We start from the raw sequence: 86,900 nt of genomic DNA, 5'->3' as shown, positions 1-86,900 counted from the left end.
CCCACCCCGAACCTCAGTCGCTCAGAGCGTCCGCTCACCTCCCGCGCCTACCTCGATGCGTGTCATCCGCACCGAGGCGACGACAATATCGCCGTCAACGGCAACGAAGGACAAAGCGCGCTCATGCCCTCCGGCTTCGCGGATCTTGTAGGCAGCGAGAACGAAACGGCCCGGCCCGAAGGCCTCGTCGTTGATGGCTTCGATTTCGGGATCGTGCGCCGGGGTTTCCGGCAGGTATTTCACGTCGGCAAGGCTCATGGTCTTTGCGTTCCGGTAGAGGAGGAAAGGTTTGCTGCAAACGGCAGCGTTCGCCAGTCAGCGCTTCATCAAGCGCGGGCGTCCTTTCGTCGTCGGTCGAACCGGATTGTGGCAAAGTCGAACATGCGGATTGTCCGCTAGCATCAAATTCCGGCCGCTGCAATCGGCCGTTTTCGTCCGCCGTTTCGGCCGAGTGACGGTCTGTTCAGCACATGACGACTTCGGCAGGGCAACCTTGTGCCTACATGCACCATTAACACGCAAGGAGTTTTGCATGGGATTGCTGATCGAAGGCAAGTGGCAGGATCGCTGGTATGATACGGCGGACAGCGGCGGCAGGTTCGTGCGGGCGCCGGCGCAATGGCGCGACTGGATCACCGTTGACGGGGCGCCGGCGGAGGGGCGAAAGCGCGGCTTCAAGGCCGAGCCCGGACGCTACCACCTCTACGTCTCGCTTGCCTGCCCATGGGCGCACCGGACGCTGATCCTGCGCGTGCTGAAGAAGCTGGAAGGCATCATCTCCGTCTCGGTCGTGCATCATTTCATGGGTGCGGACGGCTGGACGTTCCTGGCCGAGGACGGCGCCACCGGCGATACGCTTTACGGCCTCGATTTCCTGCACCAGATCTATGCCAAGGCCGATCCTGCCTATTCCGGCCGGGTGACGGTGCCGGTGCTGTGGGACAAAAAGGAACAGACGATCGTCTCCAACGAGTCCTCCGAAATCATCCGGATGCTCAATTCGGCATTCGACGAATGGGGCGATGCGAGCCTCGACTTCTATCCCGAGGACCTGCGCGGCGAGATCGACCGCGTCAATGCGCTGGTCTATCCCGCCATCAACAACGGCGTCTATCGGGCCGGCTTTGCCACCACGCGACGCGCCTATGAAGAGGCATTCGGCGAATTGTTCGCCGCACTCGACACGCTCGAAGAGCGGCTGTCAAAGCAGCGCTATCTCGTCGGCGAGCGCATCACCGAGGCCGACTGGCGGCTGTTCACCACGCTGGTGCGCTTCGATCCGGTCTATGTCGGGCATTTCAAATGCAATCTGCGCCGCATCGCCGACTATCCGAACCTGTCGAACTATCTGCGCGACCTCTACCAGGTGCCCGGCGTCGCCGGCACGGTCAACCTGCACCACATCAAGGCGCACTACTATGCCAGCCACCGGACGATCAATCCGACCGGTATCGTGCCGGTCGGCCCGGAATTGGACTACGCTGCACCGCATGACCGGGGGCGGTTCGGAAAAGCCGCATGATCTACCAGTAGGGTGAGGGCTTTTCGCCGTGAAAAATCTCGGCGATCCGGCGCAGCGTCGCCGGGGTGGTTGCTTCCGGCAAGTTGTCGAGCGGGAAGAAGGCGGCTTCGGCGATCTCGTGGTCCGGCAGCTTCGGCGCCGTCTGGCTGAAGCCTTCGATCAGATAGAGGCCGACATGGTCGCGCTTGCTGGAACGGCTGTTGAAATGCATCGACCTCAGCACCGGCGGAGCGATCAGCGCGATGTTGCCCTCCTCGGCAAGCTCGCGCGCCAACGCCTCGACCAGTGTCTCGCCGGTTTCGACGCCGCCGCCCGGCAGTTGCCAGCCCGCAACATAGGTGTGGCGAATCAGAAAGACGCTGTTGGAACCGCGGTCGTGAATGAGGCCGCGCACGCCGAGCGTCATCGGCCGCCGCAGCAGGAAATAGAGATGGAACAGCCTTGATCTCAGGCCCGGCCAGCCGGTCTGGCGCAAGGCCAATTCCGGGTCTGACGTTGTCGTCATCCGTGAAACCATGAGTGGTAAGCGGGGGCCGCGTCGCTTATGAATGAGGGATGTTCAGGCTCGCGCATATTTCCGATATCCATCTGGGACCGCTCCCCGGTGTAACCTATCGCGAACTCGCCTCCAAGCGCGTGGTCGGCTACGTCAACTGGCAACGCAACCGCCGCCGCCACATGCACGACGCGGTCATCGACACGCTGCTTGCCGATATGAAGGCCAGCGCCCCCGATCACCTCGCGGTGACGGGGGATCTGGTCAATCTGGCGCTCGACGGCGAGATCGAAATGGCCAGGCACTGGCTGGAGACACTGGGTTCGCCGCATGACGTGTCGGTCGTTCCGGGCAATCACGACGCCTATGTGCCGGGCGCTTTCGACAAGTCCTGCCGTTCCTGGGCGGCGTGGATGACCGGCGACGACGTCAACACACCGGTCGACCGCCATTCTTTTCCCTATTTGCGGGTACGCGACAACATCGCGCTGATCGGCGTTTCGACGGCGCGCGCCACCGCCCCATTCATGGCCAATGGCTTCTTCAGGGAGGGCCAAGCGCAGAGGCTCGGCCGAATGCTCGACGCGACGGCCGAGCGCGGCCTGTTCCGGGTCATCATGATCCACCATCCGCCGGTGCGAGGCGCCGTTTCGCAGTACAAGCGGCTGTTCGGCATTGCGCTCTTCCAGAAGATCGTTCGCCGGCATGGGGCCGAACTTATCCTGCACGGCCATTCGCACGATCCGAGCCTGTTCTTCATCGGTGGCCGCGGCGCCAAGATCCCGGCCGTCGGTGTCGCAGCCGCCGGACAGGGGCTTGGCAGCAGGCACCCGGCCGCGCAGTACAATCTGATCGATATCGACGGCGACAAGGGCAACTGGCGGATCCGCTTGACGCGACGCGGCCTGACCGGGCCAGCTCTTCCGCCTTCGGAGCTGCAGGTGCTCGAACTTGGCGCCGATGCCGAAGCATCGCGCCAGCTGGTCAGAAGCTGATCTTCATCGCCACAAGGCGGTCCCAGAACAGCACGATCGACACAGCCAACCCAACCAAAGCGCCGGCAAAGATCAGGCCGAGGCCGGACAGGAAGGCCGACCCGGCCTTGCCGCGCTGAGCAGCCCGCAATGGCGGCTCGGCTTCGGCCACCGCGACACGCGTCATGCCGGAGGCGGCGTGCTCGACCCCGCCCTCCATCATCCTTTGACGTTCGACGACACGCTCGGCAACATAGCGCGTCACCTGGTCGGCGACGATTTTCATGTCGGTCGATTCGGCGAGAACCACGCGGCCGATGCGGGTATCCCTGAGAAACCGGTAGGTGCGGCGATCCCGCCCCATGGCGACATGGCTGACCGCATCGATCCACAGGCGCGGCTGCAGGCCAGACGATACGGCGAAGTCGAAATTGTCCATATCGGCGGGCACATCGGCAAAGACGGGAGCGAGCTCGGCGGCAAGCAATTCGAGCCGCATGCGGTGCGCTTCGCGCAAGTCGACGACCACGTCGTCGCGGTCGGCAAAGGCGTTCTTCACATCGCGAATGGCATCGGACAGGTTTCGCGACGGATCGATCGGGGTGATTTTCTCGCCTGTGTCCTTCATCGGCGTTGCCTCGCGGTTGGTTAACAGCGAGTTAACATAGTCGTCGGCAAAATGCACCCGCGAGATAATGGCTGCGGTTCAGCTCGCCGCCGCGTCAAGTCTCGGCTGAAGGCGCCTGCGGCGGCGGTTCATGTTGCGGCGCACCGCCGTGGCGACAAGGTCAGGCGCTTCCTCGGGCAGCATGTGGCCGGCCTCCAGAACATGGTGCAGATGAAAATGCACGGGCATATCGTCGGCCTGGCAAACCGGCAGCACAGCGTCGTCCGTTCCCCAGACAACCATCACCGGCATTTTCAACGTTTCGAGCTGTTCGCGCGGGATGGCGCCCTGCCGGTCATCCCTGGTCATGGACGCGGCAAACTCGACAAGCTTTTGCAACTGACCCGGGCGTCGACGCATCTCGTCAAGCACATCAACGACGTGCTCCGGGGGTTGGCTCAGCGGCCCGGACATGGCGGCGAGACAGGTACGGATCGCACTTTTGCCGGTGGCGGCCGCATAGCGGCGCAAGAGAGGGCCGTTGATTTCCGGGCCAAAGCCGCCCGGCGCCAAAAGTGTCAGCGAGGCAATTCTTTCGGGCTCGGCCAATGCCATCAGCACAGCCACCGCGCCGCCCATCGAATGGCCGACCAGGTGCACCCTTTTCATGCCACGCGCGGCAAGGTCCGTCAGAGCGGCCCGAGCGGCCGTCCTGGCCGAACCACTGCCAGGGAAATCGAGAGAAAGCCCATACCCGGGAAGGTCGTAGGCCAGCGTCCGCATGTCGGGCGCAAGCATCGACGTCACGTCGCGCCAGACCTCATGGCAGCCACCGAAGCCGTGCAGGAAGGCGACAGTCTTCGGACCGATACCGCGTTCGGCAGCGTGGAGGGATGAACTCATGAAAACTGATGATTGTTGCAGAACCGGACGGGTAGCGAACTCCAGATTGTGGCTGGATTGCTCCCAGACCAGATCGATGGCCAGTAAAATTTTCGCGATCCGGCGCGCGCTTGGCGCACGTCAGCTGGCGTTGCCGAGCCCTGCCGCGCGCAACGCCCCGACCAGCCGGTCGGTCAGGTCGGTGGGGTATTTCCTGTCGACGAAGGTTGAGCGCGGATTGGCGGCGAACTTCGGAAATTTGGCGACCAGCTCGTTGGTCAGCTGGCTCACCAGCTGATCGCGGCCGGCTATCTTGGCCCCGATAATGCGCGCCGCCAGATAGTGCGATTTGGTTGCCGTCGTGCGCAACGACTCGCTGGCGATTGCGGCCCTATTCGTGTCGCCCAGCATGAATGCGCCGACAAAAAGCCCGTAGTCCCACCAGGTCGGGTGGCCGCTGAAGGTTTCGACGGCGTGGGCCAGGATCGGGGTTCCTTCGCTGTATTTGCCGGCGAAAATCAGTCCATAGCCGTAAGCCGCCGCCATGCCGAGGTCGTAGGGGTTGAGCTCATGGGCCTTGCGCATCCAGCGGATCGATTCATCCATATTGCCGAGGCGCGAATTGAGATAGCCATAAGCGCGATGTGCATAGGGGCTGGTCGGCCCCATCTGAACAGCGCGATGGGCAAACGACATCGCCTGTTCGATCGTCGCGCCGGGCGGATAGGAATAGTGATCGGTGACAGCCTCGAGATGCAGGGAGGCGAGTTCCGAATAGACCAGCGATGATTTCGCGCCCTGGCTGGCGAGATTTTCCAGGCAGCGATAGGCAGCTTCGTGAGTCTTGGCGCTCTGGTCGAGATAGTAGCTGTCATTGAGCACAAGACACCCCATCAGGCCGGTCTCGATGCCGCTCTGTTCGATGTAGGTGTAGATCGGTCCGTAGGCAGGGATAGTCGAGGTCAATATGTTGGCGATACTGTCTTCGATCGCGCCCGGCGCGCTGTCGACGGCCGACAGGTTGCGTGACAACAGCACCCGGCCGGTCGCGACATTCTGCAGTTCGAGCGTCACGTCGCTCGCCGCGGGTCCCGGCAGGATATCGAATACGAAGCTGGTGGCGTCGCCAGCCGGATCGCGGGTGCCGTCGGCATCACGTCCGATGAAGTCTATCGTGTCGAACCCGGCGAGGCCGGCGCGCAGCGAAGCAGCCACACGGGCAGCCTCCGGGCCATTGGCCTTCACGGCGATGTAGACCAGCGGCAAGGTTTCCACCGGAGGTGACGCTACGCTGCTCGTCGCCACCGCGGTCTCTACGGCCGAGGCGGAACCGCCGCTGCCGAGCAGGACATCGCTGCCCTGGCGAAGGATCAGCACCCCGAGCATGGCGATGACCACGACAATCGCGCCCCAGAAGAACTTCAGGTGCCGGGTGAGCGACGGCCCAGGTTCGGGCGCGGCAGCGGGCGACATCAGCGGGGCGGCGTGGACGATGTCGAGGTCGGGCAGTTCCGTGGGGGCGATCGTCGGCGCAGTGCCTTCCGCCGGCTCCAACTCGGCCGGCAGGCGAATTGCATTCAGTTCATAGGAAGGAACGTAGCCGCCGCGCGGAATGGCGATGCGCACCGGCTCGCCAACGCCTTCATTGGCGAAGTAGTTCTGCAGAAGCTCGCGCAGCCTGCCAGCCTGAACCCGAACGACGGCATCGGTAGACGGATCGAAATCGCCGTCCTTGCCGAAGACGTCCATGGCGATGGAGAAGCCCTTGAGCCGGTCAGCCTCGCCGGCCTGTTCGCGTTCGACCAGATAGCGCAGCAGTTTTCGCGCACGCTCGGACCGTCCGAACGTTTCGCTGGCTAGCAGTCGCTCCAATGTCTCGCGCACTGCGGGGGCGGCAGGCGTGGCATGCTGCAAGTGTCGATCCTCTCGAAGTCGGCACAGGTTGAGGCGCGATCATATAGCGCTGGCACTGCCGCACAAGCATGGTTGTATTATGCTATCGCGTAAGCCACCGGATAATTGCCCATGGTTAACGCGAGAGCCGGCTCGCAGGCAGGGGCCCTGGAGCGCCGCCGATGCGGCGCGCCAGGGTTTAGAAAGATCAGCCGGCCTTGCGGCCGACGATGCGGTTGGCGGCCGAAACCACGGCTTCCAGCGAGGCGGCGACGATGTTGGTGTTGATGCCGGCGCCGAACAGCTTGCCGCCGGGATATTCCATCTCGACATAGGAAATCGCCGAGGCGTTCGAGCCACGCTGCATGGAATGCTCGGAATAGTCGAGCACCGACATCTCCACGCCGACGTGGCGCGACAGCGCGTCGACAAAACCGTCGATCGGACCGGTGCCCGATCCGGTAATGGTCATTTCCTTGCCGTTGTCGAGGATGACGGCCTCGACCACGCGGCGGCCCTTGGTCTCGGTGTCCGGATAGGTGTGGTGGTCGAGGAACTTCAGCCGCGCGCTGGGCTGGTCGACATAGGTTTCGAGGAATTCCTCGTGGATGCGCCTGGCGGCCACTTCCTTGCCTTCGGCGTCGGTTATCGCCTGGATGTGCTGGCTGAACTCGATCTGCAGATTGCGCGGCAAATTGAGTCCGTAGTCGGCCTGCAGCACATAGGCGATGCCACCCTTGCCGGACTGCGAGTTGATGCGGATGATCGCCTCGTAGCTGCGGCCGACATCGGCCGGGTCGATCGGCAGATAGGGCACTTCCCAGTGCGGCGTGTTGGCCTTGCGCAGCGCCTTCATGCCCTTGTTGATGGCGTCCTGGTGCGAGCCGGAAAAGGCCGTGTAGACGAGTTCGCCGACGTAAGGGTGGCGTTCCGGGATCTTCAGCTGGTTCGAATACTCGTAGACGTCCTTCATCCGGTTAATGTCGGAGCAGTCGAGTTCGGGATCGACGCCTTGCGTGTACATGTTGAGCGCCAGCGTGACGATGTCGACATTGCCGGTGCGCTCGCCATTGCCGAACAGCGTGCCCTCGACACGGTCGGCGCCGGCCATCAGGCCGAGTTCGGTGGTGGCGATACCGGTGCCGCGATCATTGTGCGGATGCAGCGAGATCAACAGGTTCTCGCGGTTGTCGAGGTTGCGGCACATCCATTCGATGCGGTCGGCATAGATGTTGGGCGTCGACATCTCGACCGTCGACGGCAGGTTGATGATCAGCTTGTTGTCGGCCGTGGGTTTCACGATCTCGGTGACCGCGTTGCAGATCTCCAGCGCCACTTCGAGTTCGGTGCCGGTGAAGCTTTCCGGCGAATATTCGAAGCGATAGCCGCCGCCCGCATTGGCCGCCATGTCGGTGATCATCTTGGCCGCGTCGGTGGCGATGCGCTTGATGCCGGCGACGTCCTTCTCGAAGACGACGCGGCGCTGCAGTTCGCTGGTCGAGTTGTAGAAGTGCACGATCGGATTGGTGGCGCCCTTCAGCGCCTCGAAGGTGCGGGTGATGAGTTCGGGACGGCACTGCACCAGCACCTGCAGCGAGACATCGGCGGGCACACTGCCGTCCTCGATGCACCAGCGAGCGAAATCGAAATCCGTCTGCGAGGCCGACGGGAAACCGATCTCGATCTCCTTGAAGCCCATGTCCAGCAGCAGGCCGAACATGCGCGCCTTGCGCTCATGGCCCATCGGGTCGATCAGCGCCTGGTTGCCGTCACGCAGGTCGACCGAACACCAGATCGGCGCCTTGTCGATGATTTTCGAGGGCCAGGTGCGGTCGGTGAGGCCGACGGTCGGATAGGGTTGATATTTGCGAGGGGCGTCCGGCATGCCCCGGGCTGACTCTGTCATGCCACGGGCTGACTCTGTCATGCCCCTTACTGCGTTGCCGTCATTTGGACGGATATCTTCTCGTGCGTTCATCGTCGTATCTCCCGGCGGCTCGCGGGTCCACCTGCAGGCGGATTTGGTGCCGAGCGGCGCCTTTACCAAAGTTTCGTTCGCTTGATGTGACTTGCCAATTTGGCCAAGGAGCATGCGCGTAAGCGGCGGTTCGACCGCCGGGCGCTCCTTCAGCGAACCCGGCGATCGCCGATAAGGCCGAGAAGAAGCAGGGTCGAAGCAAGCGCGCGCACGGTCTCGCCGGCGAAGCCGGTCGGACGGGAAGCGACGGAAGAGGCGCGCGTGTTCATGGCGGTCTCATACAGGAGCAGGCTGTGGGAGGCAAGTGGGACCGCCTCCTTGGCAAGATGCGCAAGCTCTTCCCCATAGGGAGCAAATACGCCAAACTCGCCTCGACTTGACAGCGACGCCGGGGGAGGCCGTCCATGAATTTCGTTTTCTTCTCGCCGCATTTTCCGGCCAACGGCGCGGATTTCTGCGACCGGCTGAAGAAGGCCGGCGCCACGGTGCTCGGCATCGGCGATGCGCCCTATGAGGCGCTGAACGGAAAACTGAAGACGGCGCTGTCGGAGTATTACCGCGTCGCCGACATGGAGGACTACGAGCCGGTGTTCCGGGCGATGGGCCATTTCATCCACAAATGGGGCCGCATCGACCGGTTCGAATCGCTCAACGAGCATTGGCTGGAACTCGAGGCCAACATCCGCACCGACTTCAACATCTTCGGCACCAAGCTCGATTTCGTGAAGAATTTGAAACGCAAGAGCCGCATGCGCGCCTTCTTCCGCAAGAGCGGCGTCGAGACCATCCCGCAGCGCAAGTGCTCCGATCGCGCCGGTGCCATGACCTTCATCCGCCGCGTCGGCTATCCGGTGGTGGTGAAGCCGGATTCCGGCTCCGGCGCTTCAAACACCTTCAAGATCTCCAACTCGAAGGAACTCGATCAGTTCTTCAAGGACAAGCCCGAGGGTGTGAGCTTCGTCATGGAGCAGTTTATCGAAGGGCTGGTGGTCACCTTCGACGGGCTGGTCAACCGCGACGGCGAGGTGGTGCTGGCGGCCAGCCACCGCTACGACCAGAGCGTCATGGAGGTGGTCAACAGGGACCGCCATATGAGCTACACCTGCTTTCCCGAGATCAGCCCGGCGGTAGAGGAGGCCGGTCGGAAGATTCTGAAGGCGTTCGACGTGCGCGAGCGCTTCTTCCACATCGAGCTGTTCGAGACCAAGGACAAGCGCGTCATCGCGCTCGAGGTCAACATGCGCCCGCCCGGCGCCTGGATGACCGATGCGATCAACTACACGTTCGACATCGACGTCTATGCGGCCTGGGCCGAGATGGTGGTCAAGGACGCCGCCGGCGGGCCTTATGAAGGCAAGTACTTCACCGCCTATGCCAGCCGCAAACGCCACCTAGCCTATTTGCACAGCCATGCGGACGTGCTAGCCGCCCACGGCGACAAGATCGTACACCATCAGGCCATCGAAGAGGTTTTCAGCCGCGCCATGGGACATTACGCCTATCAGATGCGCTCGAGGGATCCGAAGGCGCTGCGCCAGGCGGTCGACTACATCCACGCGGAAAAGGTGTGAGGCGATGGACGTTTCCTATCACAAGGGTTTCGCCCGCAACCTCGGCCGCGACATGGAATACAAGCGCTATGGCCATGCCGGCCGGCCGGTGGTGGTGTTCCCGACCTCGCAAGGACGGTTCTACCAGTTCGAGGATTCCGGCGGGGTCGGTGCGCTTTCGGAATTCATCGACACCGGCCGCATCCAGCTGTTCACGCTCGACGGCATCGATTCGGAATCCTTCTTCGACAAGCATGCCGACCCGGCCGACCGTATCGCCCGCCACGAAGCCTATTTCCGCTATGTGCGCGAAGAGGCGCTGCCGGAACTGCTGGCGACCGCGACAAAAGCCAATGGCGGGCGCGAGCTGAGGCCGCTGTTTTCAGGCTGTTCGATGGGCGGCTACCACGCGTCGAATTTCGTCTTCCGCTTTCCGGAACTGGCCAGCGGCGTCATCGCGCTGTCGGGCGTCTACTCGACCCGCGATTTCTTCGGCGGCGCGCTCGACGGCAATATCTTCTTCAACTCGCCGCTCGACTATCTGCCTGGGATTGTCGACCAGAAACTGCTTGGTCGGCTGAAGGCGCTCAGGCTGATCTTCTGCTGCGGTCAGGGCGCCTGGGAAGAGCGGATGCTCACCGAGACGCGGGCCTTGGAGCAGGTGCTGCGCGACAAGTCCATCCCCGCCTGGGTCGACTATTGGGGCGGCGACGTCAGTCATGACTGGCCGTGGTGGCACAAGCAGCTGGTCTACTTCTTCGGCCGCTGGCTGGATGACGATTTGATGCACCGGCTGGACTGATGGTTGCCAGTTTCCGGTTACAATGGTCGATTTTCCAGCCAGTGTGATCGCCTAGGAACCGCGTTGCATTCTTGAGGTTCAATCGCTCAAGAAAATATGACTTCTTTCGTCATGTTTCTATGGAAACGGCGCCGCCGCTGTGGCATGCCGGCGATGGCTGCGCCTTGGACGGCGTCGCTTCAACCGGTATTCGAAAGGCTGCACCCATGGAGCAACTCAGCGCGCAAACCCGGATCGTCGATGGTGCCATCCGGTCCGTCATGGACAGGCTGCGCGCCGAGCACGGCGAAACCGAGATCGACACCGGCATTGCCGACCAGTGGGAATTCCGCATGCATTACGGCTCGTTGAACGCGACGCTCGGCGACGGCAGCGTGCTGATCCGGGTCGCGGCCGAGGACGAGACCTGCCTGTCCTACATGAAGATGACGATCGCCGGCCATTTTTCGGAGCATCTTGGCACGACGAACGCTATTCGCTGGCAAGGCGATGGCAGCGATGCAGGCACGCCGGTCTTTTTTCGCGAGATCAGGGTTGTGTCGGCAACGCGGATTTATCCGCATATGCAGCGCGTTCGTTTCTCAGGCAGCGATCTCGGCCGGTTTGCGCATGGCGGCCTGCATGTGCGGCTCTTGCTGCCGCCGCGCGGCCGGCAGCCGGTCTGGCCGTCGATGGGCGCCGAGGGCCTGCTGGTGTGGCCTTCGGGCGAGGATGCGCTGGTCGTGCGGGTCTACACGATCCGGGCACTTGATGCCGCCGGCGGCTGGCTCGATGTCGACTTCGTGCTGCATCCCGGCCAGGACACGCCGGCCGCTGCCTTCGCCGAGAACGCGCAAGCCGGCGATATTATCGGCATGATCGGGCCCGGCGGAGGCGGAGCGCCCGATGCGGAGGCGCTGCTTCTGGTCGGCGACGATACGGCACTTCCCGCCATTGGCAGGATCCTCGAGGAGCTTGCGCCCTCGACCCGCGCCGAGGTGCTTATCGAAGTCGATGGCCCCGAGGACCGGATGTCGCTGGCTGACGGCGAGAACATCGCCGTCACCTGGCTTTACCGGCAAGGCGTTGAACCCGGCACCGCCGCTCTGTTGCCGGCGGCGCTGCGGGGGCGTGATCGCGCAGCGCTCCCGGAGAATCTCTATGTCTGGGCGGCGTGCGAATTCGCCGATTTCCGTGAGATCCGCAAGATCGTACGCAAGGAGTGGGGCCTGCCGCGGAGGCGGCATCTGGTCACCGCCTATTGGCGCCGGGGCGCCGAGGGCGATGACGAGGGCGAGGAATAGCACCGCGCCGCCGCTTGGTGGCAGCGCGGATGGCGTCGTCGGTCAGAAGCGGTAGCGCAGGCTGGCGAACAGCGAACGGCCTTCGTCGCGGTAGCAATAGCCGGCCGAGCAGATGGTCTTCTGGATGTCGAACAGGTTCTTGGCGTTGACCTGCAGCTTCACGCCTTCAAGCTTTGGATTGCGGTAGCCGAAATCGTAAGAGGCCGAGGCGTCGACGAAGGCGCGCGCCTCGTTCTTGAATGTGTTTGTGTCGTCGCCATAGCTCGAGCCGGCGACCCGCACGCCCGTTCCCAGCCCCAACCCCTCCAGCGTGCCGTTCTCGAACTGGTAGTGGCCCCAAAGCGACAGGATATGGTTCGGCGTCGCCGACAGTTCCTTGCCGGCGGTGAATTGGGCGCCGCGCTCGATCTTGACGCGCAGATAGGTATAGGAGGCAATGAAGCTGAAGCCGTTGTCCAAAGAGGCATTGGCTTCCAGCTCGATGCCGCGCGAATTGAGGTCGAGTTGGCGCTGCTTGTTGATGCCAGTCGATGCGTCGAACACGACGCCGTCCTTCTGGTCGATATCGAACAGCGCGGCGCTGACGATCGCGTTGTAATCCGGGATCTCGTATTTGACGCCGATCTCTTTCTGCGTCGCGATGGTCGGGCGAGCGACCCGGCCGACGGTGCTGGTGACGTCGTCAAAGACGAAGCCGATGTTGGGCGAGAACGAGGTGGAATAGTTGACATAGGGCGTGATGCCCCATTCGGTCTGGTAGGACAGGCCGAGCCGACCGGAGAAGGCGCTGTCCTTCTGCTTGGAGGTGCTGAAGTCGGCAGCGGTCGAGGTGGTGTCGACCCAGTCGTAGCGGCCGCTGGTAAACAGGATGAAATCGTTCCACTCCATCTGGTCGTGCAGGTAGACGCCGAGCTGGTTCATCTCCTGCCCGCCATAGTGCGGAACCGCGGCCGACTTGATGTCGTCGACCGAGACATAAGAGATCCCGCTGCCGGCATCATAATCCGACCAGGCGTAGTCGATGCCGCCGACCGCGGTATGCCTGACCGGGCCGGTGTCGAACTCGAACTGCGCCATGTTGTCGACGACGAAGTTCTTCATGGTCTCGGTGTAGTGGCCCCAGTAGCGCTGCAGCGGCTGGTCGGCGCCGATCGAATAGTGGCCGCTGTATTCGATGTCGCTGTCTACGGCGTTGTAGCGCAGGTTCTGGCGCACCGTCAGCACATCGTTGAAACGATGCTCGAACTCGTAGCCGATGCGGCCTTGCGTCTGGTCGAAATCGTTCCACACCGGATCGCCCTCATAGACGTTGGACAGCACGCCGTAGGCCGAGTTGTAGAAGGCGGCGGTGCCACCGGTGACGGATTTCGAGTACTCGCCGAGGATGGTGAGCTTGGTGTCCTCATCCGGCTTGAAGGTGACCGCCGGTGCCAGATAGAGCTTGTCGTCGGGATAGCCAGGCAGATCTGTTTCACTCAGGCGGCCGAGGCTGGTGAAGCGGTAGAGGATGCTGCCGTCGGCGTTGACCGGACCGGAAGCGTCGAGGCCGGCCTGGAAACGGTTATGCTCGCCGGCCAGCAATTCGATCTCGTGGAAAGGTTCGTCCTTGGGACGCTTCGTGACGACATTGACGATCCCGCCTGGGCCACTGATGCCGTAGAGCGAGGATGCCGGGCCTTTCAGGATGGTGACGCCCTCGATGCCGTAAGGTTCGGTTTTGAACCAGGCCGAAGGGCCGTTGTACTGGCGCAGCCCGTCGCGGAACATGCCGTTGTAAAAGGCCTGGAAGCCGCGCAGGAAGAAGGCGTCGTAGCGGGTATCGAACCCGAAGCTGTTGGGATTGGCGCTGGCCGTATAGCCAAGCGATTCGTTCAGCGTGCGCGGCTTCTGGTCCTCGATCTGCTTTTGCGTCACCACCGAAACCGCTTGCGGGATCTTGGCAATCGGCGTGTCGAGCTTGGTGCCGATGCGATCCTTCTTGGCGACGTAGCCGTCCTGAACCAGGATCTCATCGCTCTCGGCGGTGACTTCGATTTTGCCGAGGACGGTGGCGTCCCCACTCTCCTGTGCGCCGGCCGGCAAGGCGTGGCCGAGCAGGGCGGTACCGGCCAACAACGATAGTCTCCAGTACCATATTGCCGTCCGCGTCCGCATCGCTCGTCTCCGCTGTCTCATGTCTGATTGCGATCCCGCGCTCTCAAATATGAGTATGAGAGTCAAGTAATTTCTCGTGTTTGCGCGACGACTTGTCCGGACTGTTGCCCGGCAGCAAAAATCACCCGGTTTTGGTGAAGCCGGGCTCAGGTCAAGGAGCGGAAAATGCTTATGGTTTCACGCTTCTTGCCACCAGGCGCGCGACGCTCGGCCCGATCAAGAGCACGACGAGGAAGCGGGCGGACTGCAGCGCCATGACGAAGGAGATGTCGACGTTCTGCGCCGCGGCGGCGATGATGGCGACGCTGTCCATGCCACCCGGACTGGTCGCCAGATAGGCGGTCAGCGGATCGATGCCGAGCAGATGGCTGATCAGGAAGGCGAGGCCGCCGCAAAAGGCGATCAGCGCGACGATCGAGCCGATGATCTGCGGCAGGGCGCGCGCAGCGTGGCGCAGGATCGGACGGGTGAAATTCAGCCCGATCGACCAGCCGATCAAGGCATAGCTGACCGCGAGCAGCCATTGCGGCAACTGCATCGGCACACTGAGTCCGAGATGGATGATGGAGCCGAAGATGAAAGTGCCGAGGAAGAAGGGCGAAGGCAGCCGGCACAACTTGCCGAGCAGGCCGCCGACGAGCGCGATGCCGATGGTGGCGGCGAAGGCCTGCGGATCGATCGGCGGAAACCAGACGATGGCCGGGACTTCGATGCCTGATGTGTCGACCCACATCCTGGCGATCAGCGCTGCCGTCATCGAGACGAAGATGACGCGCAGATACTGCATGAAGGCGACGAGGCGCTGGTCAGCCCCAAAGGCGCCTGCCATCAGCACCATGGCAGTAGCGGCCCCCGGTGACGAGCCCCAGACCGCCGTGGTGCCGGGCAGGATGCGCCAGCGGCTGATCAGCCAGCCGAGCAGGCTCGAAGCCGCGACGGTCGCCACCACGACGCCGAGGAATAGCGGCCACTCCTGGTAGAAGACGGGAAAGATATCGGTGGAGATCGATGCGGCGACGAGGCAGCCGACGACCGCCTGTGCCGAACCGAACAGCGGCTTCGGTATGCGCACCGTGGCGCCGTTGGTGCCGGCGAGGATCGCCGCCAGCATCGGGCCGATCAGCAGCGCCGCGGGCAGTGCGGCAATTTCGAGCGCGCCGGCGAACAGGAGCGAGAAAACCAGCAGGACCAGCCATTGCCAGCGCCTGTGCAACTGCGCCATGCGCTCGACGGGGGGCTGGTCTGGCGAGGAGTCCATAACCCGCGTCTTAGATCGGACGAGCCAAAATGCGAACCCCTGTCTGCCGCAGAAAATCAGCCGCCGGCCTGAGGCGTCAGCCGGGCTCGGCCTTCGGCAACCCGAAGCCGCCGACCGGCTGGGTTTCGACCTGGAATTCGAAACCGGCGATGAAAGGGCGCGCCTTGGCGATCGCCGCCTGGACTTCGGGCAGTTGCAGCGACGCCTTGTGGCTTGCCTGATCGGTCCAAACTTCGGTGACCCAGATTGCGTCGGCGTCGACCGGGTCGATGGCGATGACGTAGCTCAGGCAGCCGGGCAGGGCGCCTGTGGTCTCACGCAGCACGTCCATGACCGCGTCGCGCTTGCCGCGCGCCGCCCGCATCTTGCCGATCAGTCCGTACATTCCCTTGTCTCCCTTCAGGGTTGCGCGAACGGAGTATGCAGGTCTCGGCTCATGGCATCAACTGGCCGCCATTCACCTCGATCACCTGGCCGGTGATGTAGCCGCTCAAAAGGTCGGAGGAGAGGAACAGATAGGCGCCGACGCAATCCTCGGCGGTGCCGGCGCGGCCTTGCGGAATGGTGGCGACCATGCCCTTCATCTGCTCTTCGGTCGAATAGCGTTCATGGAAAGGTGTACGAATAGTGCCCGGCGCCAGGGCGTTGACGCGGACGCCGAAGCCGATCAGTTCCTTGGCCATGCCGCGCGTCACATTGGAGACGAAGGCCTTGGCCGAGCCGTAGAGACCGGCGCCGCCGCCGGCGCCGTTGCGGGCGGCGATCGAGGAGGTGTTGACGATGAAACCGCCCTGGCGCTTCAGCCATGGCGCCTTGCGCGAGGCGGTGAGCACGGAACGCGCGTTGAGATCCATCACCGCGTCGTAATGCGCCTCGGTCTGCTCGGCATAAGGGACGCGGCCGAGCATGCCGCCGGCATTGTTGACCAGCCCGTTGAGCCGGCCGAAGTTTTCCGCGCTTTCCTCGACGACGCGCTCGACATCGGCCGGCACGGAGAAATCGCCCTGCGTGAGGAAGACCTCGCCGCCGCTGTCGCGAATGGTCCCGGCCAGTTTCTCGGCCGCATCGCGGCTTGAATTGTAGTGCAGCGCGACACGGCATTTCTGCGCGGCATAGGCCAGCGCCAGTGCTGCGCCGATGCCGGTCGAGGCGCCGGTGACCAGCACCGCCTTGCCGGCGAGATCTGGGATGACAAGGGTGGGGGCGGTCATGGGCACTTTTCCTCTGGGATGTACTGCTCTCCCTTCGTAGGCTCTCACCGCCCTCACGTTCAAGTCCGTGGCTACTCAGGGCCTGAGATAGGCATAGCCCTGGCGCTGCAGTTCGGCGAGCTTGACGACGCCGCCCTCGTCGACGGCATGGAAGCCGTCGAGCAGGTCGGCGAGCGTGATCTCCATGCCTTGCATGGTGTTGCCGCAAGCATGTGGACTGAGGCCCTGCTGGACAAGGCCGGCGAAGCGGCCGGAAATCGCCGCCGATATGCCTTTCGACTTGAAGGCGGCAAGGGCCGGACCGTGCACGACCAGCGCAATATCGACATTGCCGCCGGTGCCTTCATAGTGGTTCTTGATGTTGCCGAGCACGAAATTGACCTTGTCGACGTCGCTCAGATGATAGGCGACCTTCAGCCTTTCCTCGGCGGCCGCGGCCTTGAGCTGGCGCAGCCCGAAAAGGCCGGCGGCCCCGGCAAGACCGGCGCGGAACATATCGCGGCGTTGCATCGCTTCCTCCTGATCCGCCAGTTTTGCATGGCCCCGGCTTCGCTCCTAGACTAGCATAAATCGCAGGCACGTCCTGTCGGTGCGAGGAGGATCACATGACGTCGAGGATCACGGTTGGCTCCGGGCTTGGTGCCGTCTTGCTTGCGGCGCTTGCCGGCACGGCTTTTGCCGACGACACACCCAAACTCACCGAACTCAGTCCGAACGGCGCCGATGCCTGTTTCGGGCGGGTCTACGATGCAGCCCATCTAAAGGCGCATCCGAAGCAGAAGGTGGCGCGGATCTACTTCTACTATGGCCACGACCCGGTCAGCCGGCCGAACGAGGAGCCGAGCGTAGGCGCCGACAGCTCCTACAACTCCTTCATCGCCACCACCGTGCGCGGCGCCAAGGCGCCGGAATGGGCCGGCGGCTGGTGCAATCACGAGTCCGAGGATGGCAAGAGCGGGCCGATCCATTGCGGCATGGACTGCGACCGCACCCTGGCCTCACTGAAGGTCGATGAAAAAGGCCGGCTGATCGTCACGGACGTGCAGCCCGACCTCTATCTCGATGCAGGGGCTGAAGACGAGCTTGGCAAGGCTGAATATGACAGGCAGGCGCTTGGCAAGGAGGATGACAATTTCCGGCTCGACCCGATGCCCGCGGCGACCTGCAAGGCGGAATTCGCGCGCATCGATCCGATCGATCCGGCACTCGGTCCGCCGTTGCGCGAGCGGCTGAAGCCGGAACAGCCTTTCTGCTATGGGCGCGACTATAACGCCGCGTATCTCGGCTCGCACCCGGACCAGGTGACGCAATCGATCCGCGTCTTCCGCGGATCGGTGGAACTGGCGTCGTTTGCTGCCGGCGGCGACGCGGCCAACTGGCCCGATGGCGCCGATATCGCCATTTCCGTCACGACGCGGCAGAAGTCGGGCAAGGTCACGCAGACCTATTCCTGCCAGGGAGAGGCCGACCAGTGGCGCTGTGCGGCGAGCGCGAAGATGAGCGACTTTTCCTGCGACATCACGCAGAAGGAGATATTCCTGCGCCGCGGCGCCAACGGCACGATGATGCTGGCCAACCCGAACAGCAGCCTGCCGATCATTGACATGTGCTCGAAGGCTGCCGAGGGCAAGACCACGTCTGACGACAAGGTCTACCGGTTGAACCCGATGCCGCAATCGGCCTGCTCGCCGTAGTTTAAAGGGAACTAGGCGAACGGCACCGCCGTGGTGCCCTTGGGCAGTTTTGCCTCATCATCCGGTTCGACATGGATGGTGACGCGGACCGAGGGGATTTCCGCCTTCAGCGCGTCCTCGATGCGGTCGCAGATGACGTGGCTGTCGCCCACAGTCATGTCGGCGTCGACGACCATGTGGAACTCGATGAAGGTGGCGCGGCCGGCGATGCGCGTTTTCAGATCGTGAACCTCCAGCGCGCCCTTCGAATTGGCCGAGATGATGTCGCGGATGCGCATGTGCTCCTGCGTGTCCACGGCACGGTCCATGAGGCCGCTCAGCGATTCTCCGGTCAGCTTCCAACCCTGGTAGAGGATGTTCAGCGCCACCAGCAGCGCAAGCAGAGGGTCGAGGATATGCCAGCCGGTCATCACCGCGCCGACAAGGCCCACGATGACACCAACGGACGTCAACACGTCGGTCATGATGTGCTGGCCGTCGGCGACCAGTGCCGGCGATCGTTCGGCGCGGCCGTTGCGGATCAGCACCAAGGCCCATACCGCGTTGACGACAGCCGCGCCGGCATTGATCATCAAACCCTGCCAGGGCTGTTCGAGCACGGGCGGGTTCTGCAGTGACTGCCACACCTTGGCGATGATCAGCATCGCCGCCACGACGATCAGCACGCCCTCGAGGACCGCGGAAAAGTATTCAGCCTTGTGGTGACCGAACGGATGGTCGCTGTCGGCTGGTTTGTGGCTGATGCGGATCGCCCACAGCGCTGCGGCCGCGGTGATGACGTTGACGATGGATTCCAGCGCGTCGGAATAGAGGGCGACAGAGCCGGTGATGCGCCAGGCCACAAACTTCAGCCCCATCACCAGGAAGGCGATGACGATCGACCAGAAGGCGAGGCTGGCAATCCTGCGCTTGGCAGCGGCTTTTGCCGCGACCGTCGTCATGTCTTCCGTTGCGGCCATCGTTGCTAGGCAGCCTTTTCCTTGGCCTTGCGCGGCAGGTGCGCAACGATGTTCTCGATGATGCGCATGCCGGCATTGTGGCCGAGCGTCATGATCGACTCCGGGTGGAACTGCACGGCGGCGATCGGCTCCTTGCGGTGCTCGAAGGCCATGATGACGCCGTCCTCGGTCTCGGCCGTGACGATGAAATCGTCGGGCAGGCGCACCGGATCGGCAAAGATCGAGTGGTAGCGGCCGACGGTCACTTCCTTGGGCAGGCCGGAGAAGATGATGCCAGGCTTGGAGACGCGGATGCGCGACGGCTTGCCGTGCATCGGTATGTGCAACTGCCGCAACTCGCCGCCATAGGCCTCGGCCAGCGCCTGCAGGCCGAGGCAGACGCCGAAGATCGGCAACTCGCGGGCTCGCGCCTTCTTGATGGTGGCGGCGCAATCAAAATCCTTCGGCGTGCCGGGGCCGGGCGAGAGCACGACGAGGTCTGGCTTCAGCCGCTCGAAGACCTCCTCCGGCACCGGGGTGCGCACGGTGGAGACATTGGCGCCGGTCTGGCGGAAGTAATTGGCCAACGTGTGGACGAAGGAGTCCTCGTGGTCGACCAGCAGAATGTTGACGCCGTCGCCGACGCGCGCGGTGGTGCGTTCGGCACCGGCTGCGTTGCCGGTCTTGGCGTCGCGGATGGCGGAGAGCATGGCGGATGCCTTCAGTTCGGTTTCGGCTTCTTCTTCCTCGGGAATGCTGTCGAAGAGCAGCGTGGCGCCGGCGCGCACTTCGGCGATGCCGTCCTTGATGCGGATGGTGCGCAGCGTCAGGCCGGTGTTCATATCGCCGTTGAAATTGACCATGCCGATCGCGCCGCCATACCAGGCGCGCGGGCTCTTCTCGTTCTGCTCGATGAAGCGCATGGCCCACAATTTCGGTGCGCCGGTGACGGTGACCGCCCAGGCATGCGAGAGGAAGGCGTCGAAGGCATCCATGCCTTCGCGCAGCCGGCCTTCGATATGATCCACCGTGTGGATCAGGCGCGAATACATCTCGATCTGGCGACGGCCGATGACGCGCACCGAGCCCGGCTCGCAGACGCGCGACTTGTCGTTGCGGTCGACGTCCGAGCACATGGTGAGCTCGGATTCATCTTTCTTGGAATTGAGCAGCTTCAGGATCTGCTCCGAGTCGGAAATGGCATCGTCGCCGCGCTTGATGGTGCCAGAGATCGGGCAAGTCTCGACGCGGCGGCCATTGACGCGCACGAACATTTCGGGCGAGGCGCCGATCAGGTATTCGCCTTCGCCGAGATTGATGAAGAAGGAATAGGGCGAGGGGTTGATCGACTTCAGCTTGCGGGAAATGTCGGAGGGCGGCGTCTCGCAGCGCTCATAAAACATCTGGCCGGGCACGACCTCGAACAGGTCGCCGCGCTTGAAGCTCTCCATCGCCCGGCGGACCAGGTTGGCATATTCGCCCGGCTCATGGTCGCCGCGCGGCGGGATACGGTCTGCGCTCTTGAACGGCTCGACGGCAGCGTCGCGCGACAGCCCTTCGGTCGAGAACCCGTCGCCGGAATAATCGTAGCGATCGGTCCAGGCCTTGGTCGAATAGTGGTCGACGACCAGAATCTCGTCGGGCAGGAACAGCACGAGGTCGCGCTGGCTTTGCTTGCGCTCGAGCTTGTAGTCGACCGGATCGAACTGGAAGGCGAGGTCGTAGCCGAAGGCGCCGTAAAGGCCGAGATTGGCATCTTCCTCGGTCTTGAACAGAGCGGTGATAGCGCGCAGGACCGTAAACACCGAAGGAACGCGGCTGCGCTCCTCTTCGGTGAAGACACGGCCGGGCTTGGCCACGTCGAGGCGGATGAGCTTTTTCGATGCCTCGGCGATGGTGACCTCGGCAAGGTCGGCCAGTGCCTTGCCGATCACCGGCAGCAGCACCTCGCCGCGGCTGTTCAGCGCCTCGATGCGGACAGTGCGGCCACGCGCCGAGATGACCAGCGGCGGATCGATGATGGCGGTGTCCCAGCGCGTATAGCGGCCCGGATATTCGTAATTCGAGGAAAACACCGCACCGCGCCGCGAATTCAGCCCGTCGACATAGGCGTCGATCGCGCCCTCATAAGGCTGCTCGTGGCGCTCGCGGGTGATCGTCACGCCACCCGCGGTGACGAAGCGCTCGGCCCCGGTTTCCAGAATGATCGTCGTCATTGCCGTCTCCATCTTGGGCAACGGACCCGGGAATGGCTTGAAAAAACAAATGGCCGCCCGGACATTCCGTTGCGGCCACCCTCTCTATTCACGCGCACGCGTTCGAACAGGCCGCTGTCAGCGAACCCACCACCAAATGGTCTTGTTCGAACGCATGTTCATGGCGGATTCCCATAGCGGCGATTGAACGGCCGCGCAACTGGATTCAATGAAGGTGGTAAAACCGGAGAGTTTTGAGAAAGGCGCTCCAAAAGCGCGTCGTGCATGTCGTTTTCCCAAAACCGCTGCGCACTTTTTGGCGACTATGCATCAGTCCTCAAGCGTTCCCGACCTTGCATCGGCGCTCTTCCTGTCGCCGACCAGCTTTAGAAGATCCTCGCCGGCGCGGATGATGCGCCGCGAACGCCGGGTCAGGATGAGGCCGGCCTGCGGCGCGAACACTTCCGTGCGGCCGTCGGCTTCGCCCGGCGCGTGGACGATGGTGGCCAGCCGCTCGCCCTTGGCAACGCGATCGCCGGGCTTGACGTCATAAAGGATCGCGCCGGCCCGGGGTGCCGGCATCATGTCGATGTTTTCCAGCGGTGCGACGGTGCCGGTGAAAGAGGTGGGTGCGGGCAGAGCCGGATCGGCAATCACGCCGCGCGCTACGAGCAGCCGGTAGAGGCCTTCGGCATCGGCGCCGGCGAAGGCGCCATCGACATCGAGAATGCCGCGATACTCGACCGTGGTGGCGACACGACGGTCGAACCGGGCCACTTCGGCGGGAACGTTCTGGTAGGCCATGATCGAGGCGCCCTCGAACGTGCCGTCTGTGTCCTCGCTCCACAGCATCACCGCATCGACGCCCATCGCCGCCGCGCAATCGGCCATCGCCGGCCACAGGCTGGTGTGGATGTAGAGATAGGCAAGGCCTTCGTCGTCGCAATGCAGGTCGAGCACGATGTCGTGGCCGAGCGAGAGTTGCAGCAGACGCGTCTTCAGCTGCTGGTCGGGCGTGCCATGCGCCGGCAAGAGTGCCGTGTCGGGCGCCGCCAGCAGCGGAAAGCCGCGGTTGAAGTTGGTGCGCGTGCCCAGATGGAAGCGCCCCTGGTGCTCGCCGAAATGATATTGCGCACGGCCGATCGGATTGGCCCAGGGCACGATGGTGATCGAGCCTTTGAGGCGGTCCTCGCTCTCGGCCTTGGTCAGCATCGGCATCAGCGCGTCGATGGCGACGACGCCCGGCAATTCGCCGGCATGAAGCGCTGCCTGCAGATAGGCCGATGGCGCCGCCTGATCCGTTCCCTCGAAGCGGAAGACCGGGAATTCGTAGGAAATGCCGTCGGTGTCGCCAGCGATGCGTTCGATCGATTTCTGCATGGGAGGCCTCCAAGAAAGAGGCGCAACACATGCACTTTTGCGACTGGGCTGTCGATTGGTCCAGCTTGCGCCGCTATGGGCGCAATGAGGCTATTCGGCGGGAGCCTGAAGGGCGACGGCCGGTGCCCGACGGTCGAGTGCTTGCGACATCACGGCGACGGCGACCGCCAGCAAGGCCAGCGCCGCGCCGACCAATGGCAGGTTTGCATAGGACACGCCGAGCGAGAGTGCCAGGCCGCCGATCCAGGCGCCACTGGCGTTGCCGACATTGAAGGCGCCTTGATTGAGCGTGGCGGCGAGGTTCGGCCCCTCGGAGGCCGCCTCGACGACGCGGATCTGCAGCGGCGGCACGACGATGAAGACGAGCAGGCCCCAGACAAAGACGATGCCGATGGCCACGCTTCCAATGGCGCCGTAGTGCGTAAATCCGACGAACAGGGCGGCCAGCAGCAACAGCGTGCCGATCACGGTCGGCATCAGCTTCCAGTCGGCCAGCCTGCCGCCGACGATGTTGCCGATGGTCATGCCGCCACCAAACAGCAGCAGCACCCAGGTCACCGTCGAGGTGGACAGGCCGGACACTTCGGTGAGGTAGGGTTTGATGTAGGTGAAGACGGCAAACAGGCTGGCCGAGGCAAGGGATGCGATCAGCATCGAGAGCCAGACCTGCAGCTTGCCGAGCACGCGCACCTCGCCGAGCAGGCCACCGCCGCTCGGCTGGCTCACCTCGGCGGGCACCAGCCAGGCAATGGCCGCGACGGAGATGAGGCCGATGCCGACAACAGCGAGGAAAGTGGCACGCCAGCCGAAAGCCTCGCCAAGCGCCGTGCCGGCTGGAACGCCGAGGATGTTGGAGAGTGTCAACCCAGCGAACATCAGTGCAATCGCACTTGCCCGCTTGTTGCGCGGCACCAGGCTGGCGGCGACGACCGAACCGATGCCGAAGAAGGCGCCGTGGCCGAAGGCGGTGAAGACGCGCGCCGCCATCAGCTGCCATTAGTTGGGCGCGATGGCGCAGAACAGATTGCCGATGACGAACAGCGCCGCCAGCCCGACCAGCACCGGCTTGCGCGGCAAATGCGTCGTCGCCATCGCAACGATGGGTGCGCCGAAGACGACGCCGAGCGCGTAGCCGGTGACCAGAAGGCCGGCGGAGGGGATCGAGACGCCGAGGTCGGCGGCGACCTCGGGCAGCAGGCCCATGATGACGAATTCGGTGGTGCCGATGCAGAAGGACGCAATGGCAAGCGCGAGGATCGGCAGGGGCATGGGGTGTCCGGACTGAATCGGTTCAAAAACCGAGACTGTCGGCAGACAAGCCCGGCGCGCAAGCAACATTGTTGCAATGCAGCATTGCAGAAAACGGAGGGCAGCCGGCCAATCCGCGAAGGTCGCGTTACAGGGATGCCGAAACGTACTCGCCTAACATGGCGGGTCTAGACCAACGGCTTCAGATCCTGGGCGATGGTCGGCAGAAGTTCCGAGACATTGGGATGGATATGCGTTGCCCGCGCGAGCGTGCTGATCGGCGCCTTGGCATACATCAGGTCGAGCACGCAGTGGATCGCCTCGTCGCCGCCGGGACCGAGCACCGAGCAGCCAAGAATCTCCTTGGTGTCGGCATCGGCCAGGATCTTCATGAACCCTTGCGTCTCGCCCTTTTCAACGGCGCGGCCGACACGGGTCATCGGCCGCTGGCCGACCAGAGCGCGCCGGCCGGATTTTCTCACCGCCGCTTCGGTCATGCCGCAGCGGCCGAGCGGCGGGTCAATGTAAAGAGCATAGGCCTCGATGCGGTCGCTGACCTTGCGCGGGTCTTTGTCGAGCAGATTGGCGGCGACGATCTCGTAGTCGTTGTAGGAGGTGTGGGTGAAGGCGCCCTTGCCGTTGCAGTCGCCCATCGCCCAGATGCCGGGCACGCTGGTGCGCAACTGGTCGTCGACGAGGACGAAGCCGCGCCTGTCGATTTCGACGCCTGCCTTGTCGAGGCCGAGATCGTCGGTGTTGGGGGTGCGGCCGAGCGCCAGCAGCACATGCGAGCCGACGGCCGGCGCCTTGCCGGCAGAGAAGGTTACGGCAATGTCGCCGCCTTGCCTGGCAAAGCCGATGTCGTCGGCGCCGGTGTGGACGGTGATGCCTTCACTCTCAAGGATCGACAGGATGGCGGCCGAGACGTCCTCGTCCTCGCGACCAGTCAGGCGAGGGCTCTTTTCGATAATGGTGACTTCTGCGCCGAAGCGGCGGAACATCTGCGCGAATTCGAGCGAGATGTAGCTGCCGCCGACGACGACGAGATGGCGCGGCAATATTTCGAGATCCATCATCGACGAATTGGTCAGATAGTCGATGTCGTGGATGCCGGGCAGGTCCGGCACCGAGGCGCGGCCACCGGTGTTGAGGAAGATCTTTGGCGCGGTCAAAAGGTCGTCGCCGACGCGCACGGTGTTGGCGGATTCGAAGCGCGCATGGCCGCGATAAAGCGTGCATTTGTCCATGCCGGCGATCCAGGTCTCGAGCCCAGTGCGGGAAGCGCCCGACACCTTGTCCTTGCGCGCCTTGATCGCTTTATAATCGACGCCGACGGGACCGCCGAGCGTCACGCCATAGTCGGCAGCGCGGCGGGCGAGATGCGCCGCATAGGCGCTGGCGACCATGGTCTTGGTCGGAATGCAGCCGGTGTTGACGCAGGTGCCGCCGACCAGCTTGCGCTCGATCAGCGCCACGCTCATGCCGGCCGCGTTCAGCCGGCCGGCGAGCGGAGTGCCGGCCTGTCCGGCGCCGATGATGATGGCGTCGAAGGTCTTTGCCGTCATGCTGCGGCCGCCACGATGAGCAGGCCGCCCACGATCGCCACCGCGTCCTCGATGAAGGCGGCGGGCGGATCCTTGCCGAAAGCGGCTGCCAGCCGGCCACGCAGCTCGGCGCCGCCATACGTGCCGATCACCGCGCCGATGGCGCCGGCGATGAGCCCGCCGATGGTGGCGCCGCCGGTCGCGCCGATCACCGCGCCGGCGAAGGCGCCGGCGATGATGCGCGCGCCGAACTGCTGCGGCACTTTTCTGCTCGGCGTCGACGGCAGTTGGTCGGTTACCAGTTCGACGATGGCCAGGATGGTGAAGATGCCGACGGCGGCCCAGTGGCTCATGAAGCTAGCCCAGGTGCCGGCGACCGGCAGCCAGCCGAGATAGGCGCCCCAAGCGACAGCCGCCGGCGCGGTCATGGCGCGCAGACCGGCAATGACGCCGATCAACAGTGCAAGCAGGTAAAGCATGATTGACCCCCTCGATGTCAGGGCCGGGACAGCCCTGCCGGGGCAAGCTAGCATAGGTCGAACATTTGACCAGAGACGGGTCGGCACTTCTCGTATTGGGGCCGACTGTACTTTAGTAAAACATCGAAACACGACGCAGAGACAGGAGACACCGCCTTGGCACAAAATGAACGCACGAAAATGGCGGCGGGCGAATGGTATACGTGCCTCGATGACGAACTGGAGGCGTTGCGCGTCATCGCCCGCGACGCCTTGTTCGAGCACAATTCGCTCCCGCCGGGGCAACGTGGAAACCTCGGGCCAAGCCTGATGGCGCTGCTTGGAAGCACGGGCGAGGGCGCCCGGATCGAGGCTCCGTTCCATTGTGCCTACGGCTTCAATGTCTTTCTGGGCGACGGTGCATTCCTCAACGCCGGCTGCACCATCCTCGATACAGCGCTCGTGCGCATCGGCAAGCGAACGCTGCTTGGCCCTAATGTGCAGATCTACTGCGCCGAGCACCACAAGGAGGCGACGGGGCGACAGGCAGGACTGGAGATCGCGAAGCCGGTCACCATCGGCAATGACGCCTGGATCGGCGGCAGCGCGATCATCCTCGGCGGCGTCAGCATCGGCGACGGCGCCATTGTCGGTGCTGGTTCGGTGGTGACGCGCGATGTGCCGGCCAATACGACCGTGGTCGGCAATCCGGCGCGGCCGATCAGGCAGCGCTGAGGGTTTCTGGCGACTGCCGCTCAGAGCGCCGCGGCGTGGGGCCCGCTCCGAGCACACTTTGAAAATTCGCACCTGTACTGCATCGGTGAGGTTCTCAGCCGCGCCGCGAAATGCTGGCGGAGCGAGGTGGCGCTGCCGAAACCGGCCTCGAAGGCCACCATATCCATCGATTTGTCGGTCGCCTCCAGCAGCCTTTGCGCCAGCGCTACACGCTGGTCGGCCAGCCAGTCGCCAAAGCTGGTGCCGATCGATTTCTGAAAGCGGCGCGTGAACGTCCGGCGGGTGAGGCCGGCGGCCTTGGCGACGCTGTCGAGGCTGTGCATTTCGCCGAGCGTTTTGCGCACCTGGTCGAGAGCCTGCGCGAAGCGGTCGGCAGTCGGCGTTTTCGCGACCGGACGTTCGATAAACTGCGCCTGTCCGCCTTGCCGATGCGGTGACAGGACGATGTGGCGGGCGAGCCGCAGCGCCAATTCCGCGCCATAGCGGGCGCGTACGATGTGGAGGCAACAATCCAGCCCCGCGGCGACGCCGGCCGATGTCACGATGTCGCCGTCGTCGACATAGAGCACATCCGCGTTGAGGATGATGTCGGGATGAAGCGCCTGCAACTGGTCCGTATAGGCCCAGTGCGTCGTCGCCCGCCGTCCCGCAAGCAGGCCGGCGGCGGCGATGGCGAAGGTGCCGAGGCAGAGCCCGACGATCAGCGCTCCGCGGCGATGGGCGCGGGTGAGCGCGTCCGTCAGCACGGCGGGAAGCGGCGCTTCGAGATTCTTCCAGCTTGGAACGATGACGATATCGGCCTCGTCGAGTGCGGAGAGCCCGTGTGGCACGGCAATCGTCAACCCGGCCTCGGTATGGATTGCGCCCTGTTCCAACGCGCAGACGCGGAAGTCGAAGCGCGGCAGGCCAAGCCTGGTGCGGTCGGCGCCGAACACCAGGCACGGCACGGAGAGGTGGAATGGACTGATGCCGTCGAAAGCGATGGCGGCGATGATCGGGTCTGCCATGGGACACCTTTGGTTGGAAAGCAATTTGTCCCGATTATTTCGAATGATGTCAACCGGGACACTTTTGGAGGATCGACGGCACGCCTATCCTCGCCCAATCACATCCAAGCCCGAAAGGAAAACACCATGTCTGCAGCAGCCAACAGCAAGGCGCCGCGCCGCGCGCTCGTCGTCGTCGATGTCCAGAACGACTATGACGGCGGCAACCTCGCCATCCAGCATCCGCCGTTCCGCGACAGCGTCGTCAACGTGGCGCGCGCCATGGACGCGGCCGCCGAGGCCGGCGTCAAGGTCGTGGTCGTCAAGCAAATGGCGCCGGAGACATCGCCGATCTTCGCCAAGGGCAGCCATGGTGGCGAACTGCATCCGGAGATCGCCAGACGAAGCCGCGACCATTATGTCGAAAAGACCTTGCCCTCCGCCTTCACCGGCACGGACCTCGCGGAATGGCTGCGCGCCAACGCGATCGATACGATCGCAGTTGTCGGCTACATGACGCACAATTGCGATCTCTCGACCATCATCCACGCCGTGCATATGGGTTTTGCCGTCGAGTTCCTCTCCGACGCCACCGGCTCGGTGCCCTATGCCAACAGCGCCGGCTATGCCTCGGCCGAGGACATCCATCGCGTGGTGAGCATCGTCCTGCAATCGCGCTTCGCCGCAGTGCTCAAGACCGCCGAGTGGATCGACTGCCTGAAGACCGGCGCCTTGCCGGAGCGTGATACCGTCTACGCCTCCAACCAGCGGGCGCTGGCGCGCAACGCCGCTTAAGTCAGCACGATCCGCAAACAAAAAGGGGCGCCGCATTGGCTGCGGCGCCCCTTGCTGCTTGTGGTCCACCCTTAGAACAGGCCTTCGATCTGGCCGGTCTCGTTGAGGAAGATCTTCTCCGAGGACGGTGCCTTCGGCAGGCCGGGCATGGTCATGACCTCGCCGCAGATGATGACGACGAAGCCGGCGCCGGCCGACAGCCTGACTTCGCGCACCGGCACGGTGTGGCCGGTCGGCGCGCCGCGCAGGTTCGGGTCGGTCGAGAAGGAATACTGGGTCTTGGCCATGCAGACCGGCAGATTGCCGTAGCCGGCCTGTTCCCAAGCGTGCAGCTGGTCGCGGATCGACTTGTCGGCGATCGCCTCGTCGCCGCGATAGATGCGCTTGACGATGGTGTTGATTTTCTCGAACAGCGGCATCTCGTCGGGATAGAGCGGCGAGAACTGCGAGGCGCCGGACTCGGCGATCTCGACCACCTTCTTCGCCAGATCCTCGATGCCGGCAGAACCCTGGGCCCAGTGCTTGCACAGGATCGCCTGGGCGCCGAGCGAGGCGACGAAATCCTTCATCGCCTGGATTTCGGTGTCGGTGTCGGTGGTGAAATGATTGATCGCCACAACCGCGGGCACGCCGAACTGCTTCACGTTCTCGATGTGGCGGCCGAGGTTGAGGCAGCCCTTCTTGACCGCCTCGATGTTCTCCTTGCCGAGGTCTTCCTTCTTGACGCCGCCATTCATCTTCATGGCGCGCACGGTGGCGACGATGACGGCAGCCGCCGGCTTGAGGCCGGCCTTGCGGCACTTGATGTCGAAGAACTTTTCAGCACCGAGATCGGCGCCGAAACCGGCTTCGGTGACGACATAGTCGGCGAGCTTCAGCGCCGTGGTGGTGGCAACGACCGAGTTGCAGCCATGGGCGATGTTGGCGAAGGGGCCGCCATGCACGAAGGCCGGGTTGTTCTCCAGCGTCTGCACGAGGTTGGGCTGCATGGCGTCCTTCAGGAGAACGGCCATGGCGCCGTCGGCCTTGAGGTCGCGGGCATAGACCGGCGACTTGTCGCGGCGGTAGGCGACGATGATGTCGCCGAGGCGCTTTTCGAGGTCCTTGAGGTCGGTGGCGAGGCACAGGATCGCCATGACTTCCGAGGCGACGGTGATGTCGAAGCCACCCTGGCGCGGAAAACCGTTGGCGACGCCGCCGAGCGAGCAAATGATCTCCCGCAGCGCCCGGTCGTTCATGTCCATCACCCGGCGCCAGACGACGCGGCGGGTGTCGATGCCGAGCTCGTTGCCCCAGTAGATGTGGTTGTCGATCAGCGCCGAAAGCAGATTGTGCGCGGTGGTGATGGCGTGGAAATCACCGGTGAAGTGGAGGTTCATGTCCTCCATCGGCACGACCTGCGCGTAGCCGCCGCCGGCGGCACCGCCCTTGACGCCGAAATTCGGGCCAAGCGAGGCTTCGCGGATGCAGACGATGGCCTTCTTGCCGATGCGGTTGAGGCCGTCGCCGAGGCCGACCGTCGTCGTTGTCTTGCCTTCGCCGGCCGGCGTCGGGTTGATGGCGGTGACCAGGATCAGCTTGCCGTCCTTGTTGCCCTTCACCGACTTGATGAACTCGGCGGAGATCTTCGCCTTGTCGTGGCCGTAAGGCAAAAGATGCTCGGTCGGGATGCCGATCTTTTGGCCGATCTCCTGGATCTGCTTCTTCTTGGCGGCGCGCGCGATCTCGATGTCGGACTTCACTTCGGCCATGACGGCTTTCCTCTGGACTGGACGATGGAGGGGACGGGTTTGATCAGTTTGGTCGCAAGCAAGTTCGAAGCGGCCCGGCACTGCAGGCGCGGGCATGTTCTACCCTTGTCGCTGCCTTGGCGTCAACTTTCATGCAACTATGTTTCCCATGGAGAAAAATTCTTGTCGACCTGTCTCGGGTCTTCGCGCCCGGTTGTGGCGCCGTATAAAAGCCAGAGCGGGCGCCGACGCGCCGTCTCAAAACAGCCGCACAATGCACGGAATGCGACAGGGGCGACGACGCAAATCAACAAGTGCCGCCCATGCCGGCAAAACCGCTACTGCGTCAGCACGTTGCTGATCTCGACCATGTTGGAACGCACTCTCTGCACATAAAAACCCATCGTCGTCAGATGCGGCCATCGTCGCGGCGGTGCCGGTGCGGTTTCAAGCTCAGCGGTCGAGAACCGATCGGACCTCAACGAGATTGGAGCGGACCCGCAGCATGTAGAATCCCATGGTGGTCAAGTGGGATGGCATGATCCAACCGTCCTCCCGACCATTTGAGATGATGAGGGGCCGAATTTTCAGCGCCGCCTGAAACTGTTGGTCGAGTTGGTCCCAGAGCGGACCCAGCCCGCGAGTGTCGATAACGGCCTTGAAATCAGTGCGCGTGGCTTTCAGGATTCCGTAATAACCGTAGAGCTGTCCATAGGCGAACCAGAATCGGTCGTCCGCGCGCGTATCGAACCAGCCATTGTTGTTTGTCTGCGACTGTCTGCTGAGGATATCCGATGTCGAACCGATATCACTGGCTATACGGTCGACGAACTTCGCCAGATTGTCCGCGCGGGCGTTGAACACCACCTCGCATTTCAACAGGCGGTCGTTGAAGGTGCGAAGCGACGTAATGCCTGTGCGGTAGAAGCTGGGGCTTGGCGTCTTGGGGCCGAATGGCCTAAGGCCGAAATACCACGTTTCCTCGTCGAATTCGACCGCGCCTCTTGCATCCTGCAGGTTTTGATCGATCTGGCTGGTGCCGCGTACTCGGCCGATCGTGTCAACCAATTCGACCGCGGTGCGTCGAACAGCCTGATGTACGCCGCGCTGGAAAGCTGCCTTGTTGTCCAGGAACGGTGTGTGATCCCAGTCCACGCCGAAGAGCCCTAACTTGTACAGGATCATCGACGAGATCCAGGCGTTTTGATTGACATTGAAATCGATCAAATCCGCCGCAACCGTCACGATGCCAGACCTGGTACATGTCTTGACCTGGCCTTCCGCGCCTTCGTCGGTGACTTGCTCGCCGGATCCGGCCGGCGGCGCGAATGTATAAGCATCCGCATAGGCAGGATTGAAGTTCTTCCAATATTGCGTGTTCCAGAAGAAATAGCCGTACAGTCCGACCAAGATCACGAGCGCTGTACCGAGCACGGCCTTCAGGATCCAGCCGCGCTGCGTGTACCAGCTGCCAGCCCACAGGAACGGCCACAGGATGACGCCGATGGCGAGGCCGATGCCGCGGCCGATCCACTGGAAAATCCGGGTGAAGAAATTCACGATCGGATCAAGCATGGCGATGACACCCCCATCAGTCAGTTAGGCCGTAGAGGCGTGTGCGAAACGCCACCTTGTCCTTCAAATATGTGGTTTTCAGAACGTCCACAACATGCGATCGCCAGGCGTCGCTGTAGCCGTCGAAGTCCCTGTAGAAGCCGGGCTTGTTGAAGACGTAGCGCGAAACGAAGTCTTGCGGCACGAAATCCGAGATCAGCTGGTTGGTCAGCCAGGCATCGGGATGGTCGGGCTTGGCGCGGATCACCAGGAAGCGCTGTTGCGGGAACACGTCCTCGGTCTTGAGATGGCCAAGCTGGGCGACCTCGCGTTTGGCGGCGTTGAGGAACGGAAAATTGCCGTCCCTGGTGATCAAATCGGCATGGCCGTGGATCCAGGTCTGCAGCCAGACCTTGTCGACGTCGGTCAGGTTGCGGTCGGGTTCGGTGTCGCGGATCAGCGCGCGCACCACCATCTCGGCGCGGTGCTCGAGATAGCCGGAGGCCTCGATCCATGAAGCGCGCGGCAATTCGATACGGCCGGTCGCGGCGAGGAACCTGAACACCTTGTCGGCGTCGTTGATCGACAGATAGCTCACCTGCCACGGCCGCGAACGGCGGAACCCGGGCGCCGCCGGGTCGCCGATGACAGTCGTCATATCCGGATCGACGAACACGTAGAGGCCGCCGAAATGGCTGGTCCAAAAAGCGTTGTGGCGGAAGATCACCTGGTCGGGCACCAGCGCGTTCTCGCGTATGTCGCCGCAGATCTTGGCGAGCTCCACCATGCGTTGCAGCATGGCGCTGTCGCGCCAGGCATCGGGTTCCTGCTTCAGCCGGTCGACAAGCTTGCCGAGTTCGGCCGCCTTGCCCAGCACGTCTTCGGCCGACAGCACCTTGAACTCGACCTGGTTGATCGACAGCAGATCCTCGATGTCGTTGACCGTGGGGACTGAATCCTCGATCTCGCCGTAGATGACGTCCTTGATGGTCAGCGCATCGATGGCGCGCTGGTTCTTCGACATGAACTCGAACATCAGCTGCGAGGTGTTGGAGAAGGCAGTGTGGACCACCGGCAGGTCGATCTGCGAAGGCGTCAGGATGATGAAGCGGCGGTTGACCTCGTTGGGATCGAGATAGTCGTAATCGCCGCATTCGTCGGCGACCTCAGGCGAAAAGCCGGTGCGGTCGATCTGGAAGCTCTTCAGCTTGGTGGCTTCGAGCCCGAAGGCGACCATCGCCTTGTTGTAGCGCTGGATCAGATGCGGCTCGTCAACCGTCAGCAGCCGTCCGTAAATCAGCTCGTTGTCGCGCAGCAGATCGGGCTTCTTGCTCATTTTTCCTTCTCCCCGTTCACGGGGAGAAGGTGCCCGAAGGGCGGATGAGGGGCGGCGCAAACGCTCATCATCTTTTCTCCGGGGTTGCCGAAGGCAGAAACTTTGCGTCGACAGCTATCATTTTCTCATCCAGTCGGCCGTCCAGGATCGCCACAATTGTATCCAATACGCTCTTGCGGCTTGCCAAGACGTCGGCGTGCCACACTCTCAGCACCGACCAGCCATTGCTGTTCATGGTTTCGTCCCTGAATCGATCCTGGGAACGATCTGCATGCTGACTCCCATCAACTTCCACAACCAGATTGGCTTCACGGCAGGCGAAATCCGCGAAATAGGGGCCCCATCGGTAGTTGACGAAGGAACTTGTAACCATTCAATCGTCGTCCGCGCAGTTCGCTCCACAGTTTTTCCTCGGCATCATTCTCGACTTTCCGGAGCTGACGGGCCCTCGCTACCTTCGGCTCGTTTCCACCTCGCACAGCGCTGCCCCTCATCCGCCCTTCGGGCACCTTCTCCCCGTAAACGGGGAGAAGGGAGAAGCGCCAAGTTCACGCATTCCAATTTCCCTTGGCCTTCATCTCCTCGATTTCGCGCACGGCGCGGTCGCGCAGCCTGGTGTCGCGGATCATCTTGGTCACTGCGGCGTCATCGGACTTGTCGGAATAACGGAACTCCGAGTCGGCATAGCGGTTGATTTCCTGCATGACCATATCCATCGAGAACGGTCCGCGCAGTTCCTCGATCATCGCCTTCTTCTCATCGTAGCCCTTGTGCATGAAGGCTTCCGGCTTTTCGAACCACTCGTCCGGAAGCTCGATGTCCATGGCGCGCATCTTGATGGCGTCGGTGACGTTCTTGATGGCGCGGCCGGTGAAGCGTGGTTCGGCGTCCTTGATCATGTGCAGATAGGTGCCGATGTCGGCCATCGATTTCGGTGCGCCGCTTTCCTTCATGTAGCGCTCGTAGACCTTCATCAGCCCGTCTTCCTGCGGCTTTTCATGCTCCTCATAGGCTTCCGTCACCGCACGCTGGATTTCCTGGGCGGCATAGAGCTTGTGGTCGCCAAGCGGGATCTTGTGGTTTTTTCCGGCGAGCAGGACAAAGATGTCGATATAGTCGTCGCGGCTCTGCGGCCCGTCGACCAGCCAGCGGGCGCCGGCGCGCTGGCGCAGCGCGTCATCGACATTTTCGGGATAGTTGGAGAACATGCCGAACGAGCAGTTGCCGCGCACCACGGTGCCGGCGCCGGCAAAGGCGTCCATCAGGACACCGGTGATCTCCTGCTGGCCGGCCGAGGCGCGGTCGTCGGAACGGCGCGCCGCCACCTGGTCGATGTCGTCGACGGTGCCGAAGCCGATGACGCGCGGATTGAGCACATTGTTGATGAACTGCCGGCAGTTCTGGCCGGATTTGCCCTGGTAGGACGAGATCTGGTCGACGCCGAAATTCTCATAGGCGAAGGGATAGCCGGCGACCTGGCAGTAATTGTTGACGAGGCCGGCGATCATCTGGATCAGCGTCGTCTTGCCGGTGCCCGGCGCGCCGTCGCCGATGAAGGTGAACAGGAAGCCGCCGAGTTCGACGAAGGGGTTCAACTCGCGCTCGAAATCATAGGCCATCAGCATCTTGGCGAGCTTGACCGACTGGTATTTGGCGATGTGGTTGCCGACGACCTCTTCCGGTTTCTTGAAGGTCATCACCAGCGGCTTGGAGCGCTTGCCGGGCGCGACATCGAAGCCGTCGAGGGTGAAGTCGTCGACGTCGATGCGGATATGCGCATTCTCGAACGGCCCGATGCCGTCGAAGCGGCCCTTTCGCGCCAGCAGTCCATCGATCGCGACACGGGCAAAGGCGCGCGCCCGGGTCATCAGATCGGCATCGTCCTTCGAGCCGGCGATTGCCTTGTCGAGGCCGGCGACGATCGACTTCACCGCATCCTGCTGGGTGTCGAACAGGAAATCCGGTTCCGCGGTATCGTTCGGCGCCTCGCCGTCACTGTCGATCAGCTGGAACAGATAGGAGGCGAGGCTGAAGGCGGAGATATAGGCCGAGGCCGAGAGAAGCTTCTTGAAGGTGGCGGCTTCGTCGCCTTCAAGGGGCGCGCGGGCGTTCTTGGCCTGCAGGCTTTCGAGGTCCGAGCCTTCGGCAAAGACATCCGATATGGCCAGCGCGATCGCCAGCCCGCGCCGGACGCGAAACAAAAGCGTGTGCTGCTGGATGGTCATCAACTGGTCGTCGGGATGGATGGCAGCGACGGTTTTCGACAGCTCGACCGCGCGGGTGCGGCGCACCGAGCCGACCGAGACGGTCGAGACGAATCGGCGGTTGGTGCCGGCAAGCGCTGTGCCGGATTCGCGCGAGGGATCCTCCAGCACGACGATACGGGTGATGAAGCTCTGCGCGGTGGCGCGATGCTTTTCGATTGCGGCTTCCGAAATCGTGGTCAGGCCGGTGTCCATGAAGGATGCTCCGCAGTTTTGACGGTCAGACGTCGCTGATGACCTGTCCCTTCGACAGGATGTGGACCTTGTAGCCGGAAAAGATCTTCTTCGCCTCGCCGGCGGCGTAGAGCGCCTGATAGGCCTCGTGCGGGATCAGCGCATGGTTCTCGTAGCTCGACACGCCCTGGCGTGCGGCCTCCAGGTCGTCGGTGTTGATGAAGAATTCCTGCGTCGTCTTCTCGCTCGAAAACAGCCCCTTGCGGCCTGGCTTTTCGGCTTTCGAATAGACCTCCTGGATGGTCCAGGTAAGCAGCCAGGCGTTCTCGGGCTTGCGCACCTTGGCCAGCACTTCCGTCACCGTCGTGTTGTTGTCGGTGATCCCCGCCGAATAGAACGGGCCGAGCACGACGCGGCGCAGCTGCTTGGGATGCAGCGGCTCGAAATCCTTGTCGAGGTTCACGGCAATGGTCGCCGGCGACAGCGTGTAGGCCGAATTCTTCTCGGTGAAATCGTCGAAGCGATGGGCGAGTTCGGGATTGAGCAGGCCGTCCACCGGCAGCGGAATGTCGACCCTTTCGTTCAGCTTGCCGCTGCTGTCGACGAGCTGCCGGATCATGTCCTCGGAAGAGTCCTCCACGGTCACCATGTAGATCAGCGGCAGGTTCGCGCTGCCGTCGAAACTGGCCCAGTGAACCAGATAATAGGGCCGCAGCGTCTTCGGGTTGACGGAGACTTTTGCCGTCTGCGCCAGCGTGAACGGGCCGAAGGTCGACCCGCTCTTGACGTCCTCCAGATAGAGCCGCTCGGCCATCGACTTCTGTAGCGCTTGCGGGAATTCCTTGTGGCGCAGGATGAAGTCGGCCATCTCCTCGCGCAGCTCGCCGGCCAGCGGGATGCCGGCAAGGCGCGTATCGGCCTGGCGGCGGTCGTTCTCCAGTTCCAGCAGGTTCTGGAACACCGGATAGCCGCTGTCGGCGCGCGAGATGCGGAACGTGTCCATGAAGCCGAGACGGTTGCGCCAGCAGGAAAACGATTTGTCCAGCCGGGCAATGTATTCGGCGACGATCTTGGCGACGATGCCGTGCCGGTAGAGCGGCGAGCGGTCGTCGCGCATGAACACTTCCAGCCCGCTCAGCGCCGCCGTGATGGCGGAGAAATAGCGCGCCGCCGCCTCGTTCTCGGGGGTCATGCCGTCAACCTTGTGGAGTAGTGCGCGTGTGGCAATTACGACTGCACGTAATTGGCCGAATTGTGCTTCTTCATCACCTCGTCGAAGCGGCGGGCAAAGGCATCGTCGGCGAGCTTCTTGCGGCGCTGGATGTCGGCGGTCGCCACCATGTTCTTCTCGTGCATTTCGAGGAGATCGCCGATGTGTTTCTGCGAGGCGGCGCCGATGCCGGCCATGGTCTCTTCGGCGGTGTTGTCGACCTGGCTGCCCAGCGTGTTGATCTTGTGGGCGACGTCCTGTTGGGCAGCGGTCTTCAGCGAGTCTTCCAGCGCCTTGTAGAGCACGATGCGCTGCTCGGTATCGATGGTCAGCTTGTTGATCAGCGTCGACTGAGCGGCGATCTGGTTGTTGAGCGAATCGACGAAGGTCTGGAACATCGAGGTGTAGCGCTCCAGCGTCTGGCTTTCGGCCAGCAATTCCTGCTCCTTGGCCTGCTTCTCATTGTATTCGGTGGCCAGCTTCGAGCGCTCGCCCTCGAGCTGCGTGCGCTCCTTCTGGCTGGTCGAAGCGGCAATCTTGTTCTCGATGTCGAGCAGCAACGGATTGACCTCTTCGATGCGTTTCTGCACCGCCTCGAGGTTCGACATGGTGGTCTTGCGGCGCTCGATAACCTGCGACAGGCTGGTCTCGGAGGTCTTGTAACGCTGGTCGAGAACCTCCTTCTGCGCCTTGAGAATACCGACGATGGTGTCGGACTTGGCCAGCAACTCCTGCAGATTACCGGCCAGCGACATGTTGCGGACGCGGTCGGTGCGCATGCGCTGTTTGCTCTGGGCCGAGAACATGCCGACGAAGCTTTCCCAGCCGGTGTAGTTCTTCATGCTCTCGAATTCGGCGCCAAAGACGTTGGTGGCGTCCTCCAGCCCGATGATCAGATCGGCGATGTTGCCTTCCATCACCTTCTGCTGCTTGAGCACATCCTCGATGCGGGCGTTCTCGATTTCGAAATTGGCGTCGCCGATTTTCTTGTCGGCCTGGGCCAGTGTGTCGAGCACGGTGCCGGACTGCTCGATCTTGGAGCGCATGTCCTGCACGACCTGCTTGGTCTTGGCAATTTCGGCATCGAAATTCTGCAACGTCGCCATAGGGGCCTCCCGCATCGGCATCGGTTTCGTGTCGGCGCGAATATATGTGGAGCATCCGGGGATTGAAAGACGCAAGACAAGAGGAGCTGCGAAAACAAAAGGTTTCGCTCCTCCCTTGAAAGATAAACGAACCATTCTCATGGGTTGACTACCCGATCGGTCGGGCGCGGTTCACCTGCCGCTGGACTTTTGGACCGAAGCAGCGGCAAAAAACACTCGATTCCCAACGGGACGGCTGCCTCAAATATTCGGCAAATGATCGCAGCAGGCTCGACGACAGTTGCGGGCCTGCTGCTCCAACGCGATCTTGCCCGCCGGCCCGGGCTCAGGGCTTCGGGTCGGCCTTCAGATAGGCGATGACATTGGCGATGTCGGCGTCGTTGCTCAGGCCGGCAAAGGCCATCTTGTTGCCGGGGACCTTCAGCTTGGGCGCGTGCAGATACACGGCAAGGCTAGCCTCGTCCCAGACCAGGCCGGCGGCGCCGGCATCCTTCATGGCCTGCGAATAATGGCCAAGGAAGCTTTCGGCCGTACCGGCCGTTCGGCCGACGACGCCCAGCAGATGCGGGCCGACCTTGTCGCGCTCGGTTGCCGCCTCGTGACAGGCGATGCATCGGTTGAAGACCTTCTTGCCGAGTGTCGCGTCGCCGTCGGCATGCGCGGCAAGATCGCCGGCGAGGAAAAGGACAGCGGCGGACGAAACGGCTCGAAGCATTGGCTGACCCCGGAGAGTTCTGGCTGACGGGTCTATAGGACCGAGGCCTTAACAAAAAACAAGCACATCGTGGCGGATTGGTTGCTCGATCCGGCCGCCGCAGAGCCGGCGGCAGAGGCCGCCGCGCCGGTCAGGCCTTGGTGAAGCCGATGAAATCGTCGGGCGCCGCCCTGCCCATTTCCTCTTCCCAGTGGCGGCGGCAGAGCGAGACATAGACGTCCTTGCCGATCGCCACCTGCTCGCCCTGCCTCGCCACCTTGCCGTCCGGGCCGAGGCGCACGACCATCGTCGCCTTGCGGCCGCAGCGGCAGATGGTTCGCACTTCGCGCAGATCGTCGGCAATCGCCAGCAGCGCGCGCGAGCCGGAGAACAGCTTGCCCTGGAAATCGGTGCGCAGGCCGTAGCACATGACCGGGATGTTCAGCCGGTCGGCGATGCGGGCGAGTTGCCAGACCTGCTCTTCCTCGAGGAACTGCGCCTCGTCGACGAAGACGCAATGCACGGTCGTATGGTCGTGATGCTCGGCAACGCGGGCGTAGAGGTCGTCGCCATCACGAAACATCTCGGCCTCCGTTTCCAGGCCGATGCGCGACGAGATCAGCCCGGTGTCGCCCTTGCGATAGTGGCCGGCGACGAACAGCATCGTCGCCATGCTGCGCTCGCGATAATTGTAGGACGCCTGCAGGAGCATCGTCGTCTTGCCGGCATTCATCGTCGCATAGTTAAAATACAGCTTCGCCATCCTGCTCTTTTAAGCCGACTTGTCTCGGCGCGGGGAGGGGGCGGTGGCTCATTCCCCTGAAAAAGCCGCCCGCCATCAGAAAAGCGGCATGGGTGTCGCTGATCGGCCAGTCGGCGCCGTTCATCGTGATTGCCTTAGTGCTTGAAACCGCACCAGAATGGTGTTTGGCTGACGAAACAAGGCGGAGATGAACCGTTACTTCGCTTCGCCAAAAGAATCGCAATGGGAGAATATCTATGTCGCGTATGAATTCCTACGTCGCCGGCCTCGGTCTGGCGGCTTTCCTGTCCACGAGCGCCGCCTTTGCCGGAGATCCGGAAAGCTGCAAGGCGGTGCGTCTTTCCGATGTCGGCTGGACCGACATCCAGGCGACGACCGGTGTCGCCTCGGTGCTACTCACCGCGCTCGGCTACGAGCCGCAGGTGATCCAGCTGTCGGTTCCGGTCACCATGGCCTCGCTGAAGAACAAGGATCTCGACGTCTTCCTCGGCAACTGGATGCCGTCGATGACCAACGACATCAAGGACTACACCGCCGACGGCTCGGTCGAGACCATCAGTGAGAACCTCAGCGGTGCTGGCTACGGCATCGTTGTGCCGACCTATGTCGCGGACGCCGGCGTCAAGACGCTGACCGACCTCGGCAAGTTCAAGGACAAGTTCGACGGCAAGATCTACGGCATCGAGGCCGGCAATGACGGCAACCGCATCATCCTCGACATGATCAAGAACCCGAAGGACAACCTCGAAGGCTTCGAATTGGTCGAGTCGTCGGAAGCCGGCATGCTCACCCAGGCCGAGCAGTCGATGAAGAACAACGAATGGATCGCCTTCCTCGGCTGGACGCCGCATCCGGTGATGGGCGCCATGAAGATCACCTATCTCGACGGAATGGGCGATAGCGGCTTCGGCGCTGCCACTGTGCATACCAATGTGCGCAAGGGCTACACCACCGAGTGCCCGAATGTAGGCAAGTTCATCGCCAATTTGAAGTTCAACCTCGACATGGAAGGCGAGATGATGGACGCGATCCTCAAGGGCGGCGACGCCAACACGGTCGCGACCGACTGGCTGAAGAAGCATCCGGACGCGATTGCGCCCTGGATCGCCGGCGTGACCACCTTCGACGGCGGTGATGCCGCCGCGGCGGTCAAGACCGCACTCGGAGGCTGAGCCGACTTTGAATCCGGCATGACCGGAACAGGGCAGCCATCGTGGAAAAGGCTGCCCTTTTTCATATCCTGTGACAAGATGACCGTCCGGCAAGGATGGCGCAGCCATAGAGGGGCAAGATGGATCCGATTTCGAAATTCCTGGTCGCCTACAAGATCCCCATAGGTCCGTGGGGGAAGGCCTTCTTCGGCTTTCTTACAGACAATTTCGATACCGTCTTCAGGGCTTTTTCCAACAGCCTCAATTTCCTGCTCGACGGGGTAGTCGACGGACTTCTGCTGTTGCCGCCCGTCCTGCTCATCGCGCTGATTGCGGTGCTCGCCTATTTCCTGCAGCGCTCCAGGGGTCTGGCCGTCGCCGTCTTCCTCGGGCTGCTGTTCATCCTGAACCAGAACCTCTGGAAACAGACCGTGGAGACGCTGGTGCTGGTGGTTGCCGCCGCCGCCGCCTCGATGACCATAGGCGTGCCGCTCGGCATCTGGGCCGCGCACAAGCCGAAAGTCTACCGCATCATGCTGCCCGTACTGGATCTGATGCAGACGCTGCCGACTTTCGTCTACCTGATCCCGGTGCTGACCCTGTTCGGCCTTGGCAACGCGCCCGGCCTCATCGTCACCATCATCTTCGTCATCCCGACTTCGGTTCGTCTTACCCATCTCGGTGTCACTTCGGTACCGAAGTCGATCGTCGAGGCCGGCGAGGCGTTCGGCGCCACCAAAAGACAACTCCTATGGAAGGTCGAGCTGCCCTCGGCTCTGCCCACCATCATGGCCGGCCTGACACAGTCGATCATGCTGTCGCTGTCGATGGTGGTGTTCGCGGCCCTCATCGGCGCCGGCGGCCTCGGCACCGAGATCAACCGGGCGCTCGGCTCGCGCAGGATCGACTTGGGGCTTGAAGCCGGTCTGGCAATCGTCGTGCTTGCCATCGTGCTCGACCGAATGACCCGTATTGGCGTTGGAGGCAAGAAATGACCGTCGCCGTTGATTTCAAGAACGTCGATATCGTCTTCGGCGCCGACCAGGCCGGTTCGCTGGCGCTCATCGACAGCGGCGCCACCCGCGCCGAAATCCTTGAAAAGACCGGCAATGTGCTGGGTTGCGCCGGCGCCAGCCTGACCGTGCATGAGGGCGAGATTTCGGTCCTCATGGGTCTGTCCGGTTCAGGCAAGTCGACGTTGCTCAGGGCCGTCAACCGGCTGAACGTCGTTTCGCGCGGCCAGGTTCTGGTCAAGGACGGTGACGGCACGGTCGACGTCGTTACCTGCGATGAGGTGACGTTGAGAAGGCTGCGGCAGAAGCAGGTGGCGATGGTGTTCCAGCAGTTCGGCCTGCTGCCGTGGCGCACGGTGGAGGAGAACGTCGGCCTCGGCCTTGAGCTAGCCGGCATGCCCGACGCCGAGCGCAAGGAACGTGTGCATCGCCAGCTCAAGCTGGTCAATCTCGACCAGTGGTCGAAGAAATACGCCCACGAGCTTTCCGGCGGCATGCAGCAGCGCGTCGGTCTGGCGCGCGCCTTTGCCACCGAGGCGCCGATCCTGTTGATGGACGAGCCGTTTTCGGCGCTCGATCCGCTGATCCGGACCAAACTGCAGGACGAGTTGCTGCAGCTCCAGGCCGAGCTGAAGAAGACCATCATCTTCGTCAGCCACGATCTCGAGGAGGCGCTCAAGATCGGCACTCACATTACCATCATGGAGGGCGGGCGCATCGTGCAGACCGGCGCGCCGGAAGACATCGTGCTGCGTCCGGCCAACGACTATGTCCGCGACTTCATCGCCAATGTTAACCCGCTCTCGGTGCTGACCGCCTGGAACGTGATGCGCGACCGCCGCGACCTCGAAGAGAGCACCGAAGGCTGGGTCTGGCTCGACCGGCGCAAGACGACGCGATTCAAGATCGACGAGCACGGGCTGGTGGCGGCGGCCGAGCGCGACGGCAAGCCGGCGGTGTGGGTGTCCTGCACCGACATCGAAGCCCAGCCGGAGGAGACGGCGCAAGTGTTCTGGGCCACGCCTGGCACCTCGCTGAAGACGGTGATGCTGGCCATGCACCGTTCGCAGACCGCACCCGTGGCGTTGTTCGACGACCAGTCGCGTTTTGTCGGCGCCATCGGTGTCAGGGACGTGCTGAGCGCCGTGCTGCGGCGGTAGGCGCCTGCGGTTCAATAAGTGGCCGAAGTTGCGGCCGCGAGGCAAGGGCCGCACCTTGGTACGGCTGGCAGGTGCCGGAACCGCGCCCTAGTGTTACACTATTCGCGCGGCCGGTTGTGCCGCGGACGGGTAGGGTGCAAGGGATGATCTTCCGACAGCTCTTCGATTCCGTTTCGGGCACCTATTCCTACCTGCTCGCCAGCCGCAAGGGCGGCGAGGCGCTGATCATCGATCCGGTGCTGGAGAAGGTCGACCGCTATCTCCAGCTCGTGAGCGAACTCGACCTCAGGCTGGTCAAGGCGGTGGACACGCATCTGCATGCCGACCACATCACCGGCCTCGGCGCGCTGCGCGACAGGACGTATTGCGTGACCGTGATGGGCGAGCAGACCAAGGCCGATGTGGTTTCGATGCGGCTTGCCGACGGCGACAAGCTCGCCATAGAGGGGCTGGCGCTCGACGTGATCTACACGCCTGGCCACACCGACGATTCCTACAGCTTCATCCTGCCGGACCGGGTGTTCACCGGCGATACGCTGCTCATTCGCGGCACCGGCCGCACCGACTTTCAGAATGGCGATCCGCGCCAGCAATATGAATCGATCTTCGGCCGCCTGCTCAAGCTGCCCGACGAAACGCTGATCTATCCGGCGCATGACTACAAGGGCGAGACCGTCTCGACCATCGGCGAGGAAAAGGCGTTCAACCCGCGCCTGCAGGTGAAGTCGATGGATGAGTATGTAGAGATCATGAACAATCTGAAGCTCTCCAATCCGAAGATGATGGACGTCGCCGTGCCGGCCAACATGAAGGTCGGACTGCATCAGGACGATATTGCCGGGCGGGGCTGGTCGGTCACCGCCGAGGTCGCGCTGGCGCTGGTCGGCAGGCCCGACGTCGCGCTGATCGATCTGCGCGAGAATGCGGAGCGCGAACGGCATGGTGTCATCCCCGGCGCCATCCATCTGCCCTATCCCCGGCTGCAGGAAAACATCGCCGCCGGCGGCATGCTGCACGAACTCGCCAGGTCGACCGGCAAACGGCTTTTGTTTTACTGCGCCTTCGGCGAACGCTCGGCGATGGCGGTTCAGGCCGCTCAGGACGCCGGGATCGCCAGCGCCCGCCACATCCACGGCGGCATCGCCGCCTGGAAGAAGGCGGACGGACCGCTCGTCCATTAGCGAAGCTGACCGTTCATCAGCCCCGGAAGTTCAATTCAATCCGATGAGCCTGGCGCCATTACGGAATAGGGCCTCTCCTTCGGAATCGAAACGGAAGGTGGCGATGAAATCGTCGGCGCGGTAGTCCGGCAGCGTCTTGCGGATGGCGGCGGCGAAGCTTCGTGCCTCATCCTGCCGGCCCGCCAGCGCCAGGCAATGCGCTGCGATCGACAGGATGATGGTGTGGGCGTTGGGCCGCGCGGCCGCTTTCAGGGCCCATTCGGCCGCCTCGTCGAACTGGCCGAGCCGAGCCAGCGCCATGGCCCGCGACCCCATCATGCCGAACAGCAGCGGGTCGAAGGGGCTGAGATGGCGCGAATGGTCGGATGAGCCGATCGCGGATTTCGGGTCGCCCGACTGGGATTGCACGAAGGACAGCGCATAATGGCCGAGCGCAAAGTTCGGGCTGAGGTCGACGGCTCTTTCCAGCTCGAGCAAGGACCCGTCCTGTTCCCCGCGCAGCCACAGCGCGCGGCCCATGGCCCAGTGGGCGGCGGGGTTGTGGTCGTCGACCAGCAGGCTCTGGCCGGCGCTTTCGAAGGCAAGCGCGGTTTCCTGGTCGCGATCGCCCCAGCGCTGGAAGGCGTTCTGCCAATGGGTGAAGGAGAGGCCGGCGTAGGCGCGGGCGAAGGTCGGATCCTGCTTCAGGGCCATGCCGAAGAACTGCTGGGCCAGTTCGTTCTCCGTGCGGGTGAAGCGGTACATGTGCCAGAGGCCGCGGTGATAGGCCTCCCAGGCATTGAGCGAGTTGGGTGCCTTCAGCATGGCGCGGTTGCGCTCGACCGTGGCGATCTCGGCTGCGATCGAGGAGACGATGCTGTTGCCGATATCGTCCAACACGATGAAGATGTCGTCCGGCTTGCGCTCGAAGGTCTCGGCCCAGACGATCCTTGCCGTGCGCACCTCGATGAGTTCGACCGAGACGATGATGCGGCCCGCCAGGCTGCGGACGGTTCCGGTGGCCACGTAGTCGACGTTCAGCCGGCGCCCTGCATCCTCCGGCGCGATGTTTTTCTCGGCCAGCGCGAACATCGACCCACGCGCGATGACGAAGAAATCCCTGAGCTTGGCGAGGCGGGTGATGATGTCGTGGGTCATGCCGTCGGCCAGCCCGCCGCGAATGCCGTCGGTGCCGGCGTGCTCGACAAACGGCATGACTGCAAGCGAGGCCCGGCGCGATGCGGCCGCATCCGGTTCGGCAAGCGCAATCGGAACCTGGGGCGCGAAGGCAATCGCCGGCTGCGCGCCTGGCGCCGCACCCGACTGCCGGTCCTTGATCGCCCGCCATGCCTCGCGCACGGGTGCAAATTCCAGCTCTTCCGATTGAAACAGCTGGGCGGCGACAACAAGGTGTTCCTCGCACTGGCCGATCTGGCCCCGCCTGGCCAGGTTCTCCAGCAGGGCCACATGCGCGCGCACGTCGAAGGGCGCGAGTTCCAGCCATTTGTCGAGATAGGGAGAGGCGTCGGAGCCAGCCGGCAGGGTGTTGACCAGATGTTCCAGGATGGCGATGTGGCAGGAGGTGAACCGGCGGCGTTGCGCAACCAGCCAGCTGTCGAAATGCGGACAGCGGTCCAGCTCCAGCCCATCGAGGAAATCGCCGGCGAACAGGTCGGACAGCGCCTGCAGTCGCTCCGGGCCAAGTGTTCCTATTCCCGCCGCCGCGGCAGCCGCGATCTCGACGGCATCGACCGAGACGCCGTCCAGGCGCAGTCCGACCGTGTCGCCCTGCGTTTCGATCCTGCTGAATCCCGGTTCGTCTAGAACGCCGCGCAGCTTGCTGAGGCACCAGCGAAGCTCGCCCCGCGGGTCGTTCGGCACATCCCACAGAAGCTCGCACAGGCGACTGCGCCCGACGGCATGCGGCGTGAGCGTGAGATAGGCCAGCAACGCACGCAGCTTGCGCGATGCCGGCAATGCCACGGGAATCCCGCCGCGAAGAACAGTCAGCGGCCCGAGCAGGCGCACGGAAGGGCCGGCAACCTCGCCACTTTGGATCTTTTGAGTGGATTCCACGGGCAATACCACGCTTGCTACCACGCTGGCCAACCGGTCCCTATTTTATCACCGAACCCGACAAGGCGCATCCGGCAGCGAATTCTAGGCGCCGGACGCCGCCATTGCCGTATTGACGGCAAGTCGGGAACCGTAACGCGGCAAGGTCTCGAAACCGCGCCGCCCAAACCGCCGGCCTGTAACCGGCTCGTGACGACAGCTTGAGGAGAGCGGACATGTTGCATCAGTCAAAGATCAGGACCACGGCCGGCCGCGGCCGCCTGTTCGACAGCATTCTCGACACGGTCGGCGATACGCCGGTGATCCGGATCAACAATCTCGGCCCGGCGCATGCGACGATCTATGTGAAGGCCGAGTTCTTCAATCCAGCGGCCTCGGTCAAGGATCGGCTGGCGCTCAACATCATCGAGGCGGCCGAACGCAGCGGTGCGTTGCGGCCTGGGCAGACCGTCGTCGAGGCGACCAGCGGCAACACCGGCATCGGGCTTGCCATGGTCTGCGCGCAGAAGGGCTATCCGCTGGTGGTGACGATGGCCGACAGCTTTTCCGTCGAGCGCCGCAAGCTGATGCGCATGCTTGGCGCCAAGGTGGTGTTGACGCCGCGCGCCCAGAAGGGTTTCGGCATGTACAAGAAAGCGGTGGAACTCGCCGAAGCCAATGGCTGGTTCCTGGCGCGGCAGTTCGAGACCGAGGCCAATGCGGCCATCCACGAAGCGACCACGGCGCGCGAGATCGTCAATGATTTCGCAGGCTCCAGGCTCGACTGCTTCGTCACCGGCTATGGCACCGGCGGCACCGTCGCCGGCGTGGCGCGCGTGCTGCGCCGGGAGCGGCCGGAGACCCGGATCGTGCTCACCGAACCGGCCAACGCGCAACTTGTCGGCAGTGGCAAGCCGCAGGAGCGCGGTAAAAACGGCGCACCGGCCGCCAGCCACCCGGCCTTCGAGCCGCATCCGATCCAGGGCTGGACCCCGGATTTCATTCCCAACGTGCTGCAGGAAGCGATCGACAAGCGCTACTATGACGAAGTGATGCCGATCGCCGGGCCCGAAGGCATCAAATGGGCCAAGGCGCTGGCGCAGCAGGAGGGGATCTTCACCGGCATCTCCGGCGGCTCCACCTTCGCCGTGGCACGCCAGATCGCCGGGACATCGCCGGCCGGCTCGGTGATCCTGTGCATGCTCCCCGACACCGGCGAACGCTACATGACGACGCCGCTGTTCGACGGCATCGAGGCGGAGATGGATGCGGAAGAGATCACGCTTTCGCGTTCGACGCCCGGCTGCCAGTTCGACGCCTGACAGCAGATCGCGGGGGACACCACTATGGACGCGATGCCGCAAACCTCGAGCGCGACAGCGGAGGAAACGCTCGATCCCCTGGACTGGGCCGATATGCAGGCCCTGTCGCACCGGATCGTCGATGATGCCGTCGGCTATCTGCGCGACGTTCGCGACCGCCCGGTGTGGCGGGAGATGCCGGGCGAGGTGAGGGCGTTCTTTGACGCGCCCTTGCCGCGCTCGCCTGCGCCGATCGCCGAGATTTACGGCGATGTCGCGCGCAACGTCATGGCCTACCCGATGGGCAACATCCATCCGCGCTTCTGGTCCTGGTACATGGGCTCCAGCAATTTCACCGGCGCGCTCGGCGATTTCCTGGCGGCGATCCAAGGTTCCAATCTGGGCGGCGGCAACCATGCCGCCGGCCTTATGGACAGCCAGGTGGTCGACTGGTTCAAGCAGATCGTGGGCTTTCCCGCTTCGGCCAGCGGCACGCTGGTCAGCGGCGGCTCGATGGCCAACATCATCGGGCTCACCGTGGCGCGCAACACCAAGGCTGGCATCGACGTGCGCGAGCATGGCGTCGGTGCCATCGCGCAGCCCTTGCGCTTCTATGGCTCGGACCAGACCCACTTCTGCCACCGCAAGGCGATGGAGGTGCTCGGCCTCGGCAACCGTGCGCTTCGCCGCATCCCAAGCGATGCCGCAATGCGCATCGATATCGCCGCCTTGCGGGCGGTGATCGCGGAAGACCGAAAGGCGGGCCTCAAGCCGGCCTGCGTCATCGGCAACGCCGGCACCGTCAACACCGGCGCGATCGACGATCTCGAGGCGCTTGCGAGGCTGGCGGCGGAAGAGGATCTCTGGTTCCACGTCGACGGCTGCATCGGCGCGCTGATTGCGATCGCGCCGGAGAATGCAGCGCTCGTCGCCGGCATCGAACGAGCCCATTCGCTTGCGCTCGACCCGCACAAATGGCTGCACGCGCCATTCGAGGCGGGCTGCGCGCTGGTCCGCGATGCCGAGGCGCATCGCGGCGCCTTTGCTGTCATACCGGAGTATCTGGAATCGACGTCGCGCGGCATCGCGTCCGGAAAATGGCTGCATGACTACGGGCTGCAGACATCGCGCGGCTTCCGCGCGCTCAAGGTGTGGATGGCGCTAAAGGAGCACGGCATTGAAAAATTCGGCCGCCTGATCGACCAGAACATCGCTCAAACCAAGTATCTGGCCAGCCTGATCGAGGCCGAGCCGGCGCTGGAGCTGATGGCGCCGGTGAGCATCAACATCGTCTGCATTCGCCACCGCGCCAATGGGCTGTCGGGTGAGCGCCTGAAGGCGTTCAACACCGAGATCATGCTGCGACTCCAGGAAGAAGGCATCGCGGCCCTTTCGGACACCACCGTGCACGACCAGCATTGCCTGCGGGTGGCGATCGCCAATCACCGCACCCGGTACGAGGATCTCGATTTGCTGGTCGCGGAAATCCTGCGGCTCGGCGCAGAACTTGCCGCGTGAGCGGCGCAGCACAGGGAGGGACGCATGTCGTCCATGGACTATGCGATAGACTATGCGGAAGAAGGCTCGGGACCGACCGTGCTGTTCATTCCGGGATCCTTCAGCACATATGCGGCCTGGCGGCCGATACAGAGATGGCTATCGCCTGACTACCGGATGATCGGCATCAGCCTTTGCGGATATGGCGCGACCGCGGAGACCCGCTCGCGCAATGATTTCGGCATGCGGCACCAGCTCCGGATCATCGAGCAGGCGGCACGTCGTGCCGGAGGACCCGTGCATCTGGTCGGCCATTCCTTTGGCGGTGCTGTTGCCCTTGCCGCGGCCCTGGCAAATTCCATCGACGTGGCGAGCCTGTCGCTTTTCGAGGCAAATCCCATCGCGCTCCTCAACAGCGAGCCGAGGCAAGGCCTCTACCAGGACGTTCTGAGGCTTAGCCGGGAGTTCAGCGCGGCGGTCGCGGCCGGCGACGCCGACGCGGCCGGCATCATCATCGACTTCTGGGGCGGTCAAGGCACCTTTGCAGCGCTTCCCGAAATCGTGCGGACCCACTGCCGGCAGACTGCCCCGACAAATGTGATCGACTGGCTGACGGTTTTCAGTTTCGAGGCTTCTCTCCGCGACTACAGTGCCCTCGATATCCCGGTGCTTCTCGTCAGAGGCGGGTTCGCCAATCCGGCCATGGCGGCAATGACCGACATGCTGCAACACGCCTTGCCGCATGTGCATAGCGCGGTTGTCGAAGACGCCGGCCACTCCCTCATTGCGACCCATGCGCAAAAATGTGCCGCGCTGCTGACACGGTTCCTGACGATTGCAGACGCGGAACTGCCGGATGCCGCGATGGTGGCCTAATCCTGACCAGCGGGAAGTGGCGCGCCGGGGAGATAAAGCATGATCGGGCGGATCTCGTAGACGGCGCTGGGATTGACGCGCTTGAGGTCGCGCGCGACTGCGATCGCCTCTTCCTGGCTCGCGCAGTCGAGGACATAGAGCCCCAGCAACTGCTCCTTGGTCTCGGCAAAGGGACCGTCGATCACCATGCCCTCGCTTGGGCCGCGCAACGTGACGGCCGCCGCGGTTGCACCCAGCCTTGCCGCCGGCCCGAGTTTTCCCTCGCGGGTCAGCCTGGCGTTGACCTCGAGCAGGTCGTCCATTAGGGCCGCATCCTCGTCAGGCGTCCAGGACTGGACGGTCTGTTCGACGTGGTAGGCCAGGATCGCATAGAACATGGACGGTTTCCTCAAATCAAGTTCTACAGCGTCCTTTGCGCGTCCAAGAGGGCGCGCGGCGCTGTGGTGCCGGATTGGGCGGCAATATCACAAGGATCGCGGGACTGATCCAGCCTCGGTGCCGATCAGGCCGCCTCCTACTGACTCATGCTGCCAGCGGCAGGCGCAGTTCCGTCAGCAGGCCGCCGCCGGGATCGTTGGAGAGGCTGATCTCGCCGCCGGCGGCACGCGCGATGTTGCGGGCAATGGTCAGGCCAAGACCGAGGCCGCCGGTCTGGCGGTTGCGCGATTGCTCGATGCGAACGAAGGAGCCGAACACCGTGTCGAGTTGTGCCTGCGGGATGCCGGGTCCCTCGTCGCGGATGGCGAGCGTGATTGTGTCCTGCGACCGCTCAAGGCTGAGATGCGCCTTCTTGCCGTAGGTCACGGCATTCTGGACGAGGTTGGTGACGCAGCGCTTCAGTGCTACCGGCCGGGCCATGCAGATCAGGCCGCGCGGCCGTGTACCGTCGTGGTCGAACGAGACCTCCTCGAAGCCGTCGGCGACCGCCTCCACCAGCGACCAGAAATCGATGCGTTCGGCCTTCTCCTCCGTCACCTCGAACTTGGCGAAGTCGATGACCGAGCTGGCAATGCTCTCGATGTCGGCGAGGTCATGCGCCAATGCCGCGCGGGCCGGCGATTTGCGCAGCAGTTCCAGGCGCAGCCGCATCCGCGTCAGCGGCGTGCGCAGGTCATGCGCGAGCGCCGCCGCCAGGTGCTCGCGATCCTCGACATAGTCGCGCAGCCTGAGCTGCATGGCGTTGACCGCCTTGGCGGCGGCGCGGATCTCGCGGCTGCCCGACTCGGCGATCGGCGGGCTCTTCAAATCGTGGCCGATGCGCTTCACGGCGGTTTCCATCATCCGGTAGGGCGCGGTCAGCCGGCGCAACGACCAGATCGACATCATCACCACCAGCCCGGCGATTAGGACATAGAGCGGCAGGCTGTCGAAGCTCAATATCGGGCCCACCGGCGTGATCGGCTCGGTGAAATTCAGCCACTGCCCGTCGGCGAAGCGCAGCGAGGCTGTCAGCTTGTCGCTCTGGGCGAAATCCGCCGCCAGCACCAGAAGGTCGCGCTCCACCTGGCCGACATCCTTGTTCATGATCGCGCCGCCGGGAGCATCCGACTCGCGCGTTGCCGGATCGCGCCGCACGCGCGCGTCGGTGATGCCGAATTTGGTCAGGCGCCCGACGAGGATGTCCTCCAGTTCGGCGAGTTCGTCGTCGCCGGCGATCGAGGAGGTGACGGCCGGCGTGTCCGAAACGGTCAGCGCGTAGGTGGCGTTGAACAGTCCCGACGCGGTCGCCTTGCGTTCTTCGGGCGTCGCATCGTGCATCAGTTGCACCAGCGAGAAGGCGCGGTCGTTGAGGCGGTAGAGATCGACCACGTCGTTGGCGGCGTCGCGGTCACGCGCGACGATGTAGAGTGTTGCGATCTGGCTGATCAGCAGGCCGGCAATGACGATGAGCAGCACCCACACGGGCAGGGTCTGCGGCAGGAAGCGTCTCATTCGGAGGTCGTTTCGGGCAGGAACTGATAGCCGCCGCTGCGCACGGTCAGGATCAGTTTCGGCGTCTTGGGATCGTCTTCCATCTTGCGCCGCAGCCGGCTGACCAGGATGTCGACGCTGCGGTCGAAACTGTAGCCGGTATCGCCGCCCGAGAGCTCGATGAGCTGGTCGCGGGTGAGCACGCGTTGCGCGCTTTTGACGAAGGTCTGCAGGAGGTTGAATTCCGCCATCGTCAGCTCGACCCTGACATCGCCGGGCGCCGTCAGGCGGCGGCGCGAGCAATCCATCGTCCAGCCGGCGAAGTGGTAGATCTGCTTGGTTGTCGGGCGGCGCGGCTCGGCGGCGCCGTTGCGCCTCAGCACGGCGCGGATGCGGGCCAGGAGCTCGTGCGGATCGAAGGGTTTCGGCACATAGTCGTCGGCGCCCATCTCGAGGCCGACCACGCGGTCGGTCGTCTCGGTGACGGCCGTCAGCATGATGATCGGCGTTGTGTGGTTGGCGCGCAGTTCGCGGCAAAGCTCCAGCCCGCTCTTGCCGGGCAGCATCACGTCGAGAACGATGAGATCGACCTGCATGCGGCGCAGGATGGCCTCCATCTCGACGCCGTCGGCGGCAACGGTCGTGTGCAGGCCCCGCTTCTGCAAAAACTCCTGAAGCAGGTCGCGTATGCCCTTGTCGTCGTCGACGATCAGTATGTGTGCGTCGGATTTCACGGGAACCCTGTCATTGCTGGTGGCCAAGCGGTCATTCGATCATCTCCCACACGATAGAATTCGGGCCATATGTTGGCCAGTGGCGATAGCACAGCCCAAGGCAGATGCGGCAGAAACAATCCAGAAACAAATTTCTATAGTCCGGAAAAACTCACGAAAAAATTCAAGGGCATAACGGTGTCGTGGCGGTCAGGTCATCGGCTGCGACGCAAGTCTCCGGAGTAACGGACAAGACCAATGCATAGGTTCACGATCAGCTTGATGGGTGCGTTGCTCGGCATTTCGCTCGTCACGGCCGCGGTCGGAGCCTCCGATGCAAAGGTGGCGCCGATCACCCGGGCCGAGCGCTGCAGCGACCTCAACCGTCAGGTTGACGAAGCCCTCGAAACCCATGCCGCGGCAACGCAGGTCACCGCGGCGAAAGCACTGCAAAGAAAGGGAACCCGGTTCTGCGCCAACAAGAAGCAGGCACAGGGAATCCGGATGCTCGCAAACGCTTTGAAGCTGCTTGGAGTGACACCGAACGACCCGGTTCAGTGACGCTCAAACCCCGACCCGCATAAAAAGGAAATGAAGCCATGAACAAGTCCCTCCTCTCCGCCCTCGGTCTCGCTGTTGCTCTCGCCTTCTCGATGCCGGCTCTTGGCAACGCAGCTGCGACCACGACCGCTGCTCCCGCTGCTTCGACCACCGCGCCGGCGGCTGCGCCTGCCAAGGCTGCTCCGAAGAAGGTCACTGCCAAGAAGACCGTCAAGGCCTGCAAAGTGACCAAGACGCACAAGTGCCCGGTCAAGAAGGCGCCGAAGGCAGCCAAGAAGTCCTGATCCCGGCCTGGCAGTAGCCAGCTCTCCTGACAAGGCCGCTCCAGCCGGAATTCGGCTGGAGCGGCCTGGATCGAGCCGGAATACCGGTGACGTCCAACCCCGGCATGCCAAAACTGGTTCAACGGCTGGCGATCCTTTAACCCGATCGCAATGCCGGCCCTGTAGGACAATCCGCATGAAGCGGCTTTCGTCCATTTTGCGCTCAATGGTCATCGGCGGCCTGGTGGTCAGCGGAGTGGCCAAGGTGTTGATCCTGCTCTCAGCCAGCCCGGTGCCGGACCCCGCCAGCGGACGGACCGAGCCGTCGCTGTTCGCGCCGAAAATATCCACCGACTGGGACTACATCACGCCCGGGCAGACCTGGCTGCTCATCGTGCTGACCGGCACGGTGCTGATCTGCTTCATCGCCTGGCCAGTCGCGGCCTGGATGGAGCGCCGGGTCGATGCACCCGATACGCGTTCCCGTCCAGAATCGCCATCTGTAGGGACGGTGCGGCAGATCCCGCCGCGGCGCATGTTCGGCCGGCATGGCCGTTGAACGGCCTGCGGCAGTGACCCACATAGATTTGTTAGAGATCGCGCTGCTGTTTGGCCGATCGAAAATGGACGACCGCTTTCGCCCGTGACAAAGTGAAGGCGAATTTCTCGCTTGCAGTTGCCGGGTTTCCAATGCCTGAAACCACCACCACACCGCGCACCAAGACGCAGCCGAAGACCGAACGGCCGAAGCTCTACAAGGTCATCCTCATCAACGACGATTTCACCCCGCGCGAGTTCGTGGTGACCGTGCTCAAGGGCGAGTTCAAATTGAGCGAAGACCAGGCGCAACGGGTAATGATCACCGCGCACCGGCGCGGCGTCTGCGTCGTCGCCGTCTTCACCAGGGACGTCGCTGAGACCAAGGCGACGCGGGCGACGGACGCCGGCAAGGCCAAGGGCTACCCGCTGCTGTTCACGACCGAACCGGAAGAGTGAAGAGCGTTACCGCCCCTCGCGGTACCACATCGAGCCCATCGCCAGAAGCAGCAGGCCGAGGCCGAGGAAGCCGCCGAAGAGCGGAACGCGCGAGACGGCCTTCAGCACGCTGTCGTCGGTGGTGCGGAGCCCAATCCAGTCGTTGCCGGAGGCCGCACCGGTGGAGCGGACCGGGACGATCGAAGGCAGCGCCACGCCGCCGGCAAGGGTGCCGAGCGTGGACGAAGGCGCCAGCCGGCGCACGCTGCCGCCGGTTGCCTCCGCCGGCGCCTTCAGCCGGTCCTCGGTGGAGATGACGTCGGTGAACTCCGGCGCGTTGATCGGGCCGACATGGGCAAGCGCGGTGAGGTCGCCATTGCCGACCTGGTAGAGGCCGATCTCGCTGGTCTGGACGGTGCCGAGGAAAATGCCGGGCTCAGATTTTTCGAGCCTGACGATCAGCGCTTTGCCCGACGGCGTGATCACCTGCGCCGGGCCGGGGTCGTCGCTCATCGTCTGGCGGCGTATTTCCAGCGTCATGCCGCGCCCGTCGGCGGTCAGGCGCTCCTCTTCGAGTTCGGGCTCTTTCATCAGCCAATGGGCGATGCGGCGATAGAGCTGGACATGCGGGCCGCCGCCCTCGAAGCCGCGCGCCCACAGCCAGCCCTGGTCGGACAGAAGCATGCCGACACGGCCTTCGCCCTTGCGGTCGAGCAGAAGCAGCGGCCGGTTGTCGGCGCCCTTCATCACCACTTCGCCCTCGGGGTTCTCGACGCCGATGGTGCGGAACCAGCGGCTCCAGTGCGGCGGATCGGTGGCCGAGCCGTCCAGCCCGCGCGTCACCGGATGACGCTGGCCGAGCTCGGTCAGGCGCGGGTAGAAGGCCTTGTCGACGACTTCTCCGGTCGGCATCGCCGGCAGCGCCGACATCAGCGGCGTGCGGGCGATCGAGCTTTCGCCGGCATATTCAGGCCCCGCGGCGATCAGCAGCGCGCCACCCTTTTCGACATATTCGGAGATGTAGTCGTAATAGAGGATCGGCAGCACGTCGCGGTGCTGGTAGCGGTCGAAGATGATGAGGTCGAAATCCTTGATCCTCTCGACGAACAGTTCGCGCGTCGGAAAGGCAATCAGCGACAATTCGTTGATTGGCGTGCCGTCCTGCTTTTCCGGCGGACGCAGAATGGTGAAATGGACGAGATCGACCGACGCGTCCGACTTCAAGAGGTTGCGCCAGGTGCGTTCGCCGGCATGCGGCTCGCCGGAAACCAGCAGCACGCGCAAATTCTCGCGGATGCCGTCGATCAGTGCGATGGCGCGGTTGTTGGCGTCGGTCAGCTCGCCCGGCACGGGGTCGACGGCGAGCTCGACGATGTTGCGGCCGGCGGTCGGGATCGTCACCTGCAGCGGCATCGCCTGGCCGATGGTGGCGTGCTCGACCGACACCTGCTCGCCATTGACCGAGACGCGGACATCGACCGGGCCGGTCTGATTGTCGGTGGCGATGACGCGGTAGCTCATATCGAGCGGCTTGCCGACCAGGCCGAAGCGCGGCGCGTTCTCGAAGCGTATGCGGCGGTCCTTCTCGTGCTCGTTGCCGGTGATCAAAGCGTGCAGCGGCGCATGGAAGTCGGGCGCGCCGGCCGGCGCATCGTGCACCTCGCCGTCGGTGATCATGATGGCGCCGCCGATGCGCGACGGCGGCACGTCGCGGAAAGCACCTTCGAGCGCGCCGAACAGCCTGGTGTCGGTACGCTCCTCGGCTGCCTCGGACCGGCCGGACTCGACGACGCGCACGTCGAACTGCTTGAAACGGCCAAGGCGCTGCTGAAGCCCGGCCAGCGCCTCGTCGGTCTGCTTGGTGCGCTCGCCGATATCCTGGCTCTGGCTGCGGTCGACGACGATGGCGACGACGCTTTTCAAGGCCTCGCGTTCCTCGTCAAGGAAGACCGGGTTGAGCAAAGCGGCGCCGAGCGCGAGCAAAGCGGCGAAGCGGAAGACCGAGCCGCGCTGGCGAAACCACAGGCCGACCAGCGCCAGCAACACCAGCGGCACCAGTACGGCGGCAAGCAGCGGCCAGGACAGGAGCGGTTCGAAGTTGATCGACCAGTTCATGGCTTACTGCCCCAGCCGTTCGAGCAGGACGGGCACGTGCACCTGGTCGGATTTGTAGTTGCCTGTCAGCATGTACATCATGATGTTGACGCCGGCGCGCAGCGCATAGATGCGCTGCATCGGGTCCGCCGGCACGGTCGGCAAAAGCGGGTCGCCATTCTCGTCGACGGCCCAGGCGCCGGCAAAATCATTGGCGGTGATCAGGATTGGCGAGACGCCGTCGCCGACGCGCACGGGGCGGTTCTCGGTGTTGCTGGCGTCGAGCGAGGCCTCGACCCAGAGCGGACTGCCGGCGAAGCGGCCGGGAAACTCGGGCAGGATGAAGAAGGACTTGGTCAGCACATGGTCCGACGGCACCGGCTCCAGCGGCGGCACGTTGAGATCGCCGAGAATGTCGCGCAGCCGCTCCGTCGCCGGGCTGGTCGAATCGGCGCCGATGCCGTTGGCAAACTGGTCGCGGGTGTCGAACAGAACCGTGCCGCCCTGTTGCATATAGGCATCGACGCGCGCGATCGCCGCTTGGCTCGGCATCGGCGCGGCAGGGTCGATCGGCCAGTAGATCAGCGGGTAGAAGGACAGTTCGTCCTTCGCGATGTCGACGCCGGCCGGCGCTCCGGGTTCGAGCGCGGTCTTTTCGATCAGGAAGCGGGTCAGGCCTTCGAGACCGGCGCGGCTGATTGAATCGACGCCTGGCTCGCCGGTCAGCACATAGGCGATGCGGGTCTTCGCGATGTCCTCGATCGCCTGGGCATCGCCCGGTTTCGCGTCGTCGGCGCGGGCGAGGTCGGCATGGCCAAAGAGCGCGCCCAGCGCGATCAGAACGGCGGCCGCCGTCGTTGCGGCGGCGCGGCGCGGCCGGCGCGCCAGCAGCCCGCCCATCCAGAACACCGCCAGCGTGTCGAGCACCATCAGCACCAGGGCGGCGGCGACCAGCGCGCCTTTCAGATTGCGCGATTCGTCGAAAGCGTACTGGACGGTGGTGACCGGCAACGAAACTTGAGGCCGGTCCAGCAGCGCGAACGTTCTGTCGGCCTCGAGCAAATTATGGGCGAAGACGCCGGTTTCGGAGCCGTAAAGGCCGGGCGGGTTCTCGAACGTCACCGGCAGCGGCCCGGCGCCGGGCACCAGGGGTCGTGCATCCGGCGTTGGCGGTACCAGATCGCCGTCGGCGGCAATCATGCGGTAGGGCGCCAGCGAAGTGGCGGCGGCTTCGGCGTTGGCGATCGCCGCGCCCTGGTTGCGCGACAGCTGCACGATGCGCCTGAGCATCTCGACGAAGCTGCCCGATATCGGCAGGTTGGACCAGGTTGCCTCGGGCGTGACGTGGAACAGGACGAGCGTGCCCTTGCCCTTCTTCAGCCCGGTCACCAGCGGCGTGCCGTCGGCAAGCGTCGCCCAGGTGCGCTCGACGATGTCGGGTGTCGGCTCGGCCAATACCTGCCTGGTGACGGTGACCTCGGCCGGCGGCGCGAGATCGGCAAAGGGACCGGCTTTTGGAAACTCGGTGACCGGCTGCGGCGTCGTCCACGACAAGGCGCCGCCCATCGAGCGTTCGCCGGTGCGCAGCCTGACCGGCAGCAGATCGTCGTCATTGCCGGCGGCGGCGAGCCTCGACCCGGCAAAGCGCACCAGTGTGCCGCCCTTGTCGACCCAATCGACCAGCCTCTGCTTCACCTGTTCCGGAATGGTGCCGACATCGGCCATGACGATCATCGCCGGCTTCTGGTCGAGAAGCTGCGGGATGGCGTCGGCAAGGTCGACGGTCGATGGCTCGACCAGATCGGCGAAAGGCTGCAGCGCACGGCGGATATAGTAGAGCGGCGACAAAAGCGGCTGCGCCTGGTCGGCCTCGGCCTGCGACAACAGCCCGACACGGCGGCGCTTGGAGCTTTCGTCCAGCACCCGCACGGCGCCGGCCTGGTGCTCGCCGTCGAGCGCGATCGAGGCGAAGTCGTTGCGCAGCTCGAATGGCACCGCCATCGTCCCGGTAGCGGTGGACTCGCCCGGCGAGAAGGTCAGCGTCGCGTCGGCGATGCGACGGCCCTTGTCGTCGAAGGCACCGGCGGTGACTTGAGCCGGCGCCGGATCGTTCGGTGCGCGGATGGCGGTGAGCGCAAAGCCGTCGACCTGGTTATCGGCGACCGTGAGGCCGGTCAGCGACAGCCTGTCGGACGTTGCCCAGACGAGGCGCGCCGCGTTTTTCGACAGCAGCGTGTTGAAGGCGGCTTCGTCGCCTTGCGCCGCCAGTCCATCCGCGAGCACGGCGACACTGGCGCCCGGCAGGCGCTCCAGGGCCGCCGCGACGCGTGCATAGATGGCCGGTCGATCGGTCGGGATCGGCCGCGGCTTGGCCGCGCGCAGCCGGTCGAGCGCGGTGGCAGCATCGAAGGGTCCGATCTCGGCGTTGGGCTTTTCGGCGGTGAAGGCGATGACGACAGGCACGCCATTCGAACTGGCGTCGGCGATCAGGCGCTGCGCGGTGGCGACGCGCTTGCCCCAGTCGGCCGCACTTGCCCAGTCATTGTCGATGACCAATGCAAGGGCCGAGCCCTCGGCAGGCAGCTTCTCGCGCGGATTGAAGACGGGTTCGGCAAGGGCTGTGACGACAAGGGCGGCCATCAGCAGCCTCAGCAGCGTCAGCCACCACGGGCTTTGATGCGGGGTCTCCTCGCGTTTCAGCACGCGGGCCAGTATCTTCAGCGGCGGAAACACTTCCGTCTGCGGCTTGGGCGGGGTGAGCCGCAACAGCCACCAGATCACCGGCAGCGCCAGCAGGCCCCACAACACCATCGGCGCCCCGAAGGAAAGCGGCAGCCAGCTCATGCGCTGATCTTTCCGGCATAACTGCTTTCAGCGGTCATCGCCATGTGGATGCGCACCAGCGCCTCGGAAGCCAGGCGATCGGTGTGGTTGACGGTGAAGCTCCAGCCGAGCCGCTTGCACCAGCCGGCCAGTTCCTGGCGGCGGGCGGTGTAAAGCAGGCGATAGTCGTCGCCCAGCATCTCGGCGCGGCCGGCGGTCAGCTTGTCGCCGGTCTCGGGATCGGTGAATTCGGTGCGGCCGGCATAGGGAAAATTCTCCTCGGCCGGGTCGGCGACCTCGATCAGATGGGCGCGCACGCCGTGACGGGCGAGCACGTCGAGCCAGGCCATGGTGTCCTCGACCGGATCGAGGAAATCGCTGACGACGACAATGTCGCAGAAGCGGCGAATGCCGGAGAGATCAGGCTTTGCCGGCAGCGCGCCGGCATGGGTGAGTTGGCTCGCGATTCGCTCGGCGCCGTCGCGGGCGGTGAACGGATCGGTGAGGCCCGGCCAGGCTATGCGTTCGCCGCTGCGCGACAGGAGCTCGGCCATGGCTAGCGTCAGCACCAGCGCGCGCGATTCTTTCGAAACGCTGGCGCCTGCGGATTTGTAGAGCATGGAAGGCGAGGGGTCGGCCCAAAGCCATACCGTATGGGCGGCCTCCCATTCGCGGTCGCGTACATAGGTGTGGTCGTCGCGGGCCGATCGGCGCCAGTCGATGCGCGAGGAATCGCCCTCGACATAGGGGCGGAACTGCCAGAAATTCTCGCCAATGCCGCGCTTGCGGCGGCCATGCCAGCCGGCGATCACGGTGTTGACGATGCGGCGCGCCTCGACCAGGAGGTCCGGCACCAGCGAGGCCCGCAACCGGCCACGGGCGAGCGCGTCGCGCGTCGCTACCGGTGCCTGGACCTCGCCTATGCGCGCCATCAGATACCTTTTGCCAGTTTCGCCACCACGTCGCGCACCGAGGTGCCTTCGGCGCGAGCGGCGAAGGTCAGCGCCATGCGGTGCTGCAGCACCGGCTCGGCCAGCGCACGGATGTCGTCGACCGACGGTGCCAGCCGTCCATCATACAACGCGCGAGCGCGGGCGCACAGTGTCAGCGCCTGACTGGCGCGCGGGCCCGGACCCCAGGCGACGAGCTTGTCGGTTTCGGCATGGCCCTGGCCCGGACGGGCCGAGCGCACCAGCTTGAGGATCGCCTCGACGACGCTTTCCGGCACCGGCATGCGGCGGATCAGCGTCTGGATCTCCTTCAGCCGCGCCGGCTGCAGCACGTTCGCGGCCTTGGCATCCTCGACGCCGGTGGTTTCCAAGAGGATGCGGCGTTCCGCCTCGATTTCCGGATAGAGGATGTCGACCTGCATCAGGAAGCGGTCAAGCTGGGCCTCGGGCAGGGGATAGGTGCCTTCCTGTTCCAGCGGGTTCTGCGTCGCCAGCACGTGGAAGGGCGCCGGCAAATCGTGGCGGGCGCCGGCAATGGTGACGTGGTATTCCTGCATCGCCTGCAGCAGCGCCGACTGGGTGCGCGGCGAGGCGCGGTTGATCTCATCGGCCATCAGCAATTGCGCGAAGATCGGCCCCGAAATGAAGCGGAACGAACGCTTGCCGAATTCGTCCTGTTCCATCACCTCGGAACCGAGAATGTCCGACGGCATCAGGTCGGGTGTGAACTGGATGCGGCGGGAATCGAGACCGAGCACGACGCCCAGCGTCTCGACCAGCTTGGTCTTGGCGAGGCCTGGCACGCCGACCAGCAGCGCGTGGCCGCCGGCCAGGAGCGCCACCAGTGTTCGTTCGACGACCGCTTCCTGGCCGAAGATGACCCTGCCGACGCCGTCGCGGATCCTGGAGATGTCGGCCAATGCCTTCTCCGCCTCGGCGATCATGTCTTTTTCGCTGATCGGGCTTTCCTTGATCATCACGCTCATGGCCGCATCGATCCTTGTGTTGGAAATACCGGCTTGCACTTGTCTGTGCCGCAGAATGCCGCGATTCGGCCTCGCATGGCGCCTGCGTTTGAATTTAAATCACAGACTTAGGCTGACAAGCGGAACAACAGTGACTATTTCGTGACCATGACGGAACGCTCCGAACATGCTGAAGAGAGTCTGACGGCCGCCAGGGAAGCGCGCGGACTGGAGGCGCTGATCTCGCGGGCGACGCGCGCCGGCAAGGGGCCGGCGCCGGTGGAGCGCTGGAATCCTGACTTCTGCGGCGATCTCGACATGGAGATCAAGGCCGACGGCACCTGGTTCTATCTGGGCACGCCGATCGGGCGCATGCCGCTGGTGCAGCTCTTTTCCACGGTTCTGCGCAAGGATGCAGACGGTAAGACCTATCTGGTGACGCCGGCGGAAAGGGTGGGTATCCGTGTCGCCGACGCGCCCTTCGTGGCCGTCGAGATGGACGTTTCCGGCGCCGGCGACGACCAGGTCATCACCTTCCGCACCAATGTCGGCGACGTCGTCGAGGCCGGGCCCGGCCATCCGCTGCGCTTCGTCGACGAGAACGCCACCGGCGGCCTGAAGCCTTACGTTCTGGTGCGCGGGCGGCTGGAAGCGCTGGTGGCGCGGCCGGTGATGTACGAGCTGGTCGAACATGGCGAGGAAATCGGCATCGGCGGCAGGACGATGTTTGCCGTCCGCTCGAAGGGCGCGGTCTATCCGATCATGCCGGCGGAAAAATTGAAGCGGCTGAGCGCGTGATGGACCAGGTGACGCCGGCGCCGTTTTCCACCGCTGATTTTCGCGCGCGCTTCGCCGCGCAGCCGGATGCGCATGCCAGCGACGATTTTGGCGATCATCGCTTCAATCCCGGCCATCCGCGCCTGACGCAAGCCAAGCCGCTGCGCGACGCCGCGGTGTTGATTCCGGTGGTCGATCATCGAGGCGATGCGACGGTCTTGCTGACAAAACGGGCCGAGAAGCTGCGCAGCCATTCAGGGCAGGTGGCATTCCCCGGCGGCACGATCGATGCAACCGATCCCAGCCCGGAGGCGGCTGCGCTGCGCGAAACCTTCGAGGAGATCGGGCTTGGCGAGGATCGCATCGAGATCATCGGCCGCATGCCCGACTATGTCGCGGGCAGCGGCTACCGCATCGCGCCGGTCCTGGGCATCGTGCGGCCGGGTTTCCAGCTGACGCTGAATTCCGAGGAGGTCGATGCCGCCTTCGAGGTGCCACTGCGCTTCCTGATGGACCCGGCCAATCACAAGCGGGACAGCCGCATGTGGAATGATCTCGAATGGTTCTTCTACGACATGCCCTATGGCGACCGGCGTATCTGGGGCGTCACCGCCGGCATCATCCGCACGCTTTATGAAAGGCTCTATGCGTGAGTGCTCCGGTGTCGCTTGCGGGCAGGGCCGACTGGCTCGGCGAAAAGCAGCTGCAGCGACTGCTCGCCGCGCTTTCGGGCGGCGGCGAAGAGGCGCGCATTGCCGGCGGCGCGGTGCGCAACGCGCTGATCGGCCAGCCCGTCGCCGACATCGACATCGCCACGACTTGCGTGCCTGAGGAAACCATCCGGCGCGCTGGGGCGGCGGGGTTCAAGACGGTGCCGACCGGCATCGAGCACGGCACCATCACCGCGATCGCCGGCGGCAAGGCCTATGAGGTCACCACGCTGCGCGCCGACATCGAAACCGACGGGCGGCGGGCAAAGGTGTCGTTCGGGCGCGACTGGAAACTTGATGCCGAGCGGCGCGACTTCACCATCAACGCGCTTTACGCCGAAGCCGACGGCACCGTGGTCGACCTGGTCGGCGGCATCGCCGACATCGAAGCGCGCCGGCTGCGTTTCATCGGCGATGCGGAGGGGCGCATCCGCGAGGACTATTTGCGCATCCTGCGCTTCTTCCGGTTCTTCGCCTGGTATGGTGATGGCCGACCCGACGCCGAGGGGCTGAAGGCCTGCGCGCGGCTCAAGGAGGGGCTCGGCCAGCTTTCGGCCGAGCGCGTCTGGTCCGAGTTGAAGAAGCTTCTGTCGGCGCCCGATCCGTCACGGGCGCTTCTTTGGATGCGCCAGGCCGGCGTTCTCACCAGCGTCCTGCCGGAGAGCGAGAAATGGGGCATCGACGCCATCCACGGACTGACCAGGACCGAAAAGGAGCTGGGTTGGACGTCGGACCCGCTGCTCAGGCTGGAAGCGATGGTGCCACCGGATGCGGCGCGGATGAAAACGCTTGCCGAGAGGCTGAAATTCTCGACCGGCGAGGCGGATCGCCTGCGCCACTGGGCGCTGACGGCCGCTGTCGAACCCAAGACAACCGAAGGCGATCTGGCGAAAAAGCTCTATCGTGGCGATCGCCAGGGCTTTGTCGACCGGCTGCGGCTTGCGCTGGCCTCGGCGCGGGCGCGGGCGGTCGAGGACAATGCAGCGCTGCTCGATGCCGGCGGCCTTTCGCGCCTGCTTGGTTTCGCGCTGAAGTGGCAAAGGCCCGACTTCCCGGTCAAGGGAATCGATCTGACCGAGCTTGGCGCTGCGCCGGGGCCGAAGCTCGGCGCCATCCTGAGAAACCTGGAAAGGGAGTGGATCGAGTCCGGTTTTGCGCTTGATCGCGGCGCGCTGCTCGAGCGCGCCGCGGAAGCCTTGAAAGCCAGCTGAGATCAGCTGAGATCAGGCCGCGTCGCGGGCTTTCTCGATGCGCGAGCGGATCGCTTCGACCATCGTCTCGCGGATCACCGTCTCGCCGTGGGTCTCGCGCATGTGCTCAACGGCACGGCGCATGATCTCGGCCTCCTCGTCGGCCCGCGTATGCCAGTCACAACCGGGGACGAGCGAGCCGCAGTGGAATTCCTTCATGGGATTCTCCTTTTTCCTCCCTGGAGCGGGCGGCAGCTGAGACACGGGCGCTCCAGCACTTTGATCGTTGCATGATCCTTCCGAAACCGGTTCCGATCTTGCTGGGCCGACCTTCGGTTCAGGACACGCTCGGGGGAGCAACCATAACACAAATGCCTGGTTTTGGTTGCCGGCCAGGAACAAAAAGGCGGAGCATCGCTGCTCCGCCCTCTTACGCTACCCCGGAGCAAGACCAGACAAAAGCTGGTCTTGTTCCGACGAGCGGGCCATCACTTCACGATCTTGACTGCCTCGGCAACTTTGTTCTTGCCGCTCATGTCCCAGGAAACGCGGACCTTTTCGCCGGCCTTCAGGCCAGGATCCTTGAAGGTCTTGGGAAGCGTAAAAGATGATCCATCCTCGAGAACCAGGCTCATGGCCGTTGCGTCAAAGGCCTTGACCGTCCCGGTGGTGTGCTTGACGGCGGCAAAGGCAACCGAGCCGGAGGCGAGAAGGGCGGCCGCGGCGGCCGACACAATGATTTTGCGCATTGCAAAGTACTCCTGGGAAAAGCGGACATCCTTGTCGAGAAGATGATCCGCGTCGTCTTGGGCCGTCCGGTTGCGTCGAGTCGCGGTTTCGCGGGCGAACCGCCGGCGCTTCCCGACCCGAGACGACAAATAACCCAGTTTTTTCAAATGGATATTAGACGAAAAAGAAATCTGTGGTGCCACATTCCCTGCCAGAATTCGGCGAATGGGACGTCATTGCGGCTCACGCCCCGCTCACCGATTTTTTACGGCCATCTTACCTCCGGCGGCAGGCTGGACAGGATCGAGGCGACATTGCCGCCCGTCTTGAGGCCGAAGATGGTGCCGCGATCGTGAAGAAGGTTGAATTCGACGTATCGGCCGCGCCGGATCAGCTGTTCGTCGCGGTCGCCATCGGTCCAGTTCTCGTTGAAATTGGCCCGAACCAGATGTCCGTAGACGACGAGGAAAGAACGCCCGACATCCTGGACGAAGTTGAAATCGGCGTCCCAGCCACCTTTGTCGTCGTCCGAATGCAGCCAGTCGAAAAAGATGCCGCCGGTACCGCGCGGCTCGTTGCGGTGCGGCAGGAAGAAGTATTCGTCGCACCAGGCCTTGAATTTCGCATGATCGGCGACACCGGCGTTCTTCTCGCAGGCGAACTGCATGGCGCGGTGAAAGGCCAAAGTATCGGGGTCGTCCTGGACGCGGCGGCGGTCGAGCACCGGCGTCAGGTCGGCGCCGCCGCCGAACCACTGGCGCGAGGTGACGACCATGCGGGTGTTCATGTGCACGGCTGGCACGTTGGGGTTCCATGGGTGGGCGATCAGCGAGATGCCGCTTGCCCAGAAGCGCGGGTCTTCCTCGGCGCCCGGCATCTGCTTGCGGAATTCGGGCGAGAACTCGCCATAGACGGTCGAAGTGTGGACGCCGACCTTCTCGAAGACGCGGCCATACATCATCGACATGGTGCCGCCGCCGCCCTTGCCTTCGTCGCGCTCCCACGGCGTCTTCTCGAAATGGCCGGGCGACCATGAGGCGAGCGGTCCCTGAACATCCTGCTCGATCTGCTCGAAGGCGGCGCAGATGCGCTCGCGCAGCGTCTCGAACCAAAGCTTGGCCTTCATCTTCTTCTGTTCGATGTCGTCCGGCAGCCCCACGGGTATTTCAGGTCGTTCCAAAATGCTGTCTCCCGTCGCAGCCGACAAATGACTCGTCTTTTCCGGGCGCGATCCCTAATCTCTTAAGGGCAAGGGTCAAGTGTCATTAAGGTGCAAGGAGTTGTTTCGTGCGCACCCCGGCAAGACCGAAGCTGGATGGGTTGAAGAAAAGGCTCGATCGTTCGCGCGCCGAGCGCGAGCGCATGCCGCGCGACGGTTTCCTGCGCGAGACCTTCGTCTTGCCGCGCTCCGATGCGCGCCTCAAGGCCAAGGAGTGGTTCGAACGTTTTCCCAAACAGGCCTATTGGACCGAGATCGAAAGCTGGTTCGAACGGCCGGGGGATGTCATCGAATTCACGATCCGCAGATTGCCGGCGGCGGACTAGCGCTCCACCAACAGGCGCCGCGCGCCCGCGCCCTGCTTCGACAGCTTGTCGCCCTTGTTCCTGAGCGGGCATTTGTCGATCGACATGCAGCCGCAGCCGATACAGTCTGTGAGCCCGTCGCGCAGCTTCTTCAGCTGACTGATCTTTTGATCGAGGCTGTCGCGCCAGGCCGTTGAAAGCAGATTCCAATCCTCGCGCGTCGGCGTGCGGCCCTCGGGCAGGGACTGAAGGGCGGCCGCGATCTCGGCCAGCGAGATGCCGACCTCCTGGGCGACCCGGATGATCGCCACCCGCCGCAGCACGTCGCGGCCGTAGCGCCGCTGGTTGCCTGACGTGCGGTGGCTGCGGATCAGCCCGCGCGCCTCGTAGAAATGCAGCGCCGACACCGCGACGCCGCTGCGCATCGCCACCTGGCCGACCGTCAATTCCGTTACCGGAGCCATCTCGCACTTTCCGCTTGACCTCAAGTTAAGTTGAGCTTGTAGCGAAGAGATCCAGACAAGGCAAATCAGGAGAAGGCGATGTGCGCCTGGGTGAGAATGACTCAAGCAGCTGAGGTCAGCGACAGGGGCGGCGTTGCCGCCGGACTGGAGATTCTATCGCAGCTGCCGGATCGCTTCGCCCGCGACCATGGCGACGGAAAGCGCGACATTGATGCTGCGCGCGCCCGGCTGCATCGGGATCACCAGTCGCGCATCCGCCGCTTGGTGGACCGGATCCGGCACGCCTGCGGACTCGCGGCCGAACAAAAGGACATCGCCATTGGCAAAGGCAAAGTCGGTGTAGGCGGTCGCGGCCTTGGTCGACAGCAGCACCAGACGCCGCGCGCCGCCGCTGCGCCATTGCTCGAAGGCGTGCCAGTCAACATGCCGGGTCAGCGCCGCCATTTCGAGGTAGTCCATTCCGGCCCGTTTCAGCGTCCTGTCGGAGAGCGGGAAGCCGGCCGGTTCGATGATGTCGACGCCGAGACCGAGGCACGCGGCAAAGCGCAGGATTGTTCCGGTATTGCCGGCGATGTCAGGCTGGTAGAGCGCGATGCGGAGACGGTCGTTCATTTCCGCATCCTTCTAATAAGTGGCAGATCGGCCACAGGGATTTCGCGGTTTCGGAAATTCCTGGACTGGCGGGTGGCCATTTTCTGCGAAGTCGGGTATACGCCGCTCATTGTCAACCCGAACCGATGGAGGGGTAATTCATGATGACCATGCACATCCAGCGCCCCTCTTGGGGCCTTGTACGCCCGACGGCGGTTTCGGTACGACGATTCTCCTGACTCTCTAAAGACTCTGATCGCACCGATTCCCGCCGAACCCAGTTTTCGGCTCTCGAAGGAATCTTGCGATGTTTTTCAAACTGCCAAAGGGGCTCGACGCCCCATCTGAACGTATCCGGGCCGACGCTTGCCGTCGTGCCCTGACTGACGCAATGCGCGCCGACGCCATCCGTGCCTTTGGCCGAATGCCGGCGGTCGAGCTTGCTTCACCCTTTTTATCGCATTTGCACATGGAGGACGGACCGATGTTCGATCCCTACAAAATACCCGGTTCAAGAAGCCTGCACGAACGCAAGATGGCGACCTGGGCGCTGCTGATCGGCGAAACCTATTCGTCGGCGGTCCACGCCGAGACGCGCCGGCGTCCGCATCGCGGCATGCTGCCGGATGTCGACTTCTCGCGCGCCGTTCCCGACCCCAGCCGGCCGTCGCTGGTGCGCCGGATCATCAGGATGATCCGGCCGGGGGCGAAGGACCGGGCTGGCGGCACCGTGCCGTCAGGATCGTCAAGCGAGCCTGTCGGCGAAAAGCACGCGAGCCCCTATATTGCGCGAAGCAGGACCAGCGACGCGGATGATTCCGTATCGCTGGTCCCAGGCGCCACGCAGTCCGGAGACGCTACGCGCTCCGGGGACGCCACGCGCTCCTGGGACGCTACGCGCTCCAGGGATTTCGTCCGTTCCCGTGCCGCGTGAGCGGAAAAGAGATTTATGAGCATGATGATGTTTAGCTGGTTTGAGAAAAGGCTCGATCCGTTCCCGGCGGCGGAACCGGTCGAGCCGCCGAAGACGCTGGTCGGCTTCTGCATGCATTATACACGCGGCGCCTGGCCCTACATCGTCCTGGACGCGATCCTGGTGGCGGCGATTGCCTTTGCCGAGGTGTGGATGTTCGGCTTCCTCGGCCACATCGTCGACTGGCTGTCGGGGCAGAACCGCGAAACCTTCCTGCAGACCGAAGGCTGGAAGCTCGCCGGCATGGCCTTCATCGTGCTGTTCGCACTGCCGGGCACGGTCTGGCTGCATTCTCTGCTCAACCAGCAGACGCTGATGGGCAACTACCCGATGCGCATCCGCTGGCAGGTGCATCGCTATCTGCTGAAGCAGTCGATGGCCTTCTACCAGGACGAGTTCGCCGGACGCATCGCGACCAAGCTGATGCAGACGGCGCTCGCCGTGCGCGAATGCGTCATCAAGCTGATCGACGTGCTCAACTACATCATCGTCTATTTCCTCGGTGTGCTGTTCATCGTCGGTTCGGCCGATTGGCGGCTCGCCACGCCGCTGGTCGTCTGGCTCATCGGCTATATCGGGCTGCTGCGCTTTTTCATCCCGCGGCTCGGCAAGGTCGGCGAGGAGCAGGCCAATGCACGCTCGACCATGACCGGCCGTGTCGTCGACAGCTACAGCAACATCCAGACGGTCAAGCTGTTCAGCCACGCGCGCCGCGAGGCCTCCTTCGCCAAGGAAGGCATGGCCGGCTTTCTCGATACGGTCTACCGGTCGATGCGGCTGGTGACGGTACTCTATGGCCTGCTCTACATCCTGAACGGGCTGCTGTTGTTCTCCGTCACCGCGCTGTCGCTGTGGCTGTGGCTCGGCCAGGCGGTGACGATCGGCGCCGTCGCCGTGGTCATCGGCCTCGTGCTCAGGATGTGGGGCATGTCGCAATGGATCATGTGGGAAATGTCGAGCCTGTTCGAGAACGTCGGCACGGTGCAGGACGGCATCGCATCGATCTCGCTGCCGCGGCTGGTCGAAGACGGGCCGGGTGCGAAAGACATCACCGTTTCCAAGGGTGAGATCCGCTTCGAGGACATCCGCTTCCACTATGGCAAGCAGAAGGGCGTCATCGAGAACCTGTCGCTGACGGTGAAGCCGGGCGAAAAGGTCGGCATCGTCGGCCGTTCCGGCGCCGGCAAGTCGACGCTGGTTAACTTGCTGCTGCGTTTCTACGACCTCGAAGCAGGCCGGATCCTGATCGATGGCCAGGAGATAGCTTCGGTGACGCAGGATTCGCTGCGTGCGCAGATCGGCATGGTGACGCAGGACACCTCGCTGCTGCACCGTTCGGTGCGCGAGAACATTCTCTACGGCCGGCCCGACGCCACCAACGAGATGCTGCTCGAGGCGGCGGGGCGGGCCGAGGCGCTCGACTTCATCGGCGGGCTCATCGATGCCAGCGGCCGTAAGGGGTTCGACGCCCATGTCGGCGACCGCGGCGTCAAACTGTCCGGCGGCCAGCGGCAACGCATCGCCATTGCCCGCGTGATGCTGAAGGACGCGCCGATCCTCATTCTCGACGAAGCGACGTCGGCGCTCGATTCGGAGGCCGAGGCGGCCATCCAGGAGAACCTCTACAGGCTTATGCAAGGCAAGACCGTGATTGCCATCGCGCACCGGCTGTCGACCATCGCGGCGATGGACAGGCTCGTCGTCATGGACATGGGCCGTGTCATCGAGGAAGGTTCGCACGAGGAACTGGTCGCCAAGGGCGGACTCTACGCGCAGCTCTGGCAGCGCCAGTCGGGTGGCTTCCTGCTCGACGAGAGCCCGGCCGAGGCCGCCAACGACGCTATCGCCAACGACATTGGCGCCAAGGGTGAAGCCGCCGAATGATGACTGCCGTCTATCGCTGGTTCGAGAACTGGGTCTATCCGTTCCGGGAGCCGGCGAGTCTCAGGCCACCTGCCAGCGTCGGCGGCTTCCTCTGGCACTATGTCGGGCAGGCGAAGTTCGCCTTCTTCGCCATGCTGGTCATCGGCGGCATCGCGCCGCTGGTCGAGGCCGGACTGTTCTATTTCGTCGGGCGGCTGGTCGATATTCTCGACCAGCTTCCTGGCGAGCGCAGTTGGCACGCTTTGTGGACCGCCGCCGGCCCCGAACTCGTCTTCATGGCCGCGGTGGTGCTGGTCATCCGCACCCTCGTCGTCGGCCTGTCGGCGCTGGTCAACGAGCAGACGATCACGCCGGGCTTCTACAATCTGGTGCGCTGGCAGGGGCATCGCCACGTCTCGCGCCAGTCCTACGCCTTCTTCCAGAACGATTTCGCCGGCCGCATCGCCACAAAGGTCTGGCAGGCCGGGCAGGCGACCGGCGACCTGATGGAGAGCTTCATCGAGGTCGTCTGGTTCATGATCGTCTACACGGTGACGACGCTGGCGCTGGTCGCGGGGCTCGATCTCAGGCTGGCGGTGCTGGTGGTGATCTGGATCACCGCCTTCGGCTTCATCGCCAAGTTCTACCTGCCGGCGATTCGCAAGCATGCAGAGGCAACCGCCGAGGCGGGCTCGATGATCACCGGCCGCATCGTCGATTCCTATTCCAACGTGCAGACGCTGAAGCTGTTCTCGGCCGATGGCGACGACCGCTATATCCGGAACGGCTTCGACATCTATCTCGATGCGCTGCGGCCATTCACGCGCAGGCTGACCGGCGTGCGCATGGCGCTGACGACGCTGTCGGGCATCATGATAACGGCGATCGCCGGCTTTGCCATCTATCTCTGGGTGGAAGGCTCGATCACCGTCGGCGCGGTCGCCTTCACGCTGTCGCTGGTGCTCAGGCTCAACATGCTGCTTGGCCGGCTGATGATGCAGCTCAACAGCATCCTGAGGAATCTCGGCGTGCTGGAGAATTCCAAGGCGCTGATTTCGCAGCCGCTCGGCCTGACCGATGCGCCGGATGCCGGCGAGCTGGTCGTGGGCGGCGGCCGCATCGAGGTGAAGAACGTCACCTTCCACTATGGCAAGGGGTTCGGCGTGCTCGACGGCATCGACCTCGTGGTGCGGCCGGGCGAGAAGGTCGGGCTGGTCGGGCCGTCCGGCGCCGGCAAGACGACCCTGGCCAATCTGATCCTGCGCCTCTACGGCCTCGAGGGCGGCAAGATCCTGATCGACGGGCAGGACATATCGGGCGTGACGCAGAACTCGCTGCGCGCCAACATCGGCGTCGTCAGCCAGGACACGGCACTTTTTCATCGCTCGCTGCGCGACAACATCAAGCTCGGTATGCCGGATGCGACCGAGGCGCAAGTGGTCGCGGCGGCCACGAAGGCCGAGGCGCACGACTTCATCCTCGGCCTGCGCGACAACAGAGACCGTAAGGGCTACGAGGCCTTTGTCGGCGAGCGCGGCGTGAAGCTGTCCGGCGGCCAGCGCCAGCGCGTCGCGATCGCGCGCGTCTTCCTCAAGGACGCGCCGATCCTGATCCTCGACGAGGCGACCTCGGCGCTCGATTCCGACATCGAGGCGGCGATCCAGGAAAATCTGGCGCGGCTGATGGCGAACAAGACCGTCATTGCCATCGCGCACCGGCTGTCGACGATCGCGGCCCTCGACCGGCTGGTGGTGCTCGACGGCGGCCGCATCGTCGAACAAGGTACGCATGACGAACTGGTGGCGCTCGACGGGCTCTATGCGCGGCTGTGGAAGCGCCAGTCCGGCGGCTTCCTGTTCAACGAGGAAAGCGTGCTGGAAGAGACGCGTCCGGCGGAGTAGGGCATGGGCGGATCAATGGTAACCGGCTATGTGCTGAAGCGGCTGCGGCCGACGACGCCAGCCTTCCGCGCATTGATGGAAGAGAGCCGCCTCGAGGGATACTGGATGCTGGTGCGCCTGGCCGATGGCTGGGCAAGCCGCCGCAACAGGTTCCTGAAACATGGCGAGGCGCTGTTTGGCGTCTGGCATGGCCGCGAAGTCGTTGGTGTGTGTGGGCTGAACATCGACCCCTATTTCGACGGCAGGGAGCAAGGCCGGGTCCGTCACCTGTTCGTCAGCGCGCTGCATCGCCGCAACGGTGTCGGCAGAATGCTGGTCGAGACGGTTGTCGACAGGGCACGTCGACATTTCGCCGCGCTGAACACAAGGGCGCCGCAGGAAGCCTTCGCTTTCTATGAGGGACTCGGCTTCGGGCCGGTCAAGGGCGAAGAATTCGTCACCCATCGTATGACGTTCGAGACAAAGTCCGCGGCCGGCAGGAAAGGAGACTGAGATGTCGTTGCGCCCGCCGTCCACCGGCAGTTCGGCCGGGGAAGCCGCCTTCGACGCGCTCGGCCATGAAATCCTGGCCGAGAAGGCAGCGGCGCTCGGACGCGCCGGGCAGCGCGTCGAGGAGACGCTGGCCAAACTGCGTGAGAATGGAGACGACAAGGAGCAGCGGCCCAGGCTCCTCAAGGAAGCGGCCGAAGCCGTGCACGGCTACTTCATCCAGCGCGAACTCTGCGGCCTGCGCAAGCACGACGCGGTGATCCGCGAGTACGATATCCCAAGGGCCGTGTTGGTCAGGCTCGGCGCCAAATAGCGCTATCTTTTTGTTTGACCATGATCTTTTCCGAAAACCGGCCTCCACTTTTTGCTACGCTGACCTTCGGCTCGGGATCATGGTCTACTCCAGCCATTTGGTGATGAAGCTGCCGTTCTCGTGGATATCGGTGGTCTCGAGCGCGCCCGGGCCGAGATTGGTGAATTTGTGCGGCGTGTCCGGCGGCACGATGACGATCTGGCCGGCGGACGCCTCGATTTGCCGGTCGCCGACCGTGAACAGCCCGGTGCCCTGACGGATGATGAAGATCTCTGCGTAGGGATGGCTGTGCAGACGTGGGCCGCCGCCGACGTCAGGCAAATAGTTGAAGATCAGGCAGCTGTTGGAGCCAAAGGCGCCGCACTGCAGCTCGCCTTGCCAGCAGTCGGGCGCCTCGGCCCAGGTGTCGCGGTCGATGACGTGCGCCATGGGAGCAGGATAGGCCAGGCTGGCATCGCCTGTCGAGGCAAAGGCGAGGCGTCGGTTTGCCGTTGCTTTTCCTGCTGTTTCCCGGTCTTCGCGGATACTCCGGCACAGCGTCGCCCGACGCCGGATCATGTCCCCGCGACAATCTGCCCTTGTGCCTCCACGCCGCTGGACAAAAACGGGCTTCACGCATAAACCGAAGTCCAAATGCCGGAGGAATTCGCTAGCCTGTTCGCCATGCGCTGTCGGGTTGGCGTGAATGAGCGGGGAACGAGGCTCGACCACCGGCACGGACGAGGCGAAAGGATCAGGCACCCGTGAGCGCAACCGACACCCAGGATCCCAACCGTCGTGATTTTCTCTACGTCGCCACCGGCATGGCCGCTGTGGTTGGCGCGGGCGCCGTCGCATGGCCGTTCATCGACCAGATGCGCCCCGATGCCTCGACGTTGGCGCTGGCCTCGGTCGAGGTCGATGTCGCTTCGCTGACGCCGGGCATGTCGCTGATCGTCAAATGGCGCGGCAAGCCGGTCGTGGTGCGCAACCGCACCGAGCAGGAGATGAAGGACGGCGAGGCCGTCAACCTCGCCGAGCTCAAGGATCCGATCGCCCGCAACGCCAACCTGCCGGCTGATGCCCCGGCGACTGATGCCAACCGGACCACGCCCGGCAAGGAAGCCTGGATGGTGATGGTGCAGGTCTGCACCCATCTGGGCTGCATCCCGCTCGGCCAGGAAGGCGATTTCGGCGGCTGGTTCTGCCCGTGCCACGGTTCGGTGTACGACACCGCCGGCCGTATCCGCCAAGGTCCGGCACCGGAGAACATGGCGGTGCCGGTATTCAAGTTCATTTCCGATACCAAGATCCTTATCGGTTGAGGCAGGGGATATTTCGATGAGCGAGGGACACTCGACCTATACGCCCAAGACCGGTATCGAACGCTGGTTGGACGCCCGCATGCCGCTGCCGCGGCTGATCTATGACAGCTTCGTCGCCTATCCGGTGCCGCGCAACCTCAACTATGCCTGGACCTTCGGCGGCATCCTGTCGATCATGCTGGTCTCGCAGATCCTTACCGGTATCGTGCTGGCCATGCACTATACGGCCGACACCAACCTCGCCTTCGACTCGGTCGAAAAGATCATGCGCGACGTGAATTCGGGATGGCTGTTGCGCTATCTGCATTCCAACGGCGCCTCGTTCTTCTTCGTCGCCGTCTACATCCATATCTTCCGCGGCCTCTACTACGGCTCCTACAAGGCGCCGCGCGAGCTTTTGTGGATCCTCGGCTGCATCATCTACCTCCTGATGATGGCGACCGGCTTCATGGGCTACGTGCTGCCGTGGGGACAGATGAGCTTCTGGGGCGCCACCGTCATCACCGGCTTCTTCAGCGCCATCCCGCTGGTCGGCAACTGGATCCAGGAGCTGTTGCTCGGCGGGTTTGCCGTCGACAATCCGACGCTCAACCGCTTCTTCGCGCTGCATTATCTGTTGCCGTTCATGATCGCGGGCGTCGTCGTGCTGCACGTTTGGGCGCTGCACGTCGTCGGCCAGTCGAACCCGACCGGCATCGAGGTCAAGTCGAAGACCGATACCGTCGCCTTCACGCCTTACGCGACCATCAAGGACGCGTTCGGCATGATCGTGTTCCTGTTCTTCTTCGCCTATTTTGTCTTCTACCTGCCGAACTTTCTCGGCCATCCCGACAACTATTCGGTCGCCAATCCGCTGAAGACGCCAGCCCACATCGTGCCGGAATGGTACTTCCTGCCGTTCTACGCGATCCTGCGCGCCATCACCTTCAACATCGGTCCGATCAACTCCAAGCTTGGCGGCGTGCTGTGCATGTTCGGCGCCATCGTCATGCTGTTCCTGGTGCCGTGGCTCGACACCTCCAAGGTGCGCTCGGCGGTCTACCGGCCCTGGTACAAATTGTTCTTCTGGCTGTTCGTGGCCGACGCCGTCCTGCTCGGCTGGCTCGGCTCGCAGCCGGCCGAAGGCACCTATGTCTTCATGGCGCAGATGGCGACGCTGTTCTACTTCGCCTTCTTCCTGGTTGCGCTGCCGGTGCTCGGGCTGATCGAGACGCCGCGCAGGCTGCCGAATTCGATCACCGAGGCGGTGCTCGAGAAGAACAAGGCTGGCGGACATCATCCTGCGGGGGCTACGGCCGCGCCGGAAACCAAGGGCTGAGCGGCAGAGAATCTAAGGGGATTTGGCATGAAGAAGATTCTCACCTCGCTGGCGCTGCTTGGCCTTGTGGTTGTTGGCACCGCGGCGACCGCCGCCGAGGAGGCACACAACGCGGCCGCGCCGACGCACTTCCCGATCGATGAGCCGAAGGAGATGGACTGGAGCTTCGCCGGGCCGTTCGGCACCTACGACAAGGCGCAGCTGCAGCGCGGCCTGAAGGTCTACAAGGAAGTCTGCGCGGCCTGCCACTCGATGAACCTGGTGGCGTTCCGCACGCTGGAAGGGCTCGGCTATTCGGAAGCGCAGGTGAAGACGCTTGCCGCCGAATACACCATCCATGACGGCCCCAACGACGCCGGTGACATGTTCGACCGTCCCGGCAAGCCGTCCGACTACTTCCCGGCGCCGTTCGCCAACGAGCAGGCTGCTGCTGCCTCCAATGGCGGCGCCGCTCCGCCCGACATGTCGCTGCTGGCCAAGGCGCGCGGCGTCGAGCGCGGCTTCCCGCGCTTCGTCTTCGACATCTTCACGCAGTATGCGCAGGGCGGCCCCGACTATATCCATTCGCTGCTGACCGGCTACGACGAGACGCCGCCGGCCGGCATGGTGATACCCGAGGGCACGCACTACAATCCATACTTCCTGTCCGGCGTGTCGCTGAAGATGCCCAAGCCGCTGTCGGACGGCCAGGTGACCTATGATGACGGCACGCCGCAGACGGTCGACCAGTATTCGCGCGACGTGTCGGCGTTCCTGATGTGGGCGGCCGAGCCGCATCTGGAAGACCGCAAGAAGACCGGCTTCCGCGTGCTGGTGTTCCTGCTGCTGTTCGGCGCCCTGGTCTATCTGACCAAGCGCAAGGTGTGGGAAGGCGTGGCACACTAAGGCCTGGTTGATAAGGGCCTAAGCCGCTTTGAAGCAAGTCGATCATGCAGGGCGCCGGAAGGCGCCCTTTTTGCTTGGATGAGGCCCGGGCCGGCGGCATGGTCGATTGCCGGCCGCTTGAACAAGCCCGTTGGCACGGCGCCATGTGATTGCTATGCCACGCGGCGTCTGTGACGAGGAGATCGTCGACGGCATGATGTTTGGAAATCGATAATGCGGCTACGCGACTGTCACAATTTTTCCGATTTCCGGCGCATGGCGCAGCAGCGGCTGCCGGGGCCGATCTTCAACTACATTGACGGTGCGGCCGACGACGAGGTCACCTATCGCCGCAACACCGAAAGCTTCGAGAGATGCGACCTGGTTCCCAACGTCTTGCGTGGGGTGAGCGAGATCGACATGTCGGTGACGGTCATGGGCCAGAAGCTGGCAATGCCTGTCTATTGTTCGCCGACCGCCTTGCAGCGGCTGTTCCACCATCAGGGCGAGCGTGCGGTCGCCAAGGCCGCAGCCAAATACGGCACGATGTTCGGCGTCTCCTCGCTCGGTACCGTCAGCCTCGAGGAGGCGCGCAAGATCAGTAGCGGGCCGCAGGTCTACCAGTTCTACTTCCACCGGGATCGCGGCCTGAACCGGGCGATGATGCAGCGCGCCAGGGACATCGGCGTCGAGGTGATGATGCTGACCGTCGACAGCATCACCGGGGGAAACCGCGAACGCGACAAGCGCACGGGCTTTGCCATTCCCTTCAAGCTCAATCTGTCCGGAATGCTGCAGTTCGCCGTCAAGCCGGCCTGGGCAATCAACTATTTCACGCATGAGGGGTTCAAGCTGCCGCAGCTAGACGAGCATGTCGACATGGGCAGCGGCACCATGTCGATCAGCCGCTACTTCACCGAGATGCTCGATCCGTCGATGAATTGGGACGACGTCGCCGAGATGGTCCGGCTGTGGCAGGGTCCGTTCTGCCTCAAGGGCGTCATGTCGGTGGAGGATGCCAGGCGCGCCGTCGAGATCGGCTGCAGCGGCATTGTCCTGTCGAACCATGGCGGCCGGCAGTTGGACGGCTCGCGGGCGGCTTTCGACCAGCTTGCCGAGATCGTCGATGCCGTCGGCGACCGGATCGACGTCATCATGGATGGCGGCGTGCAGCGCGGCACGCATGTGCTGAAGGCGCTGTCGCTCGGCGCCAAGGCCGTCGGCGTCGGCCGCTATTATCTGTTCCCGCTGGCGGCGGCCGGGCAGGCGGGCGTCGAACGCGCGCTCGAACAGATGCGGGTCGAGATCGAGCGCGGCATGAAGCTGATGGGCTGCACCACGATCGAACAATTGACGCGCGAAAATCTGCGTTTCAGGTAATCTCGCGCGAAACGGGCGGACGCCCGAAGAAGCCAACGGGTCTCGCTCTTCGCGGCAAGACATCGAATACGCCAGTGTGGAGTGCGAACCATGAAATCCTCCCTCGAAGAGACGCTGCTCTCGGCGATCCGCACCATTCCCGACTATCCCAAGCCTGGCATATTGTTTCGCGACATCACCACGCTGCTCGGCAATGCGCGCGCCTTTCGCCGCGCCATCGACGAATTGGTGCATCCCTATGCCGGGCTGAAGATCGACAAGATCGCCGGCATCGAGGCGCGCGGCTTCATCCTCGGCGGTGCCGTCGCCCACCAGCTTTCGGCGGGCTTCGTGCCGATCCGCAAGAAGGGCAAGCTGCCTTACGAGACGGTACGCGTCGCCTACAGCCTGGAATATGGGCTAGACGAGATGGAGATGCACAAGGACGGCGTTGCCGAGGGCGAAAAGGTGATCCTGGTCGACGATTTGATCGCCACCGGCGGCACGGCGGAGGCGGCGGTCAAGCTGCTCAGGCAGATCGGCGCTGACATCCTTGCCGCCTGCTTCGTCATCGACCTGCCGGATCTCGGCGGCCGCAAGAAGCTGGAGTCGCTCGGCGTGCCGGTGAGGACGCTGATCGGCTTCGAGGGGCATTGAAACGGGCGAACTACTCGACCTTCACCAGCACCGCGCTGTCGAATTCGATGACCTTGTCGCCGGTCGAATCGGAGGCCTCGCAGAGCAGCGTCAGCAAATGCCAGCCGGGGCGCGCGGCGAGCGGGCGATGGGCGAGCGCGGTGCGCATGAATGTCACGGTCTCGCCGGCATAGACGGGCTTCAGCCATTTCAGGTTCCTGAAGCCCGGGGAGGGGCCGAATTCCGGCTGCGGGCCTGGACCTGTCCAGCGGACGCCTTCCGTCTCCATGCGCTTTTCGAGGTTGTACTTCATCCAGGTGGCGGCGGTGTGCCAGCCGGAGGCGCAGAGACCGCCGAGCACGCTCGTCTTTGCCGCCTCCTCGTCGACATGGAAGACCTGCGGATCGTATTTGCGGGCGAATGCCTTGATGTCGTCCGGTTCGAATGTGTGCGAACCGAGCGTGACGGTGACGCCGATCAGGAAGAACTCATCGAGGGTCATGACAGGCCTTTTGCGGCATCACGCGCGAGGAACATGCCAGTGTTTTCGAGTTCGAAGACGCTTTCGCCGCGCTGGTTGAACAGTTCGCTGCGCATGGTGATCAGGCCAAGCTGAGGCCGCGACCTGGACTGGCGCTTGGCGAGTACGGTGAGCGTGCCACTCAACGTATCGCCGGCCAGAACCGGCTTCTTCCATTTGACGTGTTCGATGCCCGGCGAGCCCTGCGAGGTCGAGTCGAGCAGGAAGGCATCGCACAGCATGCGCATGAACATCGCGCAGGTGTGCCAGCCGGAAGCCGACAGACCGCCCAGAATGCTGGCCTTGCCGGCCTCCTCGTCGAGATGCATCGGCTGGGCGTCGAATTTACTGGCGAATTCGATGATCTCGGCGGCGCTCACCTGCTTCACGCCGAGGTCGAGCGAGGCGCCCTCGACAAAATCCTCATAGGCCCAGGTCTTTCCGGTCATGTCCAAGTCTTTCCGGTCATCGTCTAAATCCGGTTGCGGAACACCGATCAGGACGGATCGGGGTTTCCCGGATGAAGGCCGCACGGGTTTTGGTCAAGCAATTTCTGGTGCGCCAGCATCGACGGCGCGTGGGCCTGGGGCGCCTAAAGCCAGCCGCGGCGGCGGAAATACCAGAAGGGCAGGATCGCCGACAGCACCATCATGGCAATGGCGAAGGGATAGCCGAGCTGCCATTTGAGTTCGGGGATGATGTCGAAATTCATGCCGTAGATCGAGGCGACCAAAGTCGGCGGCAGGAAGATGACGGCGGCGACCGAGAAGATCTTGATGATGGCGTTCTGCTCGATCGAGATCATGCCGAGCGTGGCGTCGAGCAGGAAGGAGATCTTCTGCGACAGGAAGGTGGCATGGTCGGCGAGCGACAGCACGTCGCGCGACAGCGTCTTGATGCGCGCCTTTGTGTCCTTGCTCATCTTGGTGCGGGTCGAGGCATGGGCGAAGAAGCCAGCCAGGCGCTGCAGCGAGATCAGGCTGTCGCGGATCGAGGAGGTAAGATCTTCCTTGCGGCCGATGGCTTTCAAGAGTTCCTGGAAGTCGCGGTTGCGCTTGGAAACCTTGGTCGAGGTCGCCTGGAAGATGTCGCGCGAGATCGCCTCGACGTCGCGGCCGGCGCGCTCCAGAATATCGGCGAGCCGGTCGACGATCGCCTCCAGCAGGCCGATCAGGATGGTGTCGCCGCTGGTGCAGCCGGTCGCCACCTTCTCGGCGCGCTGCGGAAAGGTCTTGAACGCCTTCGGCTCGTGATAGCGCACGGTGATCAGTCTCGTGCCGGCAAGCACGAAGGTGACCGGCGACATCAGGGGATCGTCGATCTCGGTCTGGGCCGGCAGCGTGGCAGTCATGAAATAGGCGCCGTCCTCGACATAGAGGCGGCTCGAAATCTCGATCTCCTCCATCTCCTCGCGGGTCGGAATGGCGACGCCGAGCCAACTCTCGATGGCGGCCTCTTCTTCCTTTGTCGGGCTCAAGAGGTCAGCCCAGACGACATTGTCGTCGAGGTTTTCGGTAATGCGCAGGCGATCATTGTCCACGACGAAGGCTTTGATCATCGCCGGGTCTCCCTTTGCTCGTGTGGCAATCCGAAATTCGCCTTCCCCAGGAGCGCCCGCCGCGAGGGCGGGCTGCCCGCAAGGTCAGGTGTTGAACTTGAACAGCATGATGTCGCCGTCCTGGACGACGTATTCCTTGCCTTCGTCGCGCGCCTTGCCGGCTTCCTTGGCCGCCACTTCGCCGCCAAGTGCGACGAAGTCGTTGTAGGCGATGGTCTGGGCGCGGATGAAGCCGCGCTCGAAATCGGTGTGGATGACGCCGGCCGCCTGCGGCGCCCTCGCGCCCTTGTGCACAGTCCAGGCGCGCGCTTCCTTCGGTCCGACGGTGAAATAGGTGATCAGCTGCAAAAGCTCGTAGCCGGCGCGGATGACCTTGTTGAGGCCTGGCTCGTCGAGCCCCAGCGAGGCCAGGAATTCCATCTCCTCCTCGTCGCTGAGTTGGGCGACCTCGGCCTCGATCGCGGCCGAGATGACGACCGTGCTGGCGCCCTGCGCCGCGGCCACCTTTTCCACCGCGCTGGCGTGCTCGTTGCCGGTGGCCGCATCGGCCTCGGCGACGTTGCAGACATAGAGCACGGGATGCGAGGTCAACAGGTTCAGCCCCTGCAGGATGCGCAGGTCTTCCGGCGAGATGCCGTTGAGCAGGATGCGGGTCGGCTTGCCTGCTTGCAGCAACTCGAGTGCCGCTTCCATGGTCGGCAGCACCGTCATCGCTTCCTTGTCCTTGCCGGACGCGCGCTTGCGGAACTGCGCGATGCGGCGTTCGAGGCTCTCCAGGTCGGCGAGCATGAGCTCGGTCTCGACGGTCTCGGCGTCGGCGACCGGATCGATGCGACCTTCGACATGGGTGATGTCGTCATCCTCGAAGCAGCGCAGCACATGGACGATGGCGTCGACCTCGCGGATGTTGGCGAGGAACTGGTTGCCCAGCCCTTCGCCCTTGGAGGCGCCACGCACCAGGCCGGCGATGTCGACGAAGGAGATGCGTGTCGGGATGATCTCCTTCGACTTGCCGATCGCGGCGATCTTTTGCAGGCGGGGGTCGGGCACTGCCACCTCGCCGGTGTTCGGTTCGATGGTGCAGAACGGATAGTTGGCGGCCTGCGCCGCCGCCGTCCTGGTCAACGCGTTGAAAAGCGTCGACTTGCCGACGTTGGGCAAGCCAACGATGCCGCATTTGAAACCCATTTTGTCCGGTCCTATCGGGAAAGCGAAATTTGATCAGGGCTATGGGCGATAGCGCCAAGGATCGTCAAGCCCTACGGCCGCGATCGCGTCCCGGTTCAGCCCTTGCCACCGAACAGCTTCTTCAGCATGGCGGCCATCGGGCCGGTTTCGGGCAGCTTGGCCGGCGCCTGCTGCGGCCGTGCCTGGCGAATGTGGCTCTGGGCCTTCGGGGCCTTGGGCGGCGGGCGGTCGTCGTCGCCGGTCGGCGTCAGTCTGTCGCGCAAGGCAAGCGTCACCCGGTTCATGAAAGAATTGTCGTCGCCCTTGACCAGCAATCCGGCGTCATCGGCGATCGTGTCGAGCAGAACTTGAAGCCACTCGCGGTCGGCCTTGGCGAAGTCGCCAAGCACATGGCCGTGCACCATCTCTCTGACGCCGGGATGGCCGACGCCAATGCGGACGCGACGAAAACCCTTGCCGACATGGTCGTCCAGCGAGCGGATGCCGTTGTGACCGCCGGCGCCGCCGCCTACCTTGACCCTAACCTTGCCGGCGGCAAGATCGATCTCGTCATAGAAGACGGTGAGAGCGGAAGGTTCGAGCTTGTAGAAGCGCAGCGCTTCGCCGACCGACTGGCCGGACAGGTTCATGAAGGTCTGCGGCTTGATCAGGATGATCTTTTCGCCGTCGATCGTGCCTTCGGCGATCAGGCCCTGGAACTTCTTCGACCAAGGCGAAAAGGAATGGCGGCGGGCGATTGCGTCCGCCGCCATGAAGCCGACATTGTGCCGGTTGTTGGTGTATTTCGCGCCCGGATTGCCGAGGCCTGCAAAGACAAGCATCGTCGTTCTCCGAGCGGAAAGGGATTACTTCTCTTCGGCGGCCGGAGCCGCTTCGGGGGCAGCCGCCTCGGTCGTCTCCTCGACCTCCGGCTTCATCGCCGAGGAGCCGGCAATGGTCGCGATGGTGAAGTCGCGGTCGGAGATCGCCGGCTTGACGCCGGCCGGCAGCGTAACCGCCGAAATGTGAATCGAGTCGCCGATGTCGGCGCCGGTGAGATCGACGGTGATGAATTCCGGGATCGCATTGGCCGGGCAGTGGAACTCGACTTCGTGACGCACGATGTTGAGCACGCCGCCGCGCTTGATGCCGGGCGACTTGTCCTCGTTGATGAAGTGGACAGGCACGTCGACATTGACTTCGGTGTCCTTGCCGATGCGCAGGAAGTCGACATGGACAGGGAAATCCTTGACCGGGTCGAGCTGGAAGTCCTTGGGCAGGACCTGGATCTTCTTGCCGTCGACATCGATCGTGGCGATCGTGGTCAAAAACCCGCCGCCATGAATCTTGTAGTAGATGTCCTTGTAGGTGAGCGCGATCGCCAGGGGAGGCTGCTTGTCACCGTAAATTACTGCAGGCACTTTACCGTTGCGGCGAACTGCACGGGCGGACCCCTTACCGACCTGTTCGCGCGCTTCGGCCTTGAGCTCGTAAGTATCGTGGCTCATGGCATTTCCTTTCGCGTGTTATGGAGCGTTCACGGCCGGCAAAGTGCTTGGGCTGTAAACGTCGAAAGCCGCCAGGCCTGGATGTCCGAAAGCCGGAAGCCGCATACGCGGACCTTTGTTCGGGATCACAAGGGGAAGGCAGCCTTCCGCCGCGTTGCCTCCAAGGGTGTCTACGCGGGTGGCGGCTCTATAGCGGAAGGCGAGAAAGGGTGCAAGCCGTGGCAGGGCATGGGCGTTGAGCCGACTTTCCATATCGTGTCCAAACACGTTCGTGCAACCTGCAGGTCATTCCGGGGACGTTACGCGCTCGCAGGCGATGGATCCGCCTAGATGTTTTCGCGCGTGTAGATCTCGAAAGGGAGGATGTTGGTGAAATTGCCGCCCTCGTTCGGGGCGGAAACGGCTCGGATCATGCCGGCCAGCGCTTCCTGCGCTATGCGGGCGAGCGGATGCGAGATGATGAAGGTCAGCGTGCCGTCGAGCAGCGCCGGGCGGGTCGACTCCATCAGCTCGTAGCCGACGACGACGAGGCTGCCGGCCCGGCCGGTGGAGCGCAGCGCGGCGATGGCGCCGGTGATGCCGCCGCCGGCGACATAGAGGCCGGACAGGTCCGGATTTTCGTTCAGCAGTTTTTCGGTCATCTCCTGCGCGATGGCGCTGGATTCGAAGGTCAGCAGCGGCTCGAGCAGCGTGAAGCCGGGGGCGTGCTCGCGGAAATAGGAGCGAAAGCCGCTCTCGTTCATTTCCTGGCAGCGGTAGCGATGATTGCCGACGAGGATGCCGAGCTTGCCAGGCGCTCGACATACATGCTCGAACACCCAGGCCGCGGTGCGCCCGACCTTCCAGTTGTCCAGCCCGATATAGCGAACGTGCCCGGTCGCCGAGATCTGCGAGATCAGCGCAAACACCGGCACGTTGCGGGCATTGAGCGTGTCGACCGCCTGGGTGACGAGTGGATGGACCGCCGCGACGACGCCGACCGCGTCGCATTCGGCGCCCAAAGCCAGCATGCGCGAGGCGACGTTCTGTGGCGACAGATCGTCAAGGAAAACTGTGCGCAGCTCTATTTCGCAGTCGGGCATAGTTGGCACCGCCGCACGCAGCGCCTCGGCAATGTTGCGGTAGAAGGCGCGGCTGGGCTGGTGCAGCAGGAAGCCGAACCGGTAGCGCGGCCGGGCGGCCGCTATGCGGCTGCGCAGCGCACCCATGCCGTAGAAGCCGATCTGCTCCGCCGCCAGCCTGACGCGCTCGCGCGTGCCCTGGCGGACGGCACCCGAGCCGCTCAGCACCCGGTTGACGGTGGCCACCGAAACATTCGCCTCGGCGGCGACATCTTTTATCGTCGGCCGCTTGGTTTGGTCCATTTCGTGTCATCAGCCTGTAGCAATTGATACAAACGTATCATTCATCAGGCAATTCTGAGACGAATGATACAATCATTTTGGAATAGACATTCTATTCTTGATTCATTTTGGATCAAGATGTTTATCTCGGGCAGAAACAAAGAAGGCGCAAGCACCGCCAGCCCAAGGATAGCAGCAGCACAGCGCAGACAGGTTCTGACCCTCCGCCCTATGGCGGTGTGAGGCAGCGTGCGCGTGCGAGCCATCCCAAGGCGTTGCGGGTGGAGGATTTGCATGGACGATCTCAAATACGGCGTACGCGACAAGCGCGGCGACTGGAAGCCAAACGGGCGCATCGAGGCCGTGCCGTTGTGGAGCTGGCCACCGAAGCTGCCGAAGGTCCTGGCATGGCTGCCCGGCTATATCTGGCCGTGGAATGCCTTCCACATGGCCACTGCGCTGATCTACTGGTCCTATGTCGTCCCCAGCGTCGAGACGATGAAGACCATCGACTGGCGCTGGGCTCTGTGGCTCTATGCCGTCAACGCAGCCGCGATCCTGGTCTTCTACGGCATCTTCGAGCTGCGCTACTACATCAAGCGCGCCCAGCAGACTCGGTTCAAATACAACCACAAATTCCCCGGCGATGCGCCGTCCGACGTGTTCTGGTTCCAGAGCCAGAACCTCGACAACTTCCTGCGCTCGTTCTTCATAACCATCCCGTTGTGGACGGTGGTCGAAGTCATCTTCCTGTGGTGCTTTGCCAAGGGCTACGTGCCGTGGGTCGGCTGGCAGGACCACCCGGTCTATCTCGCGGCGCTGGTGCTGGTCGCGCCGGCCATCCACGAGGTGCACTTCTTCTTCATCCACCGCCTGATCCACTGGGGCCCGCTTTATCGCTGGATCCACTCGGTCCACCACAATTCGATCAACCCGTCGCCCTGGTCGTCGCTGTCGATGCATCCGGTGGAGGGGTTTCTGTACCACGCGGTCGCCTTCTGGCACCTGGTCATCCCGTCCAACCCGATCGTCGCGCTGTTCCAACTGCATGTTGCGGGTTTCGGCGCCGTCAACGGCCATCTCGGCTTCGACAAGCTGGAGGTGACCGAAGACACGGCCATCAACAGCCACGCCTACACGCACTACCTGCACCACAAATATTTCGAGGTGAACTACGGCGGCGACGGGCTGATCCCGCTCGATAGATGGTTCGGCACCTGGCACGACGGCACCAAAGAGGGCGATGCCATGATGGACGCCCGCTTCCAGAAGAAGAGGGAGCGCATGAACGCCGGGGCGTGAGCCGGGCGAAGCATCGATCACGGCGCGCAATCGGGAGAGAGGCGCGTGAAGCGACAAAGTTTTTCAAAACCCGTCTGACGACGGCAACTGGGAGGAGACGACATGAAGCGTGCAACAAGACTCTTGACGGCAATGATGACAGCGGCCGTGATGGCGACAGGTGCCACAGCCGCAATGGCCGATGGGGCGAAGATCTTCGTCATCGGCGGCAAGGCGGACGACCCGTTCTGGTCGAAGGTCAAGAAGGGCGCCGACGACGCCGGCAAGGTTGCCGAACTGACCGGCGGCTCGGTGACCTGGCTCGGCCCGCAGAATTACGACAATCTCGGCCCGGATGCCGCCAAGCTGATCCGCACCGCGCTCAGCCAGAAGCCGAGCGCCATCGTCGGCCCGGACTGGGTGCCCGAGGCCATGGATGACGCCTTCAAGGAAGTCGTTGCCGCAGGCGTGCCGCTCATCATCTACAATTCCGGCGGCATGGATGCAGCCAAGCGGCTCGGCGCCATGAACTATGTCGGCAACGAGGAATACGCGGCCGGTCTCGGCGGCGGCGAATATTTCGGCAGCCATGGCGCCAAGAACGTGCTTTGCGTCAACACATTGCCGGGCTCCACCAATACGGAAGACCGCTGCAAGGGCATCGCCGACGCCATCGCCAAGAGCGGCGGCAAATCCACCCAGTTGCCGCTGCCCTCATCCAGCTTCGGCAACCCGACAGCGGTCGCCGAGGCGATCAAGGCCGCCGTGCTGAAAGACAACACCCTCGACGGTCTCATCACCATCAGCGCTGGCGACGCCAACAGCGCGGCCAATGCCATCAGCCAGGCCAATGTCGGCGACAAGGTCAAGCTCGCTTCGTTCGACATGGACGAAACCGGCCTGCAGCGTATCAAGGACGGCCAGCAGATGTTCTCGATCGACCAGCAGCCTTACCTGCAGGGCTATCTTGCGGTGTCGCTGCTGAACGGCTTCGTCAACTATGGGCTCGATCTGCCGACGAAGCCTGTGCTGACCGGACCGGGGATCGTCGACGCCGCCAACGTCGACGCGACGTTGGCTGGTGCCGCGGCCGGCGCCCGATAAGTTGCGCAAACCGAGTGTCCGGCCCATCCGAGGGCCGGACATCGCCAGCCGGCGCCCCCGACGAGGGCCGCGCCAGGCTTCCCATTGTTCAAGCCAGGGACCACTTCGATGACATCCCAAGCCCATGACCAACCCGCTGTGACAGCGACTGCGCCCCCGCATTCTTCGATGCCCTCGATCGGCAGCCTGGTGCGGCGCCCCGAGGTCGGCTCGCTGATCGGCATGATCGCCGTGCTGGTGTTCTTCTCGATCTTTGGCGGCGCCAATTTCATGTCGGCCGGCGGTGCCGCCAGCTGGCTCAACGTCGCCTCTGAACTCGGCATCATCGCACTCCCGGTGGGCCTACTGATGATCGCCGGACATCTCGATCTCTCCGTCGGGTCGATGGTCCCCGCCAGTTCGATGACCATCGCCATCCTCTCGGGCCACTACGACCTGCCGATCATCGTCGGCATCCTCGCCGCGCTTGGCCTTGGGCTGGCCGTCGGCTTCATTAACGGGGTCTTGGTGATCCGCACCAAGGTGCCGTCCT

The 86,900-nt window shown here is 63.7% G+C and carries 82 protein-coding genes and 3 pseudogenes (1 of these 85 running past the window's edge); 36 read left to right on the top strand and 49 right to left on the bottom strand.

The features are described from left to right. Positions 1-39: 39 nt before the first annotated feature. Positions 40-258, bottom strand: a pseudogene (locus tag ACFX5Q_RS18930) (GNAT family N-acetyltransferase); the annotation flags it as partial. Positions 259-532: 274 nt separating this feature from the next. Here ACFX5Q_RS18930 and ACFX5Q_RS18925 point away from each other — a divergent pair. Further along, positions 533-1,522: a glutathione S-transferase family protein gene (locus tag ACFX5Q_RS18925; RefSeq protein ID WP_404280494.1), complete on the top strand. Its 990-nt coding sequence runs from the start codon at positions 533-535 to the stop codon at positions 1,520-1,522. A gap of 1 nt (position 1,523) precedes the next feature. Here the strand turns inward: ACFX5Q_RS18925 and ACFX5Q_RS18920 are convergent, their stop codons facing one another. Next, on the bottom strand, positions 1,524-2,027 hold the full coding sequence (locus ACFX5Q_RS18920) for an NUDIX domain-containing protein (RefSeq protein WP_404280492.1): 504 nt from the start codon (positions 2,025-2,027) through the stop codon (positions 1,524-1,526). A gap of 50 nt (positions 2,028-2,077) precedes the next feature. On the opposite strand from ACFX5Q_RS18920, the gene ACFX5Q_RS18915 reads away from it, so the two are divergent. Further along, entirely contained in the window at positions 2,078-3,013 is a 936-nt protein-coding gene (locus ACFX5Q_RS18915) for a metallophosphoesterase family protein (RefSeq protein ID WP_404280491.1), read from the top strand. On the opposite strand, the gene ACFX5Q_RS18910 is transcribed toward ACFX5Q_RS18915, so the two are convergent. From ACFX5Q_RS18910 to leuA, 4 genes are all read right to left on the bottom strand, one after another. Then, positions 3,003-3,620 carry a hypothetical protein gene (locus tag ACFX5Q_RS18910; RefSeq protein ID WP_404280490.1) on the bottom strand — a complete coding sequence of 206 codons (618 nt, stop codon included), beginning with the start codon at positions 3,618-3,620 and terminating at the stop codon, positions 3,003-3,005. The genes ACFX5Q_RS18915 and ACFX5Q_RS18910 overlap by 11 nt on opposite strands. A 78-nt stretch (positions 3,621-3,698) precedes the next feature. Then, on the bottom strand, positions 3,699-4,502 hold the full coding sequence (locus ACFX5Q_RS18905; RefSeq protein WP_404280489.1) for an alpha/beta fold hydrolase: 804 nt from the start codon (positions 4,500-4,502) through the stop codon (positions 3,699-3,701). A gap of 120 nt (positions 4,503-4,622) precedes the next feature. Next, entirely contained in the window at positions 4,623-6,395 is a 1,773-nt protein-coding gene (locus ACFX5Q_RS18900; RefSeq protein WP_404280488.1) for a tetratricopeptide repeat protein, read from the bottom strand. A gap of 187 nt (positions 6,396-6,582) precedes the next feature. After that, complete coding sequence (gene leuA / locus ACFX5Q_RS18895; RefSeq protein WP_404280487.1) at positions 6,583-8,259, bottom strand: 2-isopropylmalate synthase; 1,677 nt, start codon at positions 8,257-8,259, stop codon at positions 6,583-6,585. A gap of 497 nt (positions 8,260-8,756) precedes the next feature. Between leuA and ACFX5Q_RS18890 the strand changes: the two genes are divergently transcribed. The 3 genes from ACFX5Q_RS18890 (at position 8,757) to ACFX5Q_RS18880 (ending at position 11,987) form a co-directional block, all read left to right on the top strand. After that, positions 8,757-9,923, top strand: coding sequence for an ATP-grasp domain-containing protein (locus ACFX5Q_RS18890; protein ID WP_404280486.1), 1,167 nt, complete (start codon positions 8,757-8,759; stop codon positions 9,921-9,923). A 4-nt stretch (positions 9,924-9,927) separates the two neighbouring features. Next, entirely contained in the window at positions 9,928-10,704 is a 777-nt protein-coding gene (locus ACFX5Q_RS18885) for an esterase family protein (RefSeq protein ID WP_404280485.1), read from the top strand. Between the two features lie 206 nt (positions 10,705-10,910). Next, positions 10,911-11,987 carry a siderophore-interacting protein gene (locus ACFX5Q_RS18880; RefSeq protein WP_404280484.1) on the top strand — a complete coding sequence of 359 codons (1,077 nt, stop codon included), beginning with the start codon at positions 10,911-10,913 and terminating at the stop codon, positions 11,985-11,987. Between the two features lie 42 nt (positions 11,988-12,029). Here the strand turns inward: ACFX5Q_RS18880 and ACFX5Q_RS18875 are convergent, their stop codons facing one another. The 5 genes from ACFX5Q_RS18875 to ACFX5Q_RS18855 form a co-directional block, all read right to left on the bottom strand. Next, a complete protein-coding gene (locus ACFX5Q_RS18875) occupies positions 12,030-14,099 on the bottom strand; it encodes a TonB-dependent siderophore receptor (RefSeq protein WP_404280483.1) in 2,070 nt (689 codons plus the stop codon). A 211-nt stretch (positions 14,100-14,310) separates the two neighbouring features. Further along, positions 14,311-15,399 carry an AbrB family transcriptional regulator gene (locus ACFX5Q_RS18870; RefSeq protein ID WP_404280482.1) on the bottom strand — a complete coding sequence of 363 codons (1,089 nt, stop codon included), beginning with the start codon at positions 15,397-15,399 and terminating at the stop codon, positions 14,311-14,313. Positions 15,400-15,475: 76 nt separating this feature from the next. Further along, the gene (locus ACFX5Q_RS18865; RefSeq protein ID WP_192178007.1) at positions 15,476-15,784 is read right to left on the bottom strand and encodes a putative quinol monooxygenase; all 309 of its coding nucleotides are present in this window, start codon (positions 15,782-15,784) and stop codon (positions 15,476-15,478) included. 49 nt (positions 15,785-15,833) lie between these two features. Continuing rightward, a complete protein-coding gene (locus ACFX5Q_RS18860) occupies positions 15,834-16,610 on the bottom strand; it encodes an SDR family NAD(P)-dependent oxidoreductase (protein ID WP_404280481.1) in 777 nt (258 codons plus the stop codon). Between the two features lie 75 nt (positions 16,611-16,685). Continuing rightward, positions 16,686-17,120 carry a DsrE family protein gene (locus ACFX5Q_RS18855; RefSeq protein ID WP_404280480.1) on the bottom strand — a complete coding sequence of 145 codons (435 nt, stop codon included), beginning with the start codon at positions 17,118-17,120 and terminating at the stop codon, positions 16,686-16,688. A gap of 95 nt (positions 17,121-17,215) precedes the next feature. Here ACFX5Q_RS18855 and ACFX5Q_RS18850 point away from each other — a divergent pair, with 95 nt between their 5' ends. Beyond that, complete coding sequence (locus ACFX5Q_RS18850) at positions 17,216-18,304, top strand: hypothetical protein (RefSeq protein ID WP_404280479.1); 1,089 nt, start codon at positions 17,216-17,218, stop codon at positions 18,302-18,304. 11 nt (positions 18,305-18,315) lie between these two features. Here the strand turns inward: ACFX5Q_RS18850 and ACFX5Q_RS18845 are convergent, their stop codons facing one another. The 6 genes and pseudogenes from ACFX5Q_RS18845 to ACFX5Q_RS18820 all read right to left on the bottom strand — a co-directional run bounded on the left by ACFX5Q_RS18845 (position 18,316) and on the right by ACFX5Q_RS18820 (position 26,088). Continuing rightward, positions 18,316-19,245 carry a cation diffusion facilitator family transporter gene (locus tag ACFX5Q_RS18845; protein ID WP_100084796.1) on the bottom strand — a complete coding sequence of 310 codons (930 nt, stop codon included), beginning with the start codon at positions 19,243-19,245 and terminating at the stop codon, positions 18,316-18,318. A gap of 23 nt (positions 19,246-19,268) precedes the next feature. Beyond that, positions 19,269-21,458, bottom strand: a complete 2,190-nt coding sequence (locus tag ACFX5Q_RS18840) for an anthranilate synthase (RefSeq protein ID WP_404280478.1) — start codon at positions 21,456-21,458, stop codon at positions 19,269-19,271. 309 nt (positions 21,459-21,767) lie between these two features. Then, entirely contained in the window at positions 21,768-22,817 is a 1,050-nt protein-coding gene (locus ACFX5Q_RS18835; protein ID WP_404280476.1) for a succinylglutamate desuccinylase/aspartoacylase family protein, read from the bottom strand. 90 nt (positions 22,818-22,907) lie between these two features. Further along, a pseudogene (locus tag ACFX5Q_RS18830) lies at positions 22,908-24,086 on the bottom strand (MFS transporter). Between the two features lie 167 nt (positions 24,087-24,253). After that, positions 24,254-25,630 (bottom strand): FAD-containing oxidoreductase, encoded by a 1,377-nt coding sequence (locus ACFX5Q_RS18825; protein WP_404280475.1) that lies wholly within the window; start codon positions 25,628-25,630, stop codon positions 24,254-24,256. Further along, positions 25,627-26,088 (bottom strand): DUF4126 domain-containing protein, encoded by a 462-nt coding sequence (locus tag ACFX5Q_RS18820; RefSeq protein WP_404280474.1) that lies wholly within the window; start codon positions 26,086-26,088, stop codon positions 25,627-25,629. The genes ACFX5Q_RS18825 and ACFX5Q_RS18820 overlap by 4 nt, the downstream gene beginning before the upstream one ends. Positions 26,089-26,244: 156 nt before the next feature. Between ACFX5Q_RS18820 and ACFX5Q_RS18815 the strand changes: the two genes are divergently transcribed. Beyond that, positions 26,245-26,802, top strand: coding sequence for a sugar O-acetyltransferase (locus tag ACFX5Q_RS18815; protein ID WP_404280473.1), 558 nt, complete (start codon positions 26,245-26,247; stop codon positions 26,800-26,802). Between the two features lie 20 nt (positions 26,803-26,822). On the opposite strand, the gene ACFX5Q_RS18810 is transcribed toward ACFX5Q_RS18815, so the two are convergent. Continuing rightward, complete coding sequence (locus tag ACFX5Q_RS18810; RefSeq protein ID WP_404280472.1) at positions 26,823-27,809, bottom strand: helix-turn-helix domain-containing protein; 987 nt, start codon at positions 27,807-27,809, stop codon at positions 26,823-26,825. A gap of 126 nt (positions 27,810-27,935) precedes the next feature. Between ACFX5Q_RS18810 and ACFX5Q_RS18805 the strand changes: the two genes are divergently transcribed. Continuing rightward, complete coding sequence (locus tag ACFX5Q_RS18805; RefSeq protein ID WP_404280471.1) at positions 27,936-28,583, top strand: cysteine hydrolase family protein; 648 nt, start codon at positions 27,936-27,938, stop codon at positions 28,581-28,583. 71 nt (positions 28,584-28,654) lie between these two features. Here the strand turns inward: ACFX5Q_RS18805 and ACFX5Q_RS18800 are convergent, their stop codons facing one another. From ACFX5Q_RS18800 to ACFX5Q_RS18755, 10 genes and pseudogenes are all read right to left on the bottom strand, one after another. Beyond that, positions 28,655-30,334, bottom strand: coding sequence for a formate--tetrahydrofolate ligase (locus tag ACFX5Q_RS18800; RefSeq protein WP_404280470.1), 1,680 nt, complete (start codon positions 30,332-30,334; stop codon positions 28,655-28,657). 432 nt (positions 30,335-30,766) lie between these two features. Further along, complete coding sequence (locus ACFX5Q_RS18795; protein ID WP_404280469.1) at positions 30,767-31,888, bottom strand: DUF2333 family protein; 1,122 nt, start codon at positions 31,886-31,888, stop codon at positions 30,767-30,769. A gap of 16 nt (positions 31,889-31,904) precedes the next feature. Next, the gene (locus ACFX5Q_RS18790; RefSeq protein WP_404280467.1) at positions 31,905-33,203 is read right to left on the bottom strand and encodes a DUF6638 family protein; all 1,299 of its coding nucleotides are present in this window, start codon (positions 33,201-33,203) and stop codon (positions 31,905-31,907) included. Positions 33,204-33,270: 67 nt separating this feature from the next. Further along, positions 33,271-33,682: pseudogene (locus tag ACFX5Q_RS18785) on the bottom strand (endonuclease domain-containing protein). A 69-nt stretch (positions 33,683-33,751) separates the two neighbouring features. Further along, positions 33,752-35,662, bottom strand: coding sequence for an AAA family ATPase (locus ACFX5Q_RS18780; RefSeq protein WP_404280466.1), 1,911 nt, complete (start codon positions 35,660-35,662; stop codon positions 33,752-33,754). A gap of 25 nt (positions 35,663-35,687) precedes the next feature. Beyond that, entirely contained in the window at positions 35,688-36,833 is a 1,146-nt protein-coding gene (locus ACFX5Q_RS18775) for a hypothetical protein (protein ID WP_404280465.1), read from the bottom strand. A gap of 35 nt (positions 36,834-36,868) precedes the next feature. Continuing rightward, on the bottom strand, positions 36,869-37,957 hold the full coding sequence (locus ACFX5Q_RS18770) for a hypothetical protein (RefSeq protein ID WP_404280464.1): 1,089 nt from the start codon (positions 37,955-37,957) through the stop codon (positions 36,869-36,871). Between the two features lie 325 nt (positions 37,958-38,282). Continuing rightward, complete coding sequence (locus ACFX5Q_RS18765) at positions 38,283-38,672, bottom strand: c-type cytochrome (RefSeq protein WP_404280462.1); 390 nt, start codon at positions 38,670-38,672, stop codon at positions 38,283-38,285. Positions 38,673-38,802: 130 nt separating this feature from the next. Then, positions 38,803-39,414: a thymidine kinase gene (locus ACFX5Q_RS18760; protein ID WP_404280460.1), complete on the bottom strand. Its 612-nt coding sequence runs from the start codon at positions 39,412-39,414 to the stop codon at positions 38,803-38,805. Continuing rightward, a complete protein-coding gene (locus ACFX5Q_RS18755) occupies positions 39,395-39,538 on the bottom strand; it encodes a hypothetical protein (protein WP_404280459.1) in 144 nt (47 codons plus the stop codon). The genes ACFX5Q_RS18760 and ACFX5Q_RS18755 overlap by 20 nt, the downstream gene beginning before the upstream one ends. 112 nt (positions 39,539-39,650) lie before the next feature. Between ACFX5Q_RS18755 and ACFX5Q_RS18750 the strand changes: the two genes are divergently transcribed. The 4 genes from ACFX5Q_RS18750 to ACFX5Q_RS18735 all read left to right on the top strand — a co-directional run bounded on the left by ACFX5Q_RS18750 (position 39,651) and on the right by ACFX5Q_RS18735 (position 43,919). Further along, positions 39,651-40,586 carry a choline ABC transporter substrate-binding protein gene (locus tag ACFX5Q_RS18750; RefSeq protein ID WP_404280457.1) on the top strand — a complete coding sequence of 312 codons (936 nt, stop codon included), beginning with the start codon at positions 39,651-39,653 and terminating at the stop codon, positions 40,584-40,586. A 119-nt stretch (positions 40,587-40,705) separates the two neighbouring features. Further along, positions 40,706-41,560, top strand: a complete 855-nt coding sequence (choW, locus tag ACFX5Q_RS18745) for a choline ABC transporter permease subunit (protein WP_404280455.1) — start codon at positions 40,706-40,708, stop codon at positions 41,558-41,560. Further along, on the top strand, positions 41,557-42,738 hold the full coding sequence (choV, locus tag ACFX5Q_RS18740) for a choline ABC transporter ATP-binding protein (protein WP_404280453.1): 1,182 nt from the start codon (positions 41,557-41,559) through the stop codon (positions 42,736-42,738). The genes choW and choV overlap by 4 nt, the downstream gene beginning before the upstream one ends. A 143-nt stretch (positions 42,739-42,881) precedes the next feature. Next, positions 42,882-43,919, top strand: coding sequence for an MBL fold metallo-hydrolase (locus ACFX5Q_RS18735; protein WP_404280451.1), 1,038 nt, complete (start codon positions 42,882-42,884; stop codon positions 43,917-43,919). Between the two features lie 30 nt (positions 43,920-43,949). Here ACFX5Q_RS18735 and ACFX5Q_RS18730 read toward each other — a convergent pair whose 3' ends face one another. Then, positions 43,950-45,980 carry a transcriptional regulator gene (locus tag ACFX5Q_RS18730; protein ID WP_404280501.1) on the bottom strand — a complete coding sequence of 677 codons (2,031 nt, stop codon included), beginning with the start codon at positions 45,978-45,980 and terminating at the stop codon, positions 43,950-43,952. 209 nt (positions 45,981-46,189) lie between these two features. Here ACFX5Q_RS18730 and ACFX5Q_RS18725 point away from each other — a divergent pair, with 209 nt between their 5' ends. The 3 genes from ACFX5Q_RS18725 to ACFX5Q_RS18715 are packed head-to-tail and all read left to right on the top strand — an operon-like array spanning position 46,190 to position 49,627. Then, a complete protein-coding gene (locus ACFX5Q_RS18725) occupies positions 46,190-47,275 on the top strand; it encodes a PLP-dependent cysteine synthase family protein (RefSeq protein ID WP_404280449.1) in 1,086 nt (361 codons plus the stop codon). Between the two features lie 24 nt (positions 47,276-47,299). Next, entirely contained in the window at positions 47,300-48,772 is a 1,473-nt protein-coding gene (locus ACFX5Q_RS18720) for a pyridoxal phosphate-dependent decarboxylase family protein (RefSeq protein WP_404280447.1), read from the top strand. A 24-nt stretch (positions 48,773-48,796) separates the two neighbouring features. Continuing rightward, complete coding sequence (locus ACFX5Q_RS18715; RefSeq protein ID WP_404280446.1) at positions 48,797-49,627, top strand: alpha/beta fold hydrolase; 831 nt, start codon at positions 48,797-48,799, stop codon at positions 49,625-49,627. On the opposite strand, the gene ACFX5Q_RS18710 is transcribed toward ACFX5Q_RS18715, so the two are convergent. The 3 genes from ACFX5Q_RS18710 to ACFX5Q_RS18700 form a co-directional block, all read right to left on the bottom strand. Beyond that, complete coding sequence (locus ACFX5Q_RS18710) at positions 49,624-50,004, bottom strand: YciI family protein (protein WP_404280444.1); 381 nt, start codon at positions 50,002-50,004, stop codon at positions 49,624-49,626. The genes ACFX5Q_RS18715 and ACFX5Q_RS18710 overlap by 4 nt on opposite strands. Before the next feature lie 145 nt (positions 50,005-50,149). Beyond that, positions 50,150-51,559 (bottom strand): ATP-binding protein, encoded by a 1,410-nt coding sequence (locus tag ACFX5Q_RS18705; RefSeq protein WP_404280442.1) that lies wholly within the window; start codon positions 51,557-51,559, stop codon positions 50,150-50,152. Further along, positions 51,556-52,272: a response regulator gene (locus ACFX5Q_RS18700; RefSeq protein WP_040582875.1), complete on the bottom strand. Its 717-nt coding sequence runs from the start codon at positions 52,270-52,272 to the stop codon at positions 51,556-51,558. Before ACFX5Q_RS18700 ends, ACFX5Q_RS18705 begins: the two co-directional genes overlap by 4 nt. A gap of 237 nt (positions 52,273-52,509) precedes the next feature. On the opposite strand from ACFX5Q_RS18700, the gene ACFX5Q_RS18695 reads away from it, so the two are divergent. The 4 genes from ACFX5Q_RS18695 to clpS all read left to right on the top strand — a co-directional run bounded on the left by ACFX5Q_RS18695 (position 52,510) and on the right by clpS (position 54,071). After that, positions 52,510-52,812 carry a hypothetical protein gene (locus ACFX5Q_RS18695; protein ID WP_192183772.1) on the top strand — a complete coding sequence of 101 codons (303 nt, stop codon included), beginning with the start codon at positions 52,510-52,512 and terminating at the stop codon, positions 52,810-52,812. A gap of 38 nt (positions 52,813-52,850) precedes the next feature. Next, a complete protein-coding gene (locus tag ACFX5Q_RS18690) occupies positions 52,851-53,096 on the top strand; it encodes a hypothetical protein (protein WP_120014725.1) in 246 nt (81 codons plus the stop codon). A gap of 175 nt (positions 53,097-53,271) precedes the next feature. After that, on the top strand, positions 53,272-53,634 hold the full coding sequence (locus ACFX5Q_RS18685) for a hypothetical protein (RefSeq protein ID WP_404280439.1): 363 nt from the start codon (positions 53,272-53,274) through the stop codon (positions 53,632-53,634). Positions 53,635-53,765: 131 nt separating this feature from the next. Next, positions 53,766-54,071 carry an ATP-dependent Clp protease adapter ClpS gene (clpS, locus tag ACFX5Q_RS18680; RefSeq protein ID WP_120014723.1) on the top strand — a complete coding sequence of 102 codons (306 nt, stop codon included), beginning with the start codon at positions 53,766-53,768 and terminating at the stop codon, positions 54,069-54,071. A 6-nt stretch (positions 54,072-54,077) separates the two neighbouring features. On the opposite strand, the gene ACFX5Q_RS18675 is transcribed toward clpS, so the two are convergent. The 4 genes from ACFX5Q_RS18675 to ACFX5Q_RS18660 are packed head-to-tail and all read right to left on the bottom strand — an operon-like array spanning position 54,078 to position 60,903. Beyond that, positions 54,078-56,165, bottom strand: coding sequence for a hypothetical protein (locus tag ACFX5Q_RS18675; RefSeq protein ID WP_404280437.1), 2,088 nt, complete (start codon positions 56,163-56,165; stop codon positions 54,078-54,080). Positions 56,166-56,168: 3 nt separating this feature from the next. After that, a complete protein-coding gene (locus tag ACFX5Q_RS18670) occupies positions 56,169-58,988 on the bottom strand; it encodes a DUF4159 domain-containing protein (protein WP_404280436.1) in 2,820 nt (939 codons plus the stop codon). Further along, positions 58,985-59,899, bottom strand: coding sequence for a DUF58 domain-containing protein (locus ACFX5Q_RS18665; protein ID WP_404280434.1), 915 nt, complete (start codon positions 59,897-59,899; stop codon positions 58,985-58,987). Before ACFX5Q_RS18665 ends, ACFX5Q_RS18670 begins: the two co-directional genes overlap by 4 nt. Next, positions 59,899-60,903: a MoxR family ATPase gene (locus tag ACFX5Q_RS18660; protein WP_192183777.1), complete on the bottom strand. Its 1,005-nt coding sequence runs from the start codon at positions 60,901-60,903 to the stop codon at positions 59,899-59,901. Before ACFX5Q_RS18660 ends, ACFX5Q_RS18665 begins: the two co-directional genes overlap by 1 nt. Positions 60,904-61,050: 147 nt before the next feature. Here ACFX5Q_RS18660 and ACFX5Q_RS18655 point away from each other — a divergent pair, with 147 nt between their 5' ends. From ACFX5Q_RS18655 to ACFX5Q_RS18645, 3 genes are read left to right on the top strand one after another with little or no spacing between them, the layout of a single operon-like run. Then, the gene (locus ACFX5Q_RS18655; protein WP_404280500.1) at positions 61,051-61,680 is read left to right on the top strand and encodes a DUF1285 domain-containing protein; all 630 of its coding nucleotides are present in this window, start codon (positions 61,051-61,053) and stop codon (positions 61,678-61,680) included. Beyond that, positions 61,680-62,312 carry a CoA pyrophosphatase gene (locus tag ACFX5Q_RS18650; protein WP_404280432.1) on the top strand — a complete coding sequence of 211 codons (633 nt, stop codon included), beginning with the start codon at positions 61,680-61,682 and terminating at the stop codon, positions 62,310-62,312. Before ACFX5Q_RS18655 ends, ACFX5Q_RS18650 begins: the two co-directional genes overlap by 1 nt. After that, a complete protein-coding gene (locus ACFX5Q_RS18645) occupies positions 62,309-63,580 on the top strand; it encodes a CCA tRNA nucleotidyltransferase (RefSeq protein WP_404280430.1) in 1,272 nt (423 codons plus the stop codon). The genes ACFX5Q_RS18650 and ACFX5Q_RS18645 overlap by 4 nt, the downstream gene beginning before the upstream one ends. 12 nt (positions 63,581-63,592) lie before the next feature. On the opposite strand, the gene ACFX5Q_RS18640 is transcribed toward ACFX5Q_RS18645, so the two are convergent. The 3 genes from ACFX5Q_RS18640 to hemF all read right to left on the bottom strand — a co-directional run bounded on the left by ACFX5Q_RS18640 (position 63,593) and on the right by hemF (position 65,468). Beyond that, positions 63,593-63,778: a DUF1059 domain-containing protein gene (locus ACFX5Q_RS18640; protein WP_006202582.1), complete on the bottom strand. Its 186-nt coding sequence runs from the start codon at positions 63,776-63,778 to the stop codon at positions 63,593-63,595. Positions 63,779-64,047: 269 nt separating this feature from the next. After that, the gene (locus ACFX5Q_RS18635) at positions 64,048-64,491 is read right to left on the bottom strand and encodes a DUF1344 domain-containing protein (RefSeq protein WP_345892492.1); all 444 of its coding nucleotides are present in this window, start codon (positions 64,489-64,491) and stop codon (positions 64,048-64,050) included. A gap of 62 nt (positions 64,492-64,553) precedes the next feature. Next, positions 64,554-65,468, bottom strand: coding sequence for an oxygen-dependent coproporphyrinogen oxidase (gene hemF, locus ACFX5Q_RS18630; RefSeq protein WP_404280427.1), 915 nt, complete (start codon positions 65,466-65,468; stop codon positions 64,554-64,556). Between the two features lie 107 nt (positions 65,469-65,575). Between hemF and ACFX5Q_RS18625 the strand changes: the two genes are divergently transcribed. Then, a complete protein-coding gene (locus ACFX5Q_RS18625) occupies positions 65,576-65,833 on the top strand; it encodes a hypothetical protein (protein ID WP_120014714.1) in 258 nt (85 codons plus the stop codon). Here ACFX5Q_RS18625 and soxR read toward each other — a convergent pair. Next, entirely contained in the window at positions 65,830-66,276 is a 447-nt protein-coding gene (soxR, locus tag ACFX5Q_RS18620) for a redox-sensitive transcriptional activator SoxR (RefSeq protein ID WP_006202577.1), read from the bottom strand. The genes ACFX5Q_RS18625 and soxR overlap by 4 nt on opposite strands. 153 nt (positions 66,277-66,429) lie before the next feature. Beyond that, positions 66,430-66,888 (bottom strand): tRNA (cytidine(34)-2'-O)-methyltransferase, encoded by a 459-nt coding sequence (locus tag ACFX5Q_RS18615; protein WP_404280424.1) that lies wholly within the window; start codon positions 66,886-66,888, stop codon positions 66,430-66,432. Positions 66,889-67,351: 463 nt separating this feature from the next. Between ACFX5Q_RS18615 and ACFX5Q_RS18610 the strand changes: the two genes are divergently transcribed. From ACFX5Q_RS18610 to ACFX5Q_RS18590, 5 genes are read left to right on the top strand one after another with little or no spacing between them, the layout of a single operon-like run. Continuing rightward, on the top strand, positions 67,352-67,801 hold the full coding sequence (locus tag ACFX5Q_RS18610) for a hypothetical protein (RefSeq protein ID WP_404280422.1): 450 nt from the start codon (positions 67,352-67,354) through the stop codon (positions 67,799-67,801). Between the two features lie 21 nt (positions 67,802-67,822). Then, positions 67,823-69,724 (top strand): ABC transporter ATP-binding protein, encoded by a 1,902-nt coding sequence (locus ACFX5Q_RS18605; RefSeq protein WP_404280499.1) that lies wholly within the window; start codon positions 67,823-67,825, stop codon positions 69,722-69,724. Continuing rightward, positions 69,721-71,604 (top strand): ABC transporter ATP-binding protein, encoded by a 1,884-nt coding sequence (locus ACFX5Q_RS18600; protein ID WP_404280420.1) that lies wholly within the window; start codon positions 69,721-69,723, stop codon positions 71,602-71,604. Before ACFX5Q_RS18605 ends, ACFX5Q_RS18600 begins: the two co-directional genes overlap by 4 nt. 3 nt (positions 71,605-71,607) lie before the next feature. Next, positions 71,608-72,096 carry a GNAT family N-acetyltransferase gene (locus tag ACFX5Q_RS18595; protein WP_404280418.1) on the top strand — a complete coding sequence of 163 codons (489 nt, stop codon included), beginning with the start codon at positions 71,608-71,610 and terminating at the stop codon, positions 72,094-72,096. 1 nt (position 72,097) lies between these two features. Then, entirely contained in the window at positions 72,098-72,406 is a 309-nt protein-coding gene (locus tag ACFX5Q_RS18590) for a DUF6665 family protein (protein WP_404280415.1), read from the top strand. 84 nt (positions 72,407-72,490) lie between these two features. Here ACFX5Q_RS18590 and ACFX5Q_RS18585 read toward each other — a convergent pair whose 3' ends face one another. Continuing rightward, entirely contained in the window at positions 72,491-72,835 is a 345-nt protein-coding gene (locus ACFX5Q_RS18585; protein WP_404280413.1) for a cupin domain-containing protein, read from the bottom strand. A gap of 314 nt (positions 72,836-73,149) precedes the next feature. On the opposite strand from ACFX5Q_RS18585, the gene petA reads away from it, so the two are divergent. The 5 genes from petA to ACFX5Q_RS18560 all read left to right on the top strand — a co-directional run bounded on the left by petA (position 73,150) and on the right by ACFX5Q_RS18560 (position 77,908). Beyond that, positions 73,150-73,710 carry a ubiquinol-cytochrome c reductase iron-sulfur subunit gene (gene petA / locus ACFX5Q_RS18580; RefSeq protein ID WP_120014706.1) on the top strand — a complete coding sequence of 187 codons (561 nt, stop codon included), beginning with the start codon at positions 73,150-73,152 and terminating at the stop codon, positions 73,708-73,710. 16 nt (positions 73,711-73,726) lie between these two features. After that, positions 73,727-75,028 carry a cytochrome bc complex cytochrome b subunit gene (locus tag ACFX5Q_RS18575; RefSeq protein ID WP_404280411.1) on the top strand — a complete coding sequence of 434 codons (1,302 nt, stop codon included), beginning with the start codon at positions 73,727-73,729 and terminating at the stop codon, positions 75,026-75,028. Between the two features lie 27 nt (positions 75,029-75,055). Further along, on the top strand, positions 75,056-75,913 hold the full coding sequence (locus ACFX5Q_RS18570) for a cytochrome c1 (RefSeq protein WP_404280408.1): 858 nt from the start codon (positions 75,056-75,058) through the stop codon (positions 75,911-75,913). Positions 75,914-76,126: 213 nt separating this feature from the next. Further along, positions 76,127-77,272, top strand: a complete 1,146-nt coding sequence (locus tag ACFX5Q_RS18565; protein ID WP_404280406.1) for an alpha-hydroxy acid oxidase — start codon at positions 76,127-76,129, stop codon at positions 77,270-77,272. Positions 77,273-77,362: 90 nt separating this feature from the next. Beyond that, a complete protein-coding gene (locus ACFX5Q_RS18560; RefSeq protein ID WP_006202565.1) occupies positions 77,363-77,908 on the top strand; it encodes an adenine phosphoribosyltransferase in 546 nt (181 codons plus the stop codon). Positions 77,909-77,918: 10 nt separating this feature from the next. Here the strand turns inward: ACFX5Q_RS18560 and ACFX5Q_RS18555 are convergent, their stop codons facing one another. The 7 genes from ACFX5Q_RS18555 to ACFX5Q_RS18525 all read right to left on the bottom strand — a co-directional run bounded on the left by ACFX5Q_RS18555 (position 77,919) and on the right by ACFX5Q_RS18525 (position 84,004). Further along, complete coding sequence (locus ACFX5Q_RS18555; RefSeq protein WP_404280404.1) at positions 77,919-78,389, bottom strand: MaoC family dehydratase; 471 nt, start codon at positions 78,387-78,389, stop codon at positions 77,919-77,921. After that, positions 78,386-78,856, bottom strand: coding sequence for a MaoC family dehydratase (locus tag ACFX5Q_RS18550; RefSeq protein ID WP_404280403.1), 471 nt, complete (start codon positions 78,854-78,856; stop codon positions 78,386-78,388). Before ACFX5Q_RS18550 ends, ACFX5Q_RS18555 begins: the two co-directional genes overlap by 4 nt. 143 nt (positions 78,857-78,999) lie before the next feature. Continuing rightward, entirely contained in the window at positions 79,000-79,965 is a 966-nt protein-coding gene (gene corA / locus ACFX5Q_RS18545; protein WP_404280400.1) for a magnesium/cobalt transporter CorA, read from the bottom strand. Positions 79,966-80,049: 84 nt separating this feature from the next. After that, positions 80,050-81,153 carry a redox-regulated ATPase YchF gene (gene ychF, locus ACFX5Q_RS18540; protein ID WP_404280397.1) on the bottom strand — a complete coding sequence of 368 codons (1,104 nt, stop codon included), beginning with the start codon at positions 81,151-81,153 and terminating at the stop codon, positions 80,050-80,052. Between the two features lie 95 nt (positions 81,154-81,248). Then, on the bottom strand, positions 81,249-81,974 hold the full coding sequence (pth, locus tag ACFX5Q_RS18535) for an aminoacyl-tRNA hydrolase (RefSeq protein WP_404280394.1): 726 nt from the start codon (positions 81,972-81,974) through the stop codon (positions 81,249-81,251). 24 nt (positions 81,975-81,998) lie between these two features. Further along, positions 81,999-82,640 carry a 50S ribosomal protein L25/general stress protein Ctc gene (locus ACFX5Q_RS18530; RefSeq protein WP_404280392.1) on the bottom strand — a complete coding sequence of 214 codons (642 nt, stop codon included), beginning with the start codon at positions 82,638-82,640 and terminating at the stop codon, positions 81,999-82,001. A gap of 326 nt (positions 82,641-82,966) precedes the next feature. Next, complete coding sequence (locus ACFX5Q_RS18525) at positions 82,967-84,004, bottom strand: LacI family DNA-binding transcriptional regulator (protein WP_404280390.1); 1,038 nt, start codon at positions 84,002-84,004, stop codon at positions 82,967-82,969. Positions 84,005-84,277: 273 nt separating this feature from the next. Here ACFX5Q_RS18525 and ACFX5Q_RS18520 point away from each other — a divergent pair, with 273 nt between their 5' ends. The 3 genes from ACFX5Q_RS18520 to ACFX5Q_RS18510 all read left to right on the top strand — a co-directional run. After that, on the top strand, positions 84,278-85,285 hold the full coding sequence (locus ACFX5Q_RS18520; protein ID WP_404280388.1) for a sterol desaturase family protein: 1,008 nt from the start codon (positions 84,278-84,280) through the stop codon (positions 85,283-85,285). Positions 85,286-85,387: 102 nt separating this feature from the next. After that, a complete protein-coding gene (locus ACFX5Q_RS18515; protein ID WP_404280386.1) occupies positions 85,388-86,368 on the top strand; it encodes a sugar ABC transporter substrate-binding protein in 981 nt (326 codons plus the stop codon). A gap of 168 nt (positions 86,369-86,536) precedes the next feature. Continuing rightward, positions 86,537-86,900 carry the beginning of an ABC transporter permease gene (locus ACFX5Q_RS18510; protein WP_404280384.1) on the top strand. It continues 638 nt past the right edge of the window, so the window shows 364 of its 1,002 coding nt (coding positions 1-364); the start codon lies at positions 86,537-86,539; its stop codon lies beyond the right edge, outside the window.

Origin of the sequence: Mesorhizobium sp. IMUNJ 23033 (genome assembly GCF_044778005.1) — a bacterium.
Lineage (GTDB): Bacteria > Pseudomonadota > Alphaproteobacteria > Rhizobiales > Rhizobiaceae > Mesorhizobium > Mesorhizobium amorphae_A.
The sequence above is the reverse complement of the archived record's forward strand: the minus strand, read 5'-3'. Positions and strand labels throughout refer to the sequence as shown.

Bases quoted from the DNA above. Each gene is read 5' to 3' on its own strand.
- ACFX5Q_RS18585 (WP_404280413.1), bottom strand. From the start codon at position 72,835: ATGGCGCACGTCATCGACCGCGACACCTGGGCCGAGGCGCCCGACTGC.
- ACFX5Q_RS18775 (WP_404280465.1), bottom strand. From the start codon at position 36,833: ATGACCCCCGAGAACGAGGCGGCGGCGCGCTATTTCTCCGCCATCACG.
- ACFX5Q_RS18910 (WP_404280490.1), bottom strand. From the start codon at position 3,620: ATGAAGGACACAGGCGAGAAAATCACCCCGATCGATCCGTCGCGAAAC.
- ACFX5Q_RS18715 (WP_404280446.1), top strand. From the start codon at position 48,797: ATGTCGTCCATGGACTATGCGATAGACTATGCGGAAGAAGGCTCGGGA.
- leuA (WP_404280487.1), bottom strand. From the start codon at position 8,259: ATGCCGGACGCCCCTCGCAAATATCAACCCTATCCGACCGTCGGCCTC.
- ACFX5Q_RS18640 (WP_006202582.1), bottom strand. From the start codon at position 63,778: ATGAAGGAATTCCACTGCGGCTCGCTCGTCCCCGGTTGTGACTGGCAT.
- ACFX5Q_RS18605 (WP_404280499.1), top strand. From the start codon at position 67,823: ATGATGATGTTTAGCTGGTTTGAGAAAAGGCTCGATCCGTTCCCGGCG.
- ACFX5Q_RS18770 (WP_404280464.1), bottom strand. From the start codon at position 37,957: ATGGCGACGTTGCAGAATTTCGATGCCGAAATTGCCAAGACCAAGCAG.
- ACFX5Q_RS18780 (WP_404280466.1), bottom strand. From the start codon at position 35,662: ATGGACACCGGCCTGACCACGATTTCGGAAGCCGCAATCGAAAAGCAT.
- ACFX5Q_RS18525 (WP_404280390.1), bottom strand. From the start codon at position 84,004: ATGGACCAAACCAAGCGGCCGACGATAAAAGATGTCGCCGCCGAGGCG.
- choW (WP_404280455.1), top strand. From the start codon at position 40,706: ATGGATCCGATTTCGAAATTCCTGGTCGCCTACAAGATCCCCATAGGT.
- ACFX5Q_RS18725 (WP_404280449.1), top strand. From the start codon at position 46,190: ATGTTGCATCAGTCAAAGATCAGGACCACGGCCGGCCGCGGCCGCCTG.
- ACFX5Q_RS18805 (WP_404280471.1), top strand. From the start codon at position 27,936: ATGTCTGCAGCAGCCAACAGCAAGGCGCCGCGCCGCGCGCTCGTCGTC.
- ACFX5Q_RS18880 (WP_404280484.1), top strand. From the start codon at position 10,911: ATGGAGCAACTCAGCGCGCAAACCCGGATCGTCGATGGTGCCATCCGG.
- soxR (WP_006202577.1), bottom strand. From the start codon at position 66,276: ATGGCTCCGGTAACGGAATTGACGGTCGGCCAGGTGGCGATGCGCAGC.
- ACFX5Q_RS18530 (WP_404280392.1), bottom strand. From the start codon at position 82,640: ATGAGCCACGATACTTACGAGCTCAAGGCCGAAGCGCGCGAACAGGTC.
- ACFX5Q_RS18850 (WP_404280479.1), top strand. From the start codon at position 17,216: ATGACGTCGAGGATCACGGTTGGCTCCGGGCTTGGTGCCGTCTTGCTT.
- ACFX5Q_RS18695 (WP_192183772.1), top strand. From the start codon at position 52,510: ATGCATAGGTTCACGATCAGCTTGATGGGTGCGTTGCTCGGCATTTCG.
- ACFX5Q_RS18710 (WP_404280444.1), bottom strand. From the start codon at position 50,004: ATGTTCTATGCGATCCTGGCCTACCACGTCGAACAGACCGTCCAGTCC.
- ACFX5Q_RS18845 (WP_100084796.1), bottom strand. From the start codon at position 19,245: ATGACGACGGTCGCGGCAAAAGCCGCTGCCAAGCGCAGGATTGCCAGC.
- ACFX5Q_RS18735 (WP_404280451.1), top strand. From the start codon at position 42,882: ATGATCTTCCGACAGCTCTTCGATTCCGTTTCGGGCACCTATTCCTAC.
- ACFX5Q_RS18670 (WP_404280436.1), bottom strand. From the start codon at position 58,988: ATGAGCTGGCTGCCGCTTTCCTTCGGGGCGCCGATGGTGTTGTGGGGC.
- ACFX5Q_RS18610 (WP_404280422.1), top strand. From the start codon at position 67,352: ATGTTCGATCCCTACAAAATACCCGGTTCAAGAAGCCTGCACGAACGC.
- ACFX5Q_RS18825 (WP_404280475.1), bottom strand. From the start codon at position 25,630: ATGACGGCAAAGACCTTCGACGCCATCATCATCGGCGCCGGACAGGCC.
- ACFX5Q_RS18810 (WP_404280472.1), bottom strand. From the start codon at position 27,809: ATGGCAGACCCGATCATCGCCGCCATCGCTTTCGACGGCATCAGTCCA.
- ACFX5Q_RS18915 (WP_404280491.1), top strand. From the start codon at position 2,078: ATGTTCAGGCTCGCGCATATTTCCGATATCCATCTGGGACCGCTCCCC.
- ACFX5Q_RS18795 (WP_404280469.1), bottom strand. From the start codon at position 31,888: ATGCTTGATCCGATCGTGAATTTCTTCACCCGGATTTTCCAGTGGATC.
- ACFX5Q_RS18765 (WP_404280462.1), bottom strand. From the start codon at position 38,672: ATGCTTCGAGCCGTTTCGTCCGCCGCTGTCCTTTTCCTCGCCGGCGAT.
- ACFX5Q_RS18520 (WP_404280388.1), top strand. From the start codon at position 84,278: ATGGACGATCTCAAATACGGCGTACGCGACAAGCGCGGCGACTGGAAG.
- ACFX5Q_RS18760 (WP_404280460.1), bottom strand. From the start codon at position 39,414: ATGGCGAAGCTGTATTTTAACTATGCGACGATGAATGCCGGCAAGACG.
- choV (WP_404280453.1), top strand. From the start codon at position 41,557: ATGACCGTCGCCGTTGATTTCAAGAACGTCGATATCGTCTTCGGCGCC.
- ACFX5Q_RS18560 (WP_006202565.1), top strand. From the start codon at position 77,363: ATGAAATCCTCCCTCGAAGAGACGCTGCTCTCGGCGATCCGCACCATT.
- ACFX5Q_RS18870 (WP_404280482.1), bottom strand. From the start codon at position 15,399: ATGGACTCCTCGCCAGACCAGCCCCCCGTCGAGCGCATGGCGCAGTTG.
- ACFX5Q_RS18600 (WP_404280420.1), top strand. From the start codon at position 69,721: ATGATGACTGCCGTCTATCGCTGGTTCGAGAACTGGGTCTATCCGTTC.
- ACFX5Q_RS18820 (WP_404280474.1), bottom strand. From the start codon at position 26,088: ATGCTTTACCTGCTTGCACTGTTGATCGGCGTCATTGCCGGTCTGCGC.
- ychF (WP_404280397.1), bottom strand. From the start codon at position 81,153: ATGGGTTTCAAATGCGGCATCGTTGGCTTGCCCAACGTCGGCAAGTCG.
- ACFX5Q_RS18655 (WP_404280500.1), top strand. From the start codon at position 61,051: ATGACGGAACGCTCCGAACATGCTGAAGAGAGTCTGACGGCCGCCAGG.
- ACFX5Q_RS18685 (WP_404280439.1), top strand. From the start codon at position 53,272: ATGAAGCGGCTTTCGTCCATTTTGCGCTCAATGGTCATCGGCGGCCTG.
- clpS (WP_120014723.1), top strand. From the start codon at position 53,766: ATGCCTGAAACCACCACCACACCGCGCACCAAGACGCAGCCGAAGACC.
- ACFX5Q_RS18575 (WP_404280411.1), top strand. From the start codon at position 73,727: ATGAGCGAGGGACACTCGACCTATACGCCCAAGACCGGTATCGAACGC.
- ACFX5Q_RS18595 (WP_404280418.1), top strand. From the start codon at position 71,608: ATGGGCGGATCAATGGTAACCGGCTATGTGCTGAAGCGGCTGCGGCCG.
- ACFX5Q_RS18590 (WP_404280415.1), top strand. From the start codon at position 72,098: ATGTCGTTGCGCCCGCCGTCCACCGGCAGTTCGGCCGGGGAAGCCGCC.
- ACFX5Q_RS18925 (WP_404280494.1), top strand. From the start codon at position 533: ATGGGATTGCTGATCGAAGGCAAGTGGCAGGATCGCTGGTATGATACG.
- ACFX5Q_RS18650 (WP_404280432.1), top strand. From the start codon at position 61,680: ATGGACCAGGTGACGCCGGCGCCGTTTTCCACCGCTGATTTTCGCGCG.
- ACFX5Q_RS18890 (WP_404280486.1), top strand. From the start codon at position 8,757: ATGAATTTCGTTTTCTTCTCGCCGCATTTTCCGGCCAACGGCGCGGAT.
- ACFX5Q_RS18750 (WP_404280457.1), top strand. From the start codon at position 39,651: ATGTCGCGTATGAATTCCTACGTCGCCGGCCTCGGTCTGGCGGCTTTC.
- ACFX5Q_RS18570 (WP_404280408.1), top strand. From the start codon at position 75,056: ATGAAGAAGATTCTCACCTCGCTGGCGCTGCTTGGCCTTGTGGTTGTT.
- ACFX5Q_RS18550 (WP_404280403.1), bottom strand. From the start codon at position 78,856: ATGACCGGAAAGACCTGGGCCTATGAGGATTTTGTCGAGGGCGCCTCG.
- ACFX5Q_RS18665 (WP_404280434.1), bottom strand. From the start codon at position 59,899: ATGGCGCGCATAGGCGAGGTCCAGGCACCGGTAGCGACGCGCGACGCG.
- ACFX5Q_RS18800 (WP_404280470.1), bottom strand. From the start codon at position 30,334: ATGGCCGAAGTGAAGTCCGACATCGAGATCGCGCGCGCCGCCAAGAAG.
- ACFX5Q_RS18885 (WP_404280485.1), top strand. From the start codon at position 9,928: ATGGACGTTTCCTATCACAAGGGTTTCGCCCGCAACCTCGGCCGCGAC.
- ACFX5Q_RS18860 (WP_404280481.1), bottom strand. From the start codon at position 16,610: ATGACCGCCCCCACCCTTGTCATCCCAGATCTCGCCGGCAAGGCGGTG.
- ACFX5Q_RS18865 (WP_192178007.1), bottom strand. From the start codon at position 15,784: ATGTACGGACTGATCGGCAAGATGCGGGCGGCGCGCGGCAAGCGCGAC.
- ACFX5Q_RS18920 (WP_404280492.1), bottom strand. From the start codon at position 2,027: ATGACGACAACGTCAGACCCGGAATTGGCCTTGCGCCAGACCGGCTGG.
- ACFX5Q_RS18905 (WP_404280489.1), bottom strand. From the start codon at position 4,502: ATGAGTTCATCCCTCCACGCTGCCGAACGCGGTATCGGTCCGAAGACT.
- pth (WP_404280394.1), bottom strand. From the start codon at position 81,974: ATGCTTGTCTTTGCAGGCCTCGGCAATCCGGGCGCGAAATACACCAAC.
- ACFX5Q_RS18615 (WP_404280424.1), bottom strand. From the start codon at position 66,888: ATGAACGACCGTCTCCGCATCGCGCTCTACCAGCCTGACATCGCCGGC.
- ACFX5Q_RS18720 (WP_404280447.1), top strand. From the start codon at position 47,300: ATGGACGCGATGCCGCAAACCTCGAGCGCGACAGCGGAGGAAACGCTC.
- ACFX5Q_RS18555 (WP_404280404.1), bottom strand. From the start codon at position 78,389: ATGACCCTCGATGAGTTCTTCCTGATCGGCGTCACCGTCACGCTCGGT.
- ACFX5Q_RS18660 (WP_192183777.1), bottom strand. From the start codon at position 60,903: ATGAGCGTGATGATCAAGGAAAGCCCGATCAGCGAAAAAGACATGATC.
- ACFX5Q_RS18565 (WP_404280406.1), top strand. From the start codon at position 76,127: ATGCGGCTACGCGACTGTCACAATTTTTCCGATTTCCGGCGCATGGCG.
- ACFX5Q_RS18675 (WP_404280437.1), bottom strand. From the start codon at position 56,165: ATGAACTGGTCGATCAACTTCGAACCGCTCCTGTCCTGGCCGCTGCTT.
- ACFX5Q_RS18705 (WP_404280442.1), bottom strand. From the start codon at position 51,559: ATGAGACGCTTCCTGCCGCAGACCCTGCCCGTGTGGGTGCTGCTCATC.
- ACFX5Q_RS18855 (WP_404280480.1), bottom strand. From the start codon at position 17,120: ATGCAACGCCGCGATATGTTCCGCGCCGGTCTTGCCGGGGCCGCCGGC.
- ACFX5Q_RS18755 (WP_404280459.1), bottom strand. From the start codon at position 39,538: ATGAACGGCGCCGACTGGCCGATCAGCGACACCCATGCCGCTTTTCTG.
- ACFX5Q_RS18840 (WP_404280478.1), bottom strand. From the start codon at position 21,458: ATGACGACGATCATTCTGGAAACCGGGGCCGAGCGCTTCGTCACCGCG.
- ACFX5Q_RS18690 (WP_120014725.1), top strand. From the start codon at position 52,851: ATGAACAAGTCCCTCCTCTCCGCCCTCGGTCTCGCTGTTGCTCTCGCC.
- ACFX5Q_RS18790 (WP_404280467.1), bottom strand. From the start codon at position 33,203: ATGAGCAAGAAGCCCGATCTGCTGCGCGACAACGAGCTGATTTACGGA.
- ACFX5Q_RS18515 (WP_404280386.1), top strand. From the start codon at position 85,388: ATGAAGCGTGCAACAAGACTCTTGACGGCAATGATGACAGCGGCCGTG.
- ACFX5Q_RS18835 (WP_404280476.1), bottom strand. From the start codon at position 22,817: ATGCAGAAATCGATCGAACGCATCGCTGGCGACACCGACGGCATTTCC.
- corA (WP_404280400.1), bottom strand. From the start codon at position 79,965: ATGATCAAAGCCTTCGTCGTGGACAATGATCGCCTGCGCATTACCGAA.